Here is a 95,766-nt window from a genome sequence, read left to right as displayed (position 1 = left end):
CCTGTCCTCGCGCCTGTCCTCGCTTGACGGGGATGACGGGGATGACGGGGATGACCGGGAACCTCCTTATAAAAGAAAAGCCGCAGCGAATTGCTGCGGTTTCCTTTTATTACCTGAACAAAGTTTAGTCGCGATGTCCGTGATGTCTCTTGCGCGGCGGTTCCGGGCGCTTGAAGTTTCGATGAAGATCTTCGCATTCACTGATGCTTCTGGCAGCGAAATACCTATGACGTCTCGGGTCCATGCAGTCAATACGATCTGCGCGGTCACGACGATAATCAATCTGCATCCAGACTTCACCATTATTACAATAGAAGTCGAACTTGCGTTCCTTATCACCACGATAGCATTCGCCACGGCTATACATTTTCTGGTCGTTGTCATAACGTTCAGCATGAATTCTGTCATGACTGTCGCACTTCGGTTCTGCATACTTGCAGATGATTGCCGGAGCCGGAGGAGGTGGCGGAGGAGGCGGAGCTACACGGGAGCTTTCCTCTTTCTTAGGTTCAACGTTAATCGTCAGTGCCATAGCAGATGTGCTAAGCAGCATGAGCGACATCGCGCAAGTAAGCATGAGCTTATTCATAGGACCTCTTTATACTTTGATTGTTATTACAAAAACAATATATTAAATATTTTGTTACAAAACCAATAAATTCAAAAAAAAATAAGCTTTGTCACACAAGACAAAGCTATAGATTTAACTTATAACGAATTAAAAAAGTTGCGAAGCTTGTTAAATCAGCTCTTCTGCGGTGATTTTTTCGTCGTGTTCAGGTTCCTGGTAGCAGGATTCCGGTACTTGCACCTGGTTCTGGAAGTAAGCCTTGTGTGCAGCAATCACCTTTTCGCGGGCAAAAGCAGCATCCTTCCATTCGCCAATTTGCACATCCTTGCCTTCCAACTCCTTATAGTTCTGGAAGAAGTTCTTCGTAATGCGGAGGAACATCTGGTCCACGTCGGTAATGTCGCAGAACGGACGCGGGTTGAACACCGGCACGCCCAAGACCTTGTAGTCTTTCTTGCCACCGTCGGTCATGTCAAGCGCACCAATCACACGGCACGTGCAAACCGTACCCGTAATCATGGATGCCGGGCTGTAAATGAGCATATCCAAAGCATCGCCATCGTCAGCCTTGGTGCTCGGAATAAAACCATACGTGCAAGGATAGCTCATAGAGCTCAAAAGACAACGGTCAAGACGGAACACATGCAAGCGTTCGTCATATTCATACTTCAAGTTCGTGTCTTTGCCGATTTCCACGACGCAGTCCACTTCGTAAGGATACTTGCGTCCAATTGGAAGATCCAAGTAGTTTATTGCCATTTATTCTCCGTCGGCCCACTTTGAGCCTCATTATCTTTTTATTACAAATATAATCCCTAATTTAGTATTTATTCGGAAATTGTAAAGTCTTTTTTTACCAAAGTGTCTTCAAATCCAAATTACCTACTCCGCCAGCGTGCCGAGGTTACCTTGTCAAAGAGTCCGAAATAAAAAACCGGTTCACCATGGTCTGGGCTGTAACCCACTTCAAAACGGATTCGGTCCAGCGCCGGGATTACGACATGCAAGCCACCATAGACAGCGCCTTCATAATTTTTCCAGCCAGGAGCGCCTTTATCCCAAAGCACACTTGCATCTAAGCCCGCCACCAGCTGGATTCCGTAAAAGAAGTTGACACCCCATAACGAAGCCGGACGGCGCTCGCGCAAAACAAAACGTTCTTCCAACGTCAAAAGCATCTCATGGACCCCCAAATGCAACGAATCTGACTCGTGCCCACGGAACGTATTTGCTCCGCCGTGATAGTAATAATCATATTTTTTTACATCGCCCGGACGCAAGCGAACAAGTGCGGTCGCCCCCGTGACAAAACGCCCAAACGTGTAATAGGCACGAGCATCTTCCAAAAACTCAACAAAGTTCTCTCCTTGACGGCCACCAACACCCACATGCGTCACATCGCTTTCAAAATAAATTCCCTTGCGCGTATCAAGTTCGCTATCGCGGTAGTCCACAGCAAAGCCAAGCCCAAATTCAGGCAACACGCCAGGACCTTTTTCAAGATAGCGGTACACAGTCTTTCCGAGAATCGAAAAATGCGAAAGCAATTTCCAGCTAACATCTAAACTAAGCAACCAAGTTGCATCCTGAAATCCTCGAAGGTCGTCCCAACTATCCGTCCGCAAGAACTCAAAATTCCAGCCCAACGGCAGCCCGAACAAATACGGGGAACTTGCGTAAAAGGCGTACTCGTTATTTTCGAAGAACGGGTCAATGGCAGTACGGAACTGCACTTCGGCACGGATGTCTTCGCCCAGCACATTCAAGTTCGCAAGCGCAAGCCCGAGCATAAGTCCATCGCGGTCCGTCTTTTTGCCAGCAGGCGACGGAATCCAACGGAAGATTTCCTTAACGTGATACGTGAGTGTTATAGACGAGGGACGAGAGACGAGAGGCGAGAGGGACTTACAAGAAATGTAAATATCCGTAAAGAGGTCCAAGTCTTGGAGACGAAGTTTCTCCGACTCAAAAGACTTCTGAGAAAAAGAACCCCCAACCTTGTGCGTAAGTTCGCGACTCACGACATGAGGCTTCGTATGTTCCAAGCCTTCAAACTCAATTGATTCGATTTTTGCACCATCGCTGCACTGGTCAGAATCCACACGCAGAGAATCCTGCTCTGCAGCGTTTGCAGATACAAAGGCAGAAGCAAGCCCCGCCAACAAAAAAGTCTTCACAAAAAAATTCACGAATCAAAGATACAAAAGGCATTCGCAAGCGATTTTGGCGAAACTCATAAAAATTGCTATATTTGAGTCACTCAAACTGAGGTGATTATGTTAGACTTTTTCGCAAACAACTGGCCCTATCTGATTATTCTGATTGTGGTCGTCGCTTTATTTTTTATCATCCGTGGCGCGCTCAAAGGCTTAAAAGCCAGAAGCCCGTTCAACATGGAAAACATCCGCAAGAGTACCGAACCAAACTTCCTCGCACTCCAGCAAAAGTCCAAGGCATTGCTCGCCGATGCCGACATGGTTTGCGAAATCAAACCGGGCAGCGATCAGGTCATCCCGAAAAAGGAAGATGTCAAATTTTTCCGTCGCGCAGTATCCCAGAAGTTTAAGCTCGCAGTGTTCCAAGTTCCGGGAACAAACAAGGTCGTGTTCTTCTTCTGCAAGACCGAAGCTGGCATCAAGAGAAGACTCCAGAACTTGGTCATCAACCAGAAGTTCCGTGAAGGAAAGCCGCCTTACATGGATGTCGCAACGGGTGAAAAACTGAGATACCCGAAGGCATAATCAGTAGGAAGTAGACAGTAGGCGGTAGAAAGAAAAGCCCCTCATCATCCTGAGAGGCGAAGCCTCGAAGGATCCAGTTTATTTTGCCCCGGTCACTGTGCCGGGGTCAACTTTTTTAAAGAGACCTAAAGAGAATATCTACAATGCGCACGTACAAAGATTTAGCCATTGCCGAAGAAGAACAAAAGCTCGTAGACGCCGTCAACAAGACGAACAACTTGCTCGTCGAAGCGCCCACCGGTAGCGGTAAGTCTTTGTACATCCCATGGTTCTTGAGCAAGCACTTTAGCGGGCGCATTGTCGTATTGCAGCCGAGACGCATTGCAGCCCTCGCCCTCGCACAGTACTCCGCAAAGCTCCACAACGAGCCGTGTGGCAAAACCGTCGGTTACCAGTTCCGCCAGGACAGTTGCAAATCCAGCGCTACGCGAATTTTGTTCCAAACGTACGGTAACTTTTTACAGGAACTTCTGCACGGCAAAATGAACGCGGAATGGGTCATCTTCGACGAATACCACGAACGCAAAGCCGACATGGACTTGCTCTTTGCGTACTTGCTCAAATTGCAAGCCGCAAGCCAAGCATCAGGTCGTGAAAGTATCAAAGCACCGAGAATCGCCGTCATGAGTGCAAAACTCAACCGCGAAGAAATGGAACAAGCGCTCGGCGTCAAATGCCTGGAACTCGGGCATCCGCTTTATCCTGTACAAATTCTTCACCAAAAGCCCGCCGCAGGCGTAAACATCAGCGCAGGCCAGGGAATCGAAAACGAAGTTGTCCGTGCATTGCGCACTTTGTACCGCAACAACGTTTGGCAAACAACGCTCGTATTCTTGCCGGGTAAAGCAGAAATTGCCAAATGTCACACCGCCGCGAGCGAAGCTCTGGGCGACAACGTCGCCGAGTTCCTTGAACTCTACGGCGGCCAAGACCGCGAAACGCAAGACCGCATTTTCGAAGAAACCGATCGGCCGCGCGTCATCTTTACGACCAACATTGCAGAAACGTCTATCACGGTGCCAAACGTTACAGGTGTTGTCGATAGCGGCATCGAGCGCGTCAGTGAATATGACGACAGCGAAAAAGTGAACGTTCTCCGCACGCTCCCGATTTCGTTGCAGAACGCCATCCAGCGCAGTGGCCGTAGCGGCCGTACACAGAACGGTTGTGCCATCCGCCTCTGGACGGAAGATGCCGAGAAGCACATGCCACAAGGCATCGTGCCCGAAGTCTTGCAAATCGAGCCCTCGGAACTTTTATTGCAAAAAGCAGCGCTCGAAGATTCATGGGCCCTATCGCCTAACGGCTCCAGGGTGACAATTGATGATGACGTCATTGCGAAGCAATCTCAAATAAAACTGCCTACGGCGATTCCAGAAGCGCGCGAAAGAGTCGCCACCGCGATGCTCGAAAACTTCGGTATGTTGCAAGGCGGTCGCATCACAGAACTTGGAAAGCGCGCCATCCAAACGCCAATTTCAAATATTCCGCTCGCATTGATTTTAGCAAAAGCAACAAGCACCGCAGACCTCCCCGACTTGCTCCTCGCCGCCATGGCGTGGATTCATTCCGGAACAGAATTTGTCCAAAAGTCAAAAAACACGTTCAACTTGCTCACGCTCGCAAGCGATACGCTTTCTAAAGCAATTAACGTTCCGCGAGAAGTCTTGTTTACGCTAAAGCAACTCCGCGATTACAGAGACAATTTAGACGAGAGACGAGTGACGAGAGACGAGAGAAGAGGTATGCCTATCGCAAAAGGCGAGCCCAACACTCACGCCATAGCCCAAAGCCTTCTCGCCGCCTTCCCGGACGCTCTCGCCACACCAAGCGGTAACGTTTACAAGTTAAGCAACGGCAACACCATCCGTTTGCAAGTGTCAGAACCGCCTTACGCATTGCTCGCGCTCTCCATGCTCCGCACAGGTGGCGGCAGCAAATCCGAACTGCGCGTAAGCCTTTACGCTCCAGTGCCCAAAGAATTGCTCGGCGGCGAAATCGAAAATATCCGTTACGAACTGTTATGGCGCAGCGGTCAAGAACGCTTTATCGGCATCGAAATTCACGAAAGCGAAAGCCCTAACGGCGATATTCGAGAAACGAGCCGCAAAGAAATTCTCCCGCAAGAAGCATCGCCCAAAGTCCTCGAAAAACTCAAAGAGCTTACCGCCGAAGCTTGGCGCGACAAGCTCGAAAAAGAAAACTGGACTGGCCGTTACCTCACCGAAAACATCCAAACGCTCCTTATCAAGATGCGCCTTGCCGCAAAACTTTATCCGGAATACGGCCTACCCGATTTCAACGACGAGGACATGGAGCTTATCCTAAACGAGCTCACGGACGGCATTTTCCTTTTGCGCGATATCAACGAAGACCGTTACCGCAACATTGTCGAAGACTACTTCGGGAAGTCCATGCTCGCATGGCTGCAAAAAACGTTCCCCGATCATTACGTTCTCCCCAACGGCAAGCGCGCCCGCTACAGCTATCAAGAAGTTGCAACAGCCGATGAACAGAGCAGCGGCAAAATTGTACAAAGTGCAGATGGAGTTCTCGTCGAGATTTCCGCACGCATCGAAGACTTTATGCAGCTCCGCGGCGAGCATAAAATCGCAGATGGCAAGCTCAAAGTGCGTTACGACATTCTAGCGCCAAACTTCCGCACCATCCAAAAGACATGGGACCTCACGAGTTTCTGGCAGAACACCTACGCCGAAGTTCGCAAAGAACTCCGCGGTCGCTATCCAAAGCACCCATGGCCTGAGAAAGTAATGTAAAACAAGATGCGAGTTGGCAGAACTTAGTGAGATAGCAATATTCTAAGTTCTAAGAGCGAAGCGGGCTAAGTTCTAAGTTCTATTTCACGGAGTAAACCGCAAGCGTCTTACTGTATTCGTAGCCGACAACCAAAAGCGGTTCACCATTCGGGCTCTTTTCTGCAGGGATAAACAAGATCCCTTCCGGGCCCCTATCCTTAGGATTCAAATAGAAATCCACAACATTCGGGGAATTTCCATTTTCAGTGCCCGTAATATCAAGAACAACAATGGCACTTGCACGTTCAAGCCCGACAAAAGCATAGCGTTTATCGCCCACAATGCCAGTCGTCACGTTTTCCGGTTCACAGCCCTTATCTTCACTGCGGGCATCCATCTTGACTTTGCCTTTTTTGGAATTCCAGTTAAAGTAATACGGAGCGACCTTAGCCATCATCTGTTCAAACGCATCGCCGGAATCCCACATCAAGTGCCCTGATTCGCCATCAAAAATGCTAATTGAACGAGTTCCAAAGCTATACATATAAGGGCACAAGCCATTTTCGGTTTTATTAGGCGTCACATTGCAACGTTCCAGATTGCTCACCGTAACGCCCTTCACATCCGCAAGGACTTCGGCCGTAAAAACATTCGGGTCCAAAACGCCATTCTGCAAAAGCACCATAGGCGTAGTCTCGTCAGTCCAGGCTTTGTAATCATTGACCGGAGCGCCTTCGTTTGCCGTTAGAACAAACGTCTTTCCGCCTGCTGTAAACGCAGAAATTCCATCAGGCTGGCGCAACCCCCGCAACGGATAATTCTTAATTTCAATCTGCTTATTTTTTTTGATATCAAGCCCATACCCCGGTTTGGAATGGTCCACATAGCCAAGCGGGAACACATCCAAAATTTTCTTTGAGGCGACATCAAACTTGACAATCGCATTGTTTTCTTGCAGGCTCACCCATGCAATTTTGGAATCTTCGGAAACTGTAATATATTCCGGTTCTAAAGACTGCACAAAACTCTTCACGCCCGTCTTGCGCACGCCTTTAGCCATCAGCGCAAGCGAATCTAGCGTTTTAAAATCAACAACTACTTTTTGCGGTTTTACCCATGCTTTTGCCGCTTTCGCCGTCCCAACCACGCCAGCATCAATTGATAATACGCCAATACCGCCTTCCGGGTCTTCATTAAAGTTCTCTTCAGGAGAGCCTTCGCAGGCCACAAGCAAATTCGCCCCATCCGGCGTAAACGTAATCATGTCAGGCATATAGCACAGTTCATGTTTTCCAAGAACTTCAAGTTTCTTGTTGTAACGCATTACCTGCACATGCCCCATTTCCCATTCAGGACTGTTCAAGAGGCTCACCGCCACAAGGTCTCCATGAACTGTCACGCTAGAGGCGCCCCCCGAAAGTTTCATCTCGCTCAGTTTTTGGGGATTTGCCGGGTCAGCGATATCAACCACTTCGAGAACATTCTCGCCACCAACAACAAACAGCACCTTCTTTTCTGGCATAAAGGCTGAAATTTCTGCCGTAGTCATGGGAACCGACGCGACATGCTTCAGAGTCGTTCCCCATTGGAACGGTCCTACCGGAACATCCGATTTTTTTGCAAACGCGATTCCTGAACCAATCAGCAAGCTCAAGACAAATGTCGTTTTTTTCATTTCAACCCCCGCGCTATTTAGCTGCGATTAAAACCCGATAAACTAATCCAGAATTAGCCACATGATAAGCATGCCAAGTCCAAAGCTTCCGATCATAGAAGCAGACGTCATCATCACATCCTTCTTTTCTTCTTCTTTGGCTTTTGCATCCTTGGCCTTTTGCTTTTCGACCTGTTCCTGGCTCGCCTGAACAGCAACACTCAACGCCTTGGCGCAAGTTTCATTGTTCTTCTTCAGTGTGTTGTAGCTCTGTTCCCAGTTTTCGCACTTGGCTCTTTCGATTTCGAGATCCGAACGGAGAGCCTTCTTTTCAACGATGCAGACGCTGTCGTGAACAGCCATCACGCTATCACGCACGGCAATTTCAGCGACAAGTTCAGCCTTCTCGGCATCACTTTCAGCAGTGTTTACAGCCGCTTTTAGTCCTGCCGCATTCACAGCCCCAGCAAAAGCAAGCACAAACAAGGCACTCAGAGCCCGCGATTTCACAAAAGAACGAACAACAGAAACCATATAGCCTCAATTACATTTGGGCGTAAATGCGCTGCCAGCCTTCTTCCGGAATCTGGGCGCCCATCACCTGGACAACTTCGTTCGAGACGATGCTACCGAGCTTACCCGAGCGTTCCATATCCCAGCCGTTCATGTAGCCATAGAGGAATCCCGATGCCCAGAGGTCACCAGCGCCCGTCGTATCGATTGCCTTAGCAGCACCTGCAGACACGCGAGTGACCACGCCATCCTTTGCAATCAAGGCACCGCGCTTGCCAATCTTCACGACCGCAACTTTAGCCTTCTTCGCAAGGACTTCGAGTGCAGCCTCTTCCTTGACGCCTGCATAAGCATAAGCTTCGTCTTCGTTTGCAATGATGATATCAATCATCTTTTCTGCAAAAAGTTCATCGAAGAGCTTGCGGCAAGCTTCAACCACGCCAAACGAACTAAAGTCGAGAGCAGTTTCAACACCGAGGCTGCGAGCCAGCGTAAACGATTTCTTGAAGCATTCACCGTTAAATGCACGGTAACCTTCAGCGTAAAGGAGGCCCACATCGTCATAGAGAGCCGGAGTAAAGTCATCTGAACCGAGGAAATCCGAAGCGCCAAGGTAAGTCCACATAGAGCGCTGGGCATCCGGAGTCACGGCAGAGAACACACAACCCGTAGCGACATCGCTCATCCCGAGCTTCGATTCCACGCCGTTATTCTTCAAGTGTTCCTGGAAAAGCTTGCCAAGTTCGTCATCGCCAATCTTCGAAATAAAGGCGGCTTTGCCATGCAAGCGGGAAAGCCCCACCATGGTATTGCAAGTCGAGCCGCCCGGCACGCGAATCGGATTTTCGAGTGCACCAAGGAACTTCTCCATCTGCGGCCAGTCGACCATGTTCATGCCGCCCTTCTGGACACCCTGTGCAGCAATCCATTCATCGCTCACATTTGCCAAAATATCAACAAGGGCTGCGCCCATACCAAGAACTTTCTTCATTAGAATCCTCCGCGACGGCGACGCAACTTGTCACCCGCTTTCAATAAAAATTCACGTTCCGATTCACTCAAGGACTGGATGCCACAGCGTTCCACCTTCTTGAGGATCTCGTCCATGCGTTTCTGTTCATCTACGTAGAACACTTCACCTTCGAGAACCTCCGGTTCATTGAAACGGCGCGAATTCGAACGCGAACTCGAACTACGGTCTCGATTATACTTTTCAGGATTTCTGGAAAACAGGCGGAAAATAGCCGAAAGCGGCGAATTGTAAAGCACCTTCGGTCCATTCTGGTAAACCGCCATGTAAAGGAAGCCGGCCACGACACCGCCCAAGTGGGCAAAGTGCGCAATCATGTCGCCCGAATTTGCAAAGAGGATATCGAGCGCAATCATCACCCACATTGCATGCTTGATTCGCATCGGAATGACAAAGAACATGAGAATCATACGTTCCGGGAAGAACTTGTAATACGCGACAAACACGCCCATCAAAGCGCCCGACGCTCCGATAATCGGATTGTTCGTAAGCCCGAGCAAGCACATGAAAAAGCTGAACAGCGCAGCAAAAACTCCGCAGAAAAAGTACATCGAGACAAAATGACGTGCACCCATCCATTCTGCCACTTCGGAACCGAACATCCAGAGCATCAGCATATTAAAGAAGAAATGCATAAAGTCAAAATGGATGAACATGTACGTCACGTAACGCCAAAGTTCCAGCGGGACACGTGGCATAAAGGCGCCGTAATAGTTAATGTAATCTGTGAGGCTCCCATAGCCGGCCCCCAAATCGACTTCTATACCACGCCCAAGAAACGCAATAATGAAAACGACTGCATTCGCAAGCAAAAGCGTCTGCAACGCCTTGGGCAAATATTTAAATGGCTTCATATTTTTTCCTAAACTCTTTTAAAAGCATGGACACCATGTTCTTTGGCACGTATTTAGAAATGAGCGATTTCTGTTCAGAGGCGCTCTTAGCGGCACCGCACTTGAGGAGTTCGCGCACAAGGGAACTGCTCACCACAAGATGTTCCTGCGCGCTGAGCAAAAGCACAGTCTCAACATCGCCATTCCCATAGATAACCTTGTTGTTCCAAGCAACCGCCTGTTCGGCATCCAAGTCCGCAGAATTACGAATTCCACGCACCAGGTAATGCGCCCCGACGGACTTCATAAAATCAACCGTCAGCCCGCCATGCACAGCGACCGACACATTCGGGAATTCAGAGACTGCCGCCTCCACCATCGCCTTGCGCGTCTCGGCGTCAAACAAGTTTTTCTTGCTCGCATTCTGGGCAACAAGGATAATCAGGGAATCAAAAATGCCGGCGGCACGTTTTACAAGGTCAAAATGACCGGCTGTAAATGGGTCAAAGGAGCCCGCAAAGACCGCCACACGGCGTCCGCAGCCATCCTCCACAATCGTTTTACTCTGTGCTTTAGATTTCCACACCATGTGGTATAATTTACAAAAATAGTTACTAGTCGATAGTTAATAGTTACTAGAAATTGCAATATAGACATTTCTAGTAACTAGTAGCTCAGAACTCTAAACTAGCGTTATCCCTTTATTTCCTGAAAATTATCAACGAAGATTCTCCATAGCGGCGAACTTGCCCCTGAAAATCCTCACCCTTCGCCCATTCGGGCAACTTGCGGCTCGGAGCCTCAAAAACAGCCACGCCACCAGGATTCAGCCACTCGATAAACGGTCGCAAGTCCGGGTAATCCATGTCCTTAAACGGCGGATCCGCATAAATCAAATCAAAACCGCCATCGGCACAGACAATTTCTTTCTTGAGCGTAAGCACACTCGTTTCCAAGAGCTTTAGCCTGGAATCCATACCGACCGACTTGTACGAGCGCTCTATCATCTTCGCCTGCGGACGCGCAAGTTCCACAGCAGTCACACTAGCGGCCCCACGGCTCAACGCCTCAAGCCCCATAATGCCACTGCCGGCAAAAAGGTCTAACATACGGAAACCATCGACGCCCTGCAAAATGTTAAAGAGAGCTTCCCTCGTGCGGGAAGCTGTCGGACGTGTTTTCATGGTATCCGGGGACTCGATGTTGCGCCCCCGCAAAGAACCACCAGTAATTCGAATCGGCATACTAGTGGAGTACTAACATTTCAATACGTAGCGCAGTGACCAGATTTTTCTTAGCAAACCTCAGGTCTGCCTTAGGCACGCCCATACGAATTGGGGATTCCGAAAAAACATTCAAGAAGTTCAGCAAATCAGCGAAGTCTGCGGTCGTCGTCACGTTGTACGCATAACGTTTAAACACGCCAAAGTCTTCGACGACAGGCTTTTCCAAGCCCTTCAGTTGAACCTTGTTTGTAGCAGCGAGTGACTTAAGCGCCCTAACTTCAGCTGCAATTTCGTTTGTTGCAACAAAGTTACGAATTGCATTGAGCTGCACGTCCGTCACATTGAACTGACCAAACGCAGCCACTTCCGTCGCCGCTTCCGAGGCAATCGGAGACTGGAACTGCCGACTCACCGCTTTAAGCCTATCCATAAGCGTGTGCTGCGACGAAGCCTTCATCGCAATACCGCGCAAGTAATAATAGTTCGGAGCCTGGAACACACATTCCGAGAATCCGATATCATCCGGAGCAGACGTGTTGAGGAACGTCAAGAACTTCGGAAGAGCCTTTTTCTGGAACGAGAGTTTTTCAAGCGGAAGATAGCCGCTATAGCTTGTTCGTTTATTATTAAACAACGCTTGAGGCTTGATTTCGTTTACAATATCGCTCACAGGCATTGCAGCACGAGCCTTGGCAATCGCTTCACGCTGTTTGGCCACCTCTTCGACCGTCGGACCGGCAGGGGCCGTCTTGTTTGCTGAAGTTCCCTTTGCCCCAATCAAGTTGAGGTAAGAATCAGGGAAAACGCCATCCAGGGCTGCAGGAACGCCGTTCAAATTCAAGTAAGCGCTCAAGCCCAGGAATGCAGCAACAATCACTGCAACATAAGCCAGGTACTTTCTCTTGTTACGACGTTCCACATCCGCAACATTAGTCACATGCAAATGCTGCGAGACATTACCGATGGAGGAATTCTTTTCCGCCACCGCAATAAGGTTCATATGAATCATACACCCTCCATCTGATTGAGCGCGGCACCGACAGCACCGACACAGCAAATCATGTCAGCGGGGTTCACGCTTTCGTCACACGGGAGCTGGGAAAGTCCACTCATCAGCGAGACCTTGTAGCCAGCCAATTTGCCCAGGAGAATTTCCACGAACTGTTCATTCGAGGCCATTTCGCCGCAAAGGCGCAAATCCGTCACGCCATTGATGGAGTTCTCCGTCTGCGCAAGTTTCATCTGCTCAATAATCTCATTTGCAAGAATCGGGTACGCCACATCCTCGGTCTTGCCGACCATCGAAAGCGTCGAGACACAACGCAAGGCAAGAAGTTCATCGCGGCGCATCCAGGCCAGCGTCACACCGGTAAAGTCCGCCTTCACCACGCAGACAGCATCCTTAATCTTTTCGCCCACATCCATCACGTTCATGAGCGAGAGCACATCGACTTCCATCGACTTCGGCGAGAGGATTCGGGAACGGAAGCCCTTGCGCAAAGCATCGACCCACTCCTTGCGAACCGCCATGATAAGTTCATTATAACCCAAAGAATCGTCACCACTCAGCGTAATGGAATCTACGACGTAGGCGTTCACGTCAGCATTTGTGAAAAGTTCCATGTACCACTTGAGGTACTGATCCTTGTTGGCAGCAGCCTCAGGCGGGATATACACCTTGCGAATGATAGACATTGTCGCAGGCATCGTCACAGAAGTCGCTTCGATATCCTTGATCTGGTTATCGTCCACCCACTGCTGGAGCATGCTTTCAAAAAGGAAAATATCGTAAATGGGGTTACTCTCCGACGGGAGAACAGCCGCCTTAACCACTTTCTTTGCAGAAGCGTCCACAAGGGCGACCTTCATGGAAGTATCGCCAACTTCTACGCCTAGATATAACTTCGTATCGCTCATAAATATGCTTATGTAAAGTTTTATATCCTAAAACTAATCAAAAATTATCAATTGTAACATGTTTTCAAGTTTTTTCTTTCCAATTCCATGCACTTTTTTAAGGTCCGACGGCCCCTTGAACGGTCCTGAAGCATTTCTGCGCTCAATAATTTTATCAGCAAGCTTAGGCCCCACCCCCTTTATCGCACACAAGTCATCGGCACCTGCCGTATTGATATTTAGCGGGAACGAAACTTTTTTCTTTGCCTTGCGGTGATGCTCCGTCAATTTCGGACCGGAATCCGCAAGGGTTATTATTTTGTTAGTATCGCTAGTTGGAGCCGCACTAGTATCTGCAATCGGGACCGCATAAGAAGACGCTCCCGGTGATGCGGCAGGAGCACCCCCCGGAGACGCATTTGCGACAACAATAGCGTCACCGACTTCGAACGTTTCGATAGACGGGAGTCCCCACGGGAGGTAACGGACGGTTAAACCAATAATAAAGAGGATGATTGCAAGTTTGAGAATTCTTTTTTCAGATGCGTTCATTGCCTTTCTGAGAGCGTTCATCTAGCAAAGGATTTAGCAAACGATCTAGCAAAATATTCTCAACGTGAGTTGCGTCCGACGGGACGTCCACGGAAATGCTCGGATAAACGCTCTCGACAATGCGGATGGGGCGACGCCCTAAAATCCTCATCTGTTCCAGCGAGCGTTCCAGCTCAATCTTCGCCTGCGGGAGCGACGCAAACTCGTCACGAGCTTCGCGGGAATAAGCGTAAATGCCCTGGTGCTGGAACCAGCGACTTGCTTCGGCTGTCGGCACCACGCGGGTAAAGTCGACAGCAAGGCCATCGCGCACGAGCACTTTCACGACGGTCTTGAGTTCAGCTTCTGCGGGGTCAAGCGGGCATGCGACCGTCACCCAGCAGTCGGGGTGTTCCGAGAGGTCTTTCGCGACATCGCGGAGCACAGAAGGTTCAACGAGAGGCTCATCGCCCTGGAGATTCACGACTAGGTCAAGGCCAAGCTTTTTGGCGGCCTCTGCCACGCGGTCAGAACCAGTTGCGCATTCGCCAGTCATCACGCAGTCAAAGCCAGCCGCCTTGACCACCGCCTCGATTTCAGAACTATCCGTCGCACAGACAATGCGGTCAAAGCAATCCGCAAGGAGCGCGCGCTCCATGGTACGGACAATCATCTCCTTGCCGTTGAGCTTCAGGAGTGGTTTCCCCGGGAATCTGGACGAGCCCATGCGGGCCGGAACGATGCAACTAACCTTGTTCAAGGCGAACTACATCACCTTCGGGATGGCGAAGTGGTCGTTTTCAACCGCCGGAGCATTTGCGAAAGCCTGTTCGAGAGTAAAGCCCTGCACCGGCACATCTTCGCGGAGAATGGTTGCGCCGTTTTCGACAGCCGTCATCGGTTCCACGTTCGAAAGGTCCAAAGCTTTCAATGCTTCGAGATGGTCGAGCATCTTGTCCAAGTGCCCCTTGATTGCCGGAATATCTTCTTCTGCGATGCTCAAGCGAGACAACTTCGCAAGCTTCAATACTTCTTCACGTTCAAGCATAAAAAACCTCTTATTTTACGGAATGCAAGATAGAAAATTTTTTCTACTCCGCTAAAATTTGTTCCTCGATATACCCAAAGTAAGTTATCCATGAGACAGTCTGCTTTGACGAAGAACCTCTAATTTGGCTTGCATTTCAGCAATTTTTTCATCAGACATTCCCATTTCACGTAGAACAGTTTCTGTGTCGTCTCGATTCTGCGCCAATTCAGCTTTAGCGTTTTCTGCCTTTTGACGTTCTTCGTTAATCAGCTTTTGCGCCTTGGCTTGTTCTTCGGAGCGCGCATCGGCAATTTCCTGGCGGTAAACATCGCCGGCACTGACGAATCCGTACTTTTGTCCAATGCTCTTGAAAGCCATGTTCAACTCCTTCATAACTTCTTTACCGAGATACTCCGATAAATATAGACTTATTTTTTCGAGCAAACAAGAGCACTCCTTATCTAGCATTTTTCGCAATCTCGGCTTGAACTGGTTAAATACGTGAAGGATAGCATCCTTGTCGTAAGCGTGCGCCATCGCCGCGATACCAAAGCCTGTCGTTACATTTTCGCAAGCAAGGCAATCGCTGTCCGGAATGTCCGACATATTCACGAACGCACAACGGAACGGCAAAACCATGCCGTGAAAATACGCAGGATAGTCCTTCTCAAGCAATTCAAGCGGATTCCAATTTTCTCGTCCGTTATAAAAAATCATCGCCATCGTCGGGAGGCCGTCAAATAGGCGCCCCTCGTCAAAGCGTTTCATCACGGAACGCATGTAACGCGCAAGTTGATTGAACATATTGGCATCGCGGCCAGACTTATGTTCCACAAGGATGCCCACAAACACGGGTGCGCCCGTCAGAACATTAACACGGAATGCCAAATCTGCATCACCCGTTTCATAGACCTCAGAATACGAATCCGGAATGCGGACTAGCGTATCCAAATTTACCGCAGCGAGGAACTCCCCCACATCAATATTTATTTTACCAGCAAGTTCAAGCAAATACCTGAGATGCTTAACATCTGCAAATAGCCAACGGAAAAAAGCATCGTGAGGCTTTTTTGCCGCCTGTTTTTCTTCCATAAAAATCCTTTCTCTTTTTTAGAGACAAGTTTATATAGCAAACGATATAAGAAAGGATATAGCAAACGATATAAGAAAAACAGTTCATCAGAACCGTTAACTATAATCTAACAAACAAGTTCAAGAAAAACAAGGGGTCGGGCTGGTTGACATCCATTTTGCCAACAACCGTTTGCAAGCAAAAGTCATTCAGTAAAAATCAACGGAATTGTGACAGTTGTTTTGCCGGATTTTATTTTATGAAACATCCAACGGCTTACATATTGTTGAATTCCAGTGTCAAATTCGCGATTTTGTGTTGTAGAGGAAACGATGGAAATGTCAGAAATTTCGCCACTGGAAATTATTGTGAATTTTAAGGTAATTTGGCCTTGAAATCCCGGCATTTTTTTTAAGTGTTTACGATAAATATGGCGAAGGCCTGGAGTGCGCAGACGAATAGTTTTCATAATATCTGAAGCAGTACGAGAGCCATTCTTTTCATACTTAAAATCAATTTCACGTACAGGAGGTATCTTAACAGAGCCCCTAGATGCACATCTAACTCCAAATTGAACACAAGAAGGATAATTCATAACAATAGGATTCTGTTGTTCAAAATCAATAGCAATACCTTTACTTCGACGAATTCTATCCCGACTTGCCTCATTTTTTTCATCAAAGCTAGGTATCGGCTTACCACGACGATACCAACTACTATCTAGACCTGCAGAGGAACTATCATTTTTTAAGTTCCTTTGATGTGCAACATTATCATTAGATTCTACAACATTATAATCATCCTTGAAACAACAAATAGGTTTTTCATTTTTCTGAGATGTAGCCAATTCCTTCGTTTCAGTCAAATGACTAGACTCAGTCACTCTTTTTTCTTCTTTGCAACCAGAAAGTACAAAGGCAACACTTGCGACGACAATCGCGATGAAAAAATTTTTCATTTTAAAAATTTTCATATTCGCCTCGCATTCTTTCAGCACTGCAAACGTGAGAACATCTGAATATCATTTACAAAATCGCAAAAACAACGCCAAGCGTTTTTATGAAAATTTATATGTAAGGACTATGCTCTGGATGTTTCGCATTCGCTCAACATGACATGATACGAGAAAGGTGATGCCGGAACAAGTCCGGCATGACATTGCAAAAGATAATGACCAAATCCTATCGGGGGCTGCGCCCCTCCAGAATGACACCCAAAGCGGCGGAGCCGCTATCCAATCACTTCCAACGCAGCGTATTTGAGGATGATAGTGCGGTTCATGTTCTCGCGATCGAAGCGCACATCGACGCGGGCATTATCGCCACTGCCGTAAACCTTCATAATCACACCCGTCCCATACCTGGAATGGCGAACGCGTGCGCCTTCGTGATACGGATTGTCGTACTCGATTATCGGACCAGACGGAGCAGGAGCCTTTACAACCTTCACCGGATTGCGGTAAACAATGTGCTTATCGTTCTTCTTGATGGACGCCGGAACAGGCGCCGGACGAGAGCCAAACGAAGACCCGCCAAAACCGCTGCGGGAGCCACCAAAGCTACTGCCGTGGGAGGCACCGCCAAACGAGCGGTTTCCATAAGAATTTCCATAGGAATTGCCCGAGCCAGAGTTTCCATAAGACGGACGAGAACCATAACTCGACGAGCCGAACGAACCGTAAGACGGCTTAGAGCGCGTATTGCCGACAAAGTCAGGCACGCCCGGTCGCGTATTCAGGCACGGCGTAAAGTCGACAACAGACGGATCCAGTTCCTTGAGGAATCGCGACGGCGCAAACGGTCTAATGTTTCCTTGGAAGAACCTGCGTTCGGCATGGTACAGATAAAGTTTCTTTTCAGCACGGGTGCAACCCACATAGAACAGGCGGCGTTCTTCTTCCATCTGCTCGTTGATTTCTGCCATCGAGAGCATAGAAGTTCCACGCACGAGCGGGAAGATTTCATCATCGCAGCCCGCCAAATGAACCGTATTAAATTCCAAGCCCTTCGCCATGTGGATTGTCATGAGCGTCACAAGGCCCTTCGACGTATCGACCTTCTTGTCGCCATCCGTCAAAAGCGAAATATCCTGCAAGAACGCATCGAGCGTTGCACCCGGATGTTCTTCGTCAAATTCGCGGATAGCGTTAATCATTTCGTCCAAGTTCGCAATGCGTTCGTCAGCCGTGATTTCGTCTTCCTTGCGCAAGAAATCCTTATAGCCCGTATCGTTGATGATATGTTCTGCAAGAATCGGGAGCGGATACTCGCCAGAAGTCATCATGTTTTTCCAGTTCGTCACAAGATCCGTAAAAACCTTGAGCTTCGGAGCGCCGCGACCGGTGCCGTTCGCCTCAGCCAAAAGATTGTCCCAGAACGAACCCTCGCCCGCTTTCACCTTGGCGAGCACGCCTTCGACTGTCGTCTTGCCGATGGCACGCGGCGGAGTGTTAATCACACGCAAGTAAGCGGCATCGTCTTTCTCGTTGGCGAGCACACGCAAGTAGGCAAGCACATCCTTGATTTCCTTGCGGTCCCAGAATCTTGTTCCGCCAAAAATTACCGACGGGATGCGCAGGTCGTTGAGCGCCTTTTCGAGCACACGCGACTGGGCGTTCGTGCGGTAGAAAACAGCCGTCTTTGCATAAAAATCAGGACCCGCCTGCGCAATCGTCTTAGCAATGTTCGAGGCTTCAGAACGGTCGTCTTCGAAATAGCGAACATGAATGAGCTCGCCCGCTTCTTCCTTGGAAAACACGTTCTTCTGCATTTCTGCTGGGCGGATGTTATGCGCAATCACAGAACCTGCGCCTTTAACAATGTTTGCGGTCGAGCGGTAATTGCGTTCGAGCTTTACAATCGTCACCGGAGCAAAATCGCGGTGGAAATTGCGAATAATCTTGATGTTTGCGCCACGCCAGCCGTAAATACTCTGGTCGTCATCGCCCACCACCGTTACGTTTTTCGTATCCCTGTTGATGAGCAACTTCAAAAGTTCATACTGGACGTCGTTTGTGTCCTGGTATTCGTCCACGACAACGTACTGGAATCGTTGTCTCAGCTGTTCCGCCAGATTCGGCACCATCTGCAACATGCGAACCGTATTGAACAGCAAGTCGTCGAAGTCCATCGCATTCGATTCCGCAAGCTTTTTCTGATAAGCTTCGTAGTAACGAGCATAGCGCTCCTGGTCGGCAAATTCCGCATTCATGGTCGCCACGTCCGGAGTCTGCAAGGTAGCCTTATCACCTTTGTACAAAACCGTATTCTTGAAACGGGAAATTGCGCCGTGCACCTTTTTCAGTTCTGCAACATCGTAATCATCGCCCAGATCATCCTTCAAGATTTCCTTGAGGATGCGCTTCTGATCGTCGTCATCATAAATCGAGAAATTCGCATCGAACCACTTGCCGCCAAGTGCCTTGATGACCGATTCCTTCGCCAGACAGAGCTTCAGAAGCTTAAGGCAAACAGAGTGGAACGTGCCCATCCAATTGAACGACTTACGGCAATTCAAAAGTTTCTGGATACGGTCCTTCATTTCGCGGGCGGCCTTGTTCGTAAAGGTTACCGCCAGCACGCGATTGGAATCAACTTTGTGGTACGAAACCAAATGAGCAATCTTGTAAGTAATGCAACGCGTCTTTCCAGAACCTGCACCGGCCAAAATCAGCATCGGGCCGTTAATTTTCTTCGCGGCTGCGGCCTGTTCCGGGTTCAATTCCTTGTCTAAAACACTATCATCAACAACATTGCATTCTACGAAATCGTCCATCTAGCACTCCTAGTCGATATACAGATGTGCAATATAGAAAATAGGTTGTAGGTTTTAGGGGTTAGGCATTAGGAAATAGCCAATGGTTATTGGTTATTGGTCAATGGTCATTAGTTATTAGTCGTTGGTTATTAGTTTAGACTCTTACAAAAATAGGAGATGCCCGATCAAGTCGGGCATGACAGGACGAAAAGTCCGAGATAACAACGTAATATTTCCTAAGACCTACAACCAGCCTCCTATAACCTAGCGACTATTCATCCGCAGTAGATGCGCCGATGGCCTGTTCCAACGTGGTCTGGCCCTGGAGCGCCTTGTTGATGCCGTCCATACGGAGCGTAATCATTTCGCAAGACTTGATGGCCTCGCGTTTGATTTCGTCACCGGATGCGCGCTTGATCACGAGGTTACGCACAGCTTCGTTCGGCACGAGGAACTCGTAAATACCGCAACGGCCCTTGAAGCCCGAACCATCGCACTTTTCACAACCGCGGCCATGGTAGAACTGCATATCCGGCGAGAGGTGGAGTTCATCGCGAAGTTCCTGCGAGATTTCGACCGGCTCCTTACAGTTCTTACAAATGCGGCGCACAAGGCGCTGAGCCAACACCCCCTTAATTGCGGTAGACACAAGGAACGGTTCCAGTCCCATTTCGAGCAAACGAGGAAAAGCACCAGCAGCGTCGTTTGTATGGAGCGTACTGAAGACCAAGTGACCCGTCAAAGCAGCTTCGATAGCCATCGTCGAGGTCTCCTGGTCACGCATTTCACCGATCATGATAACGTCCGGGTCCTGACGGAGCAAGGCACGAATGCCCGCCGCAAAGGTAAAGCCAGCGGCATTGTTAATCTGACCTTGGTTCACACCGTCAATATTCAATTCCACCGGGTCTTCCATCGTCGAGATGTTGATCGTGGAATCCAAAATTTCTCGAATAGATGCGTAAAGCGTCGTAGACTTACCGGAACCCGTAGGACCGGTAACGAGCACAATGCCGTTCGGGGCATTAATCGCATCGATAAACTGCTTGAGCACACGGGCGTCAAAGCCCATTTCACGTAGCGGGAACTGACCCGAATTCGGGTCCAAAATACGCATAACGATCTTTTCGCAGACGCCGCGCTTACGCAAAGAAATCGGGAACGAGCTCACACGAAGGTCCACTTCGGATCCCTTGTAACGCACTGTGAAACGTCCGTCCAACGGCTTACGCTTTTCTGCAATGTCCATCTTGGACAAAAGCTTGATACGCGAAAGAATCTGTGGCATCAAACGTGCCGGAATCGGAGACATCACCTGCAAGTCACCATCAATACGGTAACGCAACTTGAGGAACGTCTCTTGCGGTTCAAGGTGAATATCGGAGGCGTGACGTGCAATCGCTTCGTGAATCAAGGTCGTCACAATCTTCACGACCTGGCGGCCTTCTTCGTCGGTCAGTTCCGGTTCATCACTTGCACTACTACCGCGTTCGACCGTTTCAAGTTCATCTTCGTTAGAACCGCCAATAAGTTCGGCCAGGGATTCTTCGGCAGGGCCGTGGCCCGCAAAAAGGATATCGATAGTCTTCTTGATGTCCTGTTCAGACGCCATGACCACATCGACATGGCGCTTGACCTTAAACTTGATGGAGTCCCTGAGGCGCACATTCGTCGGGTCCGCCATCGCAACCACGAGAGCCTGGCGGGCATCTTTAGACACATAAAGCGGAACAATCTTGTTCGCACGGCACTGGTCTTCGGGGATAAATTCATAAACCTTTTCATCAAGCTTAATGGCATCGAGCTTGACGTACGGAACCTCGAACTGGCAACAAAGAATGTCGGTGAGCTTTTTCTCGTCGATAAAGCCCATATCGATAAGCACACGACCCAAGCGCTTGCCGCCAGCAGTCTTTTGCTTTTCAAGAGCCTCGTTCAACTGTTCCTGAGTAATAAAGCCCTGGTCCAAAAGCATTTCACCAATACGTTTTTTGGTGACGCTCTGCATTTGCACACCGAGAATATCGGTCAGCTGTTCCTGCGAGACCATCCCCGCCTTCACAAGAACCTGGGCAAGAGTCAGCTTCTTGCCTTTTTGCGTCCAAAACTTAACTTCGTCTTCGGCGTACTTTAACTGATCTTCGTTAATCAGGTTAACGCGAACCAGCAACTGCCCTAAACTATTTGAATCTTTCATAGATGCGACCATGCCCGAGCATTCAAGAGCACCCTAGCTCCATCTTGCCTTTTCAAATAAACACCTCTACCACAAGATACCATACCGATATCATAGATTGCGCCTTTCTGGGGCGCTCCTTGTAAATATATACTTTTTGTAAGATTAGAAGTGAACAGAAGTTCGTATTCTTCACCCCCATTTAGCGCAAATTGGAGAGGGGAAAGGCCAAAATACGAGCACATTTCTAAAACATCTGGGTCAATCGGCAGCTTTTGCTCGTCTATTTCAATGGAAACGCCCGACGAGAGAGCAAGGTGGTTTACTTCGGAACTAAGGCCATCGCTAATGTCCATACAGGCGCCACGCACCCCCTGTTTTACCAATTGGGCCCCTGCATCCTCACAAATTTGGGGTGCCAAGTGGTATTCGACGAGCCTCGGGAAGCGTTTTGCCTCTTCAGGATGGTTCATCAAAATCCAAAGTCCGGCGTCAGATTTGCCGAGCGTACCCGCCACAAAAACATGGTCCCCCGGTTTTGCGGCACTGCGGAGGAGCGCAGTTTCGCCATCAGTCGCGCCAAGGAGTGTTGTCGAAAACATTCCGACATCGCCAGAGACCGTATCTCCACCAATCAACGTAATTTCTCTTCTCTCAAAGCCTTGCGCAACAGCCTTTGCAATTCTGTTTCGAATTTCTTCGCTCCAATTTTTGTTCACGCAAAGTCCGAACAGTGCAATCTTGGGCCGACCGCCCATGGAAGACACATCCGAGACGTTGGACACAATGTGCTTTTCGACCGCCTGTTCCGGACTCGACCAGTCCAGCCGGAAGTGCGTGTTTTCGACCGAGAGGTCCTTGGTCGCAAGCCAGCCATCAAAGATGGCGCAGTCATCCCCCGCCGACAGCCAACCGCGGTGCGTGGGTGGTTCATGTTTTAAGGGAGCAACCCCATCCAATATTTTACGGACAAACCGAAATTCACCAAGATCAGGGAAATTCATAATTTTCAATGACAATTCAATTTTTCTCCCCATAATTTAACAATAAACTTTCTATACTTTAGCTGTGGGACACATATTTTTCATAACGCCATCTTCGCCAGGCAGCCTCGACAAGCTGAACCAGTGGACCTTCCGCTGGCTCTTAGAGCATGGCAACATGGCAGAGGATTCCACCCTCTATACTTGCAATTCCATCGAAAGCGCCCAGAGCCTTTTGGAATCGGCACTCATCATCGGCCAGTCGCCATCGCTCATCATCTTTGACCACGCCGACCATGCAACCGAGAAGAACCTCGCCTTCAGCAAGGAACTTCACAACGGTATCCCGGAATCCTGGATTATCGAAATCATTCCGGACGATATGCCACTCCCCGAAGATTCCAGAGACGATAGCACATTCTGGATTCGCCGACCAGTGAGCGAAGAAGAATGGTACGCAACTCTCGAAAGCGTGCTGCATAAGAACGGTTGTCCGCAATGGGCCAAGTGGACCCAACATAAAAGCTATAGAGGAATCTAACAGAGGTTTTCAACCGTGATTAAAGGCGTTAGCTACTTTGGTGTGCGCTCTCCGAAGCTTGCACACATAGACCTTGTACAGATAAAAGAAGCAGGCTACAATGCAGTGCTCCATACTTGGAGCGAAGAGGACCTGCAATACTATTACGACTCCATGAAGCAGATCGTGAACGATTCTGCCGCGATGGGACTCAGCGTTTATGTGAATCCGTGGGGAATTGGTCGCGTGTTTGGCGGTGAAGCTTATTCGGAACTCACAGCACGCAATCACGACATGTGCCAGGTTGCCATAGACGGGAAACCGAAAGTGGCCGCCTGCCCGAACCACCCGGAGTTCCGCGCCTATATGCACAAGTGGATTGCAACCGTCTGCGATACGAAAGTCTCTACCATTTTTTGGGACGAGCCGCATTTTTATTTTGAAAAAGGCGGGCTCAGCAACTGGAGTTGCCGTTGCGAAAAATGTCGCGAAAAATTCCGTACAAAGTTTGGTTACGAGATGCCCGCGGAACTTACAGACGACGTAAAGCTGTTCCGCGAAGAAAGCCTCATTGAATTTTTGGACGAGATGACTCAAGATGTTAAAGCGCGCGGCAAACGCAACTGCGTTTGCATGCTGCCGCCGTGGTTCCCGGCGGGGCTCGACGACTGGAGCCGTGTCGCGTGCCTCGATGCCGTTGATGAAATCGCAAGCGATCCGTACTGGGAGCGCGGAGCAAGCGAAGAATGGGTCCATGAAAAATACCGCGAAACAGCAAACAAGCTCGTCGAAGTCGCAACCCGCTACGGGAAATCCGTACAGATGTGGGTCAAGGCGTACCAAATTGAAGCGGGCCGCGAAAATGACCTCGCCATCGCTGTCGCTGAAAGCCGTGCTGCAGGCATCAAGAACATTTTCGCCTGGAGCTACCGCGGTACCGAAACGTTAAGTTGGCTTAAAAGCGATAACCCGGACCGCGTCGCGGAAGTATTCCGCAACGCAGTAGGAAGTAGACAGTAGGAAGTAGACAGGTTATTTCGTCACGCGGATGGTCGCGGAGCTGTTACGAGACTTCACAAGGTACGCGCCTTTGGGCTTCACGAGAGTACGTACTTTCTGCGAAACATCTTTTGCTGTCGTTGCCTCGACACGGCCCACATGTGAACCGAGCATATCGAACACATCGTAAATTTGTGAGCCCGAGGACGCCTCAAATTTCGGGCGAACGACAAGCGACCGATCTTCAACTTCAATCCAGTCAATGTTCACGTAATTGCCTGTAATCAAAAGCTTCAACACGTGCTCGCCCTTAGTGAATTTCACCTGACCTAATTCCAGCCATTCATAGACGTCCCACTCATCGCCCGTTTTTGGAACCTTCGTTGAAGGGACAATTTCCTTATCATCCAGGAGCAGGCTGAAGCTAGACGATTCTGTTCCAGAAGCCACATTCGCAGAAATGTAGAACTTGCCGTCACGCTCCACATTCACGGTGTATTCCAGCCATTCGCCTTCTTCAGTATAACCGATAGCGTAATTGTCTCCACCCTTATAAATATCGACACCGTCCTTGCGGTATGCAGCACCCTTGTTTTCGGAATCTTTATCGGAATAAGAACTATTACCACTACCGACACCATTGATGTCGTAATTTTCAACTTCGATTTTCCCAGGGATTTTCGCCGGTTCGCCAGCAACAACGCTATCGCCATCCACCTTACCAAACGGCTTCTGCGGAACAGGTTCCACAGGCTTGCGGTTCACCGCCTTGAGCATCTGCGCCGCATAGCGCTTGCCGAATTCTACGTAGGCATCGTGATTGAAATGGAATCGATCCACGCCATTGCCCTTCAAGTTCTCGGACGAGGCGTAATAGGTGTTGTCCATCGTGTTCGGGAGTTTCGACACGCGGTCGGAATAGCAGCAGCCTTCACGCAAGAGTTCGCCTGCCACGAACGGCACCGTATCGGAGCTCAAGTTGAGCGCCTTGAGAATATCGTCGCGAGTTTTCTTCACAATTTTCGGCCAGTCCGAGTAGCCGCCATCCGTTTCGCCCTGGTGGAAGATGATGCCCTTGATAACGCCCTTTTCCTGCGCCTTTTTAGCGATATCGATAATCGTCTTCGTCACGTTTCCGTCGCTTGCATATTCTTTCGCATAGTTTTGGAGCCAGGTTTCTGCGGTCGAGAGGTAACTCTTGTATTGGTCCTGGTCAAAAAGCTTGATGCTTGCGCCACCCACTGCAACCGGGATAATTCCGATCGTCACGTCAGGCATGCTGTCGGCCATCGTACGGCCAAACCAGTCCGCCACAGAAATCGTGTTGCCACAGTTAAAGAGCGAGGGCACCGCCGGGTAAACATCGCCTAGCGAGTTGCGGCCCTTGCCCGAGCACTTCTGCGTCGCGAAAATCTTGAAGCGCGAATTTTCAACCTTGTCCGCGCTCTGGGCATCAGCAGTGCCGCCCATGTTGGACTGGCCGTACGCAATGTAAATGTGGAAATTGGGGTCCGGAGCGGCAGTTGCAGGCGCAGTTCCGAACGCAAGGAAGCCCGCAGCAAAACACGCCACGGACGCAAAACCAGAAAGCTTATCAAACATTCCCATATATCCCTTTCGGTTAAACAACAACTATAAATTATACAGAAACGAGAAAAAAGCTCATTTGAAGAGCTGTTATTTTATAGACAGTTTGTCAATGCGACCTCACCGCAGTACAACAAAAGCCCCGTCGCAAGGACGAGGCTTATTTGTATGGATCCTATCGCGCTACGCGCTCCAGGATGACAAGATTACTTTGCTCTTTCGAGGTAAGAACCGTCGCGGGTATCCACGCGAATCTTGGTGTTGTTTTCGATGAAGAGCGGAATCATCACCTTAGCGCCAGTTTCGAGAGTGGCTTCACGCATCACGTTACCGCTGGTGTTGCCCTGAACTGCCGGAGGAGCGTCAACGATCATCAAGTCAACGAAGGTAGGCGGAATCACTTCGATAGGAAGCGTAGCGCCGGACTTCGGGTCCTTCCACCAGGTCACTTCTACAGTAGCGCCATCGAGGAGCCAGACTTCGCAACCATTGAGAGCTTCCTTGGAGATTTCTTCAGTTTCCTGAGTTTCACTGTTGAGGAAATACCAAGTAGAACCGTCGTTGTAGAGGTAGGTCATTTCGGTGTAGGTCACATCAGCTTCTTCCACCGTATCACCGCTCTTCCAGGTGCGTTCGAGAGTACGGCCAGTCACCAAGTTCTTGATACGAACGCGGTTAAAAGCCTGACCCTTACCCGGCTTCACAAACTGGTTTTCGATGATTTCATACGGCTGACCATCAACCATGATTTTCAATTTTTTACGGAATTCGTTGGTGCTTACAGTACCCATATTATCCTCTTTTGGTTTTTGATTCTAAATTTAGCAATATAATGGACAATTCTGTTAAAATCTTCACGCATATTTCTGAATTTTTAGACTATTTGGGCAATGATTTTACCGGTTTGACAAGCGAAATGCGCGCAAACCTCGACCAAGAGCCCACGTTCGCATTCAACTGTTCCAAGCACTACGCCGACCTCATCAAGAATTCGGCCGAGCCCGTCAAACTGCTACGCGAGGTTCTACCGAGCAAGGCCGAACTCAAGGAAGCCCCCGGCTTTGTCGATGACCCTGTGGGCGACCTCCCCGCCGGCAAGTCCGAATGCATCTTGCAAAAGTACGAGAACCGCGCTCTCATCGTTTCGACTTCTGCCTGCGGTGTGCGCTGCCGTTTCTGCTTCAGACGCAACTACCCCTTCCAGGACACACAGAATATCGCGAGAGAAGTTTCGAACTGGCTCGACGTCCATACGAGCATCTGGGAAGTCATACTCTCAGGCGGAGACCCGCTCACGCTTGGCCCGGGACCGTTCCGCGACCTCGTGGAAGCAATTGCATTCCACCCGTCCGTGACGACGCTCCGCATCCACACGAGACTCCCGATCATGAGACCGGACCTCGTGATGCAGCATTTTGAACTTTTGCGTGAACTCCCCGCACGATTCAATTGTGTGCTCGTGGTGCACGTGAACCACCCCGACGAACTAGACGAAGAATCCGCCGCCGTTTTCGCACAACTTAAATTCAGCGGTTGGACACTCTTGAACCAGAGCGTTCTTTTGAAAGGCGTGAACGATGACGCAGAAACGCTCGAACGCCTGTGCCGCAAGCTGTTTACGCAAGGAGTCCTCCCCTACTACCTTCACCAGCTCGACCATGCGAAGGGCGTCGCCCATTTTGAAGTCAGCGACGAACGCGCCCGCGAACTCATCGCGCAAATACGCACAAAACTCCCCGGCTACCTCGTACCGAAACTCGTTCGAGAAATCGCCGGGGAAAAAAGCAAAACGCCGGTGTAGATTAGACGAAAGAGAGCGGCTTTGCCGCAGTGGTTAGTGATTAGTAAACAGTGGTTAGAGAATTCGTAGTGAGCATGCGATTGTTTAGAACCAATAGCCGATGCAACTGCACCGGCAACAATTAATAAGATTTTCTTTCGCGACCGAGAATGCCGTTAATGCAATCCTCGAATTCAGTGTCATTACGCTTTCTAATCTCGTACGCTCCCGATTCCATTTCTTTTAGATAGGGAGCATTTTCTTCACTGCACAGTTCTTGCGTAATATTTGGAATTTCACGGTTATATGCATTGCAAACAACATTACCCGATGTCAATGTTACAGACACACTATCCTTTATTTTCGCATAATTCAATTTCAAATCAAAAGAGTGTCCCTCATAAGTAAACTTCATACTCCTATTCGTTTTTTCTTGCACTGTAATTCCATAATCTTCAGCTAAAGATTCAACATTCCGACCTTCATAAAATGGGGTTTCAATCTGAATGGAGTTTTGACTGTCCAAGAACATGAATAATTCTTCGACAAAAACGGATTTCATGTAATCATAGTCCGCGAGCTCTGCAATATAGAACTCCGTTTTTCCATTATCTATTTTTACAAAATCCTCATCGGCATCATTCAGGCAACCCATTTCACCTTTAGCATCAATCAGTCTGCACGGCAAAATTTTCCAGATTCCATCAAGCTTTCCAGACGATCCTCCAACAAGGAATATCGTCTCTGTCGATTCAAAACCGTCATTACCATCTGCATAGAGTACCGCCGGCCGTGTAAGCGCCAAAGTATCGCCGCGGAAGCCATAGGCATACGTATTTGAATCACCGTAATAGAAATCAGGGTCATACATAAATGATTCGCCTTTCTTGAGGCATCCACCCACTTGTTCATCAACAAACGTTAACGAGTCTTGAGTTTCATTAACAAGAGCTTTACCGGAATACACCATACGAGCCGATGCAAAACCAGCCAGCACATCAACATTTCCAGAGTCCGCACTTGTAGATGTCTTTATCTCGCTTTCAAGAATCCCCTTGACGCATTTTTCAAATTCAGGACGATTATCCTTTTTATATTGCGACGCATGCGCATCTGAATCCCAATTTTCTGCGTTAAATTCCATATAAGGTGCATTTTCTTCGCGGCATAATTCAGGCGGGACGTTTTTCTTCCTGCTATAATTGCCAACGCATGTCGTTCCATTAGACGAAAGCGTCACCGCCACGGTATCGCTATAGCGGACAAAATCTAATTTCAAATCAAATGTGCGACCTTCATGCGTAAACTTCATGCTCTTATTCGTTTTTTCTAGGACAGTAATTCCATATTCTTCAGGACTATTGGCAGACCTTGAATAGAAAACATCGTCAAACGAAATGGAGCTTTTACCGTTCAAGAACCGGAATATATCACACACAAAATTCGTGTTCATATAATCATAGTTCGGCACATCACCGGCACGGAATTCTACGTTGTCTCCATCGATTTTAATAAACTTTTCATAAGCATCGTTATTACAGTAATGAACTCCATCAAGATAAAAGCACGGTTGCGAACGCCAAGTGCCATCCAACACGCCAGAGGTTCCGCCCACGAACTGAACAGTCTCAAGCTCTTTTGTATTTTTATCTTCGTAAATAGAAGAAAGCTGTAAAGTATCATTACGGAAATTATAGGCCAAGCGATTTGTATCTGCAGAATAATAGTCTGGATTATAGAAAATCGTTCCATTACGCTTAATGCAGCCACCGAAAACTTCAGTTACAAATGTTACAGAATCCTTGGATTCATCAACATGAGCCTTGCCCATTCCCGTCACACGAGCAGAAGCAAAAGCCGTTTGCACATCAATGATTCCGCCATCATCATTCGATGATGTATTCGTGTCCTCGGTAAAGCCGGAACACCCCGCAAGTAGCGTAATCCCCGAAAGAACCGTTGCGCAAGCAAGGCTCATGGCAAATATATTTTGCATCAGATTATTCTTTTTCATTTTTTTTCTCCAACTTGTTTGCTCAATGGAAAGAGCTGTAAATTCATTCGATAAACGCGATCGTAACTTTTCACGTTCGATACGATTTCCACTACTTTTTTGCGGAAGGCATCAAGTTCTGCAGCTAGGCGCTCATAAGCTTCTCGGTCAAGGCCCATCGTCATGCCCGAAATGTGGCGATATTCTCGCGAATAACGTTCTAGGGATTCGGCAGCCAAATGCGCATATTGCTTTTGCATATTGACGACCGTCGCCGAGATAACTTCACGAGAGCTCGAAACACCTTCGCTTGTTTGCACGTAATTTCCGCATTCATCTTTTTTCAAGAGCCCAAGCGATTCCTGAAGTTCCAAGGATTCACGAGCTTCGGCAGCAGAAATGGCAGGCACAAGAGCATGTCCCATTTCAAGAGGCGTCGCGCCCTTCATAATCGGGGCAAGTTCCCTGAGTGCCGGGTTTGCCCACGACGAAAAATATTCAAACGACTTCGCTTCCAAAAATTCCACACGGTTTTCGCTAGCAATTTTCATCATCCACTCAAAAGCGACTTGACGGATTTCAGAGCGTGCGGAATCGCAAAATTCAACCATCGCCCGAAAATATTCGGCCTGTACACCAGACAAGTTCATCGCCGGCAAGACCTTTTCAACAGCAACTTTTGAAAGTCGCGTTTTACCGTCGCAAACAAGCATCAAAAATCCCGAAGACGAAAAACCCGCAAGTTTTGCAAATTCGCGCCACGTAAATGCGGAACACTTTTTACGGCTCTCGTAAAAATCTCGCATGTATTCGCGGTAATCTCTATATTCAAAAACGGATTTCATAATTCTTAATCAGCTTTATCTGCTTTAAAAATAAAATTAATTCATGCAAAAACAAATACCAATGAAACAAAATTTGATATTTTCTTTAAATTTAAGCGATTTTATCAACAAATCAATTATTTTTACATCAGTATAAGAAACATAATGTTTCATATAAAAAATTCTCGCCCAGCATCGACTGAGGCGAGGAAAAAGTGACGTCATTCCGAATTCACGGCGCTAGTAGATCAGCTTTACAAGCAACGTTCCGACAATCGTCGAAACGATGACGCTTACCATGCCCGGCCGCATAAAGCTGTGGTTCAGCAAGTACTTTCCGATGACGGTCGTGCCCGAACGGTCGAAGTTCACGGTCGCAATGTCGGACGGATAATTCGGGATGAAGAAGTAACCATAAACACTCGGGAGCACGCCCAACAGCACAGGACCTTCGATGTTGAGGCTATAGGCCAGCGGGAGCATCGCGACCACCACGGCCCCCTGCGAATTGATAAGCACGCTCACCGCAAAGAACGCAAACGCGATTGCCCACGGGTAATGCTGCACAATATCCTTGAGCCCGCCCTGCATCACATCCATGTAATTTGCAAAGTAGGTATCGGCAAGCCACGCGATACCATAAATGGCGACAACGGCGACCATGCCGCTCTGCCACACAGCTCCCGCCACGGCCTTCTTGGGTTCCGCCTTACAACAAAGAATCATGAACGCCGCTGCCGAAATCATCACAATCTGGATGATAATGTTCATCGCAAGCGGCTTTATTTGCGCCACGCCATCGACAATCTTGCCCGTCGGAAACTGTGGACGAATATCGTGCCCTGTAATCTGGCAAATGGAAAACAGCACAATCACGCCAAGAGCCGCAAGAAAGATATACACCGCACGTTTTGCCTCTTTCGGGACTTTTTTGTCAAGCACGGAAGCCGTACTCCCGAACATGTATTCCTTCATCTGCGGGTCCTTGAGGCGCGCCTGGAAAGCCGGGTCCTTATCGAGATCGAGCCCTCGCCTGTACGAAACAGCCGCTGCCGCCATAATTCCGCAAATGCACGCCGGAATCGTAATTGCGATGACCTGCAAGTTGTTGATTTCAAATCCGTTCTTGTTTGAGATAATGACAAACGAAGCGACCGCCGCCGCAATCGGCGAACATGTAATGCCCACCTGCGAAGCGACCGAAGCTACGCTGCACGGGCGTTCCGGGCGTATTCCCTTCTTGAGGGAGATATCGCAAATAATCGGCATCAGTGTATAGACCACATGCCCTGTTCCCACGAGCACCGTCAAGAAGAACGTGCAAAGCGGAGCGAGGAACGTAATGTGGTCCGGATGCCGACGCAATAGGCGTTCTGCAACCTGGATAAGCCAATCCATACCGCCAGAGGCCTGCAAGATTCCCGCACAAGTCACGGCGGCAATGATGATGTAAATAACGTCTGTAGGCGGGTTTCCCGGTTTCATGCCAAAGCCGAGCACCAGAATGGCAAGACCAATACCCGAAATGGCCCCAAGCGCAAGACTCCCGTAACGCGAACCCACGTAAAGCGCCAGAAGCACTATTAACAGCTGAATAATCATCAATGCCATATAATCTCCTTCGATGAAGTCTAAATAAAAATATCCTAAAATTTTTCTTTTTTCAAAAAAAATCTGCTATTGATTCATAAAAACAAAAAAATGCCCGTAATTTCATCCATTACACAGCAAAAAACAGAATAAAGGAGATGCCCGCTTACTTCGACTGCGCTCAGCACAGGCTCCGGCGGGCATGACAATAAAGATAAAGCCCGCTTTCGCGGGCATGACACTCAAGACTTAATAAGAGATTGCTTCGGCACTTTGTGCCTCGCAATGACGAGTTCGGCGATTCTCGCGCTTTTCAACTGCGGCGATTTTTGCGTTTTTTTTCCGCAGTGATTATCGGCGATCTTTTACAGCACACCCTTGCTGCTGGGGACACCCTTCACGTTGCGGGAGGGCGCAACAGCCATGGCAACGGCACGTGCAAAAGCCTTGAAAATGGATTCCAGACAGTGATGGTTGTCATTGCCATAGAAGAGTTCCACGTGCAAGTTCATGCGAGCATTTTCGCAGAGGCTCTTGAAGAAGTGTTCGAACATGCTAGCTTCAATTCCGCCTGCGGTAGCAGCCGGGAGCTTCACATTCCAGACAAAGCCGATGCGGTTGCTAAAGTCAATGCACACGCGGCTCAAGGCTTCGTCCATCGGAACAAAGTAAAATCCATAGCGTTCAATGCCCTTTTTGTCACCGAGGCATTCTACAAGCGCCTGGCCGAGCACAATAGCGATGTCTTCCATGCTGTGGTGCATATCGACCTCGGTATCGCCCTTGCAGTTCAAATCGAGGTGGAATCCGCCATGCACTTGGAACAAGTTCAGCATGTGATCCAAGAAGCCCGAGCCCGAGCTAATCTGACCTCTGGAGCAATCGTCCAGATTCAAGAAAAGTTGAATATCGGTTTCACTCGTCTTACGAGAAATCTTAGAAGAACGCATCTTAGCACCTCTTATTTAAGGACACGACCGTCATAAACGCTGAAGCGAGCCACACGGCCAAACTTCGGCACAGGAACCGGAGTTTCCACGCCGTTCAAGTACATCTTGCCAATGGCACGCGGTTCACCAATCACAATGTAGAGCGTACCACTTGCGGTATAGACAAGCTTATTGTCAACCGTTGCAATGTTCGCTTCTTTCACAAAATCATCATCGTCTTCGTCGCGCTTGATGCCGACCCAAGAACGCATTTCGCCGGAACCGACAAGTTCAATGCGAGTACGACCGTTATCCGAAACCGGGCCCGTCGTCACTGTCGTATCTTTCTTGGACGTCGAAGAGATAAAAATCGTTGCAGATGCCGGGAGATTTTCAGCCTTTTTCACAGCCTTATCGACTTCTGCCTGAGTCACCGTCTCGTTCTTTTCTTCCTTGATGGAATCGACCGGAACCGCAATAGCGCCTTCAGGCATGTCCTGATTGACCTCCGAAGAATCTTCGGCAGCGACCACCGATGGCGGATTGGCACTAGCATCAGAAGCGGCTTTTTCACGGGTCACAAAATGGAGCCCGACCACCAAGAGGACGAGAATAATCACGATAGCTATAGGCACAGCCTTGCTACGTGGTTTCTTTTCTTCGTCCGTCATCGGAGCGATATTCTTGATGGGTTCAGCCTCGCGGACTTCATAGCTTGAGCCCACTTCTTCGGCATACATTTTAAGGACAGCCTTGGGATCCAAGCCAAGCTTTGAGCTTACAGAATTCAAATAACTACGGACATAAGCTTCGACCGGCAAAGACTTCCAGTCGCTCGATTCAATGAAATGAAGCATCTTTACCGAGATTTTCGTGCGCTCGGCAAGATCTTCAATCGTAAGTCCTTGAGATTCACGAACGCGGACCAAAAAATCACCAAGGCGTTCGTTTGGATTTTTCTCTTCCAACTGAATCATTTGCTAAACCCTAACTTCTAAACCATCCAACATTTCCAGCGTACGTGCAACCGGCAATCCAACCACGTTGTAGTAACAGCCGTTGATAGACTTGATCAGGCGCGCACCATTCGTCTGAATGCCGTAGGCGCCAGCCTTGTCCATCGGGTCCCTAGAATTTACATATTCTTTAAGCTCTTGTAAGGTGCAGTTTCTAAAAAACACCTCTGTTTTCTCTTCGGACGCGCTGAGGATTTCACCGTTACGGGCAATCGCAACTCCTGTGATGACAAAATGGCTACGATTGTTTAGTTTGCTTAACATTTCAAGGGCTTTCGCTTCGGATTTGGGCTTGCCGAGCGGAACGTTATCCAAAAACACAAGCGTGTCAAAGCCAAGCACATAAGCATCGCACTCCTGGCGTGAAACAGACAAAGCCTTGATGCAGGCATTTTCACGCGGAAAGTCGAGCGGATTTGCACTTGTGGGCTTTTCGTCTTCGCCCGAGACGACTACACGGAACTTGACACCCAGCTGTTTTAAAATTTCGGAACGGCGCGGCGAACCGCTTGCAAGAATTATTTCGTTAGTCATTGGTTATTAGTCAATAGTGGTTAGTATATAGGGGTTAGTGATTAGTGGTTAGGGATGTGATCAGTAGGAAGTAGTCGGTAGGAAGTAGGAAGTTATATAATTGCGGCGAAGCCGCCAAACTAATCCTGTCTACTGCCTACTGCTTACTGTCTACTTCTTCCGTCTCTCGCCTACAGGCTCGAAGAGCCGTTCTCTCGTCTAACTTAGTCATAACTCTTTGTATCGGTGCTGCCGGCGTTAAGCTTGATATCAGGCAAGTCGCGGACATACACGGAGAAGCTCCAGCCTGCGGCAGGGCCCGTCGGCGTCCATGTGAAATCGAGCTGCCAGCAATGCAACACACGCTTGAACGTAAATTCATGAGAGACAAACTTACCTTCATTATAATCGTAACGGGTGCTATAAGAGACATCCCAGTTGACTGTCGGCTGGAACGAGGCAGAAATACCCGTAGAATGCGAAATGTTGTCTTTGAACAAATTCTTCGCCACCCGTGTACTGCTAAACGAATAGCGGTAATCCAGGCTCAAAGACCAATTGAGCATTTCATATTTTTCAAGCTGCGATGGGAGCCCACCATTAAACGTACCACTCCAGTGGAAGCTCTTTGAAAGTTCATAGCCCCAATATGTGAGTTCCGGGAATCTTACCTTGTTCGGATTCGATTCGTACTTGTGGTAAAAGCTATGGCGCGTATTGATGGTAAACATGTAGTCCGGCAAAATTTGGAAGCCAAACGACGACGAAATGTCAGAAAAATTCAGCGAATCAGCTGCAAAGTTGTACGAGAAACTATGCCTTGTCGTAAGCAATCGACGTGTGCCGTACTGGTCTTCGACCGCCTTAGCCTTTTTCGTAGAATCTCCGCGGGTCGTATCGACATGCCCCGCCACCTTGAGGTACTTGATATCAAAGTCGTTACTCAAGCTAAAGCCAATCGTCTGTTGCTTTTCCTGATACGGATACTGTCCCAAATACGGATGCGGAGCGAACTTCTTGACCGTGTCGATTTCTGGTGCGTACGTGTAAGAAATGCTTGGTGAAAGCACGTGCCGGACACCGGTAAAGCGCCCAATTTCAGGCACCCAGATACCATAAAGTTTCGTGTCGGCGGTCAAGCTGTAATTGTGGTTGTAAGCGACATTGCCAAAAGTCCCTTCATCGGGATTAAAACTCATATAGCGCTTTCGCTTGTACAAAGAATCATTCGGATTGCGCCAAGACGTACCCGTCCAATAACCCGTAAACGTAGCTCGCGGAGTAATGTTAATCACGTCGAAAAGTCGGCCTGAATAATCCAAGGTGTACGTTCCCGTATAACCCAAGTAATGAGCCGTCGTGTCCTTGTTGAGCGTCGTATCACGTTCGCGGTGCGACTTGTAGTTGAACCGGTTCGTAAAGCTATAGTTGAATTTTTCAAGGAACGACTGGAACGAGCCGTCCTCTGCAGCCACCTCACCTTCGTCTAATTCAAAGTTGAAAAGGTTTCCGCTCATGCGGTACTGGATATCCGGCAGTTCCCTTTCAAGCATGCCCGTCGTGAGGTTATGATTCTGTGAAATTCGAACCGTCAAGCTCTTGTTGTTTCCGAACTTCCCAGAATACGCAAGTGACGCATTGGCCTGCTGGTCCAAAATCGTACTCGCTTCAAGCGACCTGTCCTTACGGATGCCCTGACGGCTCACAAAAGAACCCTGGCCACTCAACGTGTGTTTTGCGTCCGGAGTCAAGTTCTGGTTGTGCGAAAATTTAATGTCGTAATCGCTATTGGCAAAGTCAAATTCATTGAGATAGCTCGTGTACTTTAAATACCCATCTAGCAAATAACGTTTCTTGTAACGGACTTCGCCCGTAAGGGTCGAACGCTCAAAGCGCGCCTCGTCACCTTCGATAATGTCAGCAGAAATAGTCGCATCCCAATAATCGTTCGCCGCATAATAAAAGCCGACATTGCTCAAGTAATAACCCTGCTTTTGGTCACCACCGAACTTCGGTGTCAAAAGGCCCGACTTTCGGCCGCTCTTAAGCGGAGCCACAATCATTGGAAGAACCGCCACAGGCACATCGGCAATGTTCAAGACCACAGGCCTTGCCGTAATCGTCTCCTTGGGCTTCACCACCATGCGACGGCCATAAAAGTAGAAGTGTTGGTGCGTCGTGTCGTTACACGTACTAAAGTCGCCACGCGCAATCTGGATTCGCGTATCAGGCAAGCGACGGACTTCCATGCCGTTCAGCTGCTGGTTGTCCTGGAAGGTGGTCGCGTAATACACCTCGCCAATTTTAGACTTGAGGTTGTACTTGAGGCGCATCCCCGAAAGGGAGGGATTCTTGGATTCGCGAAGAATCGGGTTTCCGCTAGCGGCGAGAATCTGGTTTTTCTGGTCCATCCAAATCGTATCGGATTCCAGCGTCGCCGTGCGGTACTTGAGCTGCGCCGACTTATTCAAGTTGAACGTAGAAGTTTCCACATCGTACACAAGATCGACCGCATGGTATTCAATCGTATCCACGCCAGTCGTATCGTTCATCCAATCCACCTCAGTCGTATCTTCGACAGGCTGCTCGCGTTCTTCAAGTTCAAAGCGCGTCATCTCCTCGCCGTAAGAGCAAGGAGCAAAGACCGCAGCGATAAACAATGCGATAACGGCCCACAGAACGCAATGGGTTTTGGATAAAATCACGGTTCCACAAGATAGAAAAAATGAACGCTCCAGATAGAAGCGTCCATCAAATTTCTATTTAAAGCAGGACAGCCACGTAAAACGGGCTAGCAGCAATGCAGATTACTTGAGCACAGCGTTAGCGCCGCTCACAGCGCCATTGTGGTCAATGGAAATAACATAACGGCCACTCGGCACCTGAGCACCATTCCAGTTGAGCGTATTCACGCCTGCAATAGCGTTGTCGAGGTTCAGCGTTGCCACTTGTTCGCCATCAGCAGTCATGATGGTAACAGTAGCACGACCCGGAGACTTGAGCGTAAACGAAAGAGCCTTGCGATTGAAAAGACGGAGGCTAGCATCACCCGAGCGGACCGGAGTCGTCTTGGTGAACTTCGGAGCGGTCTTTGCCTTTTCCACATAAACGCCATTGACATCAGCAGAGGCTACAGAAACATCGTTCTTGATGAGGTTGCCACGGCTAAGCACAGCAACGAGCTGCTTGTCGTTTTCTGTTGCGCTAGCGAACGTTTCGAGTTCCTGAGCATTTACACGTTCCTTATCGCCATACCAATTCTTGACGGCCTTGTTGTCCAAGTCCTTCACGGTAATCTGAGCACGACGAATCACGGCAGAATAGGTTTCGCCATTGCTCGTGTAAGTAATTTCGAGCGGCTTATTGACCTGGCCACGAAGCTTAGACTTGGAAAATTCGATATTCTGGCCCTTGAGGCTGACTCCGTCAACAGCGGTAATCACATCACCAGCACGGAGATTGGTTTCGGCAGCCGGGGTGCCCGGGATGACTTCTGCCACGTGAACGCCATCCGTCACCTGGTAAATGGTGATGCCGACGCCACCAAAAGATTCGTCAGCCATGAGCGGAGCAGTCATCATCGCAGCGATCAAAGAAGCCTTAACGAAAGAATTCATAATATTCTCCTTAAAATTTTACTTTCTTAATATAATATAAATTACCGCCTTTTCAAAGAAAAGCACCTAAAAAATGCGTCTAAACGGGCTTTAAAAAGGCAATGCCGGCTCTATGGTCGGCATGACATTTCAGCAAATATTGCAAAAAAACAATTATTCCGTCATTTCGCGGGATTCTTCGTAAGACGGGCGGTCGTCTTCGTAATCCTTGATGGACTTGTCGCCCGGCACAACGATAAGGCCAAGCGTTACAGGTTCACCCTTCAAGTTGATGTAGGCTTCCAGATAAAGTGTCGTGGAAAGGCGAATCAAGCGCAAATCCATCATGGTACCGCCCTTGTGGATGCTCATCGGATCGCGATTGAAGAAGAGGAACTTCTTGTTGATGTATTCAAAGCGGTCTTTTTCGTAGTTGATAGACCATTCCGTATCGCCATCATTTTCCTGACGGTAGGTGCAACGGTCGTTATCGATATCGCATTCGAAGCTTGCGCTTTCCTGGTAGCGTTTGTTCCATTCGCGGCTAAAAGCGCAGGACTGTACGCGGGAGCCGCCATTGCGTTGCTTGTTCAGCTGGTCATTAATGACAACGTAATCCATCTTCATGTTCTTGACTTGATTGTACACATTCATGAGGATGATGTAGGCTTCGATATCTTTGGGGCACTTGCCAGTGAGATTCACGTCTTCGTGAGCCTTCAAAAGCGTCTGCTGCAAATCAATGTCAATAGCATCCGGGATTTCGCTTTTCTTGATTTTTTCAAGCGTTTCCTTGGGCGGCACGTGGATAATCTTGTCACCCTTCTTGATGGCATAACCGAGCTGGTCGCGCACATAGTCCAAGCACTGCTGCACGTGAATGTGGACCGTATTGGAGCCTGCAGAAACAAAGTCCGCACCGATGCGCACGTTCCATTCATCTGCAGTATTTTTCGCCGCCTTATCAAGTTCGCAGAACGGCTCTTCGCGGGTACCGTCCACGAAAATCAAGTTCACGTGAAGCTTTGTCACGAGGGATTCTTCTTTGTTGATGGCGCTACCCAAGCTCCAGAAATTCGGATTCAGGCGGAGCACTTCGGCAAAAGCCTTGTCGCCATCAAAAGCCGGCAAGAGCGAATCGTTACGGGCGTTTTTCTCTTGCAAAAGCTCGGAATAAGACGTTTTGACATCCATGTTGTCAAACGAATTACGGGCAGCGGCAGAGAATGCAGACGTTGCCAGGAACGAACAGGCTAAAGCTACAGAAACGCGCAACATTGAAAACATTTTCCCTCTCCTATTTTTTCACAATCTTTTTAACGGCAAAGTTGAGCAAGTACAAGATGACGCCGCCCGCAATAATTGTAGGGCCGACGACAAAATTCAACTGGCAAGCGACTAAAAGTCCAAGCACCACGAGCACAAGCGAAACCAAAACCGAAATAACCATCATCTGAAGCAAATTCTTGGCATAGCACTCCGCGATGTAAGCGGGAATTGTGAGGAGCGCAATCACGAGAATCATGCCCACCGCCTGCACGGCAATCACGACCGTGAGCGCAATCAACGCAATCAAGAGCATATAATAGTTCAGCACGGGAATGCCGCGAACGCGAGCAAACTCCGGATCGTACGAAATCGAAAGGAAATTGCGGAAGCAGACCGAGACAGCCCCCAAGATAAATACGAGCAAAGCCCCCATCCACCAGAGAAGTTCCGTCGGCACGGTCAAGAGACTACCGAACAAGAAACTCATCATTTCGCCGCTATAGCCAGGCGTCAAATCCGTCAAAATCACGCCAAGCGCCATGCCTGCCGCCCAAATGATTCCGATAAACGTGTCGGCATGTTTGCGGTCACGCCACGTGAGCGCGCCCATGAGCATCGCACAGGCAAGCGCAAAACCAAGCGAGCCAAGCATCGGTGAAAAGCCGATAAAGCAGGCAAGCCCCACCCCACCAAACGAAGCATGAGCCACGCCACCCGAAAGCGCCGTCAAGCGGTTTACCACGACGTACGTTCCCATAACGCCACAGGCAATGGCAACAAGCACCGCTGCAATGAGGGCGTTCTGCAAAAAATCCATGGAAAGTAAGTCGAGCATGTTTTTAGCTTTTGGTTATTAGTTATTGGTTATTAGTCAATAGACTTTTGTTTAATAATCGCGTCCAAGACGTCTTATAAAAACTAAAGACCAATGACTATTGACTAAAGACCTCTGTTATAGATTCGTAATTAACTTCTCCCGTAAATTTAGTAAATGCGGGATATGAAAATCCACCCAACTAGGCGCTTGGATGTTCGGATTCACAAGAACCGTCGTCCAGCCGCGTTCATGAGCGGGTTCCAAATTGCGTAACGAATCTTCGAGCAACACAATTTGCGACTTTTCTGACGATTCTTGAGCCAAGACGCCCCGCGCCACAAGCCATTTTTCGATTTTATCGTACGCGCTCACGTGAGGCTTGCCTTCCCAATCCATGAGCTTAAGGTCAAAAACATCCTCAATCGCAGAATCGAGCTGCATGTGCGCCATGCCCGCGCGGCTCCAGTCCCCTCGCCCATTCGTAAACACAAAGCGATGCCCCACAAGCGACTTCAGAAGTTCAAGCTTTTCAGGCGCTACCTTCGGGTAAATCAGATATTCAGGTTCATGGATAAAGTCAAAAAAATCATCGGGGCGGGTGCCGTTCATCGCCATAAGGCCCGAAAGCGTTGTGCCAAAGCGGTGCAGATAATCCTTGCGGATTTCCGTTGCACTTTCGAATGTACCGCCAACCGTTTTTTGAACAAATTCAGCAATACGGTGGTCGAGCGAATTTAAGACAAAGCGCTCTTCTTCGCCGTAAAGCGTGAGGTCGTAATCGAACAGCCAAATTTTCGAAGTATCGTTTATTATTCCGATATCCAGCGCACTCACTTCGTAGCACCCCTGAGAACTTTAATAGCCCATGGCAAGCCCGCCAATTTGACGAGCAAGGTAAGTGGCGTAATTGTCCGTCATGCCGCTCACAAAGTCGAGCACCTGGTGGTAAGCTTCGGCGGTCGTCACACTCTGGCCAATCTTGGCTTGCCCAATCAAGCGCACAATGCGGTTTGCACGGTACGAATTGCGGTCGTTCTGGCGATAATCGTAAACACCATTGATAAACGCATCGAGCACGGTGCTGAGCGTCGTATAGCTGCCGACTTCAAGTTCCGTCTTACGGCGGTCGGGGTAAATGCGTTCTACGCCCAAGCGCTTTGCAATGCGGATGCCTTCCATCGTATCGGAACGGGAAAGGTCAATCAAATGCTTGTCGAGCGTCCCATCCATGATGCGGTCGTAATGTTTTACAAAAAGCACCGCCACATCATCAATCAAGTTCTGAATAGCACGCCCACGAATGCTACTGAGGAAGTCTCTGAAGTTCTGACCGTTTTCTTCGAACTCGCGGTCGATATCGACTTCCGGACCACACAAGAAACTGAACATGTTGCGCACATCGCCAAACGTCAAAATGCCAAGTTCAATCGCATCTTCAACGTCAAGGATGGAATAGCAAATATCGTCTGCCGCTTCCATCAAATAAACTAACGGATGGCGCGCCCAAACGCCATTTTCAATTTCCGGAATTCCAAGAATTTCTGCAGTTTCTCGGTAAAGTTCCGCTTCAGTGCGGAACAAGCTCGTCGGGCAACCGTAATACGCAAGTCGCGGGTACTTGATCATCGAACCGATTGTCGCATACGTGAGGCGCATGCCGCCATCAAGGAAGTGGTATTCGAGTTTGCTCAAAATGCGGTGGCCTTGAGCGTTACCGTCAAAGTTTTCGAAGTCTGCAATTTCCTTGTCGTTCAGTTCAGACATCGGTGCCGAATGGCGATTCTTGCGGAACCATTCACGGATAGCGGCTTCACCTGCATGACCAAACGGCGGGTTACCAATATCGTGAGCGAGGCATGCCGACTGCACAATCGTACCGAATTGGTATTCGTTCACGTACTTCGGCAAATGCTTTTTAATCAGGTGATACACCGTAATTGCAAGGCTACGGCCCACACTCGAAACTTCGAGGCTGTGCGTGAGGCGGCTGTGCACATGGTCATTCACCGAGAACGGGTGCACTTGAGTCTTGCGGCCTAAACGACGAAAAGCAGTTGAAAAAACGATGCGGTCGTAATCGCGATGGAAGTCAGAACGGTTCGGGTCCGGATCAGCCGGGTGCCCGTAACGCGTTGCAGAAAGAAGCGTATCCCATTGTAGCATATTATAAATATAGAAAGGTTATAGGCTTTAGGTATTAGGCGTTAGGTAAAGAATCGCGGCTTCTCCCCAAAGAGGATAACTCAACTAGAAAACTAAAGTTTTCAGTTTCGTATAGCCGCCCTATACAGATGCATAAAATGCATGGCTATTTCCTATTACCTATGACCTACAACCTAACTCCTACATAGCTTCGACCGAGACGAACTTTCGGTTATCGAGTTTCTGTTCGCCATCAAAACGGTAAGCAACTAGGCGCCCGTCCCCGCGATAACCTGCAACGCTGTAATCCAAACAACAAACGTTATCACGAATAAGTTCAGGCAACCCCGTCAACCAATAATGCCCAAAGAAAACCGGGCGTTCATTTTCGCCATAGAAATCGCGAGTCTGAATTTCGAGCGGAACTTCGCGCGGAGGCAATTCCACGCCCGGCTGGAAACTAAGTTCCTGCAAATTTTTGTTTTTCGGATTGATCCACCAGCGGATTCGCGTACGCTTACGATTTACACCTTCGGCATCGCGAAACGTCACGCCTTCTGGCAAATCCAATTCAGGGCCTTTCAAGAACAAACTTATCGGCCAATACAGCGAATCATCATATTCGTCATTCTTGTCGTTCGCGCGTGCAATAAGCTCATCGAAATTGCCATCCATAAAAGAACGGATACCTTCGGCTTTAAGAACATCCGCGCATTTCAAGTCAAAGCAGGCATGTTGCGCACGGAACAAGTCCGTTTCCAAATAAAATGGGAGCGTCTTGAGGAAATCGAGCATTTCCTGGAATTCCGCCTTGCGCCCGCGATAGCTTTCGACAGTCTTCACGTGAATCGCGACTTTGTTAAAAGTATGTTCACGCAAATAGCCACCGCGAATTGCTTTTATAGGCCGCCCACCCGTTCCATTCTCGTGCCAAAAACTAAGCGCATTGAATTCGTGATTGCCCATCAGCGCCACAGCAGAGCCTGCATCGCGCATGGCTCGCACGAGATTTACCGTATCGCGCACACGGCTTCCACGGTCAATGTAATCGCCTAAAAAGACGACCGTCCGAGCATCGCCCGGATAGCGGAACGCACCTCCGCGTTCTTCATAGCCAAGCTTTTTTAAGAGCACCACGAGTTCATCGTAGTGCCCATGAATATCGCCAATGAAGTCAATCGAAGCGTTCATTAAACCGCAATCGGAGCCTTGATGGTCGGCCACGGGTCGTAATTCACAAGTTCAAAATCTTCGAACTTGAAATCGAACAAGTCCTTGACATCAGGATTCATCTTCATCGTCGGGAGCGCACGCGGCGTACGCGAAAGCTGTTCACGAGCTTGGTCAAAGTGATTGCTGTACAAATGCAAGTCGCCAAAAGTATGGACAAACTCGCCCGCTTCGTAACCGCAGACCTGGGCAAGCATCATCGTCAACAGCGAGTACGACGCAATGTTGAAAGGCACGCCGAGGAACATGTCGGCACTGCGCTGGTAAAGCTGGCAGCTGAGCTTGCGCTTACCACTAGCGCCAACACCGCCCACGTAGAACTGGAACAGGCAATGGCACGGCGGCAAAGCCATCTTGTCGACTTCGGCAACGTTCCAGGCGCAAACCAAATGACGGCGGGAATCCGGATTGTTCTTGAGGCTATTAATCAAATTCGCAATCTGGTCGATATGTCCACCATCGGGTGTCGGCCAGGAGCGCCACTGGTGACCGTAAACCGGGCCCAGGTCGCCATTTTCATCGGCCCATTCATCCCAAATCGTAACCTTGTTATCGTGCAAGTACTTGATGTTCGTATCGCCCTTCAAGAACCACAGCAGCTCGTGAATGATGCTGCGCAAGTGGAGTTTCTTGGTCGTGAGGCACGGGAAGCCCTTGGAAAGATCAAAGCGAGTCTGGCGGCCAAACACAGAGCGAGTGCCGGTGCCAGTGCGGTCCGAACGGTCCACACCGTTATCGATAATATCTTTGAGAAGATCTAAGTATTGCTGCATGATTGTAATTATATAAAAGTGAGAAGTAAGAAGTAGGAAGTAGGAAGTGATTAGTGGCTAGTAAACAGGGGCTTGAGGTAAACGCAAAGCGCCTTTGAGGTATGAGGTGTGAGCATTTGTTCAAAGCGAGGTTACGAGCGAGCCCCAAGCCATAACTAAGGACTTAGTCGCAGCCGAACAAATCCACGCGCTTATACTGCTTCACAACCTTGCCTTCCACATCGGCGGCAGACTGTAGCAAAAGTTTGTTCAAAGCCTGCAAAATCAAGTCTTGTGTGTGCTTTGGCACAGGTTTCTTGCCAAGACGAGCCTTCTGCACCATCTTGTGGTTCAAGTTCACGGGGAGCATTTCAACGAGATCGTGATTGCTAAAGTTATTTGCGGTCAGAATTTCATCAAGTTTTGTCATATTGCATAATTTAGCAATTAATAATGGCGCCCCCGTCCTAAAATAAAAGGCAACTTTGTTGCGATTATAAGAAAAGCCCCGGGCTAATGCCCGGGGCTTTGGTTGAGACTCTAAAAGTTATTAGTCACCAACGTAGTTGCTTTCGCACTTCGTACCGTCATTTTCCGGTGTGACGAAGTGCATTTCAATACGACGGTTCATTTCGCGACCTTCTGCCGTGGAGTTATCGTCAACCGGGCAGGTAGAGCCGAGACCAACAGCCTTGATACGTTTCTTGGCAACGCCGAACTTCGTGAGCTGCTTCATAACGGCCTTAGCGCGGCGGTCAGAGAGCTTGAGGTTCTTCTTAGCCTTACCGCGGTTATCGGTATGACCCTGGATCACAATCTTGAGGTCCTTATAGGCTTCGTCTTCCTTGAGCTTCTGAGCGATACCCTTAAGGATTCTCTTAGCGTTAGCGTTGATGGTAGCAGAACCGCTCTTGAAGGAGATACCTTCGAGCTTTTCTACCTTCTTCTTCGGGCAGCCGAAGCCATCGTCACCAGCTTCATTCGGGCAGCGATCCATACCAGCGCAGACACCTTCGAAGAGGTTGAACATGTTCCTTTCGGTGACCCAAGCATCGCAGACGCCATCCTTGTCAAGGTCCGGATCCGGGAGCGGGCAACCATCGTTAGCGGCAACACCGTGTTCGAGCGGGCACTTGTCAAGACCCTTACAGGTCTTGGAGATGAACCATTCCTTAGCGAGAGCTTCGTCTTCAGCAGCCTTTTCGAAGTAGTAGCCGAGCTTCTTCTGTACAACCCATTCATCGCAGATACCGTCGCCGTCGCTGTCCGGGTCATCCCACGGGCAGCCCTTATTGCCGGCAGCACCAGCTTCACCCGGACACATGTCGTAGCCCTTGCAGACGCCGGCATACTGGTCAAGCTTGTTCTTGTCGGTGACCCACGGAGAGCAGAGACCGTCGCCATCCGGATCCGGATTGTCTTCCGGGCAGCCGTTGTTGACGAGCGTACCAGCTTCAGCCGGGCACTGGTCGATGCCTTCGCAAATATCCTTAAACTGGTCGAGCTGACCCTTCTGGCTTACCCAAGAATCGCAAACGCCATCCTTATCCGGGTCCGGATCATCGCTCGGGCAACCATTGGAGTTGTTACCCTTGTCGGTCGGGCACTGGTCGATGCCTTCGCAAACATTACGGAATTCGTCAAGCATACCCTTTTCAGAAACCCAAGCGTCGCAGACACCGTCTTCGTCGCTATCCGGGTTACCCATCGGGCAGCCGCCGTTCAAACGATGACCATAGTCATCCGGGCAACGGTCATCAGAGTCAGCCACACCGTCACCATCGCGGTCCTGCGGAGCAAGGAAGCCAGACCAAGTAAGGCCACCAAACAGAGCGATCTGCGGATTCACGCGAGTCCTGGTAACTTCAATACCAGACTTGAGCTGACCGTCTCTGGTAACAGCTGCTTTAGCTGCAGCCTGGTTCAAGTTTTCTTCATTGTGCATCACGCGAGCGTAATGAACCATGTTGTCATTGCCAACGTAGAAAGAAGCACCGAGCTGGATGTCAAGGCCAATCGGCAAGTGGAACACAGCACCACCAGTGACCTGCTTCATGTCGAGCTTTTCAGGAGCGTTGTACTTGCCTTCGTTGCCAACATTCCATGTAAATTCATCGGTCTGGATATCCATGTAGAATTCACCGAAGAAGGAAAGGAAGTCGAGCACGTAGAATTCAAGAGCGGCACTTGCAAACGGGAAGGACAAGTAAGCCTTGTCCATGGACATGCGGTAACCACCGTTGATGTGAACGAGGAGAGGCATGATGTCGGCCTTAGAGAGGTCGAACGTCAAAGCAGCACCGACGGTAAATACAGACTTAGCAGAACCATACGGATAAGCAAGGCCAGTTTCCTTCTGGAAGTATTCCGGTTCGCGAACCCAAAGACCCTGCTTGGTATTCTTAGAGGTCTTGAAAGAATATCTGAAGAAAGCAGCGAAGTCAACAGGCACATCGGCCGGGATCGGAGCGCGAGCCTTCAAGCTAGCGGTCAAGTTACCGACGTAACCAACATTCGTACCAGCGAGAGCAGCCGGATTGCAGTCCGGTTCGCCACAAGTCGGATTGCCATTGAACTTGTCGTAGTAGACCGGCAACGTCACACCGATATCGAAATAGTCCAAAAGACCAATAGCGAGGCCGACATAGGCGTTGATGCCGTTATAGTTTGCAACTTCAGCCTTCTGATTCGTGTACTCGTTCTGCAAAACATGGCTGTAACCGGCTTCCGGTTCATTCTTGAACATGCTATTGCCAAAAGCATAGTCGCCCAAAGCCGTAAACACAAGCTTGGAATGACCGAGAGACTGGGCAGACTGTGTCTTGTTGACACCGACGAAGCCCGTCTTGTTAATCGTATTGGCATGACCAGCGAAGGCGGATGATGCCGCCAAGGCCAAAGCCAATCCCATTGCTACTCGTTTCATAGAGTCTCCTTGTTTTGACCAACCCTTAAATGGAAAGGTCCCTTATAGTAATGTTTAAGTGAAATATAACACTTTAAAAAAAAGTCCGCACTTTTTCTAACGCAAATTAATGGATAAATAATACATAAAATTTAATTTTCGCCATTTTGTTTTTTTCTTTTTACATTAAATCACTTAAAAAATGAGCTTTCAAAGATTTCCGGAAAACATCGGCACAAACTTGTAAAACCACTTTTACCAATGATAATATGGTCCAAAACGGGGATTTGCAAAATTTTACCTGAAGCACAGAGCACACGCGTGATGGACATGTCTTCTGGACTCGGTTCCAGCGATCCAGAGGGGTGATTGTGGACAAAAATCACAGAAACAGCGCGATCTTCTATCGCGAGGGCAAAAGCCTCACGCGGGTGCACGGGCGTCTGATTCACAAGCCCAGTCGTAAGTTCGTGCACGCGAATGATAAAATTTGCAGAATTCAGTGTAATGACAACGAGGTGCTCCTGCGATTCATACTTCATGTACGACACGCGCGACAGCACGTCTTCCGGGACAGATACGGCAATAGCCTTATCGCTCAAAATAAAGCGGCCCGAAAGTTCTAGACACGCAAGTATTTGCGACGCCTTGACTTTTCCAAGTCCACGAATCCTCCTGAGACGGTCCAATGTCGGAACCGAAGTCTCTGTCGACAAAAATTCCGAAAGCCGTTTCGAGAGTTCAAAAACACTGCAATCGTGACTACCGCTCCCTAGAATAATCGCCAGCAGTTCTTCGTTGCTGAGCGCACTCACCCCAGCGTATTCCAATTTTTCACGCGGCATCAAATTAAAATCAGGCGTTGAATACAACGCCATCTGAGTATTAACCATTTTTTCTCCTGCAAAAAAGCGTCTACTATATTAACACGCTTTTCGCAGGTGATTGTCCTAAAATTTTTTGAAAAACTTTCAATATAACGATAAAAAGAGGCTACTTTCGTAGCTACACTTTAAAAGAATACATTGAAAACAAACTGAAGGGAGAATATGCTCGATTCGTTTTCGACAACCTTTGCTACGCTATATTTCTGAAGATCATAACCATAGATTTCCTTGTCTTTTTCTTCAATTCCCCTAAGGTCCCAAATGAAGCGGAGGCCCAAGTCGCACATCAAACCGCCTGCAAGGAATGTGGTTCCAAGACCAGTGACAACGGACGGAATAAACGTCTTGACTTTCCATTCATCTTCGGCATCGCGCTTGACCGTCTTGTAATCGTCGTCCTTATAGTCATAGTACTTCAGAGGATTGCCATCCTTGTCCGTATATTCGTTTTCATGGTCCGTATCGATATTGAAGCTCAGGCGAACACCACCTTCGAGATACACGTATGGAACTTGCAAGCGCAACATAAGCGGAATATTGACATTGTAAAGAGTCTTAGCATCATTCACCTTGTATTCATGCCAATATTCGTCGTAGCCGTCAGCGCCCTTAATTTCTTCAGAAAGATAAGTAATCCCAAAGTTTATTTCAGGGACAAACGAAATAATCGGATTTAAAGGGAACTTGAGGATAAGACCAAGATCGACAGAAGCTCCAACCCATTCATTGTCGCCATACTGTCTGACGAAATCTTTATCAGTCGGGTAATTTGCCACAAACGAAAAACCGGCACCAAGATGAACACCCAAGCGAGCTCGTTGGTTATTGCTGTTAGAACCTTCGCTCGAACTACCATAGGATGAAGCGCGCGCTTCTTCAAAGCTCTTATATTCAGGTTCGTTCGACGGAAGCTTGTTGCCGTAACCGTCGTCAACAGTGCCTTCGGACCTTGCAGGCGGAATATCGTTACCGTAGCCATCATCTTCGGCAAAGGCATTTGCGCTAAGGCACATCATGGCGATAGCAGATGCAATAAAGAACTTTTTCATTTAATCTCCTTCAAATAACACAAATGTCATTTAAAAATTCAAAATTTGTTAGATAAAGAATAAAATACAAAAATGGTAGACAACATTTCTAGAACTTTTTACAAAAAAATCCCAAAAATGTTTTAAAAGTCTACAACACGTCGAAATTTGGAGATGAACGGCAAATTTGGATGTACTAATGTCTATAGCCGCGTTCCGAAATAATAATTGACGGCAATCTGTACATTCCAAACTTTAGTCTTATTTTTTACAGTGTTATGTTCAACGTAAATTTCGTCATATTTTTCAATTCCGCCAACATCAAGAATAAAACGAGCTCCAACATCAATATCGTGACGATCATTCGCCCTGAAAGTTCCACCCAAGCCAAAGATAAGGGACGGAACAAACGTTTTGGGTTTCCAATTACCTGATTTCGAAAGCGAAATCGTATTGCCATCAATGTCCGAGCCACTAAATGTATGCGAAGATGCCACGTTAAAGCTCATGCGGGCCCCTGTTTCAAGATAAAATTGCCGATGCGGAGTAAAACGAACAGCAACAGGAATTTTGAATCCATACGCACCGCGATTTTCGGAAACATCATAATAAGAAACAGAACCAGCGTCTCAAGAACTTATAATCATGCCAAACCCCAATTCTGGCACAACACTTAAATACCGATTAACTCTGATATTGAAGACGCAACCCAAATCAAGGGCCACATTCATCCAATCATTACTACCCAAATATTCCGATGGATAATCCCAGTAGCCACCCAAGCCTATACCCACATGAACACCGGTAATGAAAGAATCTACAGGTGGATCATCAACGGCAAATGTATTAGGACAAATGTTCATCAGCACAACAGCCAACGTAGCTACAAGACGTTTCATTCTAACTCCTTTCTATTTTTTCATAAAAGAAAATCTTCTATGGTGAATATAAAATAAAAAAAGAGAACTAGTTTCGGGAAAATCTTTCGAGGAAAGCACTCAAGCGTTTGTTCTGAGACAGGTTGAATACAAAGTCCGGAGTTCCCTGTTCCACGACAACGCCCTGGTCCATGAACATAACCTTGTTCGCCACATCACGAGCAAACGCCATTTCATGCGTCACGATGACCATCGTCATGCGGTCTTCAGCAAGCTTCTTGATGATTTTGAGGACTTCGCCCGTGAGTTCTGGATCCAAGGCGCTGGTCGGTTCGTCAAAGAAGAGAATCCTTGGCTTTAACGCAAGCGCACGGGCAATAGACACTCGCTGTTGCTGACCGCCCGAGAGTTCGCACGGGTAAGATTTTTCCTTACCTTCAAGCCCCATTTGCTTGAGCAAACGACGTCCCGTGGCGCGGGCTTCTTCACGCGGAATGCCGAGCACACGAACCGGAGCAAGCGTCAAGTTCTGGAGCACGGTCAAATGCGGGAACAAGTTGAAGTTCTGGAACACAAGCCCTGTAGAAAGGCGGATATCGCGGAGCGTCTTTGCTGGAGCGTACTTGATTTTACCACCAATGCAAGAACCGGGAACAACCATGTCCTTGCCATCGACACGCACCTCGCCCGCCTCGAACGTTTCAAGCTGCGTGAGGCAACGGAGAAGCGTACTCTTGCCTGAACCGGAAGGTCCGATAATCGAAAGTACCTCGCCCGCATTGAGGTCAAACGAGATGTCCTTGAGCACATGCAAATCGCCAAAGGACTTCTTCAAATGTTTGACTTCGAGAATCGGAGAAGAATCTAGAGGAGCGTCATTGATAATAACAGACTGAACTTGAGAATCCATGACACGCCTCACTTATAATAGTTCAACTTACGTTCAACGTAAGCGAACAACACACTCAAAAGAAGATTTGCAATGTAATAGAACACGCCCGCCACAAACAGCGGATAGATGCTTGCGTAAGCGGCCTGCTGCTTTTTCGCGAGAGCAAAAAGTTCCGTCACGGCAATCACCTGCGCCAAAGATGTATCCTTCACAAGCGTAATGACTTCGTTTGCACTTGCAGGCACAACGCGCTTAACGACCTGCGGGAGAATAATACGATAGAACGTCTGACCGCGTGTAAGGCCAAGCATTGCCGCAGCCTCATACTGACCCTTCGGAATTGACTGGATGCCACCACGGAAAATCTCGGCAAAGTATGCCGCATAGTTAATCGAGAACGCAACAATCACAGCCGGGAAACGGTCAAACGAGAACTCCACTCCCGTGTATTCGCTTAAATAGTACGAGCCAAAATAAATCGCCACAATCTGGAGGAGCAGCGGAGTGCCGCGCATGACCGAGATGTAGAACGATACCGGGTAACGCACAATGCGGTAACGGCTCATCTTGAGAACCGCCACAAGCAAGCCAAGCGGAATCGAGAACAGGAGCGTCAGCGCAAAAATGGCGAGCGTCGTGCAGAAGCCGCCCCAGAGAATCGGGAGTAAGGAATTCAAATCAGACATGGATAGTCAATCCTACGCAAGGTTCGCTTCGGCAAGCTCAGCGAACTTGGCTCGCAGATCTTTATTTGCCGAACCACTTCGCAGAGATTTCAGCGAACTTGCCGTCTTTTTTCATTGCAGTGAGGACATTATTCACAGAGTCACGGAGAGCCTGGTCTTTTTTACGGAAACCCACAGCGTAGACTTCGTCGGAAAGGCCTTCCTCGAGCACCGTGTAGTCCTTCGCGTTCGTCACAATCCAGTACTTGGCGACAATTTCGTCGAGGAATACGGCATCGACACCGCCCTTGTCCAAATCCATGAGAGCAGTCTGGTTATCGTCAAACGGGACGATTTCCTTGGCAGCCTTGCCGGCTTCGGAAGCTTCCAAAAGCTTCTGAGCGGTAGAGCCGTTCTGTACAGCGATCTTCTTGCCTGCAAGAGCAGCAAGGTTTGCAAGAGACTTGTCCTTCACCGTGAAAATCATGCGGTTCTTGAGATACGGGTCGCTCAGGTTCATGGCCTTGGCACGTGCAGAGTCAACGCTCATGCCGTTCCAGATGCAGTCAATCTTGCCGGTGTTCAGTTCCTGTTCCTTCGCGTCCCACGAAATCGGCTGCGTCTTGAGCTTCACGCCCAGGCGCGCACAAACTTCAGTAGCGAGGTCGATATCGAAACCCACGATGTTGTTGTCCTTGTCGCGGAAGCCCATCGGCGGGAAAGAATCATCGAGGCCAAGCACGAACACACCTGCCGCCTTGACCTTGTTGAAGGATTCATCGGCAGCAGTCTTCGTTTCAGCCTTCTGGTCGTTACAAGCAGTGAGTATAGCGGCGCAAGCAACAGCCGCAAGCATCGCAAAAATCTTTTTCATCTTGAAGTCCTCTTTTTGATTTACAAGAGAAATATAGAAAAAGGGCCGCATTCCAATGAATGCAGATAATCAAGCAGCCCTTTTATTTAACGCCTGTATGATTCAAAAGCCATTTTCGGCTGTTTTATCACTATTTTAAGTGTGTAAAAATGTAAAAAACATCTGATTTTTAGTGTAGATTTATGTATATTAAAGTAAAAATCAAATGCGGAAAAATGTATTATGAGACGTATAGCCCTTAAAAACCTCCTTGACTGGAAAAATAGCAGCAGCCGTAAGCCGCTCATTTTGAACGGAGCCAGACAGGTCGGAAAAACCTGGCTTTTACGCGAATTTGCCAAAAGTCATTACACAAAAGAAGCCTATATCGTCTGCAGGAAAAACGAACTTGCAAAGCAAATTTTTTCACATGATTTCGACATAAAGCGCATCATAAGGGACTTAAGCGCCCTGAGCAAGGTGGACATCACTCCTGGCGACACCTTGATTATCCTAGACGAGGTTCAGGACATTCCCGAAGCAATAGAGTCTCTCAAATATTTCTATGAACAGGCACCGGAGTACCATATTGCCGTGGCGGGTTCGCTGCTGGGAATATCGCTTCACCAGGGCGTATCCTTCCCTGTCGGGAAAGTTGACGAGCTCAACATTTTCCCTATGGATTTTCGGGAGTTCCTTGACGCCCTCGGCGAAGAACAGATGCTGAATTTGCTAAATGAGCACGACTTTAACGCAATCACGCCACTACACCAGAAATTCATTGATTTACTCCGGCAGTATTACTATGTGGGTGGGATGCCCGAAGCGGTCAAACTGTATGTAGAGACCGGTGCATTGCAAGGAGTCCGCAAAATTCAGAAAAGTATCTTGCACGGGTATGAACAAGATTTTTCAAAGCATGCCCCCAAGGATCAAGTCGAAAAAATCAAGCTTGTCTGGAAAAGTGCTCCTTCGCAACTGTTCAAGGAAAACAAAAAATTCATCTATGGAGCGCTCCGCAAGGGGGCGCGCGCAACTCAATACGAAGAAGCGATAGAATGGCTGACGGATTCCGGATTACTGTACAAAGTTCCCCGTGCTTCAAAGCCCGCCTTACCAATTAACTTATATGAAGAACTAAACGTATTCAAGCTATATGCTCTCGATGTCGGGCTTCTTGGTGCAATGGCAAATACCGATGCCTCGCAGATTTTAATAAAGTGCGACTTGATAGCAGAATATAACGGTGGACTTGCGGAACAGTTTATTCTGCAACAAATGAAGGCCCGGCAAATCGACCCGATTTATTACCATTCAACTGACGATTCCAGGTTGGAAATTGATTTTATGATACAATCAGAAGGAGAACTTTTGCCCATCGAGGTCAAGTCGGGAGAATCCGTGCGCGCAAATTCACTATCCAAACTTTTGCAAAGCAATCCCAAGCTCCATGCCATCCGCTACTCGATGCTTCCGTACAAGGAGCAAGGGCAACTGACAAATGTGCCGATCTATGCAGTATAGCTACTCCGTTTTCGCTTTCACCAAGATCCAAGCCAGTTACACGCATCAACATGCCAACGGCTTGACTATCGCCAACAAACACCTTTTTGAAAAACTCACATGATTTCACCTGTTCGGCTTCTTCCAGAAAATCCTGGTTTGAAGTCAATTCTTCGTAAACGGCCTCAGGTAGCAAAACTTCGCCAAACAGTTTTCCAAGAATATCAAGACGATTGTTTTTTAAGAAAGAAATTATCGGAGTTCCATGACGTTGGCTGCATCCTGTTCAGCTTCATCCCAGCTCTGGTCGATATAGGGAAAACCTTCTCTTCCGTAAAGTTCGATTATCGCAAGTTTTGGTCCCTTTCGGCTTTGAAAGGGACTATTATAACAGATCTTTGGGCGTTCTTGCACGTTTTACTTATACGCCTTCCCCACCCACTCAGCAAGTTTCCCTTCTTTAGCGAGTTCAGCGGTATCCTTCATCTTGAAATTCGGATAAAGCGCTTGAATTTGCGATGCGGTTTTGCCTTCGATTTCGTTGTTGAAGCCGAGAATGTAGTGCATAGCAATCATGTAGATGATTTCGGTAGGAGCAGCACCACAGACTTGATTCTTGACGATATGCTCTAGCCTTTTTGCATCATCGGGGAAGAGTTTCTTCATCTTCTTTGAACGATAAAGGCGCTTGATAATTTCGGTGATATAGAGTCCCGATTTCATGTACAAGTCTGCGAAGGTGTGCTCCGGGTCATCAAAACAGCCCGGAGTTTCCTTTTCGAGCATATCCACCATGTCCTTTACGACTTTTTTCGGTGTAAAGATTTGGTTCGTCTTCTGCGGCGGGATGTAGTCGAATATGTCGCCCTTTACATCTTCCATGAAGTAGTCCGCCAGTTCCGAGCGTTTGCGCATAAATTCCTTCACGGAGTCGTTGAATACGACCGAATCAAAGAGATGACCGTCATAGTGCTTTTTCTTTCCGTCATTTTCGTCGGTGTAATCACCCCCATCGCGAAGGAACTTGAATTCATCAATGGAGATACTAGTCACCTCAAGAAATACATTCCCAGGAATATCCCGTTCAAACGTTTCAAGAGTCATATTTTTCTTTGAATCGTCACCGTAGTATTTTCCGTAGGCCATCAAGAAAGAGGGAATCGTGCGGGCAAATCCACGCAGGTGGTCGCGAACCTTTTCTTCAATATCGTTTTTCTTCTTTTCAATCTTACTTTCTTCTACAGCCTTGACGGTTTCCTCTGTCGCCTTTTTCCAAATGTCCGATGTATCAGAAACAGTCTCCTGGAATTTTTTCTTGGCCGTTTCCATTTCTTTTTTGAATTCGGAATTAATTTGTTTTTCTTCAGCCTTGGAATTGCAATTTTTCAAGGCTTCGTCGCGCTTATGTTCCGCTGTACCGGCTTCTATCTTGAAATCGGCGGCGGCAGAACTGATTTTCTTTTGTCCGTAATTTTGCAGTTTGCGTTCAAATTCCTTGGACTGGGACTTTGTCATGTCTTGGCCAAACTTGACCTTGGCTTCTTCGGCCACATCCTTTACAGAGGCGTCGTAAACAGCGATCAATTCCTTAATGACATTTTCTATTTCCGAAGGCTTGTGGTCTCGCAATAGCCTATTCACGTCTTTTTCAAAATCATTCGATTGTCTTGCGAATACCGGGTCACCGAACTTATCGGCGGCGGTCCCGACCACCTGTTCCGAGGGAACATCGACATTTCCATTCCCATCAAGAGGAAGTTCATTCGCCTGTTCCGGGGTAACAATATTCTTGTCCGCTTCTGCCTTGGTGACAGGATTCACCTTTTTGAGGATGTCGTTTACAATCGAAGGTGCTGCGAATATGCCGCTAATGTTCTGGAAAAGGAAATTACTCATGAATCCGTGATTCACGACTTCCTTGGCGTGGATATGCCTCGGGATGGACAACACCTTTTCGGCATCCAGCTCTATCATTTCGCCATTGTCGTCTTCGCCTACCACAGGGAAGAAGTTCAAGAGTTCCAGAACATGCTTCTTGCGCTTTTCGCTATCGCCTGCACCACCGGCAGTATCCTTGTACTGGTCGTTGGCAATGGTTTCCACGATAGTCAGCGTGCGTGCCGGATCAAAATCGAACACATACGCATTATCTTTGCGATATGTTTTGCCATCCTTATCCAAGAAAAGGCACGGATTTTGAGCACGGAATGCGGCCTGCATATACAGCGCCGGAGAGCGCATGGAGCAAAGCATCAGAACAGCAGTCCATTCGGGAATGGTGACGCCCGTCGTAAGCTGCCCCACCGAAAGGGTAATAGTTTTTTCATTGTTCTTGATAGCTTCGCGGACAGCGGTAATCGCCTTCTGGTTTTCCAGTTCCTCGTCGCCATTACCTACAGCAAGGACAACCGTATATTCCTTGAATACAGGGTGCTGTGTCAAAAGCTTTTTCAAGGCAATGGCAGAATCTACGCGATTCAACAACCAGAACGTATGCTTGAGTTGATTCCTGAGTTCTTCCGTAGAGAACGGATACTTTTTCTGCTCCGTGAGAGCGTCCAAGAACTTTTTCACATCGTCCAAATGTTCAAAATATCCTGAAGCATTCGTCTTGAAGAATTCGTTCAAGTCAAAGTAATATTGCGTTTCTTCGTCATCAATGAGAGTTCCGGCATCGGCCTTCGCTCCCATCATATCGGACATCTGGTAAGTGAACAGATTGAGCTTCGGCAAGTCTTCGTAAGGATTCTCTACACCCTTTTCGGCAAATTCCTTTTTACGCTCCTGTTCGTCAGCGTATGTCCAGTTGAATATCGCTTCTTCGGGGAACTTGTCGGAAGCAAGCATCTTGAACGGGGTGCCCGAAAGGTTCAGCGTAAAACGGCGTTTGATGCGTTCCAGGGCAACATCCGTCTTGTCGGTTTCTACGCCCTCGTGCGCCTCGTCAAGAATCAGCACATCCCAATCAAGTTCAGAAACTTCACGGAGTTTCTCGTAATCGCCACCAAAAGCCTTTGCGCCCTTAAGGTCTTGCAGAGAAATAAACTCTATGCAGCCGAGCCTGTTCTTGCTTACAGCACGAGTAAACTCATCCCTTGTTAAAACATGCTTGTATTTTTGCGGATTCTTTTTGAAAACATCCACCTGGCTTACAAAATAGTAGCCGCCATCCGTTCCGACAAAACGGGCGTAATCATTGTACCAGCTATCGGCAATGGCCGGGCGGTTTGTCAAGATAAGCACATTCTTTGCACCAACACGCTTACAAAAGTCGTATGCGGTGAGCGTCTTTCCGAAGCGGGGCTTTGCATTCCACAGGAATTCGGGAGCCTTGTCCTTTTTCAGGATTTTCACCAGCTTGTGGTTATCGAAATAATCGGCGGTCTTTCTAGCGGCTTCTTCCTGTTCATCACGGAGTTCGTAGATTTCGACGCCTTCCATTTCGGTAAGGATTCCGTGATTTTCCTTAAAATCATTGAAATGATTCTTAGAAGTCTTTGCGTCAGTCTTGAACCACTCCGTTTTCGGTTTCCTTTCGATATCCACCTTGTTTGTCAAGTATTTATGGAAATCGTAATCACGGAAAGGCGTCAAGTCATCTTCGAAAACAGCCCTTCCGCTCCACGCAATGGGGGCTTCGGTGTCGGAGGTATGGGTTTGCTGATGGACGCGTTCCTTAACAGCGTCTTTCAAGTTCTCACCAAAATTGACTTCGGTATCACCGATTTTTATCCACCCGTCATGGGTGCGGTCATTTGGAGTGGTGTATGCGTATATGGCACGGTTAACCGGCCGCATCGTCTTGATTTGGGTAACGTTTGACATTAGACCATCTCCTTGACGTGAGTTTCGATGAAATCCTTTTCATCTTTGGAGAGACCGTATTTCTTGTAGAGTTGCAAGTCTATTTCATGGACGGACTTGGTCCAATCAATGTCAGATTTAGAGGAGAAATCTTGGAGGGGAACGTATTTCCACTTTTCAGGAGTTATAGCTTGAGTTGCTTTTAGTATTCCTAGTTGGAATCTTGCAAACTTCGTTTTCAAATAATTTAATGCATTTGATGCCTCCTTACGTGATTTAAAAGAGCCAACACTTAAAAACGATTCTGTTGCCCCAACGTTTGGTTCTCCAATAACAGGATTACCACATATTCGCGCAGGTATAGGTTTTCCGATTGTTCCTGCAGCACCGTCAGCACCAGCAACAAAAATCTTATATTTATCAACATTACTTGGAGCAACTATATACTCTTTTTTTATAAATTTAAAACACCTATCATTATTCTGCCTACCATAGATAGCAAGCATATCACTTTCAACAGCTTTATCATAAAATACATCTGACAATAAATCAAAAACATTTGATTTCAAATCATAATCATGTCCATCACTAAGAGTTCCCTTTAATTCAGGATATTGCTCATAGAGTTTATCTGAAAAATGGTAGGAATAAGCAGAAACTACAATATTCGACAGCGATTTGAAATCCTCACTTTTGACAACTTTATTCCGAATCGAATTAACTTCTTGAAAAGGAGAAAAAACCTCTATCGGTGTAAAAGTTTTTTTGTGAGAATGATAAGATATCGCTACACCACCTGTTATTGAAGTATTTGGAAACACTTCTCTTGCGTCATTTTTATAATCCAGGATACAGAAATGTTCATCATTCAACATTTTTTTATTCCAGGCTTTTGGAGTACTTCCTGCATTAAATAAAAAACGACCAGGATGAACCAATACAGTCATATCAGCAACTTGATACGATTCATCTATAAAAGTATTATAAATTTGAGGAGCATATCTATCGTTACCCCCTAACGATTCATCTTGATACGGCGGGTTTCCGATTACGGCAAAGAATTTTTTCATTTTCCATTCTCCTTTGATTTTAAAGAGTTGTAGGTCCGGCTGAAGCGTCTTCGCCAGTCAAAAATCAGGCATTCCTCGGTGGCATCGGAGTCGCCGGTTTCGTTTTCCACTTCGAATCCGGGAAGCGTCATTTGTCCGCAATTCTTTTCCTTGATTTGCGGAGTCCTGCCCGTAAGGCCATCCATCTGCCAAAAGTTCCACGCAATAACGTTAGCGGCACTCCGCGCCGTCGTTCTGTCCGGTTTTTCGCCTAATTTCTTTTCCCAATGTTCCGTCCAAGACAAGAACACGTTGATGCGGGCAATCAAGAGGTTGTCCCCCTGGAACTCGTACCCATAACAACTTTCCAAAGAACGCATGGACCATTTCTTGTATTCGTCACCATCCGCATTCTCTTCGACCACGCGGAGTTTACGGTCCAAGAAACCAATGCGATCCTTGACCTCGATAAAATTTCCATCTGTAGGGTTGTAGCGGCTCGTCACGAAGGGCGCTTCGCCGCAGGTGATTTCAAGCCTTGTCTGGTCAACGTATTCTTGCCAGGTTTTTCCGTCGGTAAACTGGATTTTTTTACGGTTTCTGGTCCAAGCCCTATCACCTTCGGTATTGAAAGCTCCCGTATAGCCCAAGTAATCATCGTCCAGGGCGTTGTTCATTTGGTTGCAAATCCACGATGGCGTAAAGACTTCGGCTCGCTTCTTGGTGCGGTCCCTTTGTGCATCAAGGGTCTTGGCGATTCGCGGACGCACAAGCATCAGGCTCCCGCCGGTAATGTCCTTGAATTCTATTTCGCTTTTCGGGGAAATGGCGTCGTATTCGTCCGTGGCCCACAGGATATTCTTGCCCGTGGTCTTGTCCTTTAGCAATATGGGGAGAACGGCTCCTCGATACACGTCAAAGATTTGCCGGACAGGCGTGTCAGCCGCAATGTTTTTCATTCCATTCTCCCGAACTTCAAGCGCAACGTTCTGTTTCGCTCCCGTTCGGGGACTGGATTACGGCGATTTCACAAAAAGAGAATACACGACGCCCTAGGCATACAATACGCCCACGCCAAAACAGGGCGCGTATGCGTCCGGATTTCTGAGTACCCTCTTATTCTTTTGAGTTGAAATTGTCGAGATTCCATGCCAAGAACAAGAGCTGACTCATGGGAATTTCTCTTATTCTGGCATTTTACCGCACAAAAAAGGCGTGGAGTTGAATGTCCTTACAGCATGAGGCTCTCGACAGCCTACCCAAATAAGGTCAAACAACCCACGCCCCATAAAGGCCGATACGCACAAACGGACCGCACAAGGGCGGCCTGCATAGCGAACCGTTGCCGGCACTTGCATGCCGACAGACGTGAGCGTCCGTCTTATTCTCTTGGGTTGAAATTGTCGAGATTTCATGCTGAGAATAAGAGAAACTCTCTATTTTCGATGAATAATATAGTCTTTTTCCACCACAGGCGGATTGGGAAAACGCAAAAATACCCCTAAAAGTAACATTAACTAAAATAGAACCGAACCACGAATCAGGTTTTGTCCCTCCCCACCATACGCAAAAAGGGACGCATCGCTGCGGTCCCTTTTAATGCTTTGAGATCCTATCGGGGCTACGCCCCTCCAGGATGACATAGGGAACAAGACGCCATCTTGCTCCTTTTATGTGAAACATTTTATCTAAAAACACAACATTTTGTTTCACACAACCACACAAATAACGCAAACTTTAGTTAGACAACCTTGAAAATCTTGTGCACAAGTGCAAGATTGACTTGTTTTTTCATCCAGAATATTGTATATTAATACAAGAGTATTACAATCAACTTCAAACGCACTTGTAGATTTCTGCAAAGCAAAGGAGCCATCATGTCAAGTACGCTATTGCAAGTCAGGGTGGACGAAAAGACCCGTTCTGCAGCAGGAAGCATATACGAAAAGCTCGGCATCGACTTGCCGACAGCCGTCCGCATGTTCCTTGCCAGAACCATTCTGGAAAACGGCATACCCTTCAGTATGAAGCTCCGTCCAGCCGCTCCCGCCGATGTTCTCGAAGCCATGAAACAGGCTTCGCAGTCTGCCGCCGATGCAGGAGTTGCAGATATGTCTCTTGATGAAATCAACGACGAAATCGCACAGGTCCGAGCCGGCAAATGAAATGCTACGCAGTCATTGACACGAACGTGCTGGTCTCCGCATTGCTAAAATGGGATTCCATTCCAGGGCAGGTCGTGCAACAAACCTACACCCACGAGATTATTCCCGTTTTCAATGATTCTATCTTACAAGAATACGAAGAAGTGCTCTCCCGTGAAAAATTTCATTTTCCAAAAGAGACTGTCGAATTTTTGCTTTCACGCTTAAAGACAATCGGTGAAAACATGACAACCGTAGAATCGCTTGTTGGCAATTTTCCAGACCCCAAAGACGTCGTATTTTTTGAAGTCACAATGGAAAAGAATAAAACCGATGACGCGTTTCTTGTCACGGGAAACCTGAAGCATTTTCCAAAGCACCCCAAAGTCGTCACTCCAGCAGAAATGCTGCGTATTTTAGACAATATGTAATTCTTTTATTTGTACGCAAAAAGGGCCGCATCGCTGCGGTCCTTTTTTGAAAGGTGATCCCGGAACGGAGTCCGGGATGACATGTCAGGGATTAATCCTTGCCATAAACCTTTTCGGCGTAGGTCACGGTTGCGCCGAGGTATTCGCGGTTCATCTTGGCGATGTAATCGACGGTGATACCCTTCGGGCAGGCGGCCTGGCATTCGTAAAGGTTCGTGCAGTTGCCGAAGCCTTCCTTGTCCATCTGGGCGACCATGGCCAAAACGCGCTTCTTTGCTTCGACCTTGCCCTGCGGCAAGAAGCTGAGGTGAGAAACCTTAGCGGAGACGAAGAGCATAGCAGAGGCGTTCTTACATGCAGCGACGCAAGCACCGCAACCAATGCAAGCGGCAGCGTCGAAGGCGCGGTCGGCATCAGCCTTCGGAACCGGAATCGTGGATGCTTCAGGAGCGGCACCGGTGTTGACGGAAACAAAGCCGCCAGCGGCGATGATGCGGTCGAATGCGGTACGGTCCACAGCGCAGTCACGGATAACCGGAAATGCGGCGGCGCGCCACGGTTCGATCACGATGGTATCGCCATCCTTGAACTTACGCATGTGAAGCTGGCAGGTAGTCGTTGCATGGTCAGGACCGTGCGGCATACCGTTGATGACAAGAGAGCACATGCCACAAATACCTTCGCGGCAGTCGTGGTCGAAAGCGAAGCCTTCCTTGCCCTGCTTCATCTGTTCTTCGTTCACAATGTCGAGCATTTCCAGGAAGGACATGTCCGGAGAAACATCGTTGATCTTGACAGTTTCGAACTGTCCCTTGGTCTTGGCATCCTTCTGACGCCAAATCTTCAAAGTCAAATTCAGTCCGCTCATTATTTGTAGCTCCTAGTAGCAAGGTGGACGTTATCAAAGGTAAGAGGTTCCTTGGAGAGTTCCGGTGTGATACCGTCGCCCTTGTATTCCCAAGCACCGACGTAGCAGAAGTTTTCGTCATCGCGCTTTGCTTCGCCTTCCGGAGTCTGGCTTTCTTCACGGAAGTGGCCACCGCAAGATTCTTTACGATGGAGAGCGTCGAGAGTGAGGACTTCGGCGAATTCGAGGAAGTCAGCAACGCGGCCAGCACGTTCGAGGTTCTGGTTGAAGGAACCTTCGGAGCCGAGCACGTTGACGTTTTCCCAGAATTCCTGGCGGAGTGCCGGAATCTTTTCGAGAGCCGTCTTGAGGCCGGCTTCGTTACGAGCCATGCCAACGTATTCCCACATGATGTTACCGAGTTCACGATGGATATCGTTAACAGTGCGGTGACCCTTGATGGAGAGGAGCTTGTGGATGCGTTCTTCGGTCTGCTTCTTGCAGTCTTCGAAGGCAGCATCGGATTCAGAGACCTTTTCGAGCTTGGTGCCCGCGAAGTAGCCGCCGATGGTGAACGGAATGACGAAGTAACCGTCGGAGAGGCCCTGCATAAGAGCAGAAGCGCCGAGACGGTTTGCACCGTGGTCGGAGAAGTTTGCTTCACCAAGAACGAAGCAGCCCGGGATGGTGGACATCAAATCATAGTCAACCCAGAGGCCACCCATGGTGTAGTGGATAGCCGGGAAGATGCGCATCGGGACCTTGTACGGGTCTTCGTCTGTGATCTTTTCGTACATCTGGAAGAGGTTGCCGTACTTGGCAGAGACACCTGCAACGCCCATACGCTGGATAGCGTCGGCGAAGTCGAGGTACACTGCCTGCTTGGTGTTACCCACGCCGAGACCTGCATCGCAGACCTGCTTGGCGTTACGGGATGCCACGTCACGCGGCACCAGGTTACCGAAGCTCGGGTACTTTTCTTCGAGGTAGTAGTAACGTTCTTCTTCCGGGATCTGGTCCGGAGAACGGGTATCGCCAGCCTTGCGCGGAACCCAAATACGACCGTCGTTACGGAGGGATTCACTCATCAAGGTGAGCTTGGACTGAAGGTCGCCATGGCGCGGAATGCAGGTCGGGTGGATCTGCGTGTAGCACGGGTTTGCAAAGAGAGCGCCGCGCTTATAAGCACGGAATGCGGCCGTGACGTTGGAGCCCTGAGCGTTCGTGGAGAGGTAGTAGACGTTACCATAACCACCAGTGCAAAGGCAGACAGCGTCTGCAACGTGGCTTTCGAGTTCGCCAGTGATGAGGTTACGAACGATGATACCGCGAGCCTTGCCGTCGATCACGACGAGGTCCATCATTTCGCGACGCGGGAACATCTTCACCTTACCGGCGGCAACCTGGCGCATGAGAGCCTGGTATGCACCGAGGAGGAGCTGCTGACCCGTCTGACCACGTGCGTAGAACGTACGGGAAACCTGCGTACCACCGAAAGAGCGGTTGTCCAAAAGGCCACCGTATTCACGACCGAACGGAACGCCCTGAGCGACGCACTGGTCAATAATCAAGTTGGAGTTTTCTGCCAAGCGGTGCACGTTGGCTTCGCGAGCGCGGAAGTCACCACCCTTAACGGTATCGTAGAACAAACGATAAACGGAGTCGCCATCGTTCTTGTAGTTCTTAGCAGCGTTGATACCGCCCTGTGCAGCAATGGAATGGGCACGGCGCGGGCTATCCTGGATGCAGAAAGACTTGACATTGTAACCAAGTTCACCGAGGGATGCGGCAGCAGATGCACCTGCAAGGCCAGTACCCACGACGATCACTGTGAACTTACGCTTGTTAGCCGGGTTCACGAGCTTGAGTTCGAACTTGTGCTTGGTCCACTTTTCTTCGATGGAACCACCGGGGATTTTAGAATCAAGAATCATTAGTGGGCTCCTTACTTTTCAATATTGAAAGAAACTTGTACTTCGCCAACAGACGGAATGACGAAAGCAGCCTTGTTGGCATTTGCCTTCTGCTGTTCGTACTGCTGCTGGAGGCTACGGGACTTTTCGATAAGAGCCTGGGTTTCAGGCTGGTTAGCGAGGTAGTAAGAGGCAACAGCGGTGATGCCGAAGCCAAGTGCCACGACGACGCTATAAACGATACCGGCGATATCGATAATCGGGGTCCACTTCTGGTGAGCGATACCCATCGTCTGGAATGCAGAGGAGATGGCGTGGAAGAGGTGCATACCGATGACGAACATGCTAACAACATAGAAAGCAGCCCAACCCGGATTTGCAAACATCTGGATCGTGGTGAGCCACATGTCGCGGATGATTTCGCCCTTGTCGTTCATGTAGAGGTAGTGTTCACCGAACTTGAGCATCATGAGGTGCTGGATGAGGAAGCCGAGAATGAAAAGCCCTGACCAGATCATGGTGAAAGTTGCGAAAGTCTTCTTGCCCTTGCGTGCATTGACTTCGTATTCAATTCCGCCACGAGCCTTCTTGTTTTCAATCTTCAGCTTGATAGCAAGGAAGATGTGAATGGCAAAGGCAGCCACGAGTACCAGTTCGACGAGGTAAATCATCTTCACCGGGAAGTGGAGCGGGTTGAATCCGGTCAGGAATTCGGTATAAGCGTTGTAGGACGCCTGTGCCGCAGCCTGGTCGAAGTTCAAGAGCTGGAAGTTGCCACACATGTGGCCAAAGATGAACAGAGCCAGAAAGGCGCCTGTGCATCCCATGATCTGCTTCTTACCAATGGACGAGGTAAGATACTTGATGATCCATTGCATTTGAGTCTACTCCTTAGAAGGATGGTTTTATTGTTAAAAATTAGAGGACGCAGCAGGCCTTGAGAGAAGGCATTTCGTAAGCGTAGCGTTCTTCCTTCTTGAACCAGAAGTCGAGTTCGCGTTCTGCAGAAGCCGGACTATCGGAGCTGTGAACGACGTTTTCGGTCATGGAAGGAGCAAAATCGTAGCGGAGGGTACCCGGTTCCGCCTTGGCAGGATTGGTAGCACCGTTAATGGCGCGGACCTTTGCAATTGCGTTTTCGCCACCGAGAGCAAGCATCACGGACGGGCCCTTGGTCATGTAGGCTTCGAGTTCCGGGAAGAACGGCTTCTCGACGTGTTCAGCGTAGAAACCGCGAGCATCTTCGGAGGTCATCTGGTGCATCTTGACGGCGCAGACAGAGAGACCGGCACTGATGTAGCGATCGATAATACGACCAATCAAGCCAGACTTAACAGCATTCGGCTTGATCATTGCAAATGTCATTTCCATAGTAGTACCTTTTAAGTTAAAGATGTGAGAAATATAGATTATTAGTTGGCAGATCTTAGCCCGCTTCGCTCTTAGAACTTAGTTTTTTCCCTTTAGAGAGAAGAGATAGTTCTAAGTTCCCACCTAAGTGCTAAAGCACTAAGTGGCCAAAGGTAAGTTCTAAGTTCTAAGCCGCTACTCTTCGGCTTCGATTTTCTTCATCAAATCATCGGCGAGTTTGCCGCCACTCTTGATGTTCTGGACAAGCCAATCGACAGATTCAGTGAGGTCGCTCTTCGGGTAGAGCTTTTTGAATTCTTCAAAGACCTTGAGCGCTTCATCATTCTTGTGCAGGTTCTCGTTCAGGATGAAGCCGCGGCTGAACATCGCCTTTTCAGCATCCGGGGAGTCCGGCCACGTGCGGTAGAAAGCCCTGTATTCGCGCTGGGCCTTGTCGTAATCTTCCTTGTCGCTATAGACATGGGCTAGTTCGAACGTGGCCTTTTTTGCGACAGAATCAATGTCGGCATAGCGGTCACGGATTCCAGACCATGCAAGGTATGCTTTTTCAAGATCCTTAGCCTGCGTATAGAAGGAATCAGCCGATCTCATGGCAAGCTCCACAGACCATTCCTGCGGCAAGAGCGTAATGTTGTCTGCAAAAAGATCCACCTTTGCGGTACCCCATGAGGTAACGACTTCTTTGTCCCAGCGGCCCGAACGGAATATCAAATAAGCTTGTTCGAACACATGAGCCTTTGCCTGTTCGTAGGTTTCCGGCAAGAAGTCTTCTTCGGCATAGTAGTACGTTCTCTTCATGATGTTTTCAGGAATTTCAAACCAGTCGCTCAGCTCAGAACGGGACTCTTCGTAAGACAATGTCGGGTGCGCCGGATTTCCCATGCGTGCATAGAGAGCCTTCAGGGAATCTTCAGGAACGACGATATGGTTGAGGACTTTCGACCTATAGAGCTTGATGACATAATCCACATCGCTCTGGCGCTTCAAAGCGCGGTATTCCCAAGAATGGTCGAGACCCAATTCGCGAGCTTCAGAAGCAAAAGCAAGCTGGAGCGCAAGAGCCTTCACCACCTGGTCGTGCGTCCTGCGGGAACGGATCATCATCGGATTGTCCTCGTACGCAAGCAGGACATCCTTTTCACGGATTGCAGGTTCGCCATTCTTTGTCACCAGGACATAAGAAGAATCGAGTTCATAATTTGCAGTCGTGGCAAGGTCGCGCTCAATGGCCTTGCGGACACGGTCGAACGGCTTCAACTCTCCATCAACAGCCGAGACGCGGAAGAATACGTGGTAACGGCCCGTTGACTGAGAAGCGATAACCGGCGAAACAGCGCCATCCGGCAGGCTATACAGCAATTCGAACATCTTGGGAACAAAGCCAATGCCATACGGAAGCGGGTGTCCAAAAACGACCTTACCGACAAAGCCCATAGCGGCCTTCGTATCCTTGTTTTCGCTGTACTTGGAAGCAATTTTCTTGAACGCCTTGAGGTCGATTTTCTTGCCTTTGAATCGCTTGGCAAGCTTTGCAGAATCCGCAGATTCCACATGGTAGACGACATATCCACCCGGCGTCATGTACAAGTTCTTGTGCTTTTCGTAATATGCCTCAGGAGTGGGCATCTGAATTTCGGTTTCCTGAATATTGTACTTTTTCAGGAGGGCCGGGCCCATTTCGCGAACAATCCGTTGGCGATGGTCCGAAACGAAACGTTCCTTGACGTCGTAAGTGATTTTGACATCACCAGTGGAATCATCCAGACTTCTGTGCTTGTAAGCATAGGATTTTAGGGAATCGTAATTGGACTCGATATACTTGGCATCGGCCACCTTGTCTCGAAGATTCATGTAGGAAAGCGAATCGGCAAACTGGTCGCGGTGCTTATCGTAATAGAAGGCAAGTTCATCATCGCTGTACATCAGGCGGTCCATCGCATAGAGACGCTGATAGACGAACGTGAGGAGGTAATTTTCCAAGGCGACATTGTGGGCCGCAAGTTCGTCCTTCAGTTCAGGATTCTTCTGAAGAGCGACCGTATAAAGCGCTTTGCGGCTGAACAAGGAGCTAGAAGCCTTCCTCATCTGTTCTGTGTTCGGGACAATGTTTCCCACACGCATCATGAAAGCGTAGTCTTCCTTGAAAATGGGTTCACCATTCACCCTTGCAACGAGAGTATCCTTATCTCCGATAGAATTACACCCTGTAAAAACGAGGGTACAGAAAGAGAAAACCGCAAGCAAAGCTTTTTTCATAATGTCCTCATGATTGTGTGAGCGTGAATATAATAAAATTTTATAGTTAATAGTTACTGGTTATTGGTTATTGGTCATTAGTTATTAGTTACTAGAGATTCTAAAAGTGAAGTTTTGGGAACTTGGGAAATAAAGCATTGTCGACCATTGACTAATGACCATTGACTAGCGACTAGCAACAAATTACTTTATTCTAAATAAATAATAATTTACAGTTCTATATACGTTCAAGCGTAAGTTCCACGTAAGCATACATTTAATAAACACCAACATTATCTATATTAGGGGCACTTGAAAAGCTTACTTTCAATCTTTTTTATAAAGGCAGCCTTAACGACGGCTGTCGTAGGCGCTGTAGCTCTCGGCGTCTGGTATGTTCATTTTGCCATCGAGGAACTGCTTTCTACCCCGCATACATTCGGTAATGTAACAATCACCCCTTACGGACACCGTCAAAACAACCTCCTGGAGCACTTCTACGATTCCATCAAGGTTGAGCAGGGGCTATCGACTTATATGGTTCGCGGTCCACATCTCGATGTCACTCCGTTTGGCGAAAAGCGTGGAATTTTGCTAGAAGCAAACGAGGTCTCGGCAAATTTCGTGCCGGACACAACAGCCAAGCAGATAACCAAGGACACGTCCAAAACTACAGGGCCAATTGAATTCCCTGACAAAATAAGGATTCCGTTCCCTGTAAAGTTCAACCTGGGCAAACTGGACTTTACCATGGGTGACATGGGCTGGAAAGCACAAAACATTCATCTCGAAAATGTAGGCCAAAAGAACGTCACGCTTAGCGCCGATAGCATCGAGGGTTCCTACATCAAGGATGCGGCCTCATTAAAGCTCGATATTGACTTCGAAGACAAGAACCTTATCGCAAACGGAAAGATAGCAACCTCCAACGACTACATCGTTCTGAACGCGTCCGCCCCGAAAAAAGACCTCACGCAGCTCAAGGCATCAACAAACGTGAACGTCAAGGAACCGCTCAACTGGGTTCCGATGAAACTTTCAAAGGCAATCCCGACCATAAGCAACTTAAACATCAACGGAAACGTTTCAACATCGCTCACCAAAAAAACGCTACAGTACAACTTTACGCTAAAGACTCATATCGGCGAATACTGGCCGTTCTTGCCTCTAGACGCTGTAATCAAAGTCAACGGGACGCCAAAGCAAACAATCATCGAAAGTTCGTTCAAGAACAACGAAGGTGGCTCAATCGCCCTAGACGGCGTTATCAACGACAAGCTGGACTTTGACTTTTCGGGTGAAATTGCAAACATGAGCGCCATGTACGGCCCGCAAATGATGCCGATGGACATGGATATCCAGTCCATTACCAAAACCGGCAACGACATCGACGCATCCATCGAGACTCGCGAAGGCTCAGTCGTCAGGGCTCACGTAAAGACCAAGGACAGTCTCAAGGTTTTCTTTGCGGCCAATATTTCAGCGATGGAACCTTGGGCGCTGGACTGGGTACGAGGCAATGTTGAAATCGGTCGCAATCCAAAAATCATTGGTTCCTTCCAAAACAACAAACTGCGCGCATTCGTAAAAGTTGATTCCATCATCAACGCATACCATTTCAAGGCAGATTCGCTCCGAATGCAGTTAGTCCTTGACCTCGGACGTAAATACATTGATTTTCCGAAAGCGACCATCTATACCCCGAACGAAGAACTGTTCATTTCAGGCGATGTCGACTACCACGAACCGACGCTTCACACCTCATGGCGCCTAAAGCAAAAGAACGGAGGTTCAGCCGAAACAGTCGTACACGTTGGCGACTCGCTTCTCGTTTGGGCGCAGGCGGATCACGCCGAGATTTCGACCATCCCGTTCTCGGATATCGTGCTAAGCGACAAGCTGAAGGGAACCGTAACCGGCACAATAGACTATAACCTAGATTCCAGAGTCGGCGCCGCAGAACTGGACATCGATGGTAACGTTGAACCATTCATCCTCCACGGTCACACCAAGATTAGAGAAATTGGCGATACCGTAATTGTTGATACGGCCGTATTTACGCACAACAGTAACAAAGTCGCCATGGCGGCATCTTTTGTTTTACCAAACGATTCAAACCCGGATTACAAGCCAACAGCCATGCTGCCCATTCAAATTTTGCATGCATGGGCATCGGCTCAGGACTTCAACCTGCCGATTCTCCTGGAACCGCTCGGCGACACGACGCTAGCTTCGGGCAGTTTCAATGGCGACATTACGTTTGAAGAAGATGCAGGCCTGCTTGGAAATATCGAATTCAAAGACCTGAGTTTCACAAACATTCCTCCAGAGCTGTACAACCTCAAGCAACTTAACGTTTCGGCAAAGAAAAACAAGGTTGAACTGCTCACCAACTTCGACATTATGAACGGCGTCTGGACCGGTAATGCAAACGTTGTCGTAGAAGACATTTTCGATTCCACAAGACAAGTATCCCTTACCTACCAGAGTCCGAATGGCGGTTTCATCAAAAGCAACGGAACAATAAACAACGACCTCGACTTCGCAGGTAAAATCAAGTTCGGCGGAACATGGCTCATTCCAGAGACCCGAGCCGAAATCGAACAGACCGACTTGACCATTGATGTACAAGCGGCACTCCACGAAGGCCTAAAGGGCATCAATGCTCAAATCCGATCAGACTCCACAAACGTCAAGTATTCTACGCTCCCGATGAATTTCCCAATTCACATCCGTGGGGAACTCAAGGACGGCATACTCGAAATGAACGAGATTTCGACGCAGAACGAAATCGGCGACATGCTGTTTGCCACCTTGCTCTATGACTTGCAAACATTGCAGCTTGAAGCAATTGACATCAGTACCGAAAAATATACCCTTGAAACAGACAACCACACAGTCACCTTGCGAGGTGTCACAAGCCATCTAGAAGATTCCGAAGAGCAGATGTCACTCGTTGCAAACATTCCGCTAATCCAGTACAAGTTCGATGACGAGACATTCGGTACAGCAAACCTAACTGGGAAAAGCGATATCACATTTAATATTCCGCACACGAAGGACGGACAAATCAAGAACAAGAATGTTAGCGGAAACTTTATCATAGACAAGCTCGTCTACAGAAAAGATTTGGATATCGAAATCACGCCAAGTTCTCTAGACAAAATTTTATCGCTACTCAACAATGCTATAGCCAACTTGCGTAACAAAGAAAAGACCGAAGCCAAGATTTCTGTTTCAACTCCAATTGACTTGTCGTTCCACATCAGCGACTCCCAAAGCGATTCTGTTGAAATTATCACGCCGTTTGCCGCGTTCCCGCTAACGCTTGACATTTGGGTCCTTGGCACAACGACAAGACCAATTTTACGCGGTGACGTCACCAATGCAGACAACGGATTCATCGGCGTCAAAGACCTTTATGAATTTGACCTCAATACGTTCAGCATTTCCTGGAACGATGTTCCGTGGCAGCACGGCATCATAGATGTTTCCAGTATGCAAGAGCTCCCCTACTGTACGGAATCTAGCGATAATGAAAAAGAGACTTGTCCTATCAACCTTGATATACAAGGAACCATTACAAACCCACAACCCAACCCGAGTTCAAACTGCGGGACAGAATCTACAGCGGCAGACACGTACCGCAATATATTCCTTGGTTGCGTAGCTACGGAATCTGACGGTTCAACAGACTGGAACAAGCTTGCAGGCAGGGCTATCGGCAAGTTCATTTCATCAACGGCAAACAAGACCCTGGGCGGCGACTACATTGGCGATATCGACATGAAGGTGATGTTGTTCGACAACTCCGGTAACGACAAGGACTCTTCGTACGTCAAGATTCCGATTTCTCTTGATCGCTGGGTCAAGAACTTGAGCTTAATCTTTGGTTATACACAAGACCAAAGCACATCCCCGACATACGACCAGGCGCAACAGTTTGGCGCTACATATACACTTCCTGTATTCCAGGACAAGGAATCTTCACACAAGAACCATTTCTCGCCATCACTCTCGTTAAACGGCCTACTCACAGCAAAGCAATATCATACAAACTCTGGTACAGAAAGCAATAGCGCAAACCGCGTTGAAAAAAACATCAGCGTGAACTATACGTACAAGTTCTGGAACCCCTGCATTCTGGGCATTGGGCACTGCGAAACGGTTCGCCCGCCAAAAGCGATGCGACAGCCAAACGATGAATCGGCAAGCGACTCTACAGCAACCAAATCTACGGAGACTGCAAAATGATTCTACTGATTTGCGCACTGTTAATTTTTTCAACATTTACGTTTGCTGATGACGACGATAAGAATCCGTGGTCCGTTTCTATCAGCGGGAACAAGATTTTCTCAAAATTCCAGCTAAACGAACAGCTCGACATTCCAGATGAATTTGGGCAGCTTGACACCATCAAGCAGGACTTTTTGATGCGCCTTTCTTCGGAAAATGTGCGCGCCTTGTACTATTCACGCGGTTATTTCAGCCTTGACCTAAAAATGGAAATCCGCCGCGAGCCCTTGTCAAATGGTCGCTTACAGCGAGATTACTACATCACAGTCAGCGAAGGCGTCTGCTATCGATTCAACGATGCCAAAATCATTTCTACAGGCGACGAGCAAATACCTATAGACTTGGGGTCGCTTAAAATTACCAAGCACCAACTTTACAACCAGGAAGACATTTCCGAAGATCTCCAGGAAATCCAGAAAGCCTACCGCAAGCAAGGCAACCTGCACGTTTACCTGTCTTCAGAAGAGCACATCGATACGACGGCAAAACAAATCAATGTCATCATCAACGTAAACCCTGGCCCTAAAGTTCTGATGGGCGACATCCACACAACGACTCAACGTGTGATGAACAAGAACGAAAACAAGACCGCCCCGGAACAAGGACTTACGGATACAAAATGGCTATCGTCACTTTGGCGCATTCCCAAGGGCGAAATCATTGACGGTAACCAGTATTTCAACTTTAAGAACAAGCTCTATTCTACACAATTGTTTACGCAAGTCAAGTTAAACGATGAATTGCGCGAAGACGGCCTCTCGGACGTGCATTTGGATGTTATCGAGCGTGTTCCGGGCGAAGCTCGTTACGGATTTTTCTTTGAAGAAATGTACGGTTTCGGCGCCATGGCGTATGCAGACCACAAAAACTTCTTTGGAAAGTTCAATGAATTTTCGACAAGTTTTCAGATTGCGCAGCACAAACAAGAAATCACACTCGGTTACGCAAACCCGCTCTTGTTCGGAACGGCATTCACATTCATCCCGACAGCAATCCGCTTTGTGGACCGTCTTTCGTTCAACCACGAAAAAATCCACCCGCCTGCATATCCCGACAGCGTTGAAGAACGATACGAAGTCATTAACCGAGGCGACTTGACCTTCGGAATTACAAACAACATCAAATTCCGTAGTACAATTGATACGCGTTACGTGAACAAAAATGAAGACAAGCTCTTCAAGCTCAAGGGCGAAATCGGACTTACCTTTGACTATACCGACGACTATTTTAACCCGACAAAAGGATTTCGCTTTTTGCCGACGGTCGGTCTAGGAACAAACTTTATTCAAAAGGTCCACAAGGAAGACGAGATTTACGACTTGTCACAATACGAAGACGGACACATTTACACATACGGCGAGGGTACCGTCAACATTTATGTTCCACTGTTCTGGACTTTCTACGGAGCGCTCAGTGGAAGTATCGGTAGTTTCTTCAACAAGGCGATTGAAGACGATGCTCGCGTATTTTATCAGGGCGGTTCGCGTTCCGTACGCGGTTTTGACTTTCGAAGCATTTACGCAGGCTACTCCTCCGAAGTTCCGACAAAAATTACAACAAAGCAAGACGATGGTTCTGTAGTCACCAAGGACACCACCAAGGAAGTAATCTATACGGCACTGACGCCAATGTACTACCGCATCAACGAAGAACTCCGTTGGACACTTCCATGGAAATCCCTGAGGGCTTGGCAAATCGTACAATTCTGCGACTGGGCACTCGTCAAAGACGTCAAGGACGATATTTACAAGCGCAAGCAAGACGGAAGCCTCGGCCTCGGCATTCGTTACCATTGGCAATTCCTAACATTCCGCCTGGACTACGCCTTCAAAAAGGGACTTACAAACTGGCACAAGTCAGAAGGCTTCGCATGGAAACGATTCGACTTTGACTTGTCACAAGCGTTTTAATTAATTAGGAAGTCTGAATTAGGAATTAAGAATTGTCTTCCTAAGACTTTGCACAGAAAACTTATATTCAGTGTATTAAATCTCTATAAATTTTCGATAGAGATGTTTGCACTAAATTAACATCAGCAGAGATTCCGGCAGCAACAAGAGCCGAGCGAATTTGTTCAAGAGTTGCATCTGTAGCATTTATCTTAAACGAAGTAGTATCGGTACTGACATCGGCAACTCGCCCGCTTTGCAAGACGCGACCGCAGTCGATAATGGCATAATCCGTTGCCCACTGGTCCATTTCGGCAAGCACATGCGAACAGACTATCGCTGTACCATTTTCTTCCTTGCGCCATTCATCAAGAAGTTGCCAAACCGTATCCCTTGAAATCGGATCGAGATTTGCAACAGGCTCGTCGAGAATCAAAAGCTTTGGGCTATGCAAAAGCGCACGGACAATCTGCACCTTTTGGCGGTTTCCGAGTGAAAGCGTTTCCAAGCGCTTGTCGAGAGGCGGCAACTTGAGGCGTTCAGCAAAAGATTTGCAGCGCTCTAGCATGGCACCATTTTCGCGCCAATTCTCTGCACCAAAGCCATAAAAGCCTGTAAAATACTGGAGGTATTCCTTGATGGAAAGTTTCGGATAAACGCCCGGATTTTCGAGAAGCACACCGTACTTTTCAGCATTCAGGAATCCCGCAGAATTCCGCAAGGACTCGTCAATTTTAACAGAGCCTTTAAATGCGCCCAAGCGTCCGCAAAGCAAGCGCAACAAAGTGGTCTTGCCAGCGCCATTTGGGCCAATCAGCGCATAGAAACTCCCTTGCGGGATATGGAGAGAAATATTAGACAGAGCATCTGCCGTAGATTTCGGATAACGGAATGTCACCGAATCGAGTTCAATCACGCGCAGAATTCCTTGACAGCAGGAGCCGGATTTTTGATAAGTTTGAAAGCATCCTTAGAAGCCTTGACCGCTTCCATCTGCACCTTTTCGGAAGCACGCTGCAAGTACTGGATGCAACGCCAATCCGTGCGGACAGCGGCAAGCTGCACCGGTTCTGTACGGCGGCGGATACTCACATATTCAAACGCATGGTAGTCCTGCTTGACCGCAGCTACTACAACAGCCGCCGTCGGATTTTCAATTTCTTGAATGTACTTCCAATCGCGTTCTACAGCGGCGACAAGCACTTTTTCACCAGCATTGTGAATAAATTTCAAAGCGTCCGCGCTCTGACGAACGGCCTCGGCCCAAAGATCATCGGAAGCGCCATCAATCTTACGGACAATGCGCCAATCCTCTGAAACCGCAACCTTAAGAAGAGCTGGATTTGTAATAAACTTGAGCAAGTTCGGTTCGGCCTTGAACGCCGTAAGAAACTTAGCCTCGTCCATGGCGTTAAGCGCCTGTTTCAAAGCTTCGCACGGGCCACATTTCACATAAAGAATGGCCTGCTCATTTTTTTCAAATGCAGCCTTTTGCACTGTTTCAGTTGGGTTCTGGATGAGACTGATGGCATACCAGTTCAGCTTAATCGCTTCGAGCTGCTGTTCTTCTGTGGGGTTTTCAATATTCTTGATTTCGGTCCAGGACTGCATAAAACCTCGTGTTTTCAAAACAAAGATAGGTTTTATTTTTGAGTAGGAAGTAGGAAGTAGGAAGTAGGAAGTTGTTTTTAGTGCATAAAGAAAGCCCTCGGGAGTGAGAGCTATTTATCATTGGTTATTAGTTATTAGTCATTAGTTATTAGTCATTAGTTATTAGTTATTAGTCATTAGTTATTGGTTATTAGTTAATAGTCTTTGGCTATTGCAAACGAACTTTCACGACATGCGAGCCTTGACCCGCTTCGCCATAACGCATGACGTAAGCGCCTTTTCGGAGTCCAGTCTTCACGAGATTCCAGGCTTCGCTTACGGAACCCGCCATCACATTCGCGGACTTAATCAGTTGGCCGTTCAAATCGAACACCTGGCAACGCACCATCGCTACGCCATGTTCAAACGCAATTTTCTGCACAATCGCATTTGTTGCCGAAGAACTTGATTCAACCAAATTCGCGGAACTTGAGGACTGCGGAACGGAACTTGAAGATTGCGCAGTTTCATCCACAAACTTAATCCAGTCGACATTGATATAGTTTGTATTGATTGTAAGACGAAGCGTCTGCTTGCCCGCAGCAAGTTCCAACTCGCCCGCTTCGACTTCGGAATACGTGACCCAATCGCCTTTAGACGGGATTTCAGTTTCAACCTTTTTATCGCCTACAGAAACAGTCACGGAAGACGCTGTAGAATTGCCAGTGGCGCCATTAATGACTACTTTGTACTTACCCGCCTTTTTCACATCGAGCGTGTACTCGAAATAATCGTCAGCACTCGTGTAGCCAAGCGCATAGCCAGAGCCGCCCTTGACAATGCCAGCATCATCGCTGCGGTAGCCTGTTTCATCGCTCTTGCCATCGGCATCGCTGTAAGCGTAGGTATCATAATTTTCGGCTTCAAGAGTTCCCGGAATTTCAATTGCGCCCTTGAACGGTTTGACTTCAATCGGTTCGCCCGAAACTTCAAGTTCAAGCGCCATAAATTCAATCGTGTACGTTCCGTCGGAATTCGGCTTGACCTCTTTACCCTTCTGGCTTACAGTCTTGCCCTGTGCTCCCTGAATCTTTACGCGAAGCGGCACGCTCTTTGGCATATGCGCATGCGGAGAAGTCCACTTGACGGTAAAACCGTTCGCTGTATTCGTCGCAGTTGCCTTGTCAATTGTGAAATGAGCACGCAGGTAAGCGCCCACCGTAGAAAACGTCGCGACCCACAAATTCTTGCTAACCGCATATTCAATAAGCGTCTTGATATCCGCCGTCGAAATCACATCCCAGTTGCCCACAACACCGTGATTCAGCTGCACGTGCCACTTGCCGCTCGCCGCCTGATCGAGGCTACTCTTGAAACTCGCGACATTGCTACTTGCCTGCCAGTAGTGAGAATCTATCTGCATCCAATCTGGTTCGTTATCCCAGCCCGTGAGGCCGCCGCCACCGCACCCGCGATTGATGAAATGTTCCTGGTTAATCGCATTTTTAACAGTCGCATTCTGGGCGCAATAAGGCGTTGCCAAGGAAGTCGCCTCCAGCCCCATGCTACGGAGCTTTGTGGCAGCACCGCCAATTTCTGAATTGAGGTCCGCACCCTGCGTCAAATTTTTGTGGTTGACCGTGTGGTTCCCGATTTCGTGGCCTTTCTTGGCATAATTCAAGTGCGGTTGCGAATTGGTCGAAAAATCCATCGTTCCCGTGCAAACAAAGAACGTCACCTTGGCGTCCATGTTGTCCAAGAACGTAAGGTTGTTCGTCTGGGAATGGAGACCATCGTCAAACGTGAAAGTGGCCGCGCCCGGATGACCGTTCCAAGGAACCGTCGTGATTAGGCCTGCAAAAGTAGAAACAGCAAGCGAAAAAGCCGCGCAAAGAGAAGTTTTAAAACATTCCATACAATATCTCCCATACATTTTTCTATGCATGAAAATACCCTCTTTTAAGGTAAAGAGAACAAACTACGTTACAAAAAACATTGACAAAATGCTAAAAGCACCCTGAATTGCAAAACGCAGGCTCTTTCGAGTCTGCGCATTTGGAATCTGTGGGTGTTGTATATGCTTCAATTTCAAAGACTATTTTTATGAGACAACGCGCCACCTTTACGGCGTACGCCCATCAATTTATCCCGAACCTGGTGTATATTTTTTTTCCCGTTCACGATAACCTTGATTTCAAGGCGTTCGATATAAACTCCGGTGCCCACTAAACGGCCATTATTAGAGCGCATATTCCAAGCTAGGAAAATTCTTCCCTTGGTTTTTAAGCAACCTTCTTCTCCATATAAATCACGATCCGAACATTTAATTGAACTGGAATAATCTCCAACAAATTCTCCCAAGTGACTGAAATACCGCGTATGGTAATAAAGTTCAACATCATCACCCGAAATTACAGTTTTTTCGCCACTGCGATATTCACCGATATTAAATTCATTTACATCGCCATTTTTTATGGCATCAATCAGTTCTTGGCTTACACCGGCTTGCAAAAGTTCTCTATCCATTTTTCCTTGTCGAATTGCATCGAACAAGTCTGCCTGCGTTACAGATAAAATTTCATCTATCGCAATGGTGGTATCGCGGCTCGCATCAACATTCGCTTCGACCATCGTCGCGATAAGCGCCTGGTCTTCCGGTCGAACTATTAATTTATAATTACCCTCGTTTATAGCTCCGTCTAAAATCCCGTTGACCGTCTCTTCGCTAAACCCGTAAGACGTATCCACAACTACGGTACGGATGTCGTTAAAAAGTTGCACAAGAGCTTCTTCTTCGCTGATGCTTGTAACGGTGGTGTCGTAGTGGACCGTATTATCAATTCGAGATTCAATAAACGCATCAAGATGATTCACTGCAGTCTGAGTCTGTTCAATCATAATTTTCGAGACATCGAAATCGACAAGACTTCCCTGAACGCCAAGAGAATCCCCTATTTCCTGAGCATTCTGCGCTGTGTTAGGAATAAGCAGAGCCTGTGTAACGGAATCCTTCTTGATGATATCATAAGGATCTTCGCCAATCAGTACCACATTGGGACTTTCAAGAGAAAGTTCCTGATCCCCGGCTATGACAACCCAAGGGTTCTCTTTATGGGCCTTATTTTGTGCAAGGTCCGTAACAATTCCATCAACGGTAAAACGAACGCGATCACCACTAGTCGGGAGCACCGCATCTTTTGCAGTCGCCCCGTAAATGAGCAACATGGTTTTATCAGCCCCTCCTTGCAGCATCGGATTTTCAGGAGTACGATTTTCTCCTGAACGTACACAGAGAAAATCGAACATTTGTACAAAATTCTTTTTGGATTCATCGGACACGGTTTCGCTGAAAGTAAGCAAGAGCATTACATTTCCACTATTATTTTTTGATTTTACAGCCGTAAGAATAACAGGCCCGACCCCATCAGCAATGGGTTCATTTTCCATATAGAAGCGACCAGTCTTTCCTTTGTCTTCATAGGTAAACCAATTGTTTAAACTTCCGACATAAACGTCCGAGGTGCCCCCTGTAAAGACCTTGCTTCCAAAGCCGCACACATCCCCAGAGCAATTTTGCGGAGTCAAGTTTTCAGCCGTAATTACAATATCATTTTCATTGACAATCGTAAACTTGGAGGTCGTATTAAACGATTCCCCAAAAGTAAACTGGATAGAATCGAGTTTGCTCTTTTGCTTGAGAGATTTATCAAAATGCACATACAAACTATCGGCACGACCATCACCGTTTCGGTCAATCGCAATGGCATTTGACACGCGGGGAACCGGCGGAGCCGCAAACACAAGGTCCGTCCACACGGACACACCTGCAGCAGCACCCTTCGCCGTAAGCGTCACGCCCGACACAGGCGCATTAGCACGGACAAAGAATGTTGCTTTTCCATTTGCATCCAAATTCACAGCATTGATTTTATTTCCGTCCACAGTATCCAAAATATCAATATTCACATCGGAGAATGATAGATTTATCTTTCGATTGTAATTGTTGACCTTCGCCCATTCTTCAAAAAAGGCGATATTCACTTGATAGGTCGCATACGCCCATTCGCCAATTTGCGCCGTATCGCCAGAAACATTTTTCCCGAGAATAGTCCAATCCGTCTTCATAAAAGCAACGCTTGGCACCGCATAAGAGGGAACCGTAATTTCAACTTTAGTCTTTTGGCTGGGATCTGCCTTCAACGTAATTTCCAAGAAGTAATGACCAGGAGCAAGGGCAACATTCGACACAATCGCCGCCGAGTCAATGTAGAATGTCGAATCGCTTGTAATTACGATGCCTTCGTAATGCGTTCCGACATCAAGAATTTCAGGTTCTGCAAGATTTCCGCCGGTGAGCGTAAACGTAGAGACGCCTCCAATCGTATCCAGTTCCGTTGAATTTGCATCGTAATTGCAAGACAGCTTTTTTTTCTTATTGATTTGCCAAATTTCAAAACGCTTTCCTTCATCGCGATTATCAGACGTCAAGAAAATCGACGCATCCACATGCAAGTCAATGGAGGTGCGCATGCGGAAATTCGAGGAACCCGTATGGCGTTCAACGTAAAAGATGTGGAAATCATAAGTCTTTCCAGGAACAAGCTTGTTCCCAGTATTTTGACCAATCGTATCGAGATCCACGGCACCCGCCACTTGGGCGTGCTGGCCACCGATATCTACAGCCAATCGATTATCAATAAACACCCAAACGTCATCGTCTCCATAAAAATCAAAATACTGCCCTGGAACATATTCAAAGGTCGCCTGAATTTTTGCAGTATAGCCAAAATTATGCTTGCCGATTTTTGTTCCCTTAAGTTGGTCAAAATAAGGATTCGGAACGGTCTTTGCATCATCGAGATATTCAAAATCATCCAGTAGGAACATGCCATCTGAATTCTTTTCGTTGCCTTCCGATATGCGGTCTTTCGACACTTCTGCAAGCCAAAATCCATCATCGTCCAAAGAAACATAAAGGTCGCGGCAAGTCATATTGGTGTACTCGTTACCCGCAGTATCCATGCCGATAACCTGTGGCAAGAACCAGCTATCCAAATGATCCGTAATCTTGCAGTTTTCCGGGAACGGATTTGCACGAACAGGAACGCCGTTTGGACCGAGATTGTATTCGACCATGCCCGTCACAGCCTTCGATTTGCCAGAGCATCCACCCGACCCAAAATCAGCGCTCACACCGTTTGCCGGGTCGCCATTTTTACCGCTACCGTCTCCATCGCCCTTAGTTCCATGAAGCCAGTCGTAAACAGTCACAGGAATTTTCTTTAGCGGGCAATCGCCAAGAACGCCAGGATATTTCGAAAATAGCGCGGGCACACCCGTCTTGTAGCCTTGAACCCAAATCGTATCCGAAAGGGCCACCACAGAATCAAGCGCAATTTCAGTCGCCATAGTCGGTTCCGTCGAGACCAAGCCTTCGGCGCCGACATAATTAAATCCGACGGTCTGTTTAAAGTAAACCTTGAAATCGCTTTCAGGGGCATCTACCGTAGCCTTGAACCACCCGCAGTAATTTTCAAGCGAAGTCATGGTGGCTACAGAATCGCCGCCCATATAAAGGACAGCATTCGTATTCGACCACGGAGTAAAGAAAGCAATTGTTTTTTGTTGGCCGCTTGCAAAAGCAGCCGTAATGCCTAGAAACAGCCCTAACACATATTTTTTCAACATCCCGACACCTTTTTTTGGGATAAATCTAAAACGGGAAGCGTACAAAATCACACAAAAAAAAGGCGAGCTTTGCAAAGTGTCCTCTACAGACAACACTTGTTTGGATTCTATCGCCACTGCGTGGCTCCAGAATGACAGTCGTGAGTAAAGCTTCCGTATGACACAAATGCAAAAAGCGGCCCGTTTTTAACGGGTCGCCTTTTAATCTTTCGCACCGAAGGTGCCATCTTTTACTCGAAGGACCGAAAATCCGCACTCATTCCTCAAAGGGAGCAAAGCGACCGCCCTCAGAACCTACAAGTAATTTTGCTCAGAATGACAACAGCAGTTAGCAGCAATTCCAAACCACTAACCACTGTTTACTAGCCACTACTTATAAAGCGGGTGCTTCTTGCAGAGAGCGACGATGTCTTCGCGAATCTTGGCGAGAGCAGCATCGTCATCCTTAGCCTGGATAGCGCGGTCGATGATGCGGGCCACTTCGCGGGTGTCTTCCTCGTCGAAGCCACGGGTCGTGATAGCAGCAGTACCGAGACGAACACCGGACGGATCCATCGGCTTGCGCGGATCGAACGGAATCGTAGAACGGCTGCAGGAGATGCCGACCTTTTCCATGGCCACTTCGGCTTCCTTACCGGAAACGCCCTTGGAAGTCATATCGACAACGATGAGGTGGTTGTCGGTGCCATCGCTAATGACCTTGTAGCCGAGCTTCTGCATTTCAGCGCAGAGAGCCTGAGCGTTCTTGATAACATTCTTTGCATAGACCTGGAATTCCGGCTGCAAAGCTTCGAGGAATGCAACGGCCTTACCGGCGTTGATGTGGTCATGCGGACCACCCTGCATGCCCGGGAACACGCCCTTGTCAATTTCCTTGGCCAAAGAAACGTCCTTGAGTTCGCCCTTCACCATCTTCTGGATCGTGCGGTCCTTGCACATGATGATAGCGGAACGCGGGCCACGGAGAGTTTTGTGGGTCGTGGTCGTCACGATGTCAAAGTACGGCACCGGAGAATCAATAGCCTTACCGGCGATGAGACCTGCAATGTGAGAGATGTCAGCCATGGTGAGGGCGCCAACTTCATCAGCGATTTCCTTGAAGCGCTTCCAGTCGAGGTTACGGCTGTAGGCAGAGAAACCAGCGAGGATCATCTTCGGCTTTTCGCGGAGAGCAATTTCGCGGACCTTGTCCATATCGATGCGACCAGTTTCCTTATCGACTTCGTACTGCACGAAGTTGTAGAGCATGCCGGAGAAGTTCACCGGATGACCGTGAGAAAGGTGTCCACCATGGTCGAGCTTGAGGCCGAGGACCTTGTCGCCCGGTTTGAGAACGGCGAAGTAAACAGCAGCGTTAGCCGGAGAACCGGAAAGCGGCTGGATGTTCACGTGGTCGCAACCAAAGAGCTTCTTGCAACGATCGATAGCGAGAGCTTCCATTTCGTCGATAACTTCGTTACCACCGTAGTAGCGCTTGCCAACGTAACCTTCACTGTACTTGTTCGTGAGCACAGAACCCATGGCTTCCATCACAGCCTTGGAAGTGTAGTTTTCAGAAGCGATAAGTTCGATACCATATTCCTGGCGTTCGGCTTCCTTCTGGATGATGTTATAGATTTCCGGATCGGTCTGTTGCAATGTAGATTTAAGCATTATAGCTCCTTTAAAGTTCGCACCGCAAATATAGTAAAATTTTGTATATTACCCCAAAAAGGATAGACCATGTACCCAAATAAAGTTCGCCGTGATATTGCCATTCTCGTTCCGCCCGATGTTAAAAGTGTTCTAGAAATCGGAGCCGGATCCGGCAGAAACTGCGTTCTTTACCCGAAAGACGCCTACAAGGTCGCCATCGAGCCCGAAAATCGCGAAGATATGCAGACTGCGGACAAGGTTCCGGGCGGGTTCAACGAATACCACCACGTCTTTTACGAACAGTACACCGAAGACCGCAAGTTCGACCTCATTGTCATTTGCGATGTTCTGGAACATGTAAATGACCCGGTAGACATGATCAACTTCTGCAAGAAGCATCTGAATCCGGAAGGCCACATCCTGATTTCACTCCCGAACTTCTTGAGCATCGAGACGATTTTCCAGATTCTCGTGTTCCGCGACTTCCGCTATGTGCGCGTGGACCAGGGCGAACGCTGCTATGGCGTCCTGGACATCAACCACAAGACGTTCTGGACCAAAAAGAGCTTCCGCCGTTTCGCAAAAGAAAACGGTCTCGAAATTGAGCAGACTATTGGCATCCGCAAGCAGCTCAAGTTCATGCCGAAGCTCCTCGCACACAGCAACTTCTTGCCGTTGCAGTACGGCTTTTTAATCAAGGTTAAGGATTTCAAGCCCAACGAACGTCACTGGGGAATGTAATTACCGGGGACCAGCCTCATTCCTCACACGGACCGCCAACTCCGCGCTAGAATCATCTACAGAGACCTTGTAAGCAGGCCTAAACCCAAGTGCATCGCCTGAAATATTTTCGCCACTACGGCCAAACCAGTTGTCTATCATGTAAACATAGCCTTCCGTAGCCTTATCCGGCGAGCCATCTTCAATTTTCAGGCGATAGTCCCGAACAGGCACATTGTTATTGTAAACATTACCTTCAATGTAACAAGACGCCGAATCCGAGCATTCCATTCCAGCATCCCCCACATCGTAGATGAAATTGTTATAGGCATGAATTTTACCACGACGCGCAAGCACGCCTCGAAGTTCCAAGTTCGAGAAGTAATTGTGATGCAAAGTCAACGTCTGTGCTGAATCAACGAAAAGGTCCGGTTCCAGCCCAAATAAAATGCCTGACTGCGCATTTTCAAAACGATTCCATGAGAGCGTAACCGCATTTGAGCCTCGCTTGACATCAACCAAGATTAGCGGATACTCTTCAAACGTGCAATGGTCCACCCAGACATGGTGCGTGCGGTTATGGATAGAGAGCGCGCGGCGGCTCGTCGTATCAAGAGCAGTTATCGCTGGCGCCGTAAAAGTCAAATTTTCAAAAATGAGATTGGACGATTCATTTGTCAAAATTCCCATACCGGTAATGCGAATATCGCGCCCACGGCCGTCCACAGTTTTATCAGACTTTATTCGCAGTGGAGAGCGTAAATTATACGTACCATCTTTTTCAAAAAGAATCCAGACAGGCGTCTCCTTCTCGGCGCATTCACGGAAAGAGCCCTGGGACAAAGCAACCTTCGTCCCGTAATTTCCAAGCGAATCCACTTTTGAAGAATCTACCACGTCAATCAAATCATCCGTTGTCGTAACAATGCAAATTTCGCCTTCGGCCTTTTCAATTTTCCCCGTGCTATCGGTTCGGCCAGAAGCTCCGAGCGTCCCTGTGGCATAGCCTTGGAGCTGTTTGAGCAATTCATCGTGAGCGCTCCAGTCGCTTTCCGGATAATCAGAGGCTTTAGCTATTTCAGGCTTCACCACCTTAATGGTCGATGACGTGTCGGAACCATCCACAAACAAGGTGTCCCCCGCATTGGATTGCACCACCGTCGAATGTACTTCTTCCGGGTCGCCAATTTGCACATCGAAACTCCCCTGCGGAAGCGAGTCAATCACAAAATGGCCCGTACTGTCAGGAACAACATAACGGTCTAGGCCCGCCACGCGGACAACCGGCGATTCACCAAGCACCACATAACCTTCGATTGACGAAAGCTCGCCAAGCTTGATGGTATCGACCTTGGAATCGGCCTTGGCGTCAAGCGCTATAGAAAGCACAGCGCCCGTGGCTTCCGTTTCGCTCACATTGCGAGCTTCAATGGTATAGCGACCATTGCGGACTTCGAATGAAACGTGCCCATCCTCATTGGTTTCATTCCAAGCTTCTTCCGCAGGGCCGCTAGAAAGGTAATTGTCCGGCAAAATGCGGACACGCGCCATCGAAGCGGGCGTTCCATCCGCCATTTGAACATACAAAGCAATAGTTGACTCGGCTTCGGTGCCACCAGCCACTTTGCCGTTATCACCACAAGCCACAAGGCCAAAAGAAATCACGCCAAGCAAAGCCAACAAGCGCATTTGAGCAACCGTCATCCAACTAGTTTTCATGATTGCCCCCTTGAACTTCGGCAGGTTCGCGAGATTCATCCGTGATTTCACGAGAAGCATTCTGTATTTCGGCACCGCGAATGCGGCGTTTGCGCCCACGCCTTTGCGGTGGCGGATACGGGTCCGAAAGCGGGAAAAGTTGCATGCCGAGCTGGAAAACGCGATTCGGCTTTTGACACGCACCTACTTTAGCAAGCACTTCGCGACGGAAGCGGCGCACCATTTCCACAAGTTCTTTATAAGTCGCTTCGTCACAGCCAAACGCAAGCGTCGAAAGATTGCGTTCACCGCGATCAAAGCGGTCCATCGCCGTTTGCGCCACGTCCAGATTCTGTTGGATGTAAGCGTTCACCGCCGTATTGTACGATTCAAAGCCACTCGAAACAAGACCTTGCGTTTGTTCATAAAATCCTGTTTGCTCGTTTTTCTTGATCATCGACAAGCGTTCCAAAAGCGCAATCGAAGACTTTACCTGGCTTGCAGAAATCGGCGGGCGCACCATAAGGCCCAAAGCGGCATCGTCACCCACATACGGGTAAAACGTCACAAGCTCACGAACGACAGCATGGTACCAATGGTCAAAATATTCAAACTGGTCCTTCGCCAAGTTTTCCACCTTGCATTCCTTGGACGCCACAAGCTTTTCCAGGAATTGGCGGCTTTCAGTATGCGTTTTAGCCTGGTTAAAAGCAACCATGTTTGCAAAGTACGCTTTTTCGCGTTCGTCACTGCAAAAGATAGACGCAAAAACTTCAACAATGCGGTCGGTCAAATTGCGCTTGCCCTGCAAGATCTTATTGAACATCGATGAATCGAACCCCGCTTTTTCGGCAATAAAACGATGGCTAAAACGCCAATCACTTGCATGGCGCTCTTCGTAGGCGTCTTTCAAAAAATCGCGGTAATTCAGATATTCAAAAATATTGATCATTAGGCTATAAACTATGAGGTCGGGGCTTCGCCCCTTTGAGGTCTGAACTTGTGATTGTCATGCCCGATTTAATCGGACATCTCCTTTTATTAGAAAGAGTTACTAATAGTAATATACATTATTGTCCACAGTTTTGCAAATTTTATGTCCACATTATGTTATAAAAAAAATGTGTTATTTTTTTTGAAAAATCTAAAAAAGTTCATTTTTTACGTGAAAAATATTGAATTATCAGATTTTCTCACGTAAAAATTCAGACAAACTTATTAAAAATTCAGCAAAAAGTATCTTTCGCCACCTTTTAGACAGTGTTTTAAGCTTTAAAAGCTCAAAATTTTTCATTTTAAAGCAAAAATCCGCATTCAAGCGGATTTTAACTACATACAACATCAAAATTTTACGTGAATATCAAGCTTATTTTGAAGATATTCACGTAATATCCAACAAAAAATAGAATTTTGGTTTTTAATAGCGGAAGTAGTTGCCTTTGGGGAGGTTTCGCAATTCCGACTGATTGCGAACATTTTGCACTTTTTGGCCAAGCGCATTGACCGTGATGCCTTTGGCTCGCGGCTTTGTCGCAAGTTTTGTCGGAACAATCGAAACAGGTCCCTGCTGATTTTCGCGAGCGGCCTTGCAACCGGTACGATAAACATCCTTCATATCAAACGCAATCATGTCGATATTCGGGCCGCCATCTGCCGTCGCCGACTGTAAAATCACTTTGAAGTCCAAGGCATCCACCCAGACGTTGTCAATATAGACCGTATCCCACTTGTCCCAGCTTCCGGTGGACTTGAAAGTCACATCGTAGGTGCCATTATCTACCGTAACCTTCATATCGCGATTAGCGCTTCCCGAAAACGAATAGCGGATCATCACACGGGCCTTTTCTGCAGACTGGTCCGAAGTCACCATGTACGTGGCCTTGCTGTAGGCAGAATTATCAAGATTGAAGAAACCGCCGCCAGTATAGCCTTCATGATTCTTTTCAGTCCAGCCATCTCCAAATTCAGGTTCCGCCATGTCAATCACTGACGGCCAAGCATCCGTACCAGCCTTGAGCGAGCACAGAGCTTCGTCAAGTTCCTTGACTTCCACTTCACCGCTTGAACTGCTCGAACCGCCACCAGGACCTTCTTCGTAAGAATCTTCCGAAGCATGAGAAATCGGCGTGCAAGCTGCACCGCCCTTGAACATCGCCGTGTACGTGATGTCGCGAGCCTTCGTCTTGAAGCCGTAATAAATCATGTCCTTCGAGAGCTCGTTGCAGTCATCATCGACCCACTTTTCAAACGTCTGGCCGTTCGGCGTCACACGAAGCGTCATCGGGGAACCCGCCGGGAAATACTGCGTCTGCGTAATGAGGCCGTTGTAATTCGAGAGGTTCGTCTTGACCTTGATGGTATAACGCTTCTTAATCGCAGACACAAGCGTCGTAAGCGCAGCCTTTGCATCGGCAGAGAGGTTCGTGTTGGACTTGAGATTATCTGCAAGCTCTTCGCAAATCATCTGGGCGTGGCCCATCGAGCCCATTTCCTGGAAGTGCGTCGTACCATCGTTCACACCATCAGGGAAATTCGGGTATTCACCCTTTTCCAGCTTTTTGTAGAGATAGCGGGTCACATAATCGCCCATACCTTTGTACGTATTGTTATACGTGTTGTACGACTTCATGTTCAAATCGACAAACGGAATCTTGTTGTTCTTGGCAACCGTCTGCATCATGCCGCGGGCATCGTAGTTGTTAGAGCCCGTCGAGAACACGTTGCGGCTACCGTTCAAGTTCATCGGAGAGACGAGGACGACATTGGCGCCCTTGCCCTTGCCAGCATCGACATACTGTTGGATGAATCCAGAGAACTTCGACGGCTCCACATAACGCGCGGCCTTTGAATAGTCGCGGTCATTATGGCCAAATTGCACAAAGAGGTAGTCGCCCTTTTGGAGCTTTCCCTTGACCTCGTCCAAGCGGCCTTCTTCGATGAACGTTCTAGAGCTACGGCCACCGATTGCATAGTTAAGGACTTTCACACGGGAGGCGTCAAAGAAATGCCCAAGCACCTGGCCCCAGCCCGTTTGCGGATAGACGTTATCCTTATACGTCTGCACGGTCGAATCGCCCACCACGTAAATCGAAAAACTGGTGGAATCGCTTACAGCAACACCTGTGAAAACAGCGGCAGCAAGAAGATATTTGAATACAGATTTCATAAGCAGTGGTTAGTCAATAGTTGTTGGTCATTAAGTGCGAAGCACGTCATTCTGAGGAGCGTTGCTCCGAAGAATCCTGTAGCATTAAAAAACTTTACTAGATCCTTCGACTTCGAGGCAACGCCTCTTCGCTCAGGATGACATTTCGTCTAACTTCTAAGTTCTAAATTCTATTTCACCTTTGCCCAAGTCGCAACAAGCTTTTCACGACCCTGGCGAACGACAACGCGGTAAACTCCGTTTGTACGCACGAGAGAAGACATATCCACCTCGCCCGCCAAAACAGCCTTACGCACGACAAGACTTCCGCTCATATCGAACACGCTTATGTCAGCACGTTCCGGAAGCAAAAGCTTATCGCCAAGGAGCTTTGCTCTAGCCGCCATCTTGATACCTTGCAGCGATGTCGGAATTGAATCCTTAGCATCCTTGCAATCCACACCAACACGGCAGACACCATCTAGATTAAAGCCAAACGCATCAAGGTTCGGAGCACCATCAGAAGTCACCGACATGAACTTGAGTTCGGCTTCGCCCTGCGGCGCATCCATCACAACGTAAGCGGTATCCCACTTGTCCCAGCCACCTGTCGGAGGGGCGCTCAAATAGTAGTCGTGGTCAAGGTAGGCATTGAACATACGGTCTGTAGAACCGCCATTAGCGTAACGCACAGCAAGCGTCACGTAGCCTGCACCGGGGAACTTCACCTTGTAACTTGCAAACGACACGTTCGTGTTATCCAAGTTGAAATAGCCATCGCCAATATAGCCAATCCATTCCGTTTGGGTCCAGCCAATTCCTGCAGTATCCGGCTTACTTGCGTCAAAGAATTTCTTGATATCCTTATCCACCTTGGTTTCTGTTTCTTCACTGCCACCAATCGGCGTGAACGGTTCAAACGTCACATCGTCAAGGCTCTTCGGAGTCGTTGTCGGGAATGCGGTCAAAGCCTTGCCATCGCCCGTGTACTTCTGGGCGGTACCGCCTTCATACACTGCAGTGAACTGCGTCGATGCAGAACCCATGACAAACGTGTGGATGTACGGAGACTTTACATTGGAGCGGCTCGGGGCGCCGACCTTGTTGCCGTTACCGTCATACCAGCCCAAGAACTTTTTGCCGGACTTCGGAATGGTCTTGAGCATAACCGTCATGCCCTTCGGGTAGTAAGCGCTAAGAGAAGTCGCTTCGGCAGCGCCTTCCGGGCTCACCTTGACATCTACCTGGTACATAGGCGCCATGTAGTCGCCAAGTTTTTTCACAATCGGATCCTTGTGGGCGCGCATCTGTTCTGTAATGATACGTCCAAAGGCATTCGCACCGTTCATCTGTAAATGCACCTGGTCCGTCTGGTCACTGCCCAAGTTGCTATATTCAGATTTTGTAGCATAGTTGAAGATAAACTGTGCCGAATAGCGTTCGCCCACAGAAATCATGTAGTTCGCGACCATTTCGCTCATATCGATAAACGGCACATTGAGTTCTTCGGAAAGTTTCTGGTTAAGAGCCGGGTAGCCACGATAGCTGTTATGGATCTGCGTTGGAGAATCATAGTACAAGCGACGAATCGGGCTCATGATAATCGGATAAGCGCCTTTCGCCCTGACATCGCTCACAAGCTTTTTCATGTTGGAGGCAAAGAAGTCTTCCGTGCTGTAGTTCACGTCGTTAATACCGAACTGGACAACGACGTAGTCGCCAGCCTGCAACTTGTCCGCAATGCAACCACCATTGGAGCAGCCCTTCTTAAAGAACATGTCGTAATAGCCGACCGCGGTGTTACCCTTTTTGTCCTTACCGCCGCCACCAAGCGACATGCCACCCTGTCCACGGTTCACCACTGCCGCCTTGTTTACATCGAACCAGTAATGAAAATCCTGGCCCTGGCCCTGTTTGGGATAATAACCATCAGCCCAGTCCTGCATGGTGGAATCGCCAAGCATATAAATTGTAACCTTAGCCATTGCAAGTGGAGCCGCAATCATCGAAGTCGCAACAACGCCCTGCCAAAATTTGCTAAACATTCCCATATTCAAACCTCTTACTTCGCAGCGTTGTGCATGGACTTCGAAATCACGCGACCGTTCAATTTCACAACCATCATGTAAGCACCACGCGGGAGCATTTCGCGGTCAAACATCACCTTAGACGTTCCGGCAGTCACATTGCGGGAGATTCCGCCAACGAGCTTACCTGTCACATCAAAGGCATAGATTTCAGCAAGGCCTGCTTCGCGCGTTCTAAGAATTCCCGTTACCGGATTATAAACATTCGGCCTGAACGACTGAGGCGCAATCGATACCGGCTTGTCAACAACCTGCGTTCCATCGTAAAGTTCTACGCCGTCAATTCCGAACGTGAACATATCGACATTCGGGCCACCGTCACTTGTCATCGACGTCAGCTTAAGCGTATTGACACCAGCTTTCAGTTTCACGTCAATAGTCGCTTCTTTATACGTAGTCCAGCCTGTAGGCGGGAAACTCAACGTACCTGCAGATGCGCCATTCATATAGACAGCCATGCTACGGTCACTATTTCCGCCATTGGCAAAGCGGATGGACAAAGTAGTCTTAGCTTCGGTCTTCGAGAAGATTTCCCAAACGCCATAGCTAGAAAGAGCGTTGTCAAAGTTAAAGTAACCGTTTTGGAGGAACCCTTCGTTTGTTTTTTCGGTCCACCCCACACCATCCTTCGGCGTGGAAGCATCCATTGTGGACTTACCGTTGTTTACAACTGGAGTCGAATCCGCAGGGACATTTGCACTCTGACCAGCAAGGTAAACTTCCGGCTGTTTGAGTTTCTTCACCATGTCCGGCATAAAGAATCCCACATGCGGCGGCTGGTTGTATGCCGTATTTTCGGAGGCAACCGCAGTACGGTACGTGGCGTCGTGCATCAAGGTATAGACGCGATGCGGGCTTGTAACTGGAGTGGCAATGATATAAATCGTCGTCGGATCCTTTTCAGAGCGCACAACGAGTTCTTCACGCCAGTCACCAAAGAGGTCGGCAACGAGGCTCGGAGTATTCTTGGTGCCATTGCAACCCGTTACACCAAGCGCCGTCGGGCCATCAAAGTAAACTTCAGCCACGGTATCCTTAGAATTGAACTTGGTCACGTAAGCACCGTCCAAAAGTTCATCGTAGGCGTCACCGTCGAAGTAAATGCGGAAGTTCTGCGAAACAGCCGGAGAACCGATTTTTTCGTGCTTGACAGTGAACATTCCACCGCCCTTTGCAGACCACATTTCGTAACCACGATGGGTCGAGTCGACATCGGCAGCCATGCCGCGACCATTATCGACACCAGGCTGAGCCGATCCCCAGATAATCGTACCATCATGGGCACGAAGTTCATCGGTATATTTTGCAGTCGTATGTTCATGCACATCCCAAACTTCCAAACCCGGGCGGTCCGGATCCAGATCACCGATATGGTGAGCGTCGCCATGACCAAGACCAGTGCGGTAGCGCAAAGTACCATCATGGTTCAAGGCTGCAGCACCGAAGAATACCTCATCATAGCCGTCGCCATCAAGGTCTGCCGCCTGGAGGCTGTGGTTTCCTTCGCCATAGAGACCCTTGCCAGGGTCTTCAGACTTGTGGTACCAGCGTTGCTTCAATGTTTTGCCATCAAAATCATACGCAACCACATAAGCAGACGTGTAATAACCACGTGCAAAAATTGCACTCGGATGGACGCCATCCAAGTAGCCAGTCGCAGCCAGGTAGCGTTCGCAACGGTTACCGTAATTGTCGCCCCAGTAGCCCTTGCCATCCTTGCCCTTCACATGCTGGTTGATGTCTCGACTCGGCACAAAATCAACCGTCGAAACCGCAGCGCCATCAGCACCGCGGAAAACGGTCAAGTATTCCGGCCCCTTAAGCACAAGGCCGTTACCGTCACGATAATCCTTGGACTTGTCGCCCACAGCCTTGCCCGTACCATCAATCGTTCCGTCGGCAGTCTTCACAATCATTTCGGCTTTGCCGTCACCATCGTAGTCAAAGACCTGGAATTGCGTGTAATGAGCACCTGCGCGGATATTCTTGCCGAGGTCAATGCGCCAAAGGCGCTTGCCATTCAGCTTGTAGGCATCAATAAACACGGTACCCGTATAACCCGTTTGCGAGTTATCATGAGCGTTAGACGGATCCCATTTGAGAACCAATTCATATTCGCCGTCACCATCGAGGTCAGCCGTGCTCATATCGTTCGGAACGTAAGTGCACTTTTCACCGTTCGGCATAGTCTGTGCTGCAGGCGGCTCCACTTTAAAAGTCTTATATGGGAAGGATTTTCCGCTATTGGAGACCGTTTTATCCAAAACAACAGAAAGCGGAGACTTCGTCTGTTCCTTGCCGTCCACAACAGCGGCAACTTCGTAACTGGAAGTCACCTTTCCGTCACTATCCAGGAAATTCGTTCCGTCCGTTTTTCCGATGGAGGCAATCTTCTTTCCATCACGATAGAGGACAAATTCCGTCGCCGGGTCATCGGTGCCCAACAAGCGCCAGCTAACAAGCATTCCCTTGCCCACATTTGACGCGACAAGGCCGCGCGTCAAGTTTTCCATTTGACGAGGCGCAGCAAAAGATGGAACAGCAAGCCCTGCAGCAAGCGCAGAACTTACAAGAATAGACTTGAAATTACGATTGGATCCCATATACAACGCTCCTAACGGTGTAAAACCAAACTCTTGTTTCTTTCAAATATAATCTCTTTTCAATAAAAAGTCCACAGTTTTTATTATATTTTTAACTTTCAAACGATAATTTGCTAGAAAAAGTCCACAAAAGGAATTTATTATTTGTCTACATTAGCAAACCTGTTTTTAGGAAATTTCGACCACAAAAAGTACAGTTTTTCGAAAAAAAAACGAAACGAAACGCGCCAAAAGTTCTCGTAAGTCGTTCCTTTAACTATATTTAACACGAGTATGCCGCATTGGTGGAAAAATTTTTCGTGGGAATGGCTGTTCGATCATATCGCAGCCCGTTCTCCGACATTTGTAAAAATCATGGTTGTCACCGGAAAGTCATTCCTGTACTATCACGGAATGACCCGTGCCGCATCTTTGACCTACACGACGCTCGTGGCAGTCGTTCCACTCCTCATCATGCTCACCTCCATCACTCTCGCTGTCGGGTTCGGAAACTTCATTTCGGACTACCTCCCCATCGTGATTGACATGCTCAATCTAGACTGGCCGACCGAGCAAATCATGGACATTGTCGAAAACGCCGAGCACATCCCCATCAAAAAGCTCGGATTTATCGGTGCAGGCGGTCTTTTTGTCACGTTTATCCTCGCATTCGGAAGCCTCGAAACGAACTTCAACGTCGTCTGGGAAAACAAGACTTCCAGAACTTTGATTCGCCAAATCAAGATTTACACACCATTCCTCCTCATCGGGGCTGCCGTAGTCGGCATGTTCGCAGGTTTCGTGAACCATGTGCAGAACGTGCTCAAAGTCATCATTGTTGACGGATTCCACTTTTCGCCGGAAGTCATCAAGGCGCTCATCACCGTATTCTGGTACTCGGCCTTCCACATCGCGGCTCTCCTCGTGATTTTCATTATGCTTTATGCGCTCCCGGCGCGCCCGGCAGGCCACAAGCCCTACACCCGCCGTAAGCTGTTCTTGGCGTCGATGCTCTCGACTTTGCTTTCTTGGCTTGCCATCAACATCTACGTGAAGATTCTGATGCTCATCCAGACGGCAATGGTCACGCGCATGTCCATTTTCTATGGATCACTAGCTTTTATTCCACTATTCCTCTTCCTGCTCTTTGGCGTTTGGTCCATCATTTTGTGCGGCAACAGTCTCGTGTGGACGATTTGCCACTGGCCCGCGGTCAGCGCAAAGAACTGGAGATGGGAAGGAAACACGGACGGACTATGAAAACAAAACTTTTGACATCTCTCCTCATGGCGCTCTCGCTCGCCGTAAGTTCCCACGCAGAACTCCAGGGTTCCAAAGATTACGAACCGGGCAAAGCCGAATCTTCCGATTGGAGCGCACTTCTGGGTGTTAGCGGCGGCAACTCCCTTATCGCCCGCGACGGTACAATTTTTATGAACCTCCGCGTCGGCATCGTATTGAACCCGCACATTAGCTTGGGCGCTTATTTTTCGACCATCCTCAGTGACGTGAAAAATCCGAAAGTTCGGCACCCGCAAATGCTCGACTACCATTCGTACGGCATTTTCGCCGAACCGGTCGTTTTCCGCAGCGGCTTGTTCTCGATTTCGCTCCCGGTTAGCATTGGTGGCGGCAGCGTGAACTTCTTGAACAAGGGCGACGAAGACGGATTCAAGTCTGACGACGCTTTCTTTACGTCTGACTTTTCGGCACAATTCAACTTCCGCGTGACAAAGCTCCTTGAAGTTTCGATTGGCGGCGGCTACAGGCTTTTTGCCGGCATCGAAGAAAACAACTTGAAGAACAAGGATTTCCGCACTCCGTTTGGCGAACTGAGATTCACGTTTAAGGAATAAGCGCGAGGCGCAGTAGGAAGTAGACAGTAGACGGTAGGAAGATAGCCTCAGTCATCCTGAAGCGTAGCGACAGAATCCATATTTTTCAAAAAAAGCCCGGTAGTGAATGAACTGCGCGGGCTTTTATTTTTTCTCAGCGTTGTACACGACGCTTAGCAATTTCTTCTAGCAGGACGCCTGAAATGGCGGAAATGTCTTCATCCGTAAATTTAGGATTGGCAAGCATAGCATCGACCATTTCAAGCTTGGCTTTTTTTTCAACCTCTTTTCGGCTTTCTTCAAGCCCTTCCTTTCGGCCCTCTTCAAGTCCTTCCTTTCGGCCCTCTTCAAGTCCTTCCTTTCGGCCTTCTTCTCGACCTTTTATTTTTGCATAAGCGAAACAACAGGCAAGTTCCTCTTTTGTAGTCATTTCTTTCTCCGCTTCGGTTAGGGTTGTCTTGTCCAGATTTTCGATTTTGATGCGGTTCAAGGCTTCGTTGACTATGTCATTCCCAAAGTCTGGGAGGGGCTTGCCCTCGTGCGCGTGCTTAAGCACGTAGAGCCACATATCAACGGGGTCTTTCACTTCGTCTGCGGTCTTGTCGAACCTTGGCAGATTAACCATAATATACTTATTTTTAGGGAAAACCGTTTCTGTGCAGCCTTTGCTCAGCGATTCCCTGCTGTAAACGGCCCATTCGTCAATGTAGCTCCCCATTGTCTGCGGCAATTCAAAGTCGCAAATCCAGATGGAAATGCATTCCGGGATTTCGTAGCGCCTTCCCTCCCTCTCTTCTTTGGTGAGCGCCTTGAACTCTTCCGTATTCTCCATATCCTGTTTTCCCTTGATAATCAGGAACGCTTTATATAA

Annotated in this window: 76 protein-coding genes (1 of these 76 only partly in view); 13 read left to right on the top strand and 63 right to left on the bottom strand. The window is 48.3% G+C overall.

Translation table 11 applies throughout. The annotated features are described in order from the left end of the window. Positions 1-124: 124 nt before the first annotated feature. The 3 genes from B3A20_RS09865 to B3A20_RS09855 all read right to left on the bottom strand — a co-directional run bounded on the left by B3A20_RS09865 (position 125) and on the right by B3A20_RS09855 (position 2,748). A complete protein-coding gene (locus B3A20_RS09865; RefSeq protein WP_290764167.1) occupies positions 125-589 on the bottom strand; it encodes a hypothetical protein in 465 nt (154 codons plus the stop codon). Positions 590-739: 150 nt separating this feature from the next. Next, positions 740-1,330, bottom strand: coding sequence for an inorganic diphosphatase (locus B3A20_RS09860; protein WP_014547160.1), 591 nt, complete (start codon positions 1,328-1,330; stop codon positions 740-742). 119 nt (positions 1,331-1,449) lie between these two features. Next, on the bottom strand, positions 1,450-2,748 hold the full coding sequence (locus tag B3A20_RS09855; protein ID WP_290764164.1) for a BamA/TamA family outer membrane protein: 1,299 nt from the start codon (positions 2,746-2,748) through the stop codon (positions 1,450-1,452). Between the two features lie 99 nt (positions 2,749-2,847). Here B3A20_RS09855 and B3A20_RS09850 point away from each other — a divergent pair, with 99 nt between their 5' ends. Next, positions 2,848-3,312 carry a hypothetical protein gene (locus tag B3A20_RS09850; RefSeq protein ID WP_290764162.1) on the top strand — a complete coding sequence of 155 codons (465 nt, stop codon included), beginning with the start codon at positions 2,848-2,850 and terminating at the stop codon, positions 3,310-3,312. A 143-nt stretch (positions 3,313-3,455) separates the two neighbouring features. Further along, positions 3,456-6,089 carry an ATP-dependent helicase C-terminal domain-containing protein gene (locus B3A20_RS09845; protein WP_290764160.1) on the top strand — a complete coding sequence of 878 codons (2,634 nt, stop codon included), beginning with the start codon at positions 3,456-3,458 and terminating at the stop codon, positions 6,087-6,089. 79 nt (positions 6,090-6,168) lie between these two features. Here B3A20_RS09845 and B3A20_RS09840 read toward each other — a convergent pair whose 3' ends face one another. From B3A20_RS09840 to thiL, 16 genes are all read right to left on the bottom strand, one after another. Continuing rightward, entirely contained in the window at positions 6,169-7,743 is a 1,575-nt protein-coding gene (locus B3A20_RS09840) for a choice-of-anchor I family protein (protein WP_290764156.1), read from the bottom strand. A 42-nt stretch (positions 7,744-7,785) separates the two neighbouring features. Beyond that, entirely contained in the window at positions 7,786-8,256 is a 471-nt protein-coding gene (locus B3A20_RS09835; RefSeq protein WP_290764153.1) for a hypothetical protein, read from the bottom strand. Positions 8,257-8,266: 10 nt separating this feature from the next. Continuing rightward, a complete protein-coding gene (locus tag B3A20_RS09830; protein WP_290764150.1) occupies positions 8,267-9,226 on the bottom strand; it encodes an adenosine kinase in 960 nt (319 codons plus the stop codon). Further along, entirely contained in the window at positions 9,226-10,119 is an 894-nt protein-coding gene (locus B3A20_RS09825; RefSeq protein ID WP_290764148.1) for a rhomboid family protein, read from the bottom strand. The genes B3A20_RS09830 and B3A20_RS09825 overlap by 1 nt, the downstream gene beginning before the upstream one ends. After that, on the bottom strand, positions 10,106-10,687 hold the full coding sequence (gene coaD, locus B3A20_RS09820; protein WP_290764145.1) for a pantetheine-phosphate adenylyltransferase: 582 nt from the start codon (positions 10,685-10,687) through the stop codon (positions 10,106-10,108). The genes B3A20_RS09825 and coaD overlap by 14 nt, the downstream gene beginning before the upstream one ends. A 112-nt stretch (positions 10,688-10,799) precedes the next feature. After that, on the bottom strand, positions 10,800-11,342 hold the full coding sequence (gene rsmD, locus B3A20_RS09815) for a 16S rRNA (guanine(966)-N(2))-methyltransferase RsmD (RefSeq protein WP_290764143.1): 543 nt from the start codon (positions 11,340-11,342) through the stop codon (positions 10,800-10,802). 1 nt (position 11,343) lies between these two features. Then, positions 11,344-12,333 (bottom strand): hypothetical protein, encoded by a 990-nt coding sequence (locus B3A20_RS09810; RefSeq protein ID WP_290764140.1) that lies wholly within the window; start codon positions 12,331-12,333, stop codon positions 11,344-11,346. After that, positions 12,330-13,241 (bottom strand): hypothetical protein, encoded by a 912-nt coding sequence (locus B3A20_RS09805; RefSeq protein ID WP_290764138.1) that lies wholly within the window; start codon positions 13,239-13,241, stop codon positions 12,330-12,332. The genes B3A20_RS09810 and B3A20_RS09805 overlap by 4 nt, the downstream gene beginning before the upstream one ends. A gap of 33 nt (positions 13,242-13,274) precedes the next feature. Beyond that, on the bottom strand, positions 13,275-13,772 hold the full coding sequence (locus tag B3A20_RS09800) for a ComEA family DNA-binding protein (protein WP_290764135.1): 498 nt from the start codon (positions 13,770-13,772) through the stop codon (positions 13,275-13,277). Continuing rightward, on the bottom strand, positions 13,759-14,511 hold the full coding sequence (locus tag B3A20_RS09795; protein ID WP_290764133.1) for a 3-deoxy-manno-octulosonate cytidylyltransferase: 753 nt from the start codon (positions 14,509-14,511) through the stop codon (positions 13,759-13,761). Before B3A20_RS09795 ends, B3A20_RS09800 begins: the two co-directional genes overlap by 14 nt. Before the next feature lie 6 nt (positions 14,512-14,517). Beyond that, positions 14,518-14,799, bottom strand: a complete 282-nt coding sequence (gene gatC, locus B3A20_RS09790) for an Asp-tRNA(Asn)/Glu-tRNA(Gln) amidotransferase subunit GatC (protein WP_073422954.1) — start codon at positions 14,797-14,799, stop codon at positions 14,518-14,520. Between the two features lie 84 nt (positions 14,800-14,883). Continuing rightward, positions 14,884-15,873 (bottom strand): Rpn family recombination-promoting nuclease/putative transposase, encoded by a 990-nt coding sequence (locus B3A20_RS09785; protein ID WP_290764130.1) that lies wholly within the window; start codon positions 15,871-15,873, stop codon positions 14,884-14,886. Between the two features lie 185 nt (positions 15,874-16,058). Continuing rightward, positions 16,059-16,826, bottom strand: a complete 768-nt coding sequence (locus tag B3A20_RS09780) for an AgmX/PglI C-terminal domain-containing protein (RefSeq protein ID WP_290764128.1) — start codon at positions 16,824-16,826, stop codon at positions 16,059-16,061. A gap of 257 nt (positions 16,827-17,083) precedes the next feature. Continuing rightward, on the bottom strand, positions 17,084-19,627 hold the full coding sequence (locus tag B3A20_RS09775) for an ATP-dependent helicase (protein ID WP_290764126.1): 2,544 nt from the start codon (positions 19,625-19,627) through the stop codon (positions 17,084-17,086). A 253-nt stretch (positions 19,628-19,880) separates the two neighbouring features. Beyond that, positions 19,881-21,806, bottom strand: a complete 1,926-nt coding sequence (locus tag B3A20_RS09770) for a GspE/PulE family protein (protein ID WP_290764123.1) — start codon at positions 21,804-21,806, stop codon at positions 19,881-19,883. Then, on the bottom strand, positions 21,803-22,789 hold the full coding sequence (gene thiL / locus B3A20_RS09765) for a thiamine-phosphate kinase (protein ID WP_290764121.1): 987 nt from the start codon (positions 22,787-22,789) through the stop codon (positions 21,803-21,805). The genes B3A20_RS09770 and thiL overlap by 4 nt, the downstream gene beginning before the upstream one ends. 64 nt (positions 22,790-22,853) lie before the next feature. On the opposite strand from thiL, the gene B3A20_RS09760 reads away from it, so the two are divergent. Then, entirely contained in the window at positions 22,854-23,309 is a 456-nt protein-coding gene (locus tag B3A20_RS09760; protein ID WP_290764118.1) for a hypothetical protein, read from the top strand. Positions 23,310-23,324: 15 nt separating this feature from the next. Beyond that, positions 23,325-24,308 (top strand): hypothetical protein, encoded by a 984-nt coding sequence (locus tag B3A20_RS09755; RefSeq protein WP_290764115.1) that lies wholly within the window; start codon positions 23,325-23,327, stop codon positions 24,306-24,308. Between the two features lie 12 nt (positions 24,309-24,320). On the opposite strand, the gene B3A20_RS09750 is transcribed toward B3A20_RS09755, so the two are convergent. Together B3A20_RS09750 and efp are read right to left on the bottom strand one after the other, a co-directional pair. Beyond that, on the bottom strand, positions 24,321-25,895 hold the full coding sequence (locus tag B3A20_RS09750) for a sialate O-acetylesterase (RefSeq protein WP_290764113.1): 1,575 nt from the start codon (positions 25,893-25,895) through the stop codon (positions 24,321-24,323). Positions 25,896-26,080: 185 nt separating this feature from the next. Next, positions 26,081-26,665, bottom strand: coding sequence for an elongation factor P (gene efp / locus B3A20_RS09745; RefSeq protein ID WP_173563545.1), 585 nt, complete (start codon positions 26,663-26,665; stop codon positions 26,081-26,083). 41 nt (positions 26,666-26,706) lie between these two features. On the opposite strand from efp, the gene B3A20_RS09740 reads away from it, so the two are divergent. Then, positions 26,707-27,675, top strand: a complete 969-nt coding sequence (locus B3A20_RS09740) for a KamA family radical SAM protein (RefSeq protein ID WP_290764109.1) — start codon at positions 26,707-26,709, stop codon at positions 27,673-27,675. A 121-nt stretch (positions 27,676-27,796) separates the two neighbouring features. On the opposite strand, the gene B3A20_RS09735 is transcribed toward B3A20_RS09740, so the two are convergent. From B3A20_RS09735 to B3A20_RS09625, 23 genes are all read right to left on the bottom strand, one after another. Continuing rightward, positions 27,797-29,668, bottom strand: a complete 1,872-nt coding sequence (locus B3A20_RS09735; protein ID WP_290764107.1) for a hypothetical protein — start codon at positions 29,666-29,668, stop codon at positions 27,797-27,799. Then, positions 29,665-30,492 (bottom strand): TIGR02147 family protein, encoded by an 828-nt coding sequence (locus B3A20_RS09730; protein ID WP_290764106.1) that lies wholly within the window; start codon positions 30,490-30,492, stop codon positions 29,665-29,667. The genes B3A20_RS09735 and B3A20_RS09730 overlap by 4 nt, the downstream gene beginning before the upstream one ends. Before the next feature lie 219 nt (positions 30,493-30,711). Next, on the bottom strand, positions 30,712-32,082 hold the full coding sequence (locus B3A20_RS09725; protein ID WP_290764105.1) for an anaerobic C4-dicarboxylate transporter: 1,371 nt from the start codon (positions 32,080-32,082) through the stop codon (positions 30,712-30,714). 344 nt (positions 32,083-32,426) lie between these two features. Next, on the bottom strand, positions 32,427-33,011 hold the full coding sequence (gene hisB, locus B3A20_RS09720) for an imidazoleglycerol-phosphate dehydratase HisB (RefSeq protein ID WP_290764103.1): 585 nt from the start codon (positions 33,009-33,011) through the stop codon (positions 32,427-32,429). 11 nt (positions 33,012-33,022) lie between these two features. Continuing rightward, positions 33,023-33,967, bottom strand: coding sequence for a helix-turn-helix domain-containing protein (locus tag B3A20_RS09715; protein WP_290764100.1), 945 nt, complete (start codon positions 33,965-33,967; stop codon positions 33,023-33,025). A gap of 3 nt (positions 33,968-33,970) precedes the next feature. Next, on the bottom strand, positions 33,971-34,540 hold the full coding sequence (locus tag B3A20_RS09710; RefSeq protein ID WP_290764097.1) for a Maf family protein: 570 nt from the start codon (positions 34,538-34,540) through the stop codon (positions 33,971-33,973). 203 nt (positions 34,541-34,743) lie between these two features. Next, on the bottom strand, positions 34,744-37,224 hold the full coding sequence (locus B3A20_RS09705; protein WP_290764094.1) for a putative LPS assembly protein LptD: 2,481 nt from the start codon (positions 37,222-37,224) through the stop codon (positions 34,744-34,746). A 102-nt stretch (positions 37,225-37,326) separates the two neighbouring features. Next, positions 37,327-38,136, bottom strand: coding sequence for a PDZ domain-containing protein (locus B3A20_RS09700; RefSeq protein WP_290764092.1), 810 nt, complete (start codon positions 38,134-38,136; stop codon positions 37,327-37,329). Between the two features lie 153 nt (positions 38,137-38,289). Further along, positions 38,290-39,402, bottom strand: coding sequence for a hypothetical protein (locus B3A20_RS09695; RefSeq protein WP_290764090.1), 1,113 nt, complete (start codon positions 39,400-39,402; stop codon positions 38,290-38,292). Between the two features lie 10 nt (positions 39,403-39,412). Then, the gene (locus B3A20_RS09690) at positions 39,413-40,219 is read right to left on the bottom strand and encodes a metal ABC transporter permease (protein WP_290764088.1); all 807 of its coding nucleotides are present in this window, start codon (positions 40,217-40,219) and stop codon (positions 39,413-39,415) included. A 117-nt stretch (positions 40,220-40,336) separates the two neighbouring features. Beyond that, positions 40,337-41,035 carry a pyrimidine 5'-nucleotidase gene (locus tag B3A20_RS09685; protein WP_290764086.1) on the bottom strand — a complete coding sequence of 233 codons (699 nt, stop codon included), beginning with the start codon at positions 41,033-41,035 and terminating at the stop codon, positions 40,337-40,339. Between the two features lie 21 nt (positions 41,036-41,056). Then, positions 41,057-42,364 carry a deoxyguanosinetriphosphate triphosphohydrolase gene (locus B3A20_RS09680; protein ID WP_290764084.1) on the bottom strand — a complete coding sequence of 436 codons (1,308 nt, stop codon included), beginning with the start codon at positions 42,362-42,364 and terminating at the stop codon, positions 41,057-41,059. A 180-nt stretch (positions 42,365-42,544) separates the two neighbouring features. Next, entirely contained in the window at positions 42,545-43,534 is a 990-nt protein-coding gene (locus B3A20_RS09675; RefSeq protein WP_290764081.1) for a metallophosphoesterase, read from the bottom strand. Beyond that, complete coding sequence (locus B3A20_RS09670) at positions 43,534-44,346, bottom strand: thymidylate synthase (protein WP_072827012.1); 813 nt, start codon at positions 44,344-44,346, stop codon at positions 43,534-43,536. The genes B3A20_RS09675 and B3A20_RS09670 overlap by 1 nt, the downstream gene beginning before the upstream one ends. A gap of 163 nt (positions 44,347-44,509) precedes the next feature. Beyond that, a complete protein-coding gene (locus B3A20_RS09665) occupies positions 44,510-44,755 on the bottom strand; it encodes a hypothetical protein (protein WP_290764077.1) in 246 nt (81 codons plus the stop codon). Positions 44,756-44,875: 120 nt separating this feature from the next. Next, a complete protein-coding gene (locus B3A20_RS09660) occupies positions 44,876-47,251 on the bottom strand; it encodes an OmpA family protein (protein ID WP_290764075.1) in 2,376 nt (791 codons plus the stop codon). Positions 47,252-47,421: 170 nt separating this feature from the next. Continuing rightward, entirely contained in the window at positions 47,422-48,123 is a 702-nt protein-coding gene (radC, locus tag B3A20_RS09655; protein ID WP_290764073.1) for a RadC family protein, read from the bottom strand. Between the two features lie 119 nt (positions 48,124-48,242). Continuing rightward, on the bottom strand, positions 48,243-49,166 hold the full coding sequence (locus B3A20_RS09650) for an outer membrane beta-barrel protein (protein ID WP_290764071.1): 924 nt from the start codon (positions 49,164-49,166) through the stop codon (positions 48,243-48,245). Between the two features lie 182 nt (positions 49,167-49,348). Further along, complete coding sequence (locus tag B3A20_RS09645) at positions 49,349-49,654, bottom strand: hypothetical protein (protein WP_290764069.1); 306 nt, start codon at positions 49,652-49,654, stop codon at positions 49,349-49,351. Between the two features lie 120 nt (positions 49,655-49,774). Continuing rightward, positions 49,775-50,044, bottom strand: a complete 270-nt coding sequence (locus tag B3A20_RS09640; RefSeq protein ID WP_290764067.1) for a hypothetical protein — start codon at positions 50,042-50,044, stop codon at positions 49,775-49,777. Positions 50,045-50,111: 67 nt separating this feature from the next. Beyond that, on the bottom strand, positions 50,112-50,933 hold the full coding sequence (locus tag B3A20_RS09635; protein ID WP_290764066.1) for an amino acid ABC transporter ATP-binding protein: 822 nt from the start codon (positions 50,931-50,933) through the stop codon (positions 50,112-50,114). Between the two features lie 8 nt (positions 50,934-50,941). Then, complete coding sequence (locus B3A20_RS09630) at positions 50,942-51,601, bottom strand: amino acid ABC transporter permease (RefSeq protein ID WP_014547112.1); 660 nt, start codon at positions 51,599-51,601, stop codon at positions 50,942-50,944. A 61-nt stretch (positions 51,602-51,662) separates the two neighbouring features. Then, entirely contained in the window at positions 51,663-52,454 is a 792-nt protein-coding gene (locus B3A20_RS09625; RefSeq protein WP_290764063.1) for an amino acid ABC transporter substrate-binding protein, read from the bottom strand. Positions 52,455-52,676: 222 nt separating this feature from the next. Between B3A20_RS09625 and B3A20_RS09620 the strand changes: the two genes are divergently transcribed. Next, entirely contained in the window at positions 52,677-53,957 is a 1,281-nt protein-coding gene (locus tag B3A20_RS09620; protein ID WP_290764060.1) for an ATP-binding protein, read from the top strand. A gap of 396 nt (positions 53,958-54,353) precedes the next feature. Here the strand turns inward: B3A20_RS09620 and B3A20_RS09615 are convergent, their stop codons facing one another. The 3 genes from B3A20_RS09615 to B3A20_RS09605 are packed head-to-tail and all read right to left on the bottom strand — an operon-like array spanning position 54,354 to position 59,748. Beyond that, a complete protein-coding gene (locus B3A20_RS09615) occupies positions 54,354-57,761 on the bottom strand; it encodes a DEAD/DEAH box helicase (RefSeq protein WP_290764058.1) in 3,408 nt (1,135 codons plus the stop codon). Continuing rightward, a complete protein-coding gene (locus B3A20_RS09610) occupies positions 57,761-58,810 on the bottom strand; it encodes an Eco57I restriction-modification methylase domain-containing protein (RefSeq protein WP_290764056.1) in 1,050 nt (349 codons plus the stop codon). The genes B3A20_RS09615 and B3A20_RS09610 overlap by 1 nt, the downstream gene beginning before the upstream one ends. After that, a complete protein-coding gene (locus B3A20_RS09605; protein WP_290764055.1) occupies positions 58,807-59,748 on the bottom strand; it encodes a hypothetical protein in 942 nt (313 codons plus the stop codon). The genes B3A20_RS09610 and B3A20_RS09605 overlap by 4 nt, the downstream gene beginning before the upstream one ends. Before the next feature lie 918 nt (positions 59,749-60,666). Between B3A20_RS09605 and B3A20_RS09600 the strand changes: the two genes are divergently transcribed. Both B3A20_RS09600 and B3A20_RS09595 read left to right on the top strand, forming a co-directional pair. After that, complete coding sequence (locus tag B3A20_RS09600; RefSeq protein WP_290764053.1) at positions 60,667-60,954, top strand: type II toxin-antitoxin system RelB/DinJ family antitoxin; 288 nt, start codon at positions 60,667-60,669, stop codon at positions 60,952-60,954. Next, positions 60,951-61,364: a putative toxin-antitoxin system toxin component, PIN family gene (locus B3A20_RS09595; protein ID WP_290764051.1), complete on the top strand. Its 414-nt coding sequence runs from the start codon at positions 60,951-60,953 to the stop codon at positions 61,362-61,364. The genes B3A20_RS09600 and B3A20_RS09595 overlap by 4 nt, the downstream gene beginning before the upstream one ends. Positions 61,365-61,455: 91 nt before the next feature. On the opposite strand, the gene B3A20_RS09590 is transcribed toward B3A20_RS09595, so the two are convergent. From B3A20_RS09590 to B3A20_RS09570, 5 genes are all read right to left on the bottom strand, one after another. Then, on the bottom strand, positions 61,456-62,232 hold the full coding sequence (locus tag B3A20_RS09590; RefSeq protein WP_072811006.1) for a succinate dehydrogenase/fumarate reductase iron-sulfur subunit: 777 nt from the start codon (positions 62,230-62,232) through the stop codon (positions 61,456-61,458). Further along, a complete protein-coding gene (locus tag B3A20_RS09585; protein WP_290764048.1) occupies positions 62,232-64,145 on the bottom strand; it encodes a fumarate reductase/succinate dehydrogenase flavoprotein subunit in 1,914 nt (637 codons plus the stop codon). The genes B3A20_RS09590 and B3A20_RS09585 overlap by 1 nt, the downstream gene beginning before the upstream one ends. 11 nt (positions 64,146-64,156) lie before the next feature. Then, positions 64,157-65,002 carry a succinate dehydrogenase cytochrome b subunit gene (locus B3A20_RS09580; protein ID WP_290764046.1) on the bottom strand — a complete coding sequence of 282 codons (846 nt, stop codon included), beginning with the start codon at positions 65,000-65,002 and terminating at the stop codon, positions 64,157-64,159. Between the two features lie 40 nt (positions 65,003-65,042). Continuing rightward, the gene (ndk, locus tag B3A20_RS09575) at positions 65,043-65,495 is read right to left on the bottom strand and encodes a nucleoside-diphosphate kinase (protein WP_290764043.1); all 453 of its coding nucleotides are present in this window, start codon (positions 65,493-65,495) and stop codon (positions 65,043-65,045) included. A 174-nt stretch (positions 65,496-65,669) separates the two neighbouring features. Next, positions 65,670-67,751 carry a peptidyl-prolyl cis-trans isomerase gene (locus B3A20_RS09570; protein WP_290764041.1) on the bottom strand — a complete coding sequence of 694 codons (2,082 nt, stop codon included), beginning with the start codon at positions 67,749-67,751 and terminating at the stop codon, positions 65,670-65,672. Between the two features lie 291 nt (positions 67,752-68,042). Between B3A20_RS09570 and B3A20_RS09565 the strand changes: the two genes are divergently transcribed. Then, positions 68,043-71,984, top strand: coding sequence for a hypothetical protein (locus tag B3A20_RS09565; RefSeq protein ID WP_290764039.1), 3,942 nt, complete (start codon positions 68,043-68,045; stop codon positions 71,982-71,984). Then, the gene (locus B3A20_RS09560) at positions 71,981-73,936 is read left to right on the top strand and encodes a BamA/TamA family outer membrane protein (protein WP_290764037.1); all 1,956 of its coding nucleotides are present in this window, start codon (positions 71,981-71,983) and stop codon (positions 73,934-73,936) included. The genes B3A20_RS09565 and B3A20_RS09560 overlap by 4 nt, the downstream gene beginning before the upstream one ends. Before the next feature lie 67 nt (positions 73,937-74,003). On the opposite strand, the gene B3A20_RS09555 is transcribed toward B3A20_RS09560, so the two are convergent. The 5 genes from B3A20_RS09555 to glyA form a co-directional block, all read right to left on the bottom strand. Continuing rightward, entirely contained in the window at positions 74,004-74,831 is an 828-nt protein-coding gene (locus tag B3A20_RS09555; protein ID WP_290764035.1) for an ABC transporter ATP-binding protein, read from the bottom strand. Continuing rightward, positions 74,828-75,526 (bottom strand): hypothetical protein, encoded by a 699-nt coding sequence (locus B3A20_RS09550; RefSeq protein ID WP_290764032.1) that lies wholly within the window; start codon positions 75,524-75,526, stop codon positions 74,828-74,830. Before B3A20_RS09550 ends, B3A20_RS09555 begins: the two co-directional genes overlap by 4 nt. 208 nt (positions 75,527-75,734) lie before the next feature. Next, positions 75,735-77,420 (bottom strand): carbohydrate-binding protein, encoded by a 1,686-nt coding sequence (locus B3A20_RS09545; RefSeq protein WP_290764029.1) that lies wholly within the window; start codon positions 77,418-77,420, stop codon positions 75,735-75,737. 173 nt (positions 77,421-77,593) lie between these two features. Continuing rightward, positions 77,594-81,193: a fibro-slime domain-containing protein gene (locus tag B3A20_RS09540; protein WP_290764027.1), complete on the bottom strand. Its 3,600-nt coding sequence runs from the start codon at positions 81,191-81,193 to the stop codon at positions 77,594-77,596. A gap of 369 nt (positions 81,194-81,562) precedes the next feature. Further along, a complete protein-coding gene (gene glyA / locus B3A20_RS09535) occupies positions 81,563-82,846 on the bottom strand; it encodes a serine hydroxymethyltransferase (RefSeq protein ID WP_290764024.1) in 1,284 nt (427 codons plus the stop codon). A 69-nt stretch (positions 82,847-82,915) separates the two neighbouring features. Here glyA and B3A20_RS09530 point away from each other — a divergent pair, with 69 nt between their 5' ends. Beyond that, positions 82,916-83,569, top strand: coding sequence for a class I SAM-dependent methyltransferase (locus tag B3A20_RS09530; RefSeq protein ID WP_290764023.1), 654 nt, complete (start codon positions 82,916-82,918; stop codon positions 83,567-83,569). Here the strand turns inward: B3A20_RS09530 and B3A20_RS09525 are convergent, their stop codons facing one another. The 5 genes from B3A20_RS09525 to B3A20_RS09505 form a co-directional block, all read right to left on the bottom strand. Then, positions 83,570-85,267 carry a pectate lyase family protein gene (locus B3A20_RS09525; RefSeq protein ID WP_290764020.1) on the bottom strand — a complete coding sequence of 566 codons (1,698 nt, stop codon included), beginning with the start codon at positions 85,265-85,267 and terminating at the stop codon, positions 83,570-83,572. It abuts the gene before it with no gap. Continuing rightward, positions 85,257-86,198 carry a TIGR02147 family protein gene (locus tag B3A20_RS09520; protein WP_290764017.1) on the bottom strand — a complete coding sequence of 314 codons (942 nt, stop codon included), beginning with the start codon at positions 86,196-86,198 and terminating at the stop codon, positions 85,257-85,259. The genes B3A20_RS09525 and B3A20_RS09520 overlap by 11 nt, the downstream gene beginning before the upstream one ends. A 465-nt stretch (positions 86,199-86,663) precedes the next feature. Continuing rightward, positions 86,664-88,412, bottom strand: a complete 1,749-nt coding sequence (locus B3A20_RS09515; RefSeq protein ID WP_290764013.1) for a GDSL-type esterase/lipase family protein — start codon at positions 88,410-88,412, stop codon at positions 86,664-86,666. Positions 88,413-88,582: 170 nt separating this feature from the next. Further along, the gene (locus B3A20_RS09510) at positions 88,583-90,436 is read right to left on the bottom strand and encodes a GDSL-type esterase/lipase family protein (protein ID WP_290764010.1); all 1,854 of its coding nucleotides are present in this window, start codon (positions 90,434-90,436) and stop codon (positions 88,583-88,585) included. A 17-nt stretch (positions 90,437-90,453) separates the two neighbouring features. After that, on the bottom strand, positions 90,454-93,081 hold the full coding sequence (locus tag B3A20_RS09505; RefSeq protein ID WP_290764008.1) for a hypothetical protein: 2,628 nt from the start codon (positions 93,079-93,081) through the stop codon (positions 90,454-90,456). 273 nt (positions 93,082-93,354) lie between these two features. On the opposite strand from B3A20_RS09505, the gene B3A20_RS09500 reads away from it, so the two are divergent. Then, positions 93,355-94,320, top strand: coding sequence for a YihY/virulence factor BrkB family protein (locus B3A20_RS09500; RefSeq protein WP_014547088.1), 966 nt, complete (start codon positions 93,355-93,357; stop codon positions 94,318-94,320). Then, positions 94,317-94,916: a hypothetical protein gene (locus B3A20_RS09495; protein ID WP_290764004.1), complete on the top strand. Its 600-nt coding sequence runs from the start codon at positions 94,317-94,319 to the stop codon at positions 94,914-94,916. The genes B3A20_RS09500 and B3A20_RS09495 overlap by 4 nt, the downstream gene beginning before the upstream one ends. A gap of 133 nt (positions 94,917-95,049) precedes the next feature. Here the strand turns inward: B3A20_RS09495 and B3A20_RS09490 are convergent, their stop codons facing one another. Next, positions 95,050-95,766, bottom strand: partial view of a PD-(D/E)XK nuclease family transposase gene (locus B3A20_RS09490; protein ID WP_290764001.1) — the 3' portion only. It continues 303 nt past the right edge of the window; 717 of the gene's 1,020 nt are visible here — the last part of the coding sequence; its start codon lies beyond the right edge, outside the window; the stop codon is at positions 95,050-95,052.

Source organism: Fibrobacter sp. UBA4297 (assembly GCF_002394865.1).
Taxonomy (GTDB): domain Bacteria; phylum Fibrobacterota; class Fibrobacteria; order Fibrobacterales; family Fibrobacteraceae; genus Fibrobacter.
This window is presented reverse-complemented; position numbering and strand designations above follow the sequence as displayed.

Coding starts and splice junctions, on each gene's coding strand:
- B3A20_RS09865 (WP_290764167.1), bottom strand. CDS start 589: ATGAATAAGCTCATGCTTACTTGCGCGATGTCGCTCATGCTGCTTAGC.
- B3A20_RS09860 (WP_014547160.1), bottom strand. CDS start 1,330: ATGGCAATAAACTACTTGGATCTTCCAATTGGACGCAAGTATCCTTAC.
- B3A20_RS09850 (WP_290764162.1), top strand. CDS start 2,848: ATGTTAGACTTTTTCGCAAACAACTGGCCCTATCTGATTATTCTGATT.
- B3A20_RS09845 (WP_290764160.1), top strand. CDS start 3,456: ATGCGCACGTACAAAGATTTAGCCATTGCCGAAGAAGAACAAAAGCTC.
- B3A20_RS09840 (WP_290764156.1), bottom strand. CDS start 7,743: ATGAAAAAAACGACATTTGTCTTGAGCTTGCTGATTGGTTCAGGAATC.
- B3A20_RS09835 (WP_290764153.1), bottom strand. CDS start 8,256: ATGGTTTCTGTTGTTCGTTCTTTTGTGAAATCGCGGGCTCTGAGTGCC.
- B3A20_RS09830 (WP_290764150.1), bottom strand. CDS start 9,226: ATGAAGAAAGTTCTTGGTATGGGCGCAGCCCTTGTTGATATTTTGGCA.
- B3A20_RS09825 (WP_290764148.1), bottom strand. CDS start 10,119: ATGAAGCCATTTAAATATTTGCCCAAGGCGTTGCAGACGCTTTTGCTT.
- coaD (WP_290764145.1), bottom strand. CDS start 10,687: ATGGTGTGGAAATCTAAAGCACAGAGTAAAACGATTGTGGAGGATGGC.
- rsmD (WP_290764143.1), bottom strand. CDS start 11,342: ATGCCGATTCGAATTACTGGTGGTTCTTTGCGGGGGCGCAACATCGAG.
- B3A20_RS09810 (WP_290764140.1), bottom strand. CDS start 12,333: ATGATTCATATGAACCTTATTGCGGTGGCGGAAAAGAATTCCTCCATC.
- B3A20_RS09805 (WP_290764138.1), bottom strand. CDS start 13,241: ATGAGCGATACGAAGTTATATCTAGGCGTAGAAGTTGGCGATACTTCC.
- B3A20_RS09800 (WP_290764135.1), bottom strand. CDS start 13,772: ATGAACGCATCTGAAAAAAGAATTCTCAAACTTGCAATCATCCTCTTT.
- gatC (WP_073422954.1), bottom strand. CDS start 14,799: ATGCTTGAACGTGAAGAAGTATTGAAGCTTGCGAAGTTGTCTCGCTTG.
- B3A20_RS09785 (WP_290764130.1), bottom strand. CDS start 15,873: ATGGAAGAAAAACAGGCGGCAAAAAAGCCTCACGATGCTTTTTTCCGT.
- B3A20_RS09780 (WP_290764128.1), bottom strand. CDS start 16,826: ATGAAAATTTTTAAAATGAAAAATTTTTTCATCGCGATTGTCGTCGCA.
- B3A20_RS09775 (WP_290764126.1), bottom strand. CDS start 19,627: ATGGACGATTTCGTAGAATGCAATGTTGTTGATGATAGTGTTTTAGAC.
- B3A20_RS09770 (WP_290764123.1), bottom strand. CDS start 21,806: ATGAAAGATTCAAATAGTTTAGGGCAGTTGCTGGTTCGCGTTAACCTG.
- thiL (WP_290764121.1), bottom strand. CDS start 22,789: ATGAATTTCCCTGATCTTGGTGAATTTCGGTTTGTCCGTAAAATATTG.
- B3A20_RS09750 (WP_290764113.1), bottom strand. CDS start 25,895: ATGGGAATGTTTGATAAGCTTTCTGGTTTTGCGTCCGTGGCGTGTTTT.
- efp (WP_173563545.1), bottom strand. CDS start 26,665: ATGGGTACTGTAAGCACCAACGAATTCCGTAAAAAATTGAAAATCATG.
- B3A20_RS09740 (WP_290764109.1), top strand. CDS start 26,707: ATGGACAATTCTGTTAAAATCTTCACGCATATTTCTGAATTTTTAGAC.
- B3A20_RS09735 (WP_290764107.1), bottom strand. CDS start 29,668: ATGAAAAAGAATAATCTGATGCAAAATATATTTGCCATGAGCCTTGCT.
- B3A20_RS09730 (WP_290764106.1), bottom strand. CDS start 30,492: ATGAAATCCGTTTTTGAATATAGAGATTACCGCGAATACATGCGAGAT.
- B3A20_RS09725 (WP_290764105.1), bottom strand. CDS start 32,082: ATGGCATTGATGATTATTCAGCTGTTAATAGTGCTTCTGGCGCTTTAC.
- hisB (WP_290764103.1), bottom strand. CDS start 33,011: ATGCGTTCTTCTAAGATTTCTCGTAAGACGAGTGAAACCGATATTCAA.
- B3A20_RS09715 (WP_290764100.1), bottom strand. CDS start 33,967: ATGATTCAGTTGGAAGAGAAAAATCCAAACGAACGCCTTGGTGATTTT.
- B3A20_RS09710 (WP_290764097.1), bottom strand. CDS start 34,540: ATGACTAACGAAATAATTCTTGCAAGCGGTTCGCCGCGCCGTTCCGAA.
- B3A20_RS09700 (WP_290764092.1), bottom strand. CDS start 38,136: ATGAATTCTTTCGTTAAGGCTTCTTTGATCGCTGCGATGATGACTGCT.
- B3A20_RS09695 (WP_290764090.1), bottom strand. CDS start 39,402: ATGTTTTCAATGTTGCGCGTTTCTGTAGCTTTAGCCTGTTCGTTCCTG.
- B3A20_RS09690 (WP_290764088.1), bottom strand. CDS start 40,219: ATGCTCGACTTACTTTCCATGGATTTTTTGCAGAACGCCCTCATTGCA.
- B3A20_RS09680 (WP_290764084.1), bottom strand. CDS start 42,364: ATGCTACAATGGGATACGCTTCTTTCTGCAACGCGTTACGGGCACCCG.
- B3A20_RS09675 (WP_290764081.1), bottom strand. CDS start 43,534: ATGAACGCTTCGATTGACTTCATTGGCGATATTCATGGGCACTACGAT.
- B3A20_RS09670 (WP_072827012.1), bottom strand. CDS start 44,346: ATGCAGCAATACTTAGATCTTCTCAAAGATATTATCGATAACGGTGTG.
- B3A20_RS09665 (WP_290764077.1), bottom strand. CDS start 44,755: ATGACAAAACTTGATGAAATTCTGACCGCAAATAACTTTAGCAATCAC.
- B3A20_RS09660 (WP_290764075.1), bottom strand. CDS start 47,251: ATGAAACGAGTAGCAATGGGATTGGCTTTGGCCTTGGCGGCATCATCC.
- radC (WP_290764073.1), bottom strand. CDS start 48,123: ATGGTTAATACTCAGATGGCGTTGTATTCAACGCCTGATTTTAATTTG.
- B3A20_RS09650 (WP_290764071.1), bottom strand. CDS start 49,166: ATGAAAAAGTTCTTTATTGCATCTGCTATCGCCATGATGTGCCTTAGC.
- B3A20_RS09645 (WP_290764069.1), bottom strand. CDS start 49,654: ATGAGCTTTAACGTGGCATCTTCGCATACATTTAGTGGCTCGGACATT.
- B3A20_RS09640 (WP_290764067.1), bottom strand. CDS start 50,044: ATGAAACGTCTTGTAGCTACGTTGGCTGTTGTGCTGATGAACATTTGT.
- B3A20_RS09635 (WP_290764066.1), bottom strand. CDS start 50,933: ATGGATTCTCAAGTTCAGTCTGTTATTATCAATGACGCTCCTCTAGAT.
- B3A20_RS09630 (WP_014547112.1), bottom strand. CDS start 51,601: ATGTCTGATTTGAATTCCTTACTCCCGATTCTCTGGGGCGGCTTCTGC.
- B3A20_RS09625 (WP_290764063.1), bottom strand. CDS start 52,454: ATGAAAAAGATTTTTGCGATGCTTGCGGCTGTTGCTTGCGCCGCTATA.
- B3A20_RS09620 (WP_290764060.1), top strand. CDS start 52,677: ATGAGACGTATAGCCCTTAAAAACCTCCTTGACTGGAAAAATAGCAGC.
- B3A20_RS09615 (WP_290764058.1), bottom strand. CDS start 57,761: ATGTCAAACGTTACCCAAATCAAGACGATGCGGCCGGTTAACCGTGCC.
- B3A20_RS09610 (WP_290764056.1), bottom strand. CDS start 58,810: ATGAAAAAATTCTTTGCCGTAATCGGAAACCCGCCGTATCAAGATGAA.
- B3A20_RS09605 (WP_290764055.1), bottom strand. CDS start 59,748: ATGAAAAACATTGCGGCTGACACGCCTGTCCGGCAAATCTTTGACGTG.
- B3A20_RS09600 (WP_290764053.1), top strand. CDS start 60,667: ATGTCAAGTACGCTATTGCAAGTCAGGGTGGACGAAAAGACCCGTTCT.
- B3A20_RS09595 (WP_290764051.1), top strand. CDS start 60,951: ATGAAATGCTACGCAGTCATTGACACGAACGTGCTGGTCTCCGCATTG.
- B3A20_RS09590 (WP_072811006.1), bottom strand. CDS start 62,232: ATGAGCGGACTGAATTTGACTTTGAAGATTTGGCGTCAGAAGGATGCC.
- B3A20_RS09585 (WP_290764048.1), bottom strand. CDS start 64,145: ATGATTCTTGATTCTAAAATCCCCGGTGGTTCCATCGAAGAAAAGTGG.
- B3A20_RS09580 (WP_290764046.1), bottom strand. CDS start 65,002: ATGCAATGGATCATCAAGTATCTTACCTCGTCCATTGGTAAGAAGCAG.
- ndk (WP_290764043.1), bottom strand. CDS start 65,495: ATGGAAATGACATTTGCAATGATCAAGCCGAATGCTGTTAAGTCTGGC.
- B3A20_RS09570 (WP_290764041.1), bottom strand. CDS start 67,751: ATGAAAAAAGCTTTGCTTGCGGTTTTCTCTTTCTGTACCCTCGTTTTT.
- B3A20_RS09560 (WP_290764037.1), top strand. CDS start 71,981: ATGATTCTACTGATTTGCGCACTGTTAATTTTTTCAACATTTACGTTT.
- B3A20_RS09550 (WP_290764032.1), bottom strand. CDS start 75,526: ATGCAGTCCTGGACCGAAATCAAGAATATTGAAAACCCCACAGAAGAA.
- B3A20_RS09545 (WP_290764029.1), bottom strand. CDS start 77,420: ATGGAATGTTTTAAAACTTCTCTTTGCGCGGCTTTTTCGCTTGCTGTT.
- B3A20_RS09540 (WP_290764027.1), bottom strand. CDS start 81,193: ATGTTGAAAAAATATGTGTTAGGGCTGTTTCTAGGCATTACGGCTGCT.
- glyA (WP_290764024.1), bottom strand. CDS start 82,846: ATGCTTAAATCTACATTGCAACAGACCGATCCGGAAATCTATAACATC.
- B3A20_RS09530 (WP_290764023.1), top strand. CDS start 82,916: ATGTACCCAAATAAAGTTCGCCGTGATATTGCCATTCTCGTTCCGCCC.
- B3A20_RS09525 (WP_290764020.1), bottom strand. CDS start 85,267: ATGAAAACTAGTTGGATGACGGTTGCTCAAATGCGCTTGTTGGCTTTG.
- B3A20_RS09520 (WP_290764017.1), bottom strand. CDS start 86,198: ATGATCAATATTTTTGAATATCTGAATTACCGCGATTTTTTGAAAGAC.
- B3A20_RS09515 (WP_290764013.1), bottom strand. CDS start 88,412: ATGAAATCTGTATTCAAATATCTTCTTGCTGCCGCTGTTTTCACAGGT.
- B3A20_RS09510 (WP_290764010.1), bottom strand. CDS start 90,436: ATGTTTAGCAAATTTTGGCAGGGCGTTGTTGCGACTTCGATGATTGCG.
- B3A20_RS09505 (WP_290764008.1), bottom strand. CDS start 93,081: ATGGGATCCAATCGTAATTTCAAGTCTATTCTTGTAAGTTCTGCGCTT.
- B3A20_RS09500 (WP_014547088.1), top strand. CDS start 93,355: ATGCCGCATTGGTGGAAAAATTTTTCGTGGGAATGGCTGTTCGATCAT.
- B3A20_RS09495 (WP_290764004.1), top strand. CDS start 94,317: ATGAAAACAAAACTTTTGACATCTCTCCTCATGGCGCTCTCGCTCGCC.